This is a genomic window from Arthrobacter sp. 9E16, from assembly GCF_002929435.1.
Lineage (GTDB): Bacteria > Actinomycetota > Actinomycetes > Actinomycetales > Micrococcaceae > Arthrobacter_B > Arthrobacter_B sunyaminii.
In genome coordinates, this window is record NZ_PJIU01000004.1 from 1 (window position 1) to 113,833 (window position 113,833).

Consider the following 113,833-nt stretch of genomic DNA (forward strand, 5'->3'; position numbering starts at 1 on the left):
ACGCGTGGATACTTTTTCATGACAGGCACGGTTGAACGTGTTTGGTTGTGACCCATTGTTTTCCCCTCCACCAGGAGCAGTTTGGCTGGTGGTGTGGGTGGTAGGGTTACGGCGGTCATAGCGTGGGGGAAACGCCCGGTCCCATTCCGAACCCGGAAGCTAAGACCCACTGCGCCGATGGTACTGCATCCGGGAGGGTGTGGGAGAGTAGGTCACCGCCGGACAATATTTCGGTAGAGAGAGTAAGGCCCCGCCATCGGCGGGGCCTTACTTGTTTAACCAACAACCAGTCAGCTGGACCTCCGGCGGGCCCCTGGGGTGACGCAGTGGGTGCAATCCGCCACACTGGCTGTGTGTCCATCAAGAGCATGAACGAAGCGTTCGCCCAGCGGGTTAATTCCGGTGCGGACGTAGAGCGCACCGCTTTCTTCAGTGATGCAGTGTTTGCCATTGCCATGACCCTGCTGGCCGTGGATATCAAGGTTCCGCGGGTGGCCGGCGATGAGCTGGGCCGGGCCGTCGTCGAGCAGGGTCCGGAATTTGCCGCCTACCTGCTGTCCTTCGTGGTGACCGCCGCGTACTGGCTCAGCCACCACCGGCTTTTCCGGCTGCTGTCCGGATATACAGTCGTCCTGCAGCGCCTCAACCTGGGGCTGCTCCTGATGGTCGGGCTTATCGGCTATGCCGCCGACATGATGGCCTTCTACAGCGACCAGGTGCTGGGTGTGGTGATTTACGCGACGATCCTCGGGCTGATCGGGGTGGCCAACACTACGCTGTGGGTCTATGCCGGGCGCCGCGGATTGTTTCAGGACGACATTGACCCCCAGCTTCTGGCCTACGCGCAGCGCCGCGTCGCCGTGACGCCTGCGGTCTTCCTGCTTTCCATACCGATTGCCTTTATTAGCCCCACTGCGGCCGCCTTGTCCTGGGCCGCCATCGTCGTCGGCAATCTGGTATTTCGGCTCTTGGGGAGAAGAGCGGCAGCGGCGGATGTGAAGCCTTGATCCCCCGATTCGTTGGTTTGGCCCTTTGTCGGGTAGTCTTATATCTGCTTCTTCGGGAGCAAAGCCTGGAGGATTCGCCTAGCGGCCTATGGCGCACGCCTGGAACGCGTGTTGGGTTAACGCCCTCGGGGGTTCAAATCCCCCATCCTCCGCCAATAAGAACCACCCCGGTCCCTTGGACCGGGGTGGTTCTTTGTCTGGGCGGCGTTCGCGCCGGTCCAGCCGGGTGTGCGGGCCGCCTAGCAGGCGCAAGTACTATTTTCCGAGTGCGTCATCCAGAGGCTTCTGGATTTCGCTGTAGGCCCCGGTTTCCAGCTGCACTGCCGTTCCGTCGAGATACAGCGTGGGTGTGCCGGGTACCTCAAGGTCCTGGGCATCCTGCAGATCCCGGGCCACTCGCTCCTTGATGGCGTCGGAGGAGTAGTCGGACTGGAACTGCTCGATGTCCAGCCCCAGCTCCTCGGCGTAGCCGGTGAAGATTTCCTCCACGTTGGACTCGTTCTTCCAGTCCTCCTGGTGTTCGAAGACCTTGGCGGCCATTTCCTCCAACTTGCCCTGCTCCGCAGCGGCTTCGACGGCGCGGGCGGACGGCTCGGCGTTCTTGTGCTTGGGGAGCGGGTAGTTCCGGACGACGATACGGACGTCGTCTCCGTAGTCGGCCTTGGCCTGCTGGATCAAGGGATCCATCATGGCGCAGTAAGGGCACTGGTAATCAGTGAAGAGGACCAGCGTGGCCTGCGGGTCCGCCGGGTTCGTAATGGCCCGGGCGTCCGCGGGAACCAGCTGGTCCATTTGGTCCGCCGGTACGGTGACTTCCGGGGAGGGGGAAGCAGAGGCGCTCACTGAGGTATCGGGGGAGGAAGACTCTCCGGAGGTCCCGCAGGACACGACGCCGCCGCTTACCAGCAGGCCGGCGATGATCAGTGACGGTACAGCTTTGTGCATAGTTCCTTTCCTGCATGGGGAGCGCGCGCCGATGCGCGCCGGATACGGGTTGGGAGTTGCTGTCCTTTAAATGGTTCCACCGGGGCCGGGGGGATTGGAAGGGGGCTTTCCGCCCGGTTCCTGTGATCTTGATCAGCTTGGCCTGTGACTCACAGGACGGTGCCGGTGACCCCGGGGCGACGCCGGTTACCGTGGCTCGATGTTAATACGCATGACGGTCTTGCGCTTGCCGATGTGCCGCTCGAAGGTGAATCCGGCCTTCTCGAACATGGCCCTCGTGCCGTTGTGGAGGAACGAGGATGAGGTTCTCTTGCCTGGGACGAGTTCGTTGGGGAACGAGACCACCTCGCCGCCGCCGGCCCGGGCGATCAGCTCAAGCGCACCGTCCAGTGCCTCCCGCGCCACCCCGGAGCGCCGGTGGTCCCGGTCGACGAAAAAGCACGTGATGCGCCACGGCGCCGGTCTCGTTTCGCCCGCGTCATACTGCTTGCGGTGGTAGATCCCCGGCAGCTCGTCCGGACTGCCGTACTGGCACCAGGCAATCGCCGCGTCGCCGTCGAACACCAGTGCCGCGTGAGCTGCACCTTCGGCCACGAGCCGCTGCTTGAAGGTAGGCCCCTCGTACTCATTCTTGACGGTGTCCTGCGTGTCGCCGTGGAAGTACGAGCAGTAGCACCCGCCCCACACTCCGTTGTGCTTCTGCGCGAGGGCCAGCCACGCCGGAAAGGTCTCCGGGGTGAGTGGTTTGATGACGTGTGCCTGTGCCATGCCCGCCTCCAGGATTGCCGCGGGATCACGCCACCCGCGTGTGTGCGAACAGTACATCCGATGCCGGGCCGGCCTTCAAGACGAAATCGGCCGGTGCGGCACTATTTCGAGTCCTGACTGGCTTCCCGCCGCTCAGTCCTGCTGCTGGGCCAAGCGGGCAAGTCGCTCGCGGGCTGAGCGTTCGGACGGGCCCATGTTTCCGAGCCCGAATTGGATGACGCGCAGCACCAGTCTCACCGGGCCGTGCACCGGCAGCTTGATGGGCCCCAATCGAGGTTCGCGGAGGCCGAGCAGTTCGCGGTGCCGCGGTTCCAGGGAGGCGACGGCGCCGGCGAACAGGACCCGGTAGCCGATGAGCTGGTTCTTCGGCAGGGGAGGGTGGCGCAGGAAGCGCACCACTTCATGGACCGTGGGGCTGGAGCGCAGCTCAGGGTCGAAGGCGGCCATCTGCTTCCTGAGCCCGGCCAGGTCCCGGGGCGGGCTGTCGATGCGCATCAGTTCACCGGCGGTGGCCCACTCGGCCACGTAGGCATCCGGGCCGCCGGGTATGGACCCGCCAAACTCCATGTGAGAGGTCAGGAACGCATCCGTAAAGGCGAGGTGGACCCAGCGGGCCAGCTCGGGATCGTTTGCCGAGTAGGGCCGTTCGACGCCGGCGGCATCCTCGTAGGTGCCCGTAACCCGTTCATGCAGCCGCAGCACCCAGTTTGATGCGCCGCGTGCCGCCGGCGTATCCCCGTAGGTGACGGTGAAAATCCAGCGGATGGTGCCCGCGAGCCGGCCGAGCGGATCTTCCTTGTAGTTGGAATAATCGCGCACGCCGGCCATCGCGCCGGGGTGCAGCGCCTGCAGGAGCAGGGCACGGATGCCGGCGACGATCGTCGTCATCGATCCGTGGACCGCCCACACTGCGGAGTCCGGTCCGTAATAGCCGCGGTCAGTGCCGTTGGCGAGTTCCAGTTCCCATTCCGGGATGGTCTCGGCATTGTTGCTGAAGGTGCCGACCAGCTGCCGGCGCCAGGAAGAAAGAAGCGTGCCCATCGTCCCAGTATGGCCCCGGCGGCTGGGAGGTGCCCGGCAAGGGGCACCTCTCCGGATCAGAGGACCCGGCCAACCGAACCCGGGACCCCCGGGACCTAGCGCAGCTGAATGTCGACCGACCGGGAATTGCCCAGCCCGCGCTCCAGCACGCCGGAACGGTTGGTGACGTCGTCACGCAGGATCTCGGTGACCGAACCCAGGAACCTGGACAGGTCCACCTTGTCCTCCGGGGCGGCGAGCAGCAGCTGGAAGCCGAACTCGTGCAGCGCATTGATGGACGCTTCCGCGAAGGACAGCGAGGACTTCACGAACGCCTCATCCATCATCACCGTGCCGTAGGTGCTGAACCCCTGGGACACGATGCCCAGCTGGTAGGCCAGCGCGGAGGCCATGATGAACGCCGTGAACCGCTGGCCCTCGCCGCCGGACATCAGCGACGCCTGCAGGTTGGTGTACGTGTGGCCGTTGGCGAGGCGGTGGTTGCAGGTGATGGTCACGTGCGAGCGGACATCCAGCACCTCGGCCCGCCAGCGCTTCTCCTCCGGATCCTTCAACCGGTCCACCAGCGTCTCCAGGGCCGCGTAGCGGGCGTCCATCTCCGCCTTGTCCTGCCGCCGCCCCATCATGGGCAGCGCGTTCTTCAGCTCGGTGCGGAACTTGTACGCGGCGTCGGGAACGGTGGTGGCCACCTCGATCTCCAGGTGGCTGCCCGCGTGGTATTCCACCCGTCGCAGCACGGAGTTCAAGGGCAGCAGCCGGGAGGAGATGCTCCGGCGCTCCTCATCGAGCAGCTGCAAAAGGTCGCTGAAGCGCTCGTAGGTGCGGTTGTTGAAGTATTCGCGGAACTCTGCCTCGCGCTGCGGCAGGCCCTCGGTGATGATGCCTTCGAACCGGTCCTCGTAGGCGCCGGCAGCCTCCACGGAGGTGCCGAAGTCTGAGCCCCACTTGTCGGAGTACGTTTCGAAGGTCCGCTCCAGCTTCGCGCGGGTTTCCAGCAGGGTCTTCTCCAGCCGGCTTTGCTCGGTGATCAGGGACCGTTCAACCTCCCCGGCGGCTTCCTTCAGCGCGGCGGCGTCGGTCAGGTCCCCGAACGGAGCAAACAGGTTCGCCAGCGCGGTGCGCAGCCCCTCGGAGAGGTTGTCGGGCGCCTTGGCGGAGAGCGCGGTGCGGCGTTCGACGGCGGCGGCCAGGTCCGCGTTCAGCCGGGCCGTGTTCTGCTTCAGTCCGCCCACCCGCTCCGTGGCGGCGGTCAGGTCCAGCTCGGCGGTGTCCAGCTCAAAGCGGATTTGCTCCAGGTCCTCGTTGGCATCCCGGGCCGACTCCAGCCGGTCGGTGGCCTGCGCGACGGCGGCGCGGGCGGCCTCCGCGGACAGCTCCTCCCAGGTGCGGCCGTCGTCGAGCACGCGGCGCACCGCGGCCAGCCGGCGGACAATCTCATCCTGTTCCCGCGCGTGCTGCTGGGAGACGGTGTCCGCCTCCTCGAAGACGGCGCGCAAAGCCAGCAGTTCATTGCCGAGCGCCGCGACGGTGTCCTTGTTGTCAAAGCCCAGGACGTTGTCCGAGGCCTTGGTGTGCCGGTCATCCTTTTCCGTGGTGCTGCGGTTGCGCTTGACCGCACCGCCTAGGCTCACGCCCTTGGCGACGCCGGCCAGCCCTGCCGGGTCCTCCACGCACACGAAGTCGTAGTGCGCGGTGATTTTCCGGCGCACCCAGTCGCCCATGGCGGAATCGTGGGTGACGAGCTTGGTGATCAGGTCATCGGGTCCGGGCTCTGCGGGGCCGTCCAGCGGCACGGAGACGTCGATGCAGCGCACGTAGCCCTGCATGTCGTTCTCGCTCAGGAAGCGGGTAACGGCGGCCATGTGCTCGCCGGGCACCAGCAGAGCGGTGGCCAGGGAGCGCAGGGTGCGCTCGGCGGCCGGACGCCACTGGGCGTGCTCGGCGGGCAGGTCGATCAGCTCCGCGGCGAAGGGCATGTCCGCCTCGTCGATGCCGGTGGCGGCACAGATGCGGGTCCGCTGGTCCAGGGATTCCTGCCGGATGCTGGATTTGCGGCGGCGGAAGGAACCGATCTCGTTCTCCAGCTTGGCGATTTGCCCCTTCAGCGACCAGGCCTCGCCGTGCGCGTTGCTGCTGCGCTCCTTGGCGGCGTCCAGGTCCTTCGTCAGGGACTTCATCAGGTCCGCGGCCCGGCTGCGGGCGGTGACCAGCCCGGCGGGGGAGAAATCGACGTCGATCCCCGCCGCGGTGAGCTCGTCGCGGAACGCGTTCTCCACGGTTTCGCGGGAGCGCAGCTGTGCGGCCGCGGCGGCGAGTTCGCGTTCCAGGGTGGCGATGGCGCCGCCGCCCTCTTCTGCGTAACGGGTGCTCAGGGCATCGCGCTGGTCCTTCAGGGTGGCCCGGCGGGCTTCCGCGGCGGACAGTTCCGCGCGGGCAGCCGCGGCTTCAGCTTCCAGCTTCTCGGCGGTGCGGCGGGCGCCGTCCAGGGCCAGGCGTTGCCGGTAGGCGGGCAACCCTTCCTTGGTCAGGGCCCGGTTGTGCGCGAGGGCGTCCGCTGCCTGCCGGTAGCGGGTGTGCAGTTCGGGGACGGAGGCCAGGTGATCGCGCTGCTGCCGGGCACGTTCAAGCTGGCGGCGGATGCTGCGCAGGTGGCTAAAGTCCTCCACCGCTTCCTCGGCGGCGGTCAGGGTGCGCGGGGTGTCCAGCACGTTGGTGCGGAAGAAGTCGTTCACCGTGCCGCCCAGGCCCTTGCCGGTCTGCAGGATGCGCAGCAGGTTGAAGGCCTTTTCATCCTCCACGCCCAGGGCCTGCCGGTAGCGTTCGGCGAACGTCTTGTGCGAATCGAACACGGCGGCGCCGGGCAGCAGCGCCTCCAGGCTGCCCTTGGTGAAGCGGCCGCGGATGCCGGTCTGCAGGGCGGCGAGGTCCAGCGGGCGGTTGTGCACCAGGTAGAAGCGGCCCAGGTTGTGTTCGGTGCCGGTGGCCGGCAGATCCATCACCACGGAGAGGGACGTGATCTGGCCCAGCCCGTTGTCGAAAGTCAGGCAAACCGCGGACCAGGTGGCGCCGGGCCGCTGGTAGGCGGTGCCCGCGCCGTCGTCCGCTCCCTGCGTGCCCAGCCTGCCGCGCATGTAGGAGAACGCGGTGCGCTTTTCCTCGGCGTTGGTGCCGTTGTTGTTCTGCGCAGCCTCGTTCATCTTCGGGCGGGCGTCCATCACCAGCAGCATCGCGTCAAAGACGGTGGACTTGCCCACGCCGGAATCGCCGGTGAGCAGGGTGCCGGCACGGTCCACCTTGATGGTGTGCGCGCCGTCGAAGGTTCCCCAGTTCACGATCTGCACGGAGGAGAGCCGGTTCTGGCCGGGGTTGATCAGGTCTCCCATGGGGAGGGTGGTTTCGATGCTCATGCCGGCTCCTCGCCGTCGTTCGTGGCGGGTTCAGCGTTCTCAGGCACAGTGTCGGTGCCGTCCAGATCCAGGGTGGCCGCGCCGTCGTCCGCTGTGTCGTCCCCCGCGTCCCCGGAAAGGGTGTTCATAAAGGTGACGATGTCGCCGATCTGGCTGTAGGGCAGGGCCAGCGGCAGGGCGGGGGAGATGACCCAGACGTTGTCCAGCTCGGTGGGGATCAGCAGGCGGCGGTCCTGGACGAGCTTGCGGATGGCGGCGTCCGCGGTGTCCTCTACGGATTTCGCGTCGCGCTGGCCCGGGTCCACGTAGGCCTCGAGCACCTCGAGGATGTCCTGCCGGGCGATGGTGGCCTCGTTCCCGGTGCCGGTGTGCCGGTCCAGGATCAGCCGCAGGCGCAGCAGCAGCAGGGTTTCCTCGCGGGTCATTTCGCGCTGGCGCTGCAGGGCGGAGGTGTGCGGCTCGGCCATTTCCACCGGGCGCAGCAGGGCGACCTTGCGGTCCTCGTCAATGACCAGGGTCAGGAACAGTTCGCTCAGCCGCACGCGCAGCTGCTCCTGGTTGTCCACCACGGTCTCGTACACGTTGTCGGACGAGGTGGCGTCCAGGTACGGGCCGCGCAGCAGCCGGATCAGGGCCTGGCGCAGCTTCAGCGGCAGGGTGCCGGTGTCGCCGGGGAACAGTTCCGGGCCGTCGACGAGCAGATCGCGCGGGGCGTCGGTGTCCTCGGTGTCTTCTGCTTCCAGCTCCGGGTTTTCCGGGCTGATCTCCTCCAAGACGTTCTCGTCCGGGGCGGCGTGGGTGGTCTCGCTCATTTTTCGGGGGCTTTCGCGACGGCGACGGCGGGCAGCAGCGCGGTGCGCTCGCTGCCGTCGATCTGGGTAAAGGTAACGGATTCAAGGGTGTCGCCGGCAGCCGAGCCGCCGGCGAGGAGGGCACGGATACTGTTCAGGTGCCGGTGCTCGGGCGGCAGCTGTTCGAACACCTGGGCCACCGTGGCGCTGGGGCGTTTCGCCGTCGCTCTGGAGACGGCGTCGGCCAGCACCCGCCGGTCCGCGCGCGGGGTGCGGGCCGAGCGGTGGATGTCCGCCTCGGTGAACTGCGGCGGTTCGGGCAGGGTGCGCGGGGCAGCGTGGTCTTCGGGGTTGTAGACCCGGACCATGCTGAGGGACTCAAAGCCCGACCCGTACAGCTGCGGCGCGGGCACGACGGCGGCGCGGCGGCGTCCGCGCGGAGCCTTGTGGATGGCGGCTTCGGCGGCGCGGATGAGCTGGCGCAGCTGGACGGATTCGCGGTACTCGTCGCTCTGCACGTAGGTGTGCATGGATTCGGAGAGCCGGCCGTAGATGCGGTGGATTTCGGTGGCCTGGTCGCGCATGTCGGAAATCAGCCGGTACAGGCTCTGCCGGTCCTCGGGGGTGAGGTTGTCGGCGAAGTCTCGTTCCAGGACCTCGGCGATGGCGGCGCGGAAGCGGGCCTGCTGGTCGGCGTCGTTCAGGAAGGCGGTAAACCCCTCGTAGGTGCGGCCTTCGGCGGTGCTGCGCAGCTTTTTGTCCGCTTCGAGGATTTCGCCCATGGTCAGGCCCTTGGCGGCGTTGGATTCCACCATTTCCTGGCGCAGGTTGTGCAGCATCTTTTCCAGGCCGTCGCGCATGCGTTTGAAGTCGGCGGGCAGGGCGGCGGCCAGGTCCAGGATGTCGCGGGCGGCTTCGACGGCGGTGTCCTCCGGCAGCGGCGGGGGAGCCTCCCCGGATTCCAGGGCGCGGATCATTTCCTCGCGGCGGGCGACCTCTTCCTTAAGCACGGCGATGCGTGCGGCCGGGTCCGGGTTGGATTCCTGCGCTAGGTTTTCCACCCGGTCCAGCAGGGTGGCCAGGCGGGAGGAGTTCAGCGAGGTTTTGTCGCTGGTGTAGCCGTCCAAGTAGGAGAGGAAGCGGGCGGAGGATTCGGTGAGTTCGTAGACGAACTTCCCGTCGGCGCGGGGCCGGGCCAGGAAGCGGCGGGCCACCCAGTCATCGGCGTAGTTCCGGCCGGTCCAGTCTTCGCGCAGGGATACGCCGTCCATGCGGAGCCGGTTCAGGAAGCTGTCCGTCATGGCGTGGAAGTCGTCCAGCGGAACCCGCGGGCGGGTGCGGGTGAAGGCTTCGCGGAAGAGCGCCGGGACCCAGGCGTTGGCGTTGGTCAGTTTCCAGCCGGGGGAGGCCTGGAGCCGCTGCAGTTCGGCCCAGCGGGCGACGGCGTTCTCGATGAAGGACATTCTGCGCTTTCCGCCCGTGCGGTGGGGAAAAACGGGCCTCCTCGATTTTAGCCGGGTGGAGGAGCGGGGTGGGTCAGTAGGAGCGGGGCGCCTGGCGCATACCTAGCGTGCGGGCCGTTGAGATGAAAAACTCTATGTTTTCGGAAGTTCGTTCAAATAATTGTAAATCGTGAATTTCGTGACGCCCAAAGCCTCAGACACCATTTCAACGGCATCTCGAAGGAGGAACACCCCGCGATCTTGCAACGTCCGCACCACGGCAACCTTATGCTTCTTGCGCATCTGATCTAGGGGGATTCCGGTATCGGCGATTGCCTTGTGGACCAGATGCGCTGCCAGCTCATCCACATCTTGGGTGAAGACCTCTCCATCCTTGTGCTGAACCGTCCCGGAGCCGGCGGCCATCTGTGCAGCTAGTTGTTCGATGGCCAGCCATGGCGAAAGATCTGTATGGATACACAAGGCAGCGGCGGGATTCCCGTCAATATCCCTTACCAGCATCGTGGAGGAACGCATGCGCCGTCCGTCGGGCAGCGTAGATTCGTAGTTGAGGTTGTAGTCTTCGAACCCGTGCCGGGCCTGTTGAAGCAACACGTCGGAGGGTGGGTCACCGATCTTACGACCCGTTACGTTGCCATAAATGGCCACAATAGAGTGAGGTACAAGACTAAGGTCATGTACCACCACCTCGGTTGATGCCGGCAGGGCACGGGCTATCGGTTCGACAAGGGCTCGGAAGGTTTCCACCATCCGCGCCCCATCAACCGTCCGCCGCGCAAGGGGAAGAACGAAGGCCGGGGGCGACTCTGCAGCGGTTTCGTCATGGCTCATACAAAATATTCCTTGTCTGTGTGCACCCAATCCTCCCTCGTATGTAGCTGAGAGGATCGGAGAAATAGCTGAAGTAAGCTTTGACGCACTGTCCCGCGTTCTGTCGGTATCTATCGCCCCCGGCCAGCTAATGATTAACAGCCCGAATTCAGTCAGTTTCTATTGCTGTCCCGGCAATCGTGGCACAGGCGCCGTGAAGGTCGCATTAGTATCCAACAGGCGTTCCGGCCGGAAGTGTTGAAGCAGGTCCACTCGCTCCTCATTGATCACTTCACGGGTTACCCACTGCCCCAGTGCCAGTGACATGGTGACGCCGCTGTGCGTGGCCACTACGTAGTGAGCGGGGTTATTTGCAAGATGCCCAATAACAGTTTTTCCGTCTGCGGGCATGGCCCGCTGTCCCACCTTGAAGGACTCAATGCGGGCATCCTCGGCGTTAGAGAAACGGCGAGCAAAGCGTTCCCGCAGTTCCTGAGCGACGACGGCGTCCAGTCCATAGGACTGGGAGGGATCGGCCGTAGCATCCAAGACAGTCGACTGCAGCTGGAAACGTCCGCCACCAGCTGGGCGAACATTTAGTTCAGAAGTGCTCAACAGCAATGGGTGGTCAACGGGAATTGGCGCGGTGGTGGCGAGGAAGCCCACGCCGGGGCCTCCGACCTCCGTGGTGTCCACCATGGGAACTCGCGTCCCCATCATTTCGGTCACTTCCTCGGTCCACCGTCCGACGCAGCTGACGACGACGTCAGCCTCTATCGCATTTCCGTCATTCGTATGGACCACGGCACCGGACCCGTGAGGGTCTATGCGCACCACGCGGGTATGCGTTTGTATTCGGGCTCCAGCATCGGTGGCTCGTCGATACAGTTCCACCACATAGAGGGCGGGATGTATATAGCCTTCCGTAGGGAACCATGCAATCGTGTCAGCGGTGTCAGGGATGCGCAGAGCTGGGCTGAGCTGGCGCGCGCGAGCCGGGGTAATCCACTCGGCGGGATAGTTGCGCTCAAGCAGACGGTTTACCCGTGCCGTCAGACTGGTTACATGGTCGTCGTCACTAGCCCATTCCACATGTCCTGATGGAATGAACCAGGTGCTGCCGGTGCCCTGTGCATGCATTTGCTCCAACCCGGCGAGATTGAGCTCAAAATAGGGATTTGGGTCTTTGCCGTTTGAATTTGCCCACGCATATGAGGTGGCAGAAGTGCCGGAGCCTGGGCCAGCGGCTTCAAGAACAACGACATCGGCTCCTGAGAGGCCAAGTTCGGCCGCGATAGAAAGCCCGATCACGCCTGCTCCTACGACAACGATTTTCATGCCGGTACCGCTCCCTCTTGAGTTGTTCCTTCGACTCCTGATTTTGATGCCTCAGTCTCGGCTCTGTTTTCGGCGGTTACTCGGCGTAAGAAGGCCTGCGTCCGGGGATGCTGGGGATTAACCAAAACGTGCTCCGGCGGACCTTGCTCAACAAGCTTGCCCTCCGCCATGAAGACCACATGGTCGGCAACTTCCTTAGCGAAGGCGATTTCGTGGGTAACCACGATCATCGTCATGCCGCTTTGAGCAAGGTCTTTCATGGCTTGCAGCACCTCACCGACCAATTCTGGGTCAAGTGCAGAGGTGGGTTCGTCGAAGAGCATTACCTTCGGATGCATGGCGAGGGCACGGGCTATAGCCACCCGTTGTTTCTGTCCGCCGCTAAGTTGGTTGGGGTAAGCGGTGCGTTTTTCTGCGAGCCCCACACGTTCCAGTAGGGCCAAAGCCTCGGTTTTGGCTACCTCGGCGGAGACACCACGTACCCTGATCGGGCCCTCGATGATGTTCTGTTCCACGGTCATGTGTGGAAACAAGTTGAATCCTTGGAAGACCATGCCGATGTCTTGGCGCTGGCGAGCAACTTGCTTTTCGCGCATTTCATATAGCTTGCCAGCCCGCGCTGTGTAACCGATGAGCTGGGCGTCGACGTATATGTGTCCACCCGACAAGCGTTCAATGTGGTTAATGCACCGGAGTAGCGTCGATTTCCCGGATCCTGAAGGGCCGATCAGGCAGGTAAGTTGGCCTTCCGGAACGATCAAATCGATGCCTTTGAGCACTTCAACCGATCCGAAGGATTTGCGAACTCCCCGGAGGTCGACCATGGGAACGGTGTCAGACAAGGCGTTTGTTCCTTTCGCTTGAGCGGCTCAATTTCTGAAGTAGCGTCGGTCTGGATGACGAGTTCCGGTGTCCCTGTTCAAAGTGTTGTTCCAAATAATGCTGTCCGACACTGAGGATGGTGGTTACGATCAGGTACCAGATAGAGGCGACGATCAATAGTGGGATAGTCAGGTAGTTTACGGCGTAAATTAGCTGCGCCGAATAGAGCAATTCTGGGAAGGCAAGAACGCTGACGACCGATGTGGTTTTCAGCATCGAGATGACATTATTGCCGGTAGGGGGAAGAATCACTCGCATCGCCTGCGGCAGCATTATTCGTTTCATGATTTGGGCCTTGCTCATGCCAATGGCCTGCCCGGCCTCGCGCTGCCCCGGATCTATCGAATTTATGCCGCCTCGGACGATCTCAGCCATGTATGCGCTCTCGTTGAGACTCAACCCCAGCACCGCGGCCAGCCATGGTGTCATTAGGGTATTCGTATCCGCGGAATAGAATTGGATTTCAGTGAAGGGAATTCCCAGGGATACCGATGGATATAGTGCTGCAATATAACCCCAGAACAACAACTGAACAAAGAGTGGTGTGCCGCGGAAAAACCAGATGTACAACCCGGCTAGTTTTGACAGCACGGGGTTGGGTGACTGTCGGAGCAGAGCGATGATCACTCCTAAGGCGACACCAATCAGCATCGCAACCACGGTTAGTACGAGGGTGTTCCGGAGCCCCTCGAGGATACGCGGGGAAAAGAAGTACGTGAATACCACGTCCCAGCGGTAGTTCGGGTTGCTGATCATGGATGCTACAAGCAAGCCGAGAGTCAGGAGGGACGCTGCAGCAACAGCCCACCGGCCGTAGTGGCGCACAGGCACTACGGTCATGTCTGATACCTGCGCATCTGAACTTGTGGTTGAGGAACTCTCGTGTTGGATGGTGGTGCCGGCCACTAGCTCTGCGCTCCGTTAATCACTGATTCCTCGACTTTGATGTGGCTGAGGTCGTTCTTCTCTAGAAAATCGTCGTAGGTCCCGTCCTCCATCAACTTCTTAATTGAGGCGTGAATTGCCTCCGAAAGCTCGCTACCTTTAGGGAGGGCTACTCCACCGGGATTCGGATTCTTGAACGATGGACCAGCAATCTGAAATGCGTCGGGGTTCGCCTTATCGGCGACAACAAGGTCTGGGATGTCGGCTAGTACCGCATCCACTTGGCCACTCTGCAGAGCCATCAGAGCGGCTGGAGTTTCAGGGTAAGCAGCCTCGGTTGGAGGCGTCTCCCCCTGGGCTATACACTTTTGTGCTTGCTCCGGGAGCATACTGTTCTGCTGCAGTGAGCCGCGCAGTACCCCGACCTTGGCTCCGCAAAGGGCGTCCGCCTTCAGCCCTTTAGGGTTTCCCTCCGCCACCAATGCATCGGTACCGTTATGGTAGTACGTTACGAAATCTACGACTTTCTCTCGCTCCTTTGTATCGCCGATCGAGTTCATCGCTATGTCACTAGAACCGGACGCCAACCCCGGGATTAAGCCGTCGAACGACGTTTGTACAAACTCGACCTTCAAGCCCATCAAGGCTCCCATTTCTCGGGCTAGGTCTGGCTCAAACCCCACGAAGGTCTTTCCATCCTCACCCAGTGAACCAAACGGCGGGTTCGTCCCGGTCGTTGCTACTCGCAGAACACCGGCCTCAGCGATTTTGGCCGGTACAAGTTCGGCAATAGCGGCATCTTTCTGCGTATCTGAGACCGTCTCTACGGCCCCGGCGGAGCATCCTGCAAGGGTCAGGGTTAGCAGGCTCCCCAGGACAATGGGGAGCGCCAGTTTGGTTTTCGTATGCATCAGCTGCGCCTCTCGATTACAAAGATTTTTGAATGACGACGTTTGGATAATTCCGAAAAGTGTGGATACTGCTCGCGCGGTTAGGCCATAATTACACACGCTTTTGAAATTTCACAGGGTAGATCCAGATTTTTTGGTAAATTTACCGTGGCGAAACAATCGGGTGAGGGGAACAGGGTGCAGGTACGTAGTGTCTGGACCGAAAGTTGTCTACGCCGTTCAATTGCCGATAGGAAAAATGAGCATCAGGCTGCATCACTGGTGTACAAAAGAGTTGAAGCCTCGGAGGCGGGTATCTAGATTGTTACGACACCGATGGGGTGTTGTAGGTATCAGGGGTCTGACGCTTCGTAATAGATGCCCAGTAGGGGTGAGACACTAAGTCGCCGTTCTGAATGCGGCCTGGGACGCTACACACGGGGGAGCTTCTTGAACTTGCTTCACACCCGGGTTCCAGCACTTCATCAACAGTCACCAGGGGTGTTATGCAACGGGCTCTGTCTCATGTCGGAGCTTGGATCATGCTCTCACCCAGCGGACCGCCCTGAGGCCGCGGGACACGATGTTGCAGCCCAGCACCTCGGACACCAGATAGGCGGCGACCTCCCGGCGCGCCAGGCAGCCGTCGGGAAAGTCCCAGAGCGGCTTCTCGCTGGCGATGGGTTTGTAGACCATGCCATCGTCGCCGATGCTGCCCAGGAAGGTGGCGGTGGACGCCGTCGTGAGGCGGCCGGTGAGCGTCAGCTCGGCGGTGACGAGATCGGGTGCGGGCATAAGGACTCGGGGAAGGTGCAGGTGTGCCCCTAGGGGTCGATCTGCTGGTCGCAGATCACGCAGATGGGACGTCCGGCGCCCACCACTTCGCGGTGCGCTTGGCGAAGGCCCGGGCGGTGCCCACCAGGATCCGCACGCGCAGCACCTCTTCATCGTCGGCGTCCTCATCCACCTCCTCGAGGGGTAGGCCTCGATGACGAGCTGCGCCGTCGTCGGATCCCAGCCCAGGCTCATCACGCCAGCGCGGAAAGGGGGAGGCCAACGCAACACCGGAGAGCTTGAGCGGCTTTACGACATGTACACGATTTGTACCGTCCTCTCCGGGCCCCATCGAAGGAGTCACCACCTCCGAGGAAGCGAACGAACTGGCGGGTGCCTTCGTTCTGTGCCCTGGGGTCAGACAGAATCCGGGAGACGATTATTGAGGTAAATGTAGCTGAAGGTTACGGCTAGCGGCCCTGCTTCACCTCTGGCCCCGTCCGCCCGTGCCGCCTAGACTGACGACACGCCGAACGCGCCGACCCGAGGAGCAACATGCCCACGATCGCCGAGACCGTCGTCCACAACCTCGCTGCCAACGGGATCCAGCGGATCTGGGGAGTTCCCGGCGACTCACTGAATGCGGTGACTGAGGCCATCCGCCGGGAAAAGGGCATCGAATGGATACTCACCCGGCATGAGGAGGAGGCCGCGTTCGCCGCCGCCGGGGAGGCGGCGCTGACGGGGGAGCTCGCCGTGTGCGCTGGCAGCTGTGGCCCCGGCAACATGCACCTCATCAACGGACTCTACGACGCGCACCGGAGCCGCGTTCCCGTGCTCGCGATCGCCTCGCACATCCCGAGCGACGAGATTGGCAGCCAGTACTTCCAGGAGACCCGGCCCACCGAACTGTTCCGGGACTGCACCGTCTTCTGCGAGATGGTCCTGAGCCCAGAGCAGATGCCGCGGCTGCTGGAGATTGCCATGCGGACCGCCATCGAGAAGCGGGGCGTCGCCGTGCTCGTGATGGCCGGCGACACCGCGCTGGAAGACGCCGCCGACGAGCGCGTCTTCACGGTCCGCCGCACCGACCCCGTCACCGTCCCCTCCCCTGCGGAACTGCAGGAGGCCGCCGCCACGCTGAACTCCTGCGGGAAGGTCACCATCCTCGCGGGGGCCGGCGTCGAGGGGGCACGCGACGAGGTCCTCGCCCTCGCCGACGCCCTCGGCGCACCGATCGTGCATGCCCTCCGCGGCAAGGAATTCATCGAGCACGACAACCCGTTTGACGTCGGCATGACCGGGCTCCTGGGCTTCGCGTCCGGCTACCGGGCGATGGAAGACTGCGACACACTGCTGATGCTCGGCACCGACTTCCCCTACCAGCAGTTCTACCCGAAGCACGCGAAGATCCTGCAGGTCGACATCCGGGGCGAGCAGCTCGGCCGCCGCGTGCCGCTCACCCAGGGCATGGTCGGCGGGGTACGCGAGACGGCGTCGGCTCTGCTTCCGCTGCTCGAGCGGAAGTCGCAGCGCACCCACCTGGAGAAGTCGCTTGACCACTACCGCCGCACCCGCGCGCAGCTCGACGACCTCGAGAAGCAGGGCCCGGGCACCATCCATCCGCAGCATCTCACCCACCTGATCGACGAACTCGCCGACGACGACGCGGTCTTCCTGCCCGACGTCGGCACTCCGGTCATCTGGGCGTCCCGGCACCTGCACATCGGCGCGCGACGGCGCCTGATCGGTTCCTTCTGGCACGGCACCATGGCGGCGGCGACCCCGCTGGGCATGGGCGCCCAGGCCGTGGACCGGAACCGGCAGGTGGTGGTCCTGGCCGGCGACGGCGGCCTGGCGATGATGCTCGGTGAGCTGCTGACGGTGGTGCAGCATAACCTTCCGATCAAGATCGTGGTGTTCGACAACGCTGCGCTTAGCTTCGTGGAGGTGGAGATGAAGGCGGCGGGCATCGTCAACTTCGGCACCGGTCTCGAGAATCCGGACTTCGGTGCGGTGGCGCAGGCGGTGGGGATGCACGGCGAGAGCGTGACGCGCCCGGAGGATCTCGAGGGTGCCCTGCGCAGGGCATTCGAGTACGACGGCCCCGCGCTCGTCTCCGTCGCGGTCGAGCGGCAGGAGCTGTCCATACCGCCGAAGATCGACGCGAAGCAGGCCACCGGCTTTGCGGTCTACGCGATGCGCACGGTGCTCGCCGGCAACGGCCGCGAACTCATCGACCTCGCAAAGGCGAACGCGAGACAGCTGCTCTGAGGGACGCATTGGAGGGTTCAAGTCTCGATGTCAAAGCAATTAGGGGCCCTGTTCCACTAGTCGGTTGCCAGACCTTCGGAGATAGCGCTTGATACCCCTCATTTGAAGTGCCTGACCGCGCGGCGTCGGGTGACGCGGGTTTCCACTGGCAGTGAGCTCATCGAAGCTGAATAGCTTGACCCCGAGTTGGTCGAGGGTGTTGAGTACATCCACCTTCGCTCGTTTCGGAGTCGGGTGCTTTAGATCGCCCCATGCGCCGAGAACCTCTGATGCATCGAAGTTCCTGAGGTGGTGCTCGATCACGGCACAGTTTGCTTCAGAGAGTTTCAGATCGTAGGAGGAAAGGTCCGAGGGATTAGTCGCTCGCTCCGGGTAAAGGTTGAGCATCATCCACCCCGGATGAGAGTTGTCGATGCTCGCCCTAACGGGTCGGTTTACAGTCTGGTCCGACTGCGTTTGGTCAGCGAACGAGGGATTCATGCAGATGGAGATGAAGGGCGGGTTTTGGGTCGACGCTTCCGCCACACGACCGAGAGCAAAACGATGGGTCTGTTCTGCGGGGTCCGGGCACCAGAGATCGGGTTCGTTCCCTGGAGAATACACAATCATGTGCTTGCCTCTGTGCGCCGGCTGGCCGCTACTTCGCTTACCGGATGGCCCGGACTGGCTCTCACAACTTGGCTTTGTTCCCTAGTTCCCGACTCCGTCCAGCTGGATGACTTCGACATCGATGGTCTTGTACTCTTCAGGCCGGTGTCCTGGCTTGGTCAGCTCCAGACTGGCTAGGTGCTTTTGAAGCCTCTTGGACATAGGAAGGAAGGTACTCAGGGTGAGTCCTCCGGAGAGGACCGCGCCGACGATCGGGATGGCTTTCGCGACTCCACTAGCAAAGAGGCTTTTGGTCATCCTCACACCAAGATTGTTGGCTACCTTTTTTACGATCGGATAGATGATCCCCTTGGTGAGGGCACGCTGCGGTAGTTTCTTTGCCACATTGGCGGCGACCATACCGGCGACCTTTGCTACTCCACCTTGGGCCATTTGTACGCCGAACATCACGCCTACGAACAGGATCAGCATGCTCTGGGTTGCCTCGTCTATTTCTTCGCCGGCATCGGCGAAGAGATCAGGCCAGCTGTAGATGTAGGCGAGTTTCTGAGCGATCCGAAGCATGTGACCCAAGTACTGCGCGAGGTCGGCCGGGACGGTGCCGACCATAGCCAGACCGCCGGGAATACCGGAGAGGGTTGAGAGGCCAGTGACCTTACTCGTTTCATACGCGATAGAGGTGTTGGCGATCTCGGTAATGACTTTGAGCGGTATACCTGCTGCCGCTGGACTCTCAGCGATAGCCCTGCTGATCTGCTCCTCTGTGCAGTGGCGCTTGAGTGCTGTTCGTAGGTAGGCGGTCCTGCTTATCCGCACACCGGGCAGCTTAGCTGCAGCATCCAGCACCTGGGTGAAGCTCGATCCAGCGTTATCTAAGTCTCGCGTCTCGGTCATTGGAAGAGCGTATCGGCACGCTCCGCTCCGCACTCGCATTGACGGATCGAAACTGATGGCGATTTCACGAGCCAGATCATTACAAAACCACTGAGTCGCCATTCTCCGACGTTAACTCGGCTTGGAACGTCGTGGAGTGACGGCGGAACCTAAGACGAACTGATCTGCTAGGCGTTGGAACAGCGGCCTGGGTATCGCCGGCATATCACCTCTCGGGCACCCCGGCGGCTGTGCGCACTACCGCCGGTTGAAGAGAACGAACTCAATTTCGTCGGCGCGGACTTTGCGTGAACCGTCCAAGCGTTCGGTGGCCTGCTCGGCCCAAGAGCCGGCCACGGCACAGTAGCGGGCGTAGGTGTCCGGAAACCATGCAGCCTTCGGAGCGCCGGGCCAGACATCGGACAAGTTGCGGGCAACTACCTGATCGAGGATGAGGTAGCGGGGTGGGACATCTTGGCCTTGGGCAAAGTAGAGGAACTTGGTCGAGAAAGCAGGGCCGAGCCACGGAATGCGTCCGGCACCCCTGTCCGTGGTCAGCACGCCGTAGACGTCCTGTGCAGACTCACCGTTCCTGACCGCTTGCCAAGCATCAACCAGCAGCTCTCCGGCCCGGTCCTGATGGGCGGCGAGGGCGTTCAGCCGCTGATGCAGGCGTGGTGCCCGGCCGCCAAGGCCCCAGGCGAGTGAATAGTACAGAAGCTGGAAAGCGTTCGGCGGGGTGATCTCACGGACGCCCAACTCGAATACATCGCCGCGGGAAACTTTCGTGACACCCGGGCCGGCCAGTGCACCTTGCAGCGGCGGCAGCCCGCGAGTGCTGAGTGCATCCTGCCATCGGTCGCAGTTGACAGCGATAGCGTGGCCCAGGACGGCATCCTCCCCGGGAAGAGCGGCGAAAAGATCTTCGGGCAGGGGTGCATCAGCATTGATCATGGCGTGACTCTACGGGGTAAATCGCGGGTTTACCGGCGACTCACCAACACAGGCGGCCGGCGAATCAATGCCAGTCGGGCAACGGCCGCGCGTGGGCGCTGAGAGCGGTGGCCATCGGCCTGTTCCTACCGCCCGGATTGCTGCAGCACCGGTTCCCGGCGACGCCCCCTACGGAGCAGGAGCCTCAGCGCCGTCGACCCCCGCATCGCGTGCTGCTGCCACGGCCTGCGCCCGGGTGGTGACACCGAGCTTACGGAAGATGCCCGAGACCACGTTGCGCACCGTTTTGACCGAGAGCACGAGCACGTCAGCGATATGTTCGTTGGTGCGGCCCCGGCTCATCAGGCCCAGCACATCCCGCTCGCGCGGCGTGAGCTGCGGGAACGGCTCCGGCGGGCGCAGTCCTGCACGCAGGCCCTGGGCGACCTCCGGTGCGATCGTCATACCGCCGGATTCCACGGCGTCCAGTGCGGCCCGGATTTCCGCATGGCCGGCGCCTTTGAGCAGGTAACCGCTCGCTCCTGCCCGCAGCGCCGCAAGCATGGTTGCCGGTTCGTCCACCATTGTCAGTGCCAGAACCCGGACTAACGGATACTCGGCCACGATGCGCCTCGTGGCCTCCACGCCGCCCATGCCCGGCATCGACAGGTCCATGACCACAATGTCGGGTTCGCAGGCCGCCACCAGCGTCACCGCCTCCTCTCCGCTCGCCGCTTCGGCAACTACCTCGACTCCGAGCTCATCGAAGAGGGCCCGCAACCCGTCCCGGTAGACCGGATGGTCGTCACACAGCAGGACTCTCATACGCGTGCCAATCTCAATCCGGAACAGGGATCCGGGCGCGGACGGCGGTGCCCGCGCTGCTGCTGGTGATGGACAGTTCTCCGTTCAGCTCAGCGACGCGCTGGTGCATCGAGGCGAGCCCGACGCCGGCACTGGGCTGGGTGGGATCGAACCCGGTCCCGTCGTCGACGACCTCCAGATGCAAGGCGTCCCGGTCCGCCGTCAGCCGGATATCCACGGCGGAGGCACCGGCGTGCCGTACCGCGTTGCCCGCCGCCTCCGCTGCAAGACGATAGACCGCCACCTCGACCGCTGCCGGCAGAGATGTCGCCGCCATCGCCGTCACCCTCACGCTGGTTAGTCCCGAGAGCCGGACAGCGAGTTCGTTGAGGGCACCTGCCAGCCCGAGGGTGTCGACGGCGACAGGGTGCAGGTCACGGGAGATCCGGCGAAGAGCGGTGACGGCCTCACTGCCGGCGGTGCGTGCCTTGTCCAGGGACTCGCGGGCGCGCTGCGGTGAACGGTCCAGGGCCAGGCCGGCGACGTCTGTCTGCGCAATCACCGCAGCGAGCAGGGGGCCTACCTCATCGTGCAGATCACGGCGCACCCGCCGTCGTTCCTCCTCCCGGGCCACCGCCAGCTCGGCGCGGGAACGCCGGACGTCCGCCGCGAGCCTGGCCGAGCTGAGCACCGCGGCGATCGACGGTGAAACCGCGTCTATTTCTTCAGCGGCGTCTCCGGCCAGCTTCGGCGTGAAGAGGAACCCCTCTAGCCGGCCCAGATGAAGGAGCGGCACCCGGTGGTGGCCCGGATCGCCGACGGAGGCCACGACGTTTTCGCCGACCTTGATGGCGAGGCCCGAGACGCCAAGGTCGCGGGCGACTTCAGCGAGCGTCGTGTTCAGGGCGCTCGACGGATCGGCGGCGCCGTCGAGCTGGGGGCCCACCGAGCGGAGGGTGCGCGAGCCCGTGCCGATCGCGGTCAGGGACAGCGCGATCGGCAGGAGGGGGAGGGTGAGCACCTGAATCAGGGGCGACCATTCATTCGCGGCCGCTCCCACTGCGATTCCTGCGAGGCCCGCGACGGCTGCGATCAGTACCGGCAACGCCTGCCGGCGTCGGGCGGGACTTGTCAGCTGCAGCGCCAGGAACGCTGCCGCGGCGAAGGCGGTGCACGCGGTGAGCAGGACGCCTGTCAGGGAGAGAGCAGGTGAAAAGGGCAGCTCAAGGGGGTTGGGGTACTCGACGCCTTCCTCCACCGTGACCGTTGGCAGTGTCGCGAATCCGAGTGCCATCACCGCGGTGCTGAGGACGGCGGCAAGCTTAAGCCGGGAGGAAGTCCGCCAGCGCGCCGCCCTCAGCACGCCCAGCGTGTAGGACAAACCGACGGCGCTGCCCCAGGCCCAGGTGCATACCCAACCCGCGGTGACGGACAGGGGCGAGCCCGCCACCGCCAAACCACCCGTCGCGGCCGCCACACTCCATGCTGCCGCGATGGTCAGGACAGTCCCGGCCGGGCGGCCGCGGACCGTCCAGATGGCCGCAAGCACCGTCCATGACAGAGCCGCCACCGTGTCCTGCACCAGGTTTGACGTGAGTGCCCGCTCAGGACCCACGACGACGACTGCTCCGGCTGCGCCCACGGTCAATAGGAAGCAGACCGTGGGCCCTGTCAGGGCGCGAAGGCGGCGGGCGGTTGGCTGGTTCATAACGCCTCGATGGGGACGTTCGTTTAGGCATCAGTGTGAACGCTTGCCGGTTGCGGAGCAAGGGAAAACACTTTGTAGACCGCCAGCGCGATCAGGGCGGCGACGAGTGGTATCTGGGTGAGTGCGACGACGGGACCCAGGCCGGCGGTGAGGAACCCTAGAACAACTCCGGCGAGCAACAGCAGTGGCATCCACCGGGGAGCTGACTTGGCGATCAGCAAGCCGATGCCCATGACGATGAGTCCGATGCCGAACAGCGGAACCGACCAGTACGAGACCACCAAACCCGCCGGGCCGTCTTCCAGGTGCAGGAGGGTTTGCATGGAGGCCCCGTGGTCGAGCCCCGGGGCCGTTGCTCCCCAGGCGGCGTAGCCCTGGACCGCCTGGCTGACGGCGTTGAAGAAGGTGCCCACAGCGGCGATGGCCGCGCCCGCGCGCGTGACAGTTCCGCCCAGTCCGGCTACCAGCCAGAACAGGGGAAGCAGCAGGTAGGCGCCGGCGGTGGTGAGGAGGCGGGAGAGGATGAGCTGGTCGCGGTATTCCAGCATCAGGGGAAAGGCCGTGGCAGGGTCACGGCCCAGGTTCGGCAGGAGCGCCTGACCGGTAACAAAAAGGATTGGAGCGGCGAGGGCCGCTGCGAGCAGAAGGATACGTGTTGGTGTCATGTGCTGATGCTGGCCCGGGCCGTTCCCGGGCGGACAGAGGCGCAGGTCCCGGTTTGTCACCGTGCTTCGATATCACTGTCCGTGCGCCGGTTTCCGCACCAGGGGCAGGATGCAGCATGACGGGTTCCTAGCCCAGAAGTTCCTTCACCGCCTTGTCGATGAAAGCGGTGTGAGCGGGTTGCTGCCGCCGCTGGCGAAGTGCCCCCAGATGCCGGGATGACGCGCACTTCGGCCCGTCATTTAGGCGCCGGCAGGACGCTGGCCCATCCGCCTTTGGGCGACTAGCCAGGTTACCGCCCAATATGCGGCTGGTGTCAGCGCCAGCAGCGAAACGGCAGCCAGGGGAATGGCGGCACTTGCTGTCCACGTAAAGAGCGGAACTAGCAGCGACAACGTGAGAGTAAACATTCCAATGACTGCAAGATATTTTGAAGAGTTTTCCGCTCTCATAAGATCAGCAACCGCGAACGTGCCCGCGCATAAGGATGCAAGCGCCGCAAAAACGGACAGCGGAATTAAGCCGTTCGCGCCAACAAAGACGGAGCCGATCGAGAAAAGTGCAGCCACCAGGATGGTGGTCCCAGTTGAAAGACCCAGAAATTTCTGACGGCTCATGGGTGACGCCTCCTTCCTTACTGCGATTGCAGTTCTTCGCGCTTTTTCGCAAGCTCGCAGATTTCATTCCATTCGGAGGCAGCAACGCTAACAAGGATCAAAACTGCGGGCAAAGCGCAAAGTTTCCCGCCTGTGGGCACGGCGCACCAATGAACCGAATCACCGGTTCATCACGGAGAGCGGCAGGTAGGCGCTGACAATCCAGTTGGGTGCACCCGGCTACAGGCTCAGAGTGCGGCCAATCCGTTGCGTCCGTCGGCATCCAGATAGGCATCATGGGCGGCGGTGATGGAGCGGCGGGCCTGCTCGGCGGCGGCCGCGCTGTCCCCGCTGGCAATGGCGTTGAAGAGCAGGCGGTCGCTGGCGGCAGCATCCCGCATGGCAGCCCCGGGGTCACCGGCCGAAGAGATTCGATCATTCATGAGGTCCAGGAGGGCGCCGGAGACGGCCTGGCCGCTGGCCTGCAGTAGCTTGTTGTGGCTGGCCTCCCATACGACGGCGTGAAACTCCAGATCCGCTGCATTGAACAGGTCCATGCTGCCTGCCGCGGATTCCATGCGCTCCACCGCACCGCGCATCGCGGCAAGCTGCTCCGGCGTGTGCAGTGCGGCTGCCAGCCGGCAGGCGGAGCTTTCCAGGATGATGCGGAACTGGACGAGGTCCGAGAGGGACAGGGAAGCAATTCTTGCCAGTGTGGTGAAGGACTGCTGCAGCGCCTGTCCGGTGAGGGGAAGCACCTCCGGTCCGGAGCGTCCGCCGGGCCGGGAAGCGATGAGTCCCCGGCTCTGCAGCACCCGGAGCGCTTCACGCACAGTGGGGCGGCTGACCGAGAACTGGACCATCAGCTCGCGTTCGCTGGGCAGATGCTGTCCGGGCTGAACCTCGCCGGAAACGATGACCGCTTCGATCTGTTCCACCACGCGTTCGTAGGTCAGGACGGGGACTGCGGGGGAGAAACTGATTTTGCTCATGCGGCCCTTCACAATCGAAGTTTTTTCGAATCTACCGGGCCGCATCGGCCAGCGATATACCTCCGTTCAAAACTTTCACTGGTAAGACCAGATAAATAGGTAGACAGGCTGGCACTCCATGAGGTTGTCTGGTTCAAATTGTTGGACTTGCCGGAGGATGGAGATCCCCAATGAATCGTGCACCTTCCCGGGCAGCTGCGGTCGCACTGCTGGCTGCATCGGCGCTCTTCCTGTCATCCTGCTCTGCGGGTTCGTCCGGGGAGGAGCCGGCCGAGTCCGCTGAGGAGCGCTCCGGAATCACAGTGGCCCTCACCGGAGAACCCACCAACCTTGACTTCACCACCACCGCCGGCGCCGCCATTCCCCAGGCGCTGATGACCAACGTGTATGAAGGTCTGGTGGAAATTGACCAGGACGGCGCCATCCAGCCATTGCTTGCCGAGTCCTGGGACATCAGCGAGGACCGCCGCACCTACACGTTCACGCTGCAGCCGGACGTCACCTTCTCCAACGGCGAGCCGTTTACCGCCGACGACGTGAAGTTCAGCCTCGACCGCGTCAACTCCGGGGCATGGGTCTCGAGCCTGAAGAACAAGATGGCCATCGTGGAGGCGGTCAACGTCCTGGGTGACACCGGAGTGGAGATTGTGCTGAGCCGGCCGAGCAACGCCTGGCTTTTTGACCTCGGCACACCGGTGGGAGCCATGTTCGACGAAAGCGGCGTGGATGATCTGGCGAACACCGCCATCGGCACCGGACCGTTCACCATCGAGGCCTGGAACCGCGGGCAGTCCATCGAGATGAAGGCCCGCGAGGACTACTGGGGCGAGGCCCCCAAGGTGGATACCGCCACGCTGCGCTACTTCGCCGATGCCACGGCGACCACCAACGCGCTGCGCTCCGGCGACGTGGACGTGGTCTACAACATGCAGGCACCCGAGCTGCTCTCCACCTTTGAAAGCGACGACGCCTACCAGGTTCTGGACGGCACCTCCAACGGCGAAATCATCCTGTCCATGAACAACAAACAGGCACCCTTTGACGATGTCCGCGTGCGCCAGGCGGTCATGCACGCCATCGACCGGCAGGCCGTGCTGGACACCGCATGGAGCGGCTACGGCACCGTGGTGGGGGCGGCCGTACCGCCCACCGACCCGTATTACGAGGACCTGACCGACGTCAACGCCTATGACCCGGACAAGGCCCGTGAGCTGCTCGCTGAAGCCGGAGCCGAGGACCTGAACATCACCTTCAGTGTTCCCACCCGCCCCTACGCCACAGCCGTTTCCGAAATTGTGGTCTCCCAGCTGGCGGAGGTGGGCATCAACGCCACCATTGAATCCGCCGAGTTCCCCGCCGTCTGGCTGGACAAGGTCTTCACGCAGCATGACTACGACATGTCCGTGGTCCTTGCCGTGGAAAGCCGGGATTTCCTGACCATGTTCAACAACCCGGACTATTACCTGGGCTATGACAACTCGAAGATCGCCGAGACGGCCGCCACGGCGGACGCCGCCGACGAAGCCGGCTACGTGGACGGCATGAAGGACGTGGTCCGCACGGTGACCGAAGACGCAGCCGCCGGAGTCCTCTTCCTGTTCCCGAACATTGTGGTGGCCGACGCCGAGGTCACCAACGTCCCCGCCAACTCCGTCACCGAGGCGCTGGACCTGACCGGAATCGGCTGGAGCTGAAACCGGCGCGAGAGCATCCTGCGGCGCCGACGGCACGGACTGAAAAGAGGCACGCATGGGCATCAGGCTGCTGATCAACGCGGCCCGGTTCGCCGTCACCTTCCTGGTGGCCACGGTGGCGGTCTTCATCTTCATGCGTGCCGTCCCCGGCGACCCGGCGCAGATTGCGCTGGGCGTCAACGCCACACCGGAGCTGCTCGAGCAAACCCGGGCGGAGTTCGGCACTGACCGGCCCCTGCCGGTGCAGTACTTTGACTGGACGCTGGGCCTGTTCCGCGGAGATTTCGGCACCAGCTACGTCACCCGCCAGGACATCACGCCGCTGATCCTGGACCGGGTGCAGGTCAGCCTGATCCTGGTGGGCCTGGCCATGGCGGTTGCCCTGCTGATCGCCGTTCCGCTGGGCACCCTGATGGCCGTGAACCACCGCCGGATCAGCGGCATCCTGCTCAGCGGCCTGAGTCAGGTGGGCGTGGCGGTACCGGGATTCCTGGCGGCCATCCTCCTGGTGGTGGTGTTCGCCGTCGGGCTGGGCTGGTTCCCGGCCAACGGCTGGACGCCGCCGGGGGAGGACTTCGGCGATTTCCTTCGCCGGGTCTTCCTGCCCGTGCTGGCACTGGCCTCCGTCCAGGGCGCCATCCTCACCCGGTACGTGCGGTCCGCGGTCCTGGAGATCATGAGCGAGGATTACCTGCGCACCGCCCGCGCCAAAGGACTGGGGCGGACCGAAGCGCTGGTGAAGCACGGCCTGCGCAACGCCGCCATTCCGGTGCTTACGGTGACCGGGGTGCAGCTGGCCGCGCTGATCATCGGCGCCGTGGTCATTGAGCGCGTCTTCGTCATCCCCGGGCTGGGCTCCCTGCTTCTGGACGCGGTGGGCAACCGGGACCTGCTGACCGTGCAGTCCGTGGTGATGGTGCTGGTGGCCATCACCCTCACCATCAACCTGCTGGTGGATGTCCTGTACACCGTGTTGGATCCCCGAATCCGGAAGAAGGCCTGATGAGCGATCTCACCCCGGCTGCCCTCACCGGAGCCGCTCCGGTCCCCGTCGGGCGTCCCGGCCGCGGCAAACCTTCGCCCACCCTGCTGATCGGCGCGGCACTAGTGGCCGTCGTCGTCGCAGCCGCCCTCCTCTCCTTTTTCTGGACACCGTACGATCCGGTCCGGGCCGTACCCGAGGACCGGCTGCTCGGCTCCAGCGCGGAGCACCTGATGGGAACCGACCGCTACGGCAGGGACGTGTTTTCGGGAATCCTCTACGGCGCCCGGATCACCCTGCTGGTGGGCCTGATTTCCGTCGGCATTGCCCTTCTCATCGGAACGCCGCTGGGCATCCTGGCCGGAATGCGCGGCGGCGCGGCCGAAGAGATTAGCATGCGCGCCGCAGACATCCTGATGGCGTTTCCTGCCCTGCTGGTTGCCATCATGTTCGGCGCGGTGTTTGGAGCGGGAACGACGACGGCGATGGTCGCCATCGGCATCGGCTCAATCCCGGGTTTCGCCCGGGTGGCGCGCAGCGGAACCCTGCAGGTGATGAGCACCGAATATGTCCTGTCCGCCCGCGCCTCCAGCCAGAGCGCACTGCGGATTGCCCGCCGGCATGTGCTCCCGAACATTGCGGGGGTGCTGGTGGTCCAGTGCTCCGTCACGTTTGCGCTGGCCGTCCTGGCGGAAGCGGCACTGTCCTTCCTGGGACTCGGTACGCCGCCGCCGATTCCCTCCTGGGGGCGGATGCTGCAGGAATCCCAGCAGTTCCTGGGCACCTTTCCGGCGCTCGCCATTTGGCCCGGAGCCGCCATCGCCCTGGCGGTCCTGGGGTTCAACCTGCTGGGTGACGGGCTGCGCGACCGGTTTGACCCCAAGCTGAACGGGGAGGCTCCGCGATGAGCGAGCGGCTGCTGGAGGTGAAGGACATTCGGGTGTCCGCCGGCGAGCACACCCTGGTGGACGGCTTCAACCTCGAGCTGGGCAAAGGTGAACGGGTAGGACTGATCGGTGAGTCCGGGTCCGGCAAGTCAATGACTGCCACGGCGCTGATGGGGCTGCTGCCGGAGGGGGTCTCCGCCACCGGCTCCATCCGGCTGGCCGGAACCGACCATGACCTGGTGGGGGCCCGGGACAGCCAGATGCAGCGGATCCGCGGCAACGCGATGACCATGGTGTTCCAGGAACCCATGAGCGCCCTCAACCCGCTCATGAAGGTGGGACCGCAGGTGGCCGAGGTCATGCTCAAACACCGCACGGTGCCCAACCGGCGGGCGGCTGCTGCGAAAGCCGTGGAGATGCTGGCCTCCGTTCGGTTGCCCGATCCCGCGGAAGCCGCCCGGGCCTATCCGCATCAGCTCTCCGGCGGACAGCGGCAGCGCGCGATGCTGGCCATGGCGCTGGCCAACGATCCGGCGGTCCTGCTCTGTGACGAGCCCACCACGGCCCTGGACGTGACCGTGCAGCGCCAGGTCCTGGACCTCATTCTGGAATCCGTGAGCCGGCGCGACACCGGACTGCTGTTCATCACCCACGACCTGTCAGTGGTGGCCAGCGTCTGTGACCGCGTCCTGGTCATGAACAAGGGCCGCGTGGTGGAAGAGGGAACCACTGAACAGGTGCTGACCCGGCCCGCCCACGCCTACACCCGGGGGCTGTTGGCGGCCTCGGACCTGGAAGCGACGGACAGTGACGGCCGGTTGTTCACGGTGGCCTCGGCCGACGCCTACGTACCGCCGAAGATCGTATCCCCGCCCGCCGAAGGGACGACGGCGGTCTCCCGACCTGTTAGTTCAGACGGGCTTAACCCGCCTGCCGTGGACGCCCTGCCTGACCGCGGAGGGAGCGACGGCGCCGTCGAGCCGCTGATCAGTGTGCGGGACCTGGTGCGCACCTATCGGCGCGGCCGCACCTCGCTCTTTGGTGCGCCCGCCGAGGTGCAGGCACTGCGGGGCATCTCGTTTGAGGTGGCTGCAGGGCAGCGCTTCGGCGTGGTGGGAGAGTCCGGGTCCGGCAAGTCCACGCTGCTGCGCATCCTGGCGGGCCTGGACCGGCCCACGTCCGGCAGCGTCAAAGTTGCCGGAAACGAGGTAGCCGGGGCACGGGAAAACGAACTGCGCCAGCTGCGCCGCGAGCTTCAGATTGTTTTTCAGGACCCCATGGGATCGCTGGATCCGCGGATGCGGGTGCGGGACATCATCACGGAACCGCTGCTGCTGCCGGGGGAAACGGCGCGCCGCGGCAGGCATGCTGAACGCGCGGCCGAAATGCTCCGGGCCGTTGACCTTCCGCCCGAAGCGGCGGACCGCTTTCCGCACCAGTTCTCCGGCGGACAGCGGCAGCGCATTTCCATTGCCAGGGCCCTGATCGGAGAGCCGCGCATCCTGGTGGCCGACGAACCGGTGAGCGCCCTGGACGTTTCAGTGCGCGCACAGGTCCTGAACCTGCTCTCGGATCTGGTGGACCGCTACAACCTGACCCTGGTGTTCGTGTCCCATGACCTCGCCGTCGTACGGCATCTTTGCGACAACGTGGTGGTGATGAACCAGGGGCTCATTGTGGAAAGCGGCCCGACGGAGCAGATTTACGAGGACCCGCAGCACGAGTACACCCGGACGCTGGTGGCGTCCTCGATGTCGCTGCGGACGGAACTCGCCGGGCGGGCGATGGACACCCGGGAAGAACTGACCAGTCAGGGAGAGGGAAAATGACGGAGACGGCCAATCAATCACCGCAGCAGGAGGGCACCCCGCGCAGCCGGGGCCTCCACGACTTCTCCGCCGCCGAGCTCAGCAGCGCATATGCCGCCGGAACCCTGACCCCGGTGGAGGTGGCAGAAGCGGTCATCGAACGGATCCGGGAGCGGGAACCGGAACTGAACGCGTTCTACCGGTTTGATCCGCAGGACGTCCTGCGCCAGGCCCAGGACAGCGCCGAACGGTGGCAGGCGGATTCTCCCCGCAGCCCGTACGACGGCGTGCCCTGCAGTATCAAGGAGAATATTTCCCGGGCCGGCATCCCCAAACCGTCGGGAACGGCCCTGCCCGATCCGCCGGTGCCGGCCGGGAACGCGCCCATCACCGACCGGCTGCTGGAAGCAGGGGTGGTCATTCTTGGGTCCACCACCATGCCGGACTGGGGCATGCTCTCCTCCGGAGTGTCCAGCCTGCACGGGGTCTCGCGCAGCGCCTGGAACCCGGCCTGGACCACGGGCGGCTCCAGCGCCGGAGCCGGCAGTGCGGCGGCCGCCGGATACGGTCCGCTGCATGTGGGCACCGACATTGGCGGATCCATCCGGCTGCCCGGAACCTGGCAGGGACTGGCCACGCTGAAGCCCAGCGCCGGGCTGGTTCCGCTCGACGCTCCGTACACCGGCCGGGCAGCGGGCCCGCTGGCACGCGCGGTGGCGGACGCCGCCGTCCTGATGGAGCTGGTGGCACGGCCGGACCCCCGGGACTACACCACCAGGCCGTTTCCGCCCCAGCAGTGGAGCGCCGAACCGGCAGACCCGGCGCCGCTGCGCGTTGCCCTGCAGCTGGACGCCGGCTGCGGGGAGGCACCCGATCCCGAAGTGCTGGCAGCCGTGCAGGCTGCCGCCGCCCTGTTTGAGCAGGCCGGAGCCGTGGTGGAAATCCTGGCTCCCTTCATCGACGAGGACATGCTGCACGGGCTCGACGAATTCTGGCGGACCCGGTCCTACGCAGATCTGGAGGAACTGGAACCCGCGCACCGGGAGCTGGTCCTGGACTACATCGTCCGCTGGTGCTCCCGCGGAGCCGACGTCTCGGGCAGCCAGACCATCCGGAATTTCCACAGCATCGGACGGATGCAGCAGGCGACGGCGCTCGCCGTCGCGCCTTACGACGTCGTCCTCTCACCGGTGGCACCCATGGCGGCGTTCCCCGCTGAACAGCCCATGCCCCTGCCTGACCCCGAGCGGACCATGGGCCACATCGGATTCACCGTGCCGTACAACATGTCCGGCCATCCCGCTGCCACAGTGAACTGCGGATTCACGGCGAACGGCAGACCCATCGGTCTGCAGCTTGCCGGAGCGGTGGGCAGCGATGCGGAGCTGCTGAGGGTTGCGGCCTGGTATGAAGCGGCGCGACCGGTGTCTTCAACTCCAAACTGGTCAGCGTTGGCCTGATTCGGACGCAGCTCTGAACCAGGTCGGAGCGAAGCCGGAATCAGGCCGGAGGATCGAAGCGGCCGTCGACGGCGGTCCAGCCGCCGTCCACCGTCAGTACCGAGCCAGTGACAAAGGTGGAAGCGTCCGACGCCAGGTAGACCACGGCGCCGGCCAGCTCTTCGGGCCGGGACCAGCGGCCCAGGGCGCTCTTCGCCGCGTAGGCTCCGTACCAGTCCGGATTCTCCTTGATCTGCGCGGTCAGCGGCGTCTCGACGACTCCCGGAGCGATGACGTTGACGCGCACACCCGCGGGACCGAACTCAGCCGCCGCGGTGCGGGCAAGCTGGACCAGGCCGGCCTTGCTGGCCGCGTAAACGCTCTGACCGGGCTCCACCACCGAGGCGCGGATCGAGGAAAACCCGATGATGCTTCCGCCTCCGTTGGCCGCCATCCGCGGTGCGAAAGCCTGCAGCAGCGAGAAGGAGGCCCGCAGGTTCAGGTTCATCACCCGGTCAAATTCCTCCAGGGTGTAGTCGGCAATCCGCTTGCGGACATTCGTGGCGGCCGTAAACACCAGGGCCGCGCAATCGGCGTACTGTTCAGCGGCCGCCTGAACGGCGTTCGGATCCAGCACATCGAGCACCGCCGGTTCCCCGGCGGCGCCGATCAGGTCCGCCGTCGCTGCCGCGGAAGCCGCGTCCCGGTCCGCGCACACCACCTTGGCGCCATGGGCCGCCAGCGCCAGGGCGGACTCCCGTCCAATCCCGCTGCCGGCTCCCACCACCAGCACGCGCCGTCCGGCCAGGTCGAACAGTTCCGAGTAGTTCGTCATCAGGGGTCCTATCGCTGAGGGGAATGCTGGTGTGCGGCCGGGGTCAGGGGCGGATCATCGCCATGCGGGTGACCGTGAATTCCTCGATGGCGAACCGCGGCCCCTCCCTGCCGATTCCGGAGTCCTTCACGCCGCCGTAGGGCATGATGTCCGAGCGGAACCCGGGGATCTCATTGACCACCACGCCGCCGACGTCGAGCTGTTCAATGGCCTGGAAGGCGTGCTGAAGCGACGCGGTGTACACGGCGGCCTGCAGGCCGTACCGGGAATCGTTCACCGTGGCGATCGCTTCAGCCATCCCGGAAACGCGTTCCAGGCACACCACCGGTCCGAAGATCTCCTCACTCCACACACTGCAGTCATGGGGTACGTCGGCCAGGACTGTGGGGGCGATGCTCCGGCCCTCGGCGCCGCCGCCGGCAACCAGCCGTGCCCCGGCGGACACCGCCTCCTTGATCCACCCCAGCACCCGCTCTGCGGCCGCGGTGTTGATGAGCGGCGCCAGTCGGGTGGCTTCGGCGCGGGGGTCACCCACCACCACTTCGGGCAACCGGGAGAGCAGGCGCCGCTCGAACTCGTCAGCGATCGGCTCGGCCAGGACCACGCGCTGGACCGAAATGCAGGCCTGCCCGTTGGCGTAGAAACCGCCGCGGATGACGGCGTCCACCGCATCGTCCAGGACAGCGTCTTCGGCAACAATCAGCCCGGTGTTGGAGCCCAGTTCAAGGACCGTTTTGCGCGGCGCGGCTGCTTTCGCGATCCGGTGGCCAACTGCGGCGGAACCGGTGAAGGAGACGACGGCGACCCTCGGATCGTTCACCAGCGCCGCACCGACGTCGGGCCCTCCGGTGACCAGCTGGACAGCAGCCGGCGTCACGCCGTGCTTGTGGAGGATTGTCCGGATGAGATGGACAGCCCAGAGCGTGGTCAGCGGCGTGTCGGGGGACGGTTTGATGATGACGGGACAGCCGGCGGCGATCGCCGGGGCCAGCTTGTGGCTGGCTAGCAGCAGCGGATAGTTGAAGCCGGCAATACCGACGACGACGCCGGCCGGCCGCCGGGTGAAGTAGCCGAGCATCCCTTCCCCCTGGGGCTGCAGATCCAGGGGAACGGTTTCTCCGTGGATGCGTGCCGTCTCTTCTGCGGCGGCAGACCAGGTGGCGAGGGTCCGCTGGACTTCCGTGCGGCAGTCGACCAATGGCTTGCCGGTCTCCAGGACCAGCAGGTCGGCCATCGCCGTCGCTTCCCGCGAGAGCGCGCCATGGATGTCCATCAGCAGCGCCCGCCGGGTTCCAGTGCTGAGCTTGGATGTCACCGCGAAGGCTGCGGCTGCTTCACTCAGCGCCTGCCCGGCATGCTCCGCCGATGCCACCGGCGCCGAAGCCACCTCAGTGCCGTCATAGGGGAAGGAGATCACCGAGCTTTCCGGGCACGGGGCCCACTCATGGACTCCGGCTCCCAGAGGAAGTCCGTCGGGGTAGGGCGGCGCAAATATCACGATGGCTCCCGTGCGTGGGGGACTTTGCGGACAATCCAAGCGGTTCCAAGCTAACTGGTCAGGCCAGTACAGTGACGGTATCGGCCCAGAGGTTCGGGGTCAACGGTTTGATAGGTTGTTCGATCACTGGCCTGTAAATGGACGGAAGGACGTTATGGCACCGGAAACAGCACTTCTTGTCATAGTCGCCGCGACAGTCATCTTCCTGGTCGTGGCTGGAGTTCTCGTGTGGCGGTTTATCAAGTCCAATGCCGGAAAGTACCCGCCGGCAACTAAGGGCAAGTGGTTTGAGGTCCGGCGCCGGTAGGGAGAGCTCTGCCCGGGAGACCTGATCAAACAGCTTGGCGGGTCGCGGGTGTCAGGAACCCAGCCGGGGAGGAACGGGTCGAATTCACGGTCAACGACATCATCATGGACACTCCGTGCACGGAGTCCTTTGCAGGGCCTCCGGAAAACATGCACTTTGTTGCCTTGGATGTGTCGGTGAATCCGTCACCACTTACGCTTGAATTTCCTGCGTCTTTCGGAAGAGTTCGCATGAATCACCTCAGGGCGCGCACGTTTTGGAATTACGGACAGCTGGATCATTCCGGACATCAGGATAAACAATTGCCCTGCCACCGCAGACTAAGGCAGCACAGCTAGACTGCAATCCTGCCGGAACCCCAAGGAGTAAATATGTCTAACCCGCTCGACCTCAGCAATGCCCAATACTCAGAGGTGGAAAGCCCGCTGGTGTTGGAGCCGCCAAAGCCCGCGGTTGAGGTTACGGTTCACCGCCCTGAAAAGGTGGGCGGCATGATTCTCGTCGATGCCGAGGCCCAGGAGAAGCACGCCGCGACCGCTAAGAGTTTCCTTGATGACCTGCTGGCTACCCCGCTGCAAAGCCCTGAATTTCAGATGAAGCTGGCGCAGTTGACCCGTCTTGGTGAGGGCACCATGCAGCAGGCCAGCACTGCGTCCAACCGCATGCTGAAAAGGCCGGCAGCAGCGCTCGCCGCCACTGGGGATGACCCCGCATCGCGGACAGGTAAAAGCCTCGTGGAACTGCGGCAGATCGTGACGGAGCTGGACCCGAAGCGGCATGATTTGACCGGAACGAAACGCATCCTGAGGTTCCTCCCCGGAGGCAGCGCCATCCAGCGGTACTTCATCAAGTATGAGTCCTCACAGGCGCAGCTCGATGCCATCACCAAAGCACTCAAGGGAGGGCAGGATGACCTGCGGCAGGACAACGCGGCCATCCAGACAGAGCGCGACGTCCTCTGGGAAGCAATGGGTCAACTCGCGAACTATGCGGTGCTCGCGAACCACCTCGGAGACGGTCTCGAGCAGCGAATCTCGGACCTTAGAAACCAGGGCAAAACGGATGATGCCGCCACATTGGAATCGGATGCGCTCTTCTACGTCCGCCAGCGGCACCAGGACCTTTTGACTCAGATGGCAGTATCCATCCAGGGCTATCTGGCCCTCGACGTGGTCAAGAAGAACAATTCGGAGCTGATTAAGGGTGTGGACCGGGCGCTCGGCACTACCCTGGCGGCCTTGCGGGTCGCTGTGATCGTTGCCCAAGCACTGGCGCAGCAAAAGATTGTGCTCGCCCAGATCGATGCCCTCAACTCGACCACCGCCGACATGATTGTCTCTACTTCAGAGCTCCTCCGCTCGCAGGGCACCGCCATTCATCAGAATGCCTCCAAGGCCACCATTGACCCCAGCAAGCTGCAACAGGCGTTCGACAACGTGTTCCAAGCCATGGACGAGGTCGACCGGTATAAGGCCGAAGCAGCCCAGTCCATGAAGCAGACGGTGCAGGTTCTTCAGGGACAGGTCAGCCGGGCCCAGCTGCAGCTGGAGCGCAGTCACGCCTCTGACGCCGCCACCCAACCCCTGAAGGGATAGCGATGTCACGTCTCACTCTGGGCAACGTCATCAAGGTCACGCTAGTTGTCCTGTTTTTTTACTTCATCGTTCTCCTCGTGCTCATGATCGGAATACGCAGGAAGAATCCGAAAGTAATCCTGGAGGGTGCCATTTACGTTGCACTATTCATTGCAGCGTTCTCCATCCCCCGAGACAGTGCGCTCTCCACTGCGGCAGCCTTTATAGGTCTCGGGGCCATGGCCGTATCAGCCGTGAGGTCCTACATGCTTCGCGACCTGTGGCTGCACCGGCGAGACCGGGGGCGGCGGCAGCATGACGTCACGCTTCAGCAGGGTGCACCAAACTCACCAATGCCGGCTTACCAGCCCACCCCGGCGATGGCGCCGGTTGTTCCGGCAACAGACGATCTGTCATCCGCTTTGGCGTGGGTAGCCTCGCTCGCCAGGCAAAGCAAGAACCAGCTTCCTGCTGATGCGTACGTGACCGTCCTGGAAACCTGCCAGACGTTGGACGCAGTTATCGACGCGGAAACGCGGCAGCCCTCGGGGGATGCCCGGTTTGAATATGAGCTGGCAGCACTGGTGCGGGAGTACCTGCCGGCCGTTCTCCGCGGCTACCTGGCCATTCCGCCCAGTATGGTGGGCAACCGGCAGCCGAACGGAAGAACCCCCAACGAGGAACTGGTTGAGCAGCTGCAGCTCCTCTCGGGACAAGCAGAGGCGCTGCATTCCAGCCGTCACAGCCATACCTCGGCAGAGCTGACGAGCACGGGCAACTTCCTGAGAGAGCGGTTTGGGCACCATCAGCGCGGAGGTTTCGACTTCGGTATTGAGTAAGTCCTGACGCACTGGTTGCACTCTCGTTCAGGGAAGCCGCCGTCAGCTGAAGTCCGCCTTGCGGATCAGCCCGTGCACGCCCACGGTCCGGTCCACCACTTGGGAGACGGCGAAGTCCGCCGCAGCTGAGAGGTACGCGTAGGCGACGGCCCGGTCCATGCCCTTCTCCTGCTGTAGGAAGTCCAGGGCGTTGACCACGGCCCGCCGCATGGCCACATTCAGGTCGCTGCTGACCCCGCCGCCGCCCAGGCCGTCGGGGTCGGACAGCCCGATGGGAATCCATGCCTCCGCCGTTTCTCCGAACGGATACCGGTGCGCGAGTGCCGGGGCGTCACCGGCGCCGGGTTTGCAGACGGTCAGCCGGAAGGTGCCGCGCAGAGACCCTTCCATCGCGGTCAGGGCCACCTCGCCGTCGCCCATGCCCATGTGCGGATCGCCCACATAGAAGAGTGCGCCGTCGGCCTTCACCGGCAAGTAGAAGGTGGACCCGGGACCGAGGTGGCGGATGTCGATGTTGCCGCCGCCAAGGGTGGGCGGCACCGAGTTGGCCTCCGGATCGGTCAGTCCGCTGCTTTCGGCGAAGGCCACACCCATCATGCCCATGAACGGGCGGAGCGGAAAGCGCACCTTCATGTCGCCGCTGGTCATCACGCCTTTGCCCTCCTCGATCGCAGTGAACACCGAGACGTTGTGATAATCCGTGGGCACCCCTGAGGCCCGGTTGTCCGTGGCGGCCGGAGGCATGACTTCGTCCAGCGTGATGCCGTCCGGCGCGGCCGGGCCCTTCTGCAGTGCCAGCGATCCCTTGCCGTGCCGGCTGGACACGACGCCGTACGGCACCCGGGGCACGGCAGCGAGGGTTTCGATTTTGAGCACGTCCCCGGGCTCGGCGCCCTCCACGGCAACGGGGCCGGTGACCACATGCGGTCCGTCGGTGTCAAAGTTCCGGGGCGTGCGGTTGTAGCCGGAGGCAATGTCGACGGCGTCCTGCAGCACCCCGTCCGCCTCGACGCCGTGACCGCCGAAGAAGGAGACCGGATCCCGTCCCTGGTCCTCCAGGATTCCTTCATGGGAGAGGGCATCGATGGTGATGGTCTGGCCGGATTTCATTCGCGCCACGGGCGTGGCATGCACGGTGGGAACGTAGCCCCACAGCACGTCGTCGGGGGTGGAAGCGAGATAGTGGTCACCGGGGATGTTCCTCGAGTGCGGCTGCAGGATTTCGTTTGGCTGTGCCTGAGACGGGTCCGGTGTGCCGGTACCCGGAGCTTCTGACACGGAAGGACTCTGGGCTGCCTGGGCAGTGCAGCCGGTGGTGACGGCGAGGGCTCCAAGCCCGGCTGCGGCACCCAGGAATCCCCTGCGGCCCAGTCCCTTGGTCAGTACCTCGGCGGCCTCGCGTCCGATCAGCATTCTGTTCATCGTGTCCTCCTGTAGCTGTTGCCCTTCAAGGTAGACAGCTGGAGTTTCGGTGCTGTTTCCAGCGGATGAACGCGCGATGCCGTGATCGTGTTGCTGGACGCCCCGGACCTCGCCCGTTAAGCTCCGTCCATGGGGCCGAAACCAAATCAGACACGCAAAAAGCAGCCCACCTTGGTGGTGCCCGTGGTTTACTGCCTGCTCATCATCGGTCTCGGATTATGGGTAAGTACGGCCACGGGCGAGTGGATTGCGATGGTTTGCGCCGCCGGTCTGCTGGTGCTGCCGGTGCGCGGTTACAGCAGCCGGCGATCCACAGGATCAAAGTAGGCCGGGGCAAGGTGCTGAGCCGGGCCTGACGCCCGCGGCTGAACGCCGTGCGCGGCCCCTGCACTGATTGAAAAAGCGGGCCATCCCGCATGGGGATGGCCCGCTTTTACGTGTTCTCTACTTCTGGTCGTCGTCTTTGTTGCCGTCCATTTTGTCTTTGACCTTGTCCTTGGCCTGATCAACCTGCTCCGGGTGATCCTTGGCCGCGTCCTTCGCCTTGTCTGCCATTCCGCCCAAATCAGCCATGGGATTTTGCCTTTCCTTCGAGGTCCAAGGCAGCACAGTGAGCGGCCTCGGTCTGACACGCCCCATCCTCCACCCGGGGAGCGTCGAGTACCACCCCCGTCGGCTTATCCCTTCAGCCGGCTTCGGCGCGCGGCTCATTTCCGGCGCAACCGCGGGTGCAGCAACCCGGCAACCGGCGGCTGCGGTCTGCGAAGAAAGAGCGTTATTGAGACGCGACCTTGCCGGCCCACGCCTGCGCGTAGAACAGCGGGGAATGCGAGTCCAGCAGCTCTGAGTAGGCGGCAGCTTCCTTGGCCTGCGCTGACCCGGCCGGGATGCCCGGCGAGAAGGCTGACACGCCCAGCCCTGCTTCATGATCCTGGAGCGTCAAGCCGGCGGCTTCCAGCACTGTGGGGTACATGCTCAGCTGGTCCACGCCGGGCCGCTGGATGGTCTTGGCCTGTCCCGGAATCCAGATCCGGTTGAAGATGGTGCGGTTCTCGTGGAAATCCAGCTGTTCGTGGAAGGCGTCACCGGCACTCATGTGCTTGAGGTGGTCGCCCATGATGACGACGGCGGTGTCCTCAAGGTATCCCTGTTCCTTCATGTGCCCCACGAATCCTGCCACCTGCGTCATGGAGCAGTGGAACGCGGAGGTGACCTCGTTCTGGGTGTCTACGTCGCAGTAGTCGTAAATGTGCACCGGCTCGTGGGTGTCCAGCGTCAGCATCGACAGATTGAACGGCTGGCCGGTCCTTTCGGATTCGGCGTGCAGCTCATCAACTTTGGCCTTGGCGTTGGCCATGAGCCGCTCATCGCTCAGGCCCCAGTCACTGCGGAAGCTGTTTTCCGGTTCGCCGGCAGCGCGCCAGTCAGCAAGACCCTTCACCTCGGAGTAGCCGTGGCTGGTCAGGAACGTGTCCTTTGCGGCGAAGGAGGAGCTGGCACCGCCCATGAAGACACTGGTGTAGCCCTGCTCGTCCAGGACATCGCCCAGGCAGGTGATTCCGCCCAGGTAGGTGTCGGCGTCTTCATCGACCGTGGGTGAGGATCCGCTGTCCGAACCGAAGCCTGCGCCCTTCAGGGGAACACCGCACTGGGTCGAGGCGAGACCGGCCATGGTCCAGCCCCCGCCCTTGTACTGCTGCAGGTCGTCGACACTCTGCCAGCCCTCTTCGGCCGCAGTGGCTTCCTTGAGCGGCACAAACGCGTCCTTTTCGAACAGCTGGTCGTCAGCGAGGGTCGCCTCGCCGGACTCCAGGTAGATCAGCACCAGGTTGCGCTTGTCCGTGTTGTCGGTGACTGTGGGCTCCACATAGTAATCACCGACGTCGTACGGGGACTGGCTCGCCTTGATGTAATCCGCCATGCCCACCGTGGTGCTGAAGGCGGTGGTACCGCCGACAACCACCGCGGACACCAGAACCGTGGAGATGCTGCGCAGGATCCATTGCTTGCGGCGGGGGAGCATGCCCTCACCGGCGCGGCGGCGTTTGCGCCGCCGGGTATGCCGCCAGAAGGCGATCGCCACCGTGATGAGCAGGGGCGCGACGCCGATCCCCAGGATACCGGCCCAGACGATTGCTCCGCCTCCGCCGTCCGTCTCCACGGACACCAGGTTCAGGAGCATCTGGCCCACCGAAATCTCGCCCCAGTAGAAACGTATGCCGGCCGCGGCGATGAGGAGTGCAAGCCCCAGCCAGATCAGGACGTAGACCAGCAGCGATCCCACGACAGCACCGACCCGTCGGGTCACGTGAAAGATCCGGCCAGACATGACACCCCGCGTTCCGATACCGGCATTCCCGCCGGGCACCCTTGACAAAACTCCTTGACAACCAACCCGTTCTCGGGCTCGTAACAGACTAGTACCGTTACGTTACCTGTTCAACAGTGGCGTTTCGCGGGCATCAAGCCGTTTGCTGAAGGAAATTCATCCGATCGTTAGCGCGTCTGCGGCTGGTTTACCAGCCGCCGCGCGTCGGTGTGTGTCCCTTGCGGGCACTGTCGGGCATTGGCATTTCGGCCCGCAGGCCCAACAGCCGTATCGGCCTGCCGGGGTCGATGGCGCCGGCAAGATCCAGGGCCCTGGCCAGGACATCGTTCGTGTCGAACGTCTCGGGTATTTTCCGCGCGTGGGTCTTGGTGGTGAACGGCGCATACCGAACCTTGAGGGTCAGCCCGATCACGGGCCGTCCCTCGGCTGCCACGTCCTTCAGGACATCCGCAGTCAGCTGCCGGATAGCTTCATCCACCTGGGCCGGCTCGGTCAGGTCCTGCTGAAAGGTGGTTTCCCGGCTGTGTCCGCGGGCAACCCACGGGGTGTCATCCACCTCGGCGGACCCGTCTCCGCGCCCAAGCTCGGCATACCAGGGCCCCATCTTGGGGCCAAACTCCGGCACCAGGGCCTGCGGATCGGCTGCCGCGAGCTCGGCAACGGTGGAAATACCAAGCTTGGCGAGCCGGCCGGAGATCTTGGACCCCACGCCCCACAGCTCTTTCGTGGGCCGGTCACCCATCACCTCCAGCCAGTTGTCGGCAGTGAGGCGGAAGACGCCGGCCGGCTTGCCGAGATCCGTGGCGTTCTTGGCCCGGACCAGGGTGTCTCCGATGCCTACGCTGCAATGCAGCTGCGTGTCCTCAAGGACGGCGGCTTGAAGGGACCGGGCGTAGCTTTCGGGATCCTCCGTCTGCGTCCCCACAAACGCCTCATCCCAGCCCAGCACCTGCACGACGGCGCCGGGCTGGGTACGCAGGGTGGCCATGACGACGTCGGACGCCGCCAGGTAGGCTTCGGAATCGACCGGGAGGATCACGGCGTCGGGCACTTTACGGGCCGCAATCCGCAGCGGCATGCCGGACCCCACACCGAAGGCCCGCGCCTCGTAGGACGCGGTAGAGACCACGGCCCGTTCCGCGGGATCGCCCCGGCCGCCCACAATCACCGGTTTCCCGGCAAGCTCCGGCCGCCGGAGCACCTCAACCGCGGCAATGAACTGATCGAGATCGACGTGCAGTACCCACTGGTTTCCGCTCACGCGACCAGTCTGCCCCACGCACTCCGAATCAGCATCAGCTTTATCGGGCCCGGCCTCGCTGCCGGGAAAGACGGGCCCTTTCCGGCGGCTGCGCCCCGGTCCGCAACCCCTTCGGGCGTGGTAGATTTTGTGAGATTTAGTGTGAACTCGTCCTTTTTGGTCCACCGGCAGGAGAAGCATGCTCGCAGCAGAACGCCAGGCAGCCATTCTGGACCGCCTGGACCGCCAATCCGCTGTCCGGGTCAGTGACCTTGCCCTGAACCTGCGGGTTTCGGAGATGACTGTCCGCCGGGACATCGATTCCCTCGAAGCGCGCGGTGCCCTGGTGCGCGTCCACGGCGGGGCGGTCCGGTCCGGAAGTCTCAGCTCGGTGGAGCCTGGGTTCGAAGCCAACCGCACCCGCAGCAGCGAGGCGAAGCAGCGGATCGCTCAGACGGCGGTGTCCCTGCTGGGTCCCGGCATGACCGTGTCCGTCACCGGCGGAACCACCACCTATGCTTTGGCTCCGATGCTGTCCGCCGTTCCCGGGCTTACCGTGATCACCAACTCGATGCCGCTGGCAAACGAGCTCCACCGGCTGCATGCCGCCGCCCCGCACGGCAGCGCACCGGAGGTGCTGCTGGCCGGAGGCCAGCTCACGCCGTCGCAGGCGCTGGTGGGGCCGCTCGCCACCCGGACCATCTCCTCCCTGCGGGCTGACCTTTGCTTTATGGGTGCTCACGGAGTGGATGCGGCTGCCGGCATCACCACGCCCAACCTCGCGGAGGCGGAAACCAACACCGCCTTCGCCGGAAACTGCGGCCGGCTGGTCCTCCTCGCCGACGCCACGAAGATCGGCGTCGTCAGCCTCGCCCGGGTGGCACCGCTGGACGCAGCTGCGGCACTGGTCACGGACCGCAGTCCAGGCGCCGAATACTCAGCACTCACCCGCATCCTCACCGAACCCGTCTCAGATCCGCATCTGGAAGAGCGCCCATGACCTTCATGACCCCTGCCCGCCTGTCCGACGGGCGCGAGCTGATCTACTTTGACGCCTCCGAGCACAGCGCCGCACGGCACCGCGATGAAGCAGCCTCCGCGGATCAGCGGGGCCTTCCCGCACGGGGGGCCGCCGGAACAGCACGCTTCGATGCGCTCTCCGGTGAATGGATTGCCGTGGCGGCGCACCGCCAGTCGCGCACCCACCTGCCTCCGGCCGATCAGTGCCCGTTGTGCCCCGCCACCCCCGGAAACCTCTCGGAGATTCCCGCCGCCGACTACGAGGTTGTGGTGTTCGAGAACCGGTTCCCCTCCTTTGGGCCGGACCTCGGCGAACTTCCGGACTCACCGGAGTGGGGCACGACGGCGACGGCGTACGGCCGCTGCGAAGTGGTCGCCTTCGATTCGGCGCACCAGGGCTCTTTCGGTTCCCTCAGCCCGGAGCGGGCCCGAACCGTCATTGACGCCTGGGCCCAGCGCACCGAAGCGCTCTCCGCGATGCCCGGAATTCAGCAGGTCTTTTGTTTCGAGAACCGCGGGGCGGATATCGGGGTCACCCTGCTGCACCCCCACGGCCAGATCTACGCCTATCCGTTCATTCCGCCCCGGGCCGCAGCAGTGGCGGACCGGGCAGCGCGGTTCCACGCTGCCTCCGGCGGCACGAAGACGCTGATGGGCCATATTCTTGCCTCCGAGCGCAGTGCCGGGGACCGGATGGTCATCGAAGGGAAGCACTTCAGCGCGTTTGTCCCCTTTGCCGCACGGTGGCCGCTGGAAGTCCATCTGGTTCCGCACCGCCAGGTTGCCGACCTGGCGGGATTGACCGGTGAGGAGCGTGACGAACTTACTGCGGTCTACCTTGATCTCCTGGGCCGGATCGATGCCCTCTACCCCACGCCCACTCCGTATATTGCGGCCTGGCAGCAGGCGCCGGTTGATCCTGTGCTCCGGCAGTCGGGCTATCTGCACCTGCAGCTGACCTCTCCCCGCCGCGCTGCCGACAAGCTGAAGTATTTGGCCGGCTCGGAAGCCGCGATGGGCGCCTTCATCAACGACACCACGCCTGAGGCCGTCGCCCGGTCACTGCGCAACGCGGTTCCGTCCGCTGCCCGTGCCAACGCCCAACCCGCCGTTGCGCGTCCCGCCACCGACCGAAAGGACCAGGCATGAACTCCACGCCGGCCAAGCTCGCGGAAGCCTTCACCGAACGCTTCGGCGGGGAGCCGGACGGTCTGTGGTCCGCGCCCGGCCGCGTCAACGTTATCGGGGAGCACACCGACTACAACGACGGCTTCGTCCTGCCGTTCGCCATCAAACACTCGACCACCGTAGCCGCCGCCGTCCGCCGCGGCCGGACGGTCCGTGTCGCGTCCACCTTCGCACCCGACGATGAGCCGGTTGCTGTTGATCTGGACAACTTGTCGGAAGGCAGCGTCCAGGGCTGGGCGGCCTATCCGCTGGGGGTCCTGTGGGCCCTGGAACAGTCCGGCCACCGCTGCCCCGGCATGGACCTGCTGGTGGACTCCTCGGTTCCGGTGGGCGCCGGACTTTCCTCCTCCGCCGCACTTGAGTGCGCCGTCGCCGTCGCCGCCAACGACCTCTCGCGGGCGGGCGTGTCCCGCCGGGAACTCGCCGTCGTCGGCCAGATGGCCGAGAACCGGATGGTGGGCGCCCCGACCGGCATCATGGACCAGTCCGCCTCCCTCCTGGGGGAGGAGGGACATGCCGTCTTCCTGGACTGCCGTTCCGGTGAATCACGGCTGGTTCCCCTGGATCTCGAGGGTGCCGGGCTGGAGCTGCTGGTCATCGACACTCGTGTCAGCCACTCCCACTCCACGGGCGGGTACGCAGCCCGCCGTCGCTCCTGCGAGCAGGGTGCGGAAGCGATGGGCGTTCCTGCGCTCCGGGACCTTTCCGTTGAGGACCTGGCCCAGGCTGAGCGCCTGCTCGATGACGAGACGTTCCGGCGGATCCGCCACGTAGTCACCGAGAACGTGCGCGTGGAGGAGGCCGTGGCGGTGCTGACCGGCAGGGGCCCCGCCGAACTCGGGCCCCTGCTCACGGCCAGCCATGCTTCCATGCGCGACGACTTTGAAATCTCCTGCGCCGAGCTGGACGCCGCCGTGGAGGCGTCGCTCTCCGCCGGGGCGCTGGGCGCCCGCATGACCGGTGGCGGTTTCGGCGGTTCAGCCATTGCGCTGGCCCGCGCGGAGGACGTTCCTGGTATCCGGGCGGCGGTGGAGCAGGCATTCTCCGCCGCCGGCTTCCGGTCGCCGGCCATCTTCAGCGTCCTCCCCGGCGACGGCGCAGGACCGGCAGCGTAACGGCCGTTGGTTAAGCGGTCTCGTCGCTGACGCGGATCAGGATCTTGCCGGTAGTGCCGTTTTCGACGGCGTCATGCGCGGCTGCGGTCTCTTCCAGCGGGAACCAGGTGAGCGGCAGGCCGGCGGACTCGCCCACGGGGAACACTCCGTCCCGAAGCGCGGCGGTGATGTCCTCCGCCGCGGCATGCTGGGCATCGGTTCCCACGGTGTAGATCAGTACGCCCTGCCAGCGGACATTCTTCGCGAAGCTGGCCACGATGGGGGCCGTGAACTCGTCGCCGTTGTTGTTCGCGTAGTAGGCAATGCTGCCGTGGTTGGCGATGACGCCAACGTCGAGTGCCGCGTTCTGGGCGGGGGAGACCTCCACAATCTGATCCACGCCGTCGGGGGCGATCTCGCGGATCCGGTCAGCCTGGGCATCGTCGGGATAGCGGACAATGTGGTGCGCTCCGGCGGCGCGGGCGAGTTCGGCCTTAGCGTCGCTGCTGACTGTGGCGATCACCGTGGCGCCGGCCCAGACAGCGAACTGGATCGCGGCATGGCCCACTGCACCGGCGCCGCCCTGGACCAGGACCATGCGTCCGGCCAGTGCACCCGGAGCCAGGCGGTCCGGACCGAACTCATGGACGGTCAGGGCCCGGTGGGCGGTCATGGCCGGAACGCCCAGGCTGGCGGCGACGTCGAAGCCAATGCCATCGGGAAGTCTCACGGCGCGGTCGGCGGGAAGGATGGTGAATTCCTGGGCGGTGCCGGTCGGCCGGCCGTAGGCCGCCAGGTAGATCCACACCCGGTCGCCCGGCTTCAGGTCGGAGACGCCCTCGCCGACGGCGTCGACGGTTCCGGCGCCGTCCTGGTTCGGAACCACCTCGGGGAACGCAAGATCGCCGGCGGCGCGCGCTTTCCAGTCGGTGGGATTCACGCCGGAGACGGCGACGCGGACCCGCACTTCACCCGGACCCGGGGCGGCGACGTCCCGGTCTACGGGCGTGAGGACGGACGAGGGACCTGTGGCGGAGTACACAATTGCTTTCATGGGCGGTACAAGTGCTCCGGTCAGCGTTCTATTCCCCAACCTCACCCTGCCCGTGACCCTGAACCCGCCGGACGGGTGCTCAGTTTCCGAACGTGTCCTGGAAGAAATGCCGGTTTGCGTCCGCCTTCTGCAGGAGCTCGTCGCCGGTGAAGTATTTGCGGTCAAACTCTTCCCAGTCGCCAACGAACATGGTCCATTCACCGTCCACCTGCACCGGCCAGCTGCGGCGGACCCGGTGGAGCTTTTCGTGCACCTGGTCCGGGTTCACCGGATCGGCGGAGGTGTACTGCAGGACGGTGCAGTTGTGGATTATTTCCGTCTTGTCGGCATCACGGTCCAGGAATTCTTCATCACTCCAGCGCTCCAGCACCAGGCGCGTCGCCCACATGAACTCCCCGTGGGTCACCATCAGGACGTTCTCCCTGGGGTTCTCGCGGTGCAGGGTGCTGAGGATGTTGCGCACCCGGTTCTCAGCGACGTTCGCAATGGATTCGCCGGCCGGAGGCGACCAGTACAGCGGATCATTGTCGCGGTACTGGGCGTTCTGCGAGTACTTCCGGGCGAAATCCTGCTTCGACATGGAACCGATCTCGCCCCAGGACCGCTCGCGGATGACCCGGCTCTCCTCCCAGCGCACATCCAGTCCCAACATGGCAGCTGTCTCACGGGCCCGGGTGTAGGTGGAGACAACGGCGCGGTCGAACTTGATGTTCTGTTCGGCAATCCACGCCCCGGCCACCTTCGCCTGCTGCACTCCGAGTTCGGTGAGACGCCAGGAACGGTCGGGAACCGTCATTGTTTCCTCGGTATAGAGGCTCGGATCACCTGCTTTGGAAGCCTTCTGCATGATGTTCGCTTCGCTCTGTCCGTGGCGGACAAGGAACAGGTTCCGGGGCATGACCATCGATCGGGTACTCCTTCTTATAACGAACAGAACCAGCCGGTTACATCTTAGAAGGTCTGCTCAGAACGGACGCTGCCGCACCTGCGGAAGGAAGCACCACACCAGCAGCCCTGCCGACACCAGCGGCGCAATAAACCCGGCACCAGCCACAATGAACACACCGACGACTGTTCCGGCAAACCCAACACCAACGGTCACGCCAAGGCGCAGCAGCGAAGATCCGGGGACAAGCTTCCCGGCGGGCAGGGCAATCCCGAAGCCCAGTAAAACTGCCCCGGACAGTGTCAGCGGCCACTGCCAGGGGTGGCCTGCGCCGGCAAACTGGGATGCTGCTTCGCACAGGAAGGCTCCGGACACGAGCAGCACGGTCCAGTGGATGACGCTGCCAAACCGCGGCAGAAGCAGCAGGCCCACTGCCACCGTCAGCGGGACGGCGTTGAGCGCACCCGCCGCGAGACCGAGGTTCATTGCCGCGGTGGAATCCTCCGCAAGATTGGACCAGGTGCTGCCGGACAGTGCGAATCCAATGCAGAGCAAACCAGCAAGGAGGGTTCCGCCCGCAATGACGACGACGGAGGTCCGCACGCTTCGGGAGTCCGGGAAGCGCGTGGTCGGTTCCATCGGCCGAGGGTCCGCGCTTTCCGCTCTCAACGCCACAAACAGCAGCCCGGCCGCGGCAAACGGAGCAAACAGGAAACCAACCATGAACGCGATGAGAAGGGCCAGCGCCGCCGGCGCTGCAAGCAGGAGGCTCTGTGCAGTGCGGGATGCCAGGGGACGGCTCGGATTCCAGAGGGAGTTGACGGCTGGGAGGAGAGCGGCCGTCCCTGCGATCAAGGCAAGGGCCAGGATGGGCAAAGTGGCCGCTTCGAACCAGTTCAGGGGGACGCCTGCATCAGCGGCGGTGAACCCGGCGGACCAGCTGATAACCGCCGCTGCTGCCAAGCCCCAGCCCGGCACTGCTGCCGCGGCGGTAAGCAGGGCTTCCGGTGCTGACAGCCGGCCGGACTGATAGGACAGCACCGCTGCCGTGAGTGTCAGGCTCAAGGGCCCGAGAAACATCGAGGCCAGGATTCGGACAAGGTCAGCCCCCGGCCAGTAAAGGGCTCCGGTCAGCAGGATGCCCGCTGCCAGGAGGAAGGCAGCCAAAGAAACCGCTGCACACCCGGCGGCCCACTTGTACGTTGCGCGTCCGGCCAGGGCATCGGCACGCGCGGCCCGCGTTTTCGCAGGTGAGAGGCGGTCCGGGTTCATGTCGAACAACCTACCTGCCGGGAAGGCCTCCGCATACGATCCGGCCGGAGCAAAACCGGGCAGAGGATCCGGCGTTCGCACTCTGATCGCCGCGTAGGCTGGAAGCGTGCGAAAAGAAACCCTCTGGGAAGCTCAAAAACGTTCATCGCCCGGCCACTCCGCCTGGTACATCTCGCGGTTCGCCCAAATGCGCGAGCAGGGCGCGGATCTGCACGGCGAAGCGCGGCTGATCGACGCCATGGTGCCGCGCGGAGCACGGATCCTGGACGCCGGCTGCGGCCCGGGCCGGGTGGGCGGCGAGCTGGCGGCCCGCGGACACGACGTCGTCGGCGTGGACGTTGATCCGGAGCTCATCGAGGCCGCGCAGCAGGATTTCCCGGATCTTCCCTGGCTGGTGGAGGACCTGGCGGAACTGGACCTTCCCGCCGCCGGCATCGCGGAGCCGTTTGACGTAATTGTCTGTGCCGGCAACGTTCTGACCTTCGTGGCGCCCGGCACCCAGCAGGAAGTCCTGACCCGCCTGCGGAACCACCTTGCCGCCGGCGGCCGGCTGGTCACCGGTTTCGGCGCCGGCCGCGGGTACGACTTCGGGACCTTCCTCGAGGACGCCGCCGCGGCGGGGCTGAAGTGCCAGCAGAAATTCTCCACCTGGGATCTGCGTCCGTTTGAACCGGATTCCGATTTCCTGGTGGCCGTCTTCGGACGGGCCTGACGCGTTCCACTTTCACTGTGGCGGCGGTTCGGATCCGCCGCTAGCCTTCGGAGAGACCGTATTAGTTCTCTCGTAAGGGCAGGCCATGGAACTTGTCGGCAGCACAGCAATCGTCACCGGCGGGTCAAAGGGCATCGGCTACGCGGTGGCCGGTGCCCTCATGGCGCACGGGGCCGACGTCGTGATCACCTCGCGGCACGATAAAGAGGTGGCCGAGGCTGCGGCAACCCTGGAGGCCGCCCATCAGGGCCGGCGTGTCCTTCCGGTGGCCGCGGACGTGACCAGCGCCGTCGACGTCGAACGCCTCTACGCGCGCGCGGAGGCCGAACTTGCCCCAGTGGCAATCGCGGTGAACAACGCCGGCATCCACTCCTATGAAACCATCGCCCATCTGTCCGAAGACGACTGGAACGGTGTGGTGGACTCCCACCTAAAAGGCACCTTCCTCGGGACCAAAGCGGCTCTGGCGCACATGCGGGCCAGCGGCACGGCCGGAGCGATCATCAATCTCGGCGCGGTGGACGCCATCGCAACGACGCGCGGCACAGCCCACTACGCGGCGGCGAAGGCCGGCATCGCGAAGCTCACGGAAGTGGCCGCGCTGGAGGCCGGCCGCCACGGCATCCGGGTCAACACGGTGTCGCCGGGGGTGATCGTGACCCCGGAGAACGCCGGGACCTTCAGCCCCGACTTCGAGGCCGCCTGGCACCGCAGCTTCGCCATCGACCGGATGGGCGAGCCGGCAGACGTGGCCAAGGCCGTGGTTTTTTTGGCCTCTGACTATGCCGGCTGGATCACGGGAATCAACCTGCTGGTCGACGGCGGCACCCACCTGCGCGGACTGCCCGACTATGCGGATTACCTGCTCGGAGGCAACGAGTGAGGGGTATCCGAGGGGGCACGGTCATAACCGGCAGCGTCAGATCAGCCAGGCGGTGGTGTCGCCCGGAAGCATGCCGTCTGCCAGGGCAGAGCTGCTCAACCGCACCGTTCCCGCGGGCAGCGGTGCAGGAGTGGATCCGAAGTTGGTGATGCACTGCCAGCCGTTGGGCCGGGCGAAGTGCAGCACCTCGGGGGAAGCGCCGTCGATCCACTCGAAGTCCTCCCCGGTCTGCAGTTCGCGGCGAAGCTCAAGGGCCCGCCGGTAGAAGTTGAGCGATGAGGCGGGGTCATCTTCCTGGCTTTCGACGGCGTACACGCTGAACCAGTCGGGCTGGGGCAGGTGCGCTCCGCCGGAGCCGAAGCCGAAGGAACTGCCCTCCATGGTCCAGGGCAGCGGCACGCGGCACCCGTCGCGGCCGATGTCCACGCCCTTGTTGCGGAAGAACGTGGGATCCTGGCGGTGCTCGTCGGCAATGTCGGCCACCTCGTGCAGCCCTAATTCCTCACCCTGATACAGGTAGGCGGAACCGGGCAGTGCCAGCATCAGCAAGGAGACGGCGCGGGCGCGGCGCTCGCCGAGGACGGGGTCCAGTGCCGGTTCCGCGCCGCCGCTCATCAGCCAGGCGGAGCCGTCCTGGCTCTCCGGGTCGGCCGGACCGCTGACGGGCAGGCCGTAGCGGGTGGCGTGGCGGACGACGTCGTGGTTGGAAAAGACCCAAGTGGAGGATGCGCCGGAGGACTTCGCCTCGGCGAGGTTCTTGGTGATGATGTCGCGGAACTGGACGTGGTTCCAGCCAGCCTTCAGGAGGTCGAAATTGAAGGCCTGGCCCAGCCCTTCGGGGCTGGCGTAGCGGGAGCGGCGGTCGGCGTGCACCCAGGCCTCGGCCACGGCGGTGCGCGGCGGGGTGTATTCGTTGAACACCTGCCGCCACTCGGCGAACACTTCGTGGACTTCGTCCCGGTCCCAGAACGGGTGCTTGCCGTTGTTGTTGTCATTCTCCGCGCCCAGATCAGCCTTGGACGCGAGCGGCTCGGTCATGTCCTTGGTCAGGGCATGCGCCACGTCCACCCGGAAGCCGTCCACGCCCCGGTCGGACCAGAAGCGCAAAGTGGTGAGGAAATCGTCCCGGACCTCGCGGTTATCCCAGTTCAGGTCCGGCTGTTCCTTCGCGAAGATGTGCATGTACCACTGGCCGTCGTCGGTCCGTTCCCAGGCCGGGCCGCCGAAGACGGACTCCCAGTCCGACGGCGGTTCGTCACCGTTGGGGCCCAAGCCGTCGCGGAAGATGTACCGGTTCCGGGCGGCCGATCCCTTCGGGGAAGCCAGCGCCTCCTGGAACCAGGCGTGGCGGTTGGACGTATGGTTCGGCACGATGTCCGCGATCAGCTTGATGCCGGCCGCGTGGAGGGCTGCAATCATTTCGTCGAAGTCCTCGAGCGTGCCGAGCTTGGGATCAACGTTGCGGTAATCATCCACGTCATAGCCGCCGTCGGCCAGCGCTGAGGGATAGAACGGGCTGAGCCAGACGGCGTCGACCCCCAGGGACTGCAGGTAGGGGATTCGAGACGTGATGCCCGGCAGGTCGCCGATCCCGTCGCCGTTGGAATCCGCGAAACTGCGCGGATAGATCTGGTAGACGGCGGCCTGCCGCCACCAGTGCGGATCCTGCATGCGGGCGGCGAACTCCTCAGGGAAAAGCTGCGCTGCGGGGTCGGCGGGCTGGAGCTGCGGATTGGCAGGAAACGTCACAGAGTCATCTTTCGGATTGGGGCCGGCTTTCCGCGAGTCTACGTGATTCCCCGAACCGGGCCGCCGGCTCTGCCGGCCATACAGCACCTCCGGGGCGGGCTGCAGGCCGGTCAGTCGTTCCAATTCCGGGGCGTTACGGTGAGGTTTATCCCGGCGGTGCCGCCCAGCAGCTCCTTTGAGAATTCCGGGACATCCACATGGCCTTTCCACCGGGCTGCGGTGGGGTCGATGTCCGCCAGGAGGTTCTCCTCCGCGGGAACCCAGTCCCTGAGTGCAGAGGGGATGGAACTGTTCCACGCCGCCCAGGCACGGGGCAGGGCCCGGTCAGATGAAGGAGGCTCGATGTCGACGAGCAGAGTGTCCTGCCAGTCTTCGGTTTGCTCGAGGTGGTCGGCGAAAAAGAAGTGACCTTCGCTCTCCCGGATGGACATCAGCCTCAATCTCAGTGCCTGGCGGAGCGTGGAGACCTCCCTGCCGTTGATCTGGGGGCGCGGCGCAGCGGAGGACAGGAAAGTGGTGAGCAGGGGGACCGGCGAGTCAATCGGGTCGCCTTCCTTCCAGTGCTCCACCTGAATAGGGCAGAAATGAGCCGCGCTCTGTTCGTGGACCAGGACCGGAAGGCCGCGAATAGCCAAACCAACATCCAGCTGGAACTCGACTCCCGGCGGGGCGGCCCTTCCGACGGTAAGTCCGACCAGTTCCACTTCAACCTTGAGATCGCCGAAAAGGAATCGCTGCAGGTTCTGGTATCCCTCTTCTGAGTTAACGATGCCGTACCGTCCGCTGTGGCTCCGGTGCACCACTGCCAGCTGTGCGCCCCTGACCGCGGCATTGTCGATTTGCACCAGGCCGTCGCTGCGGGCGCCCACCGCTTTTGAGGACATGCCCATGGCGACGTCATAGTCCTCCGGGTTGGACCCCACCAAGCAGAAGAGGTTTTCCACGGGGAACCCGTCCGCCGGCATGACGGTTCCCTGGAAGTCTTCCCGGGTCAGCTCCTGCCTCTGCGCCTGCGGGGTCAAATAGTCGTACATCCGGTCCGGCCCGAAGATGTCCGCGCCGTGGACGCCCGTGGCATCACGGAGGCGTTCCAGCAGCCCCATGCCCAGGGCGAAGTTGATTCCGCCGTGGGGAGTTGCGTAGGTAAAGACCCGGGCCACATATTTGGTGCCGGCGGCGGGATCAAACACGCCGGTCTCTGCGGCCGCGCTTTCCGGGATGACCCGCTGCAGCATGCAGCGGCAGATCAGTCCTCCCATGGAGTGGGCAACCAGAAACACCTTCGGTGCTCCCGTCTTTTCCAGTACCAGCCGGACGAGTGCAAAGAGGCTGGCGGCGGCTTCCTCGAGGGAAAACTTCTCCGGGTCCTCGGCAAAGGTGGTGGCGGCGTCGTCGTAAAACCGGTGGATCCAGACGGAAGCAGGGTTCAGGCTCCCCGCGTCAACGCTGTTCAGGAACGTCCATTGGTCCCCGTGGACCGGCACTTCGTAGGTGTGGTCGCTGATGAGGCGCAGCATCGGGGATTCGAATTGATGAAACTTGGCCCGTCCGCTGCTGTCAGCGCGGACGTGGACCGATCCCTGGCTGAAGCCGTAGAACGGGTCATCCACGGCATCGTTGATGGCCGAACCTGCACCGGCAAACCCGCGGACGTAGATCACCGGGAGTTTTCCGTCATCACCGGAAGAATGCATCGTTTTCCTCCTCATGCTCCAGCGCCTTCGGCTCGGCGCGCCCGGGCCAAAGAAGTCCCATCAGGTGGCTGCGCAGAGAGGGGCGTCGCACGGCGAGTGCGGCGGGCAGACGGTGCTGCCGAGTGGTGACGTGAGTGACCGCTCCGTCGCGGCGACTGCAGGGCCTAGCAGTAGGATCCTCAACGCGCTGCGTTGTGTCAATGGAGATTCCGGTGGTTGACCCCGGGCCTCCTCATTGCCTCAGCAGCCAGCGGGCAGCAGCCAGCAGCCAGCGGGCAGATGCAAAACGGCACCGCCGGCAACCAGCCGGGCGGCGCCGTCGTGCCTGCGCGTTACTTGGCGGAAACCAGCTCCGGGTGATGCAGCCGGGCAACCTGCGGATGGGCGCGCAGCCAGCCCTTGAGGACATTGGAGCCGTAGGACGCCAGCATGGGGTTTGCCGGATCATCGGAGATGCCGCGGGACTGTGCCGCCAGCTCGGCGGGAAGTTCCACCGAGTCAATGACGGCGTCCAGGCGCGGGGACCAGAAGAACGGAATGGCGTAGCGGTCCACGCCGGGAGCCGGTGCGGTGACCCGGTGAATGGTGGCGGAAAGGTAGCCCTGCGTGGCAACCTCGAGCATCTCGCCCAGGTTGACCACCAGCGCACCCGGGATCGGCTCCACCGGAATCCACGTATCCGATTCATGCGGACGAACCTCCAGGCCGCCCACCGAATCCTGCAGCAGCAGGGTCACGAAGCCATAGTCGGCGTGCGACCCGACGCCCTGGGTGCCTGCTTCCTTGACCACGCCACCCACGTAGTGGATGAGCTTGGCCATCCACGCGGGTGTTCCTTCGAAGGGCTCGGCGAAGTGGTCTTCGGGCAGATCCAGCGAGACGGAAATGGCGCTGAGCAGCTCGGCGCCCACTTCCGACATCAGCTCGCCCCACTCCATCGACTTCTGCCGCAGCTCGGGCAGCACCTCATCGGGGAACAGGTTGGGACCCTGAACCAGCCAAAACGGCTGATCTTTCGGATAATCCGCCACGGGCTCGCGCTCCGGGCCGAAGTCCACCTGCTCGCGGGCATCCGGACGTCCCTGCGTCAGCTCGGTGCCCAGCCTGGTGTACCCGCGGAAGTGCGGAGACTTCCGGTTATCCAGCTCCAGCCGGTTTTCCAGCGGCAAATCAAAGAAGCGCTTCGTGATGTCAAACAGATCGTCCACCTTGGCTTCGCCTGCGCCGTAGCCCACCAGCTGGAAGAAGCCGATGCGGTGCGTGGCATCACGCAGCTGTGCAATGAACTCGGGGTTGAAGGAACCGTCGGCATTACGGGCGGTGCTCAGGTCCAGGACGGGAATCGAGGTGGGGATCTCAGTCATAGAGCGAAGCTACCACCGGCCGCTGTCAAGTAAGTAGCAAATGTTACGACGGTGCCGTCTTGTCCCGCGCTGACCTGCGCTTTTATTCCGGCCACTGTGGACGGGTGCGTAATACGGCGTCTTGTGACGACACGATCAGGGGTTAGACCGGCCCGGCGGCGGATGGGGATTCGTGCCGGGATGAGTGATTGTATCCGCGCGGGGCGCCGTCGAATAATTAGTACACATAAATGTGCGCTAATCCGTTCCATATGGTCTGATATACACATCAGTCTTTAGGTAAGCCTTACCTACCAACCCCGATAGGAACGTTGTTGAGCGCCTCCCACCCTCCCCGCGGAACCTCCCGCCGCCATGTTCTCGGCGGTGCCGGTCTGGGTCTTCTTGCCCTTGCCCTCGGTGCCTGCTCTTCCCGTGAAACCGTTGCGGCTGCCGGAAGCGCGGCGGGTTCCGGCGGCTTCACCGTCACCGACATGCGCGGCGTCAAGGTGTCCTTCGACGCGCCGGTGCAGCGCATCGCAACCACCGTGATTCCCTCGCCGTCCATGCTCGCCGCGGTGGACGGCGGCTACGGCCGCATTGTGGGCATCAACGAATCCACCCTCCAGGCCAACAAGCAGGGCCTGTTCGGTGAGATGTACCCCGAGTCCAAGAGCACCACCACCATTTCCCCGTCGAGCTTCACGCCCAACATTGAGACCATCACCAATCTGGAGCCCGACGTCGTGTTCCAGTGGGCGGACCAGGGCGACGGGCTGGTGGAACCGCTGGAAAACGCGGGCTTCAAGACTATCTGCCTGCTCTACGGCACACAGGAATACCTGGAAACCTGGGTGCAGCTGTTCTCCACCATCCTGGGCAAGCAGGAGCGCGGCACCGAGATTGTGGACTGGATGCATGCGGAGATTGCCCGGCTGGAGAAGGAACTCGCGGGCGTCACCACTCCGGTGCGCGTGGTCCATCTGGGCCAGTCCGGTGACGGCTACTCGGCCTCCAACAAGTCCTCCTACATGCACTACTGGATGGAACTGGCCGGCGGGCGGAACATGGCAGCCGATAACATTTCGGCGGAAAACGTGGTCAGTGCAGAGCAGCTCATCACTTGGGACCCGGAGGTCATCACCCTGGGCGGGTTCGATGCCCGCACCCCCGCGGAGGTCTACGCGGACAAGTCACTGGCCTCGGTCTCCGCCGTCCGCAACCGCCGTGTGTACAAGGCGCCGCTGGGAGGCTACCGCTGGGAGGTTCCCTGCGCCGAGTCTCCGCTGATGTGGCAGTGGGCCGCCGAGCTCTACCATCCGCAACTCACCGGCCACACGCTGCGCGCCGCCATGGCCGAGAAGATCGCCTACCTGTACAACTACGAGATTTCCGAGGCCCAGATCGACGCCGCCCTGCGGCTGGAGCTCAACAAGGAAAGCGCCGGCTATGACGTCTTCCGCGGTTAAGCCCGGCACGACGACGACGGCTGCCGCACCCGAGATTCCCCGCCCGCCGGCCCGCAGCCACCGGCTGCCGCTGCTGCTGTGCGCCCTGCTCTTGTGCGGGGTCGCACTGATTTCGATGGCGGCCGGCCGGTACTGGGTTCCGCCGAACGAAATCCTGCGCATCCTGGCCAACGAAGCCACTGCACTCTTAGGGGCCGGCGGCGGTGAGGGCGCCGTGCGCCGGACCTGGACCGAGCAGGAAGCTACCGTGGTCCTGGATGTGCGTCTTCCGCGGGTCCTGCTGGCCTTCCTGGTGGGCGGCGCCCTGTCCCTGGGCGGCGCCTGCCTGCAGGCACTGTTCCGCAATCCGCTGGTCAGCCCGGACATTATCGGCGTCACCGCCGGGGCGTCGTTTGGCGGCGTCTTGGTGCTGACCCTGGGCCTGTCCGGCGGCGCGATGGTGGGCGGAGCATTCGGCTTTGGACTGGCCGCCCTCGCCGTCGTGCTCCTGCTGGGCCGGCTGGGCGGCAGCGGCGGACCCATGCTGATGATCGTGCTCGGCGGCATTGTGGTGGCGGCGTTCTTCAACGCCCTGGTCTCCTTCATCACGTACACAGCGGACCCGTATTCCGAGCTGCCGTCGATTGTGCACTGGCTGCTGGGGTCCATCGCCGCCGCCGGGTATGACAAGGTGCTGACCGCGCTGATCCCGGTTGCCCTCGGCGCGGCCGTGGTCCTGGCTATGCGGTGGCGGCTGAACGTGCTCTCGCTGGGCGACGACGACGCCGCTGCCCTGGGCGTTAATCCGCACCGCTCCCGCGTGGTGCTGCTGTGCGCCGTGGCCCTGATGACCGCCGGGACCGTGGCCGTGGCCGGCGCCGTCGGCTGGGTGGGCCTGGTGGTTCCGCACCTGGCCCGGCTCTGGGTTGGCCCGGACCACCGTGTGCTGCTGCCCGCGTCGCTGCTGCTCGGCGGCACCTATCTGATGCTCATTGATACCCTCAGCCGCTCCCTCACCAGCAGCGAACTGCCCCTGGGCATCCTGACCGCCGTTATCGGCGCCCCGGTGTTCGTGTGGCTGCTGGCCCGTTCCCAGAAAAAAGGCGAGATGCAATGACCACCCTTCCGATCCTGGATTCCGGCTCCGCCGAGGCTTCCTCCCAGGCGGCTACCGCATCGGAGGCCACCCTGATGCAGGTTTCCGGGCTGGGTTTCCGCTACTCCCGGGTGCGGCCCTGGCTGTTCCGAAACCTCGGCTTCACCTTGGAGCGCGGGGAGATCCTGTCCATCCTCGGGCCCAACGCACGCGGCAAAACCACACTGCTCAAATGCCTGTCAGGCCTGCTTGCCCCGCGAGAGGGGCAGATCACCACCGCGGCTGCCGTGGGCTATGTTCCGCAGGACCACGGCGCCGGCGGTACGTCCTACACCGTGGCCGAGATGGTGCTCATGGGCCGCAGCCGCCACCTGCGTGCGTACCAGAGCCCCCGCCGGGAGGACCACGACGCCGCTGACGCGGCCATGGAACGGGTGGGTGTGGCCGGCTGGGCCAACCGCTCCTACGCCGAGCTGTCCGGCGGCCAGCGGCAGTTGGTCCTGATCGCGCGGGCCGTGGCCTCCGGCTCCGAGCTGCTCGTCCTGGATGAGCCCGCCTCGGCACTGGACCTGCACAATCAGTCACGCGTGCTCGGCGTCCTCGCGGGACTTGCGGCGGACGGGATGGGTGTCATCATGACCACCCACCATCCGGACCACGCACTGCATGTTTCGCGCAACGCACTGCTGTTTGTCGGCAGCGACGACACCCGCTGGGGACCCACTGACGAAATGCTGACCAGCTCCGCACTCTCGGCGGTATACGGACTCCCCATCTGCACCCCCACTGTCGGCACCGAGTCGGGCAACCGGGTGATCGCGGTGCCGGATTTCGGCCCTTCCTGCCGCAAGGACTGCGCGCTGCCCTTCGGCTCCGCGCCCTTCACCTCCATCCCCCTTCGAAAGGACCTCCCGTGATTTTCCGGCTGATCGGCGGTATGCCGATGCGCGGCCAGAACGACCCGTCCTGGCGCGGCGCACTCGCAGACGTTGACGCGTACGACTTGGACGACGACGCCGCCCGCGCCCGGATCCTATCCGCGGACGCACTGGTGATCGGCGGGGGTGTTGACCACCTGCTGCTGTGCCGGCACCGCGAGGCACTGAGTGGTTTTGTCCGCTCCGGCGGCCGGGTACTGGTCAACGGCCAAGTGGTGAAGCCCTTCATCGACGGACTTGCGGTCTGGCGAAAGCTCGAATTCCGCGGCGCACAGGACGTCCGTCCGCATTCGGTCACCGCTCATCCGGTCTGGCACGGCGTCGACTATCGGGACCTGCACTACCGCACGGGTGTGCCCGGAACACACAGCTACGAGAAGCTGGAAGAGATCGGCGTCGCCGGCTTCTACGGCCGCGGCTACCATCTGGACCTGCCTGAAGGTGCCAGCGTTGTCACGGGCATCGGCCAGTATTCGCTGCCGCTGGACTACAGCTACCGGCTGGGCGAGGGTGAGGTACTGGTCCACGGCGGCAATGATCTGGAGAGCTTCAGTGATGACAGGTACTCGACCGGAGAGATCGGTCCCAACCTGGTGCACTGGCTGGAGGGCGGAACCCGGACCCCCGGCAAGAAGCTGGCCGTGCCGGAAACCGCGGAACGGAACTCGGTTGCCGCAGTTCCGCCGCCGCCGTCCGCCGGCCAATCCGCCGCCGCCGGACGCCGAGAATCGGCACCCGGCGCCGCCCCGCGGATCGGGCTGCTGCACGGCGGCACGTTCCCGGCGCTGCGCACGCTCGCCGATCCCGCCCTGGCCCCCTATCGGATTGAATCCGTGTACCTGCCTGAAGCTGATCCCTCAGCGCTTGCGGGCCTGGACGTGATCATCGTGGGGGACCGCCTGCATCAGGGCCAGCTTGCCCGATTTGCCCCGGCAGTTCGCGCCGCACTGCAGGACCCTGCCAAGACCGTGATCGTGCTCGGTGAGAACAAGGTGGAACAGTGGCTGCCCGGCGTCGGCTACACCTTCCGGCCCACCGTGTTCTGGACCTGGCGCACCGGCGAGGACAACGGCACGCGGCTGCGGCTGCCCGAGGACCCGATGTGGGAATACTTCACGCCGCGGGCAGTGTCCTGGCATCATCACGGACTGCTGCATCCGCCCGCCGGTGCCCGCTCTTTGGTGGTCATGGAGGAGGACGGCGCCGACTCCGGTGCCCTGCTATACGTGGACGAGGTGAACCAGCCGGCCCGTCTGCTGGTGACCACTATGGATCCGGTCTATCACCACGGTTCGGGGTTCATGCCCGGCGCTTCGCAGCTGCTGTACTCCCTGCTGCGCTGGGTGACGGCCACGCACGTTCCGAGCAGCTAAGCGTTCGCCTCCGCCGGCCGTAAATCGACCACTTTGGGGGTTTTCCCTCCACTTTGGGAAATCCCTGCCGTTTTAAACCGGCAGGGATTTCCCAAAACGGCGGGGATTTCCCAAAATCCAGAATGAGCATCAGCCCAGAGCTAGCCGGACGGCCAGACCCAGCATCACGATGCCGATGAGCAGGTCCAGGATCTGCCAGGTCCGGGGCCGGTTCAGCACGCGGGACAGCGAGCGGGCGCCGTAACCCAGCGCAGCGAACCAGAGGCAACTGCCGACGGCGGCACCGGCCGCGAAAACCCAGCGGGCGTCCGGACCGTGCTGGTTCGCCAGGCTGCCCAGCAGCACCACGGTGTCCAGGTAAACATGCGGATTCAGGAAGGTCAGCGCAAGGGTGGTCAGGATGACGGTTCCTTTGGCCCGCGGCGCCTGGGCGGTCAGGGCTGCGGGGCGCAGGGCAGAGACCAGCGAGCGGATGCCCCACCAGGCCAAGTAGGCGGCCCCGCCCCAACGGAGGATTTCAAGGGCGGCCGGAAAGCGGGCCACCAGCGCGCCGATCCCCGCGGTGCCGCCGAATATCAGCAGCACGTCACTGATGATGCACAGCATCACCACCACCGAGATGTGCTCGCGGCGCAGACCCTGCCGCAGCACAAAAGCGTTCTGGGCTCCGATGGCCATGATGAGTCCCAGACCGGTGACCATGCCGGTTGCCGCGATGCTTAACATATGTTCACCGTAGCCAGCGGCACGGATTCAATCCAACGAATGATTTTCAGGATGCATTAGCTTTGCTTCATGAACTTTGAGCATCTGAGGGCACTGGCCGCCGTCGTGGACGAGGGCACTTTCGAAGCGGCGGCGGACCGGCTGCACATCAGCCCGTCAGCGGTAAGCCAGCGGATCAAGGCCCTGGAAAACGCGGAGGGCCAGATCATGATCCGCCGCGGCGTGCCGTGCAGTCCCACGGAACCCGGAGCAGTCCTGCTGCGGATGGCCCGGCAGATGCAGCTGCTGGAGGCCGAGGCCCGGGAGGCCCTGGGGTCCCAGGCACCGGGACTGGCCGCTACGCGGTTGGCCGTGAACGCTGATTCCCTGGCCACGTGGTTCCTGCCCGTGCTCGCGGAAGCCGCCAACTGGGCGGACACCACCCTTGACCTGCACGTTGAGGACCAGGATTACAGCAGCCGGCTGCTGCGGCAGGGTGACGTGATGGGGGCGGTGACGTCGGACCGGTCTCCGGCGAACGGCTGCCGGGCGGTCCGGCTGGGAGCAATGCGTTACGTCCCTGCCGCCGCTCCCGGGCTGCGGGACCGGTTTGCCGGGGCAGGCGGCCCGGACTGGGACGCCATGCCGGTGCTGCAGTTCAACGCCAAGGATGACCTGCAGCGCGGTTTCCTGGCCTCCCGGAGCACCTCCGGCAAACCTCCGATGCACACCGTCCCCTCGTCGGAGGCTTTCGTAGCCGCCATACGCGCCGGGCTGGGCTGGGGGATGGTGCCGGAACTGCAGGTGGATTCGGACTTTGACGACGGCACACTGGTACTGCTCGATGCCCGGGCCCACCACGACGTCGTTCTGTACTGGCAGTCCTGGGGGCTTCAGTCCAAGCGCCTTGACCGGCTCACAGCAGCGGTCCGCCGGGCAGCCCGTCAGCTGCGCGACTAGCTCACCTGAAAATTAGCTCACGCCGTCGTCGCCGGCTGCCCGGCCCGCAGCCATGGAAGCCCAGCGCGCAAAGTAGGCACCGCCGGCGTCTTCATGGATGCGGTCGCCCGCGGTGAGCACCGGATACGGTTTGGCCGGAACGCCGTCGGCCGGGCGGACGTCCACGTGCGCAACGTCGTAACCCAGCGCGTGCAGCTCATCCGCCATCGCGTAATCCGTGCGGGAATCCCCGACCGTGCGCCACATGTGGGGAATCTCTGTGCCTGCTGACTCCAGCAGTGAGAGAGCGCGGCGGGCACCGAGGTCCTTGCCGACACCCAGCGCTTCTATATCGGTGGATATGATCGTGGGATCGATGCGGTAGTCAATGGAATCGTCGCTGTCGGGAGCGTGGTGTTCCAGCCGGCACACTCCGAGGTCGAACTTCTCCATCAAGGCCAGGGCATCGGCGTCGAACTGCTGCTGCTCGGCCAGGTAATCGGCGTTGGCCACGTCCACGTGCTGCTCCACGGACACCATGGCCCGTTTCGTTTCGTCGTAGAACATGTGCCCGCTGTACTTAGCTGCCACCAGCTGCCGGACCGCGTCGGCGTAGTTGCCGGGAAGGGCCAGGGCGGAATCAACCTGCGGCTCACCGGGGCCGGAACCGGTGAAGGAGAACCAGACCGCACCCTTTTCACAGACGGCATGCACAGTGGTGTCAGCCGGAAGGCCGGCGGCGATCATCGGTGCCATCAGCTGTTCGCGGATGAAGGCATCGGACCGGCCGGTATTGAAGATGACAGGCCATCCGGCGGTTGCAAGCTCCACGAGATCCGCAATAATCCCGGCGGGCACGGATCGGGTCACAGGGCTGGCCACCGGGCCGTCGACATCGAGCAGGAGTCCAAATCGGGAGAAAGTCACTGTGCCAGTATTCCACCGGGCCAGGTCCCGGAAAAATGCCCGCTGCCATGCGGAGGGCTGCATTTGTGCTGGTGGGAGGCAGGATCCGGCCCGTCAGGGTCCGCGGTGACCGTTTTGTAACCGAATGCGAACGCCCCGCCGGGGTGCGCTGTTTCAAAGGATGCAGATCTTCTTTAGTCTGTATTAGTGATCTTCAAAGCTGTTGGCGACGGACGCCCTTACCCCGACCATGGATATGTAACACCCAAGGACTGGGCAGCGGTGCCTCCCCGGCAGGTCCGGCTCGATGAGCTGGTCACCACCAAGAGCACTCTTGACCTGGGTGCCCTGTTGGCAGAGGATTCCACCTTCTTCGGAGATTTATTTCCGCACGTTGTGCAATGGAGGGACACCATGTATTTGGAAGACGGACTTCACCGGGCGGTGCGAACCGCCCTGCACCAGCGGACCATCCTGCATGCACGCGTCCTGGTGATCGATGACTGACAAGCCCTCCGGTGTGCAGCACCGGAACAGGGCAGCCAAGAGCGATCCCACCGAATGGCACGGTCACCGGATTGTCACGGAGGATGATCTCGGGGCCGTGTTTGACGCGGAGGCGAATGAAGCGGCAAGGGTGCGGCTGGCGCGCCGCCGGCAGCAGCGGCACCGGATTGTCATTGGCCTGCTTCTGGCGGTGCTGCTGGCCGCAGCACTTTTCGCCCTAGCTGTCCTGCGGGGCTGGATTGTCCTCCCGGAATCCGAAACAAAACCGGTTGCCTCCACGGAATGTCCCGCGGGACCGTTTACCTATCAGGATTCGGACACCATCACAGTGAATGTCTACAACACGACGGCGACCGCCGGGCTGGCCACCCAGGTCTCCGAAGCGCTCGCCCAGCGGGGCTTTCAAAAGGGAATCGTGGGCAACGGCTCGGTCAACCGCGAGGGCATGACCGCTATCATCATCTCCGGTCCGGACGGTGAAGAGGCTGCGTTTACGCTGCAGCAGCAGATCCCCGGAACACAGTATGTCCAGGATGACCGGGCCGACACCACGGTGGACGTGGTTCTGGGGTCAGGGTATGCGGCGCTGGTGCCCACGGATAAAGTTTCGGCCTCAGCCGCCGGACCGATGAGCTGCCCGTGGATGTCCGAGACGCCGGCACCGCCGGCAGGCTAGCGATGAGGCGCACCACGGAAGAGCGCGCACTGATCGGACTGGAATTTGCAACGTCCGCGGCGGCTCTTGGCGGCGGGCTTCTCCTGGCCGTGCGGCCGGACGGCGCTTTCCTGCATGCCGACCCGTCAGCGCTGCGGCGGACTCCGTTTACCGACTGGAGGCTCCCCGGCCTGCTTCTGGCAGCCGGCTGCGGAGGCGGCTACCTGATCGCCGGGCTGCTCACCCTGCGGCGCCACCGGGCCGCACATCTGGTGTCCGCCGCCGCCGGAGCCACGCTGATCGGGCTGGAAGCGTGGGAAATTACCTTTATAGAATTCCAGCCGCTGGAGGCGGTGTTCGCGGGGGTGGGAGCCGCCGTCGTCGTGCTGGCGCTCCGCACCCGGCCCGTCTAGTTTCTTAGGCCGAGGAATCCGCCCGGGAGTCGACCGTTTCATCCGCCAGATCGGCCCGCACCCGTCCGTCGCCTCGGACCCACAGACGGTAGGCCACGAAGAGCAGCGCTATCCAGGCGGCGCCCACGATAAGGGCCACCCGGGTGCCCGGCATGACACCGAGCAGCACCACAATGAACACCATGAAGGCCAGCGCAGCATAGGAAGCAACGGGCCAGAACGGTACACCGAACTCCGAGGCGGGCAGGTTGCGGCGGGCGATGTCGCGCTTCATCGAAATGTGCGACAGCAGGATCATCAGCCAGACCCACACAGTGGCGAAGGTGGCAATCGAGGCGATGATCGTGAACAGCGATTCGGGCAGCAGGGCGTTAAGCACGACGCCGGCCAGCAGCACTCCCGCCATAGTGGCCACGGTCATCCAGGGCACACCGTTTTTCGAGACTCTGGCGAACGACGCCGGTGCCTGGCCCTGCCTCGCAAGCCCGTACATCATGCGGCCGGCACCGAAAATATCGGCGTTGATGGCGGACAGTGCGGCGGTGATGACCACTGCGTTGAGGATGTGCGCCGCGGCGGTAATGCCGAGCGAATCAAAGATCTGCACAAACGGACTGGTGGAGCCGTCAATATCCTGCCACGGGAAAATCATCATCAGCACGGCCAGGGTGCAGACGTAGAACAGCAGGATCCGGAACGGCACGGTGTTCACCGCAGCGGGGATGGCTTTCTTCGGATCCTCCGCCTCGCCGGCGGTGATGCCGATGGTCTCAATGCCGCCGAAGGCAAACATCACGATGGAGAAGGACGCCAGCAGGCCCCAGAAGCCGTTCGCGAAGAAACCGCCGGAACCCAGGAGAGTGCCCATGCCCGGGTTGGCGCCGTCGTCGAGTCCGAAACCGAACACGATGATCGCAATACCGCCCACAATCATGGCGATGATGGCACTGACCTTCAGGATGGAGAGCCAGAACTCGGTTTCACCAAAGACCTTGACCCGCATCAGGTTCAGCGCCGCGATGAGCAGCACCACCGCCAAAATCCAGATCCAGCGCGGCACGTCCGGGAACCAGAAGCCCATGTAGATGCCGAAGGCGGTGACGTCGGCAATGGCCACCACCGCCATTTCGAAGGCGAAGGTCCAGCCGGTGATGAAGCCGGCAAACGGGCCCAGGTAGCGGCTGGCATAGTCGCCGAACGAGCCGGAGACCGGATGCCGCACCGCCATCTCGCCGAGCGCCCGCATGACCAGGAACACAGCCGCGCCGCCGATCATGTAGGCCAGCAGGACTGCCGGCCCCGCGGACTGGATGGCGGACGCCGAACCGTAGAACAGTCCGGTGCCGATGGCCGAACCCAGCGCCATGAAGCGGATGTGCCGGACATTCAGGCCGCGGGCCAGCGCCTGGGTAAAGGAGGACTTCAAAGAGAACGCACCTTGGAGATTGGGGGATAGGCCGAATAGTCGGCCTATCCATATTACGCCCGTGCGTGTGGATCGTGATTTTCAGTCCTTGAACCTGCCGGCTAAGTCCCTAGCAGCCGTCCGGGCCGCAGGCTGGGCCGTCGGCGGAGGCCGAGGCCGGCGTGAGGTTCACCAGGGGGTGGGATTCCTGCCAGGCCTGTTCCAGGGCGGAGGTGAAGAGTTCGACGGGTTGGGCGCCGGAAATCCCATACTTTTCATCGAGGACGAAGAACGGCACGCCGCTGACTCCGAGGGACCGGGCCTGCGCAATGTCGGCGTTTACGGCGTCGGTGTATTCGTCGGTGGCCAGCATGGAGCGTACCCGGTCCGGGTCAACGCCCGCTGCGGCACCGATCCCGATCAGCACCTCCGTTGACCCGATGTCCTGCCCCTTCTCGAAGTGGGCCGAAAGCAGCGCCTCCTTGACGGCGTCGGCCGCTTCGGAGCCGCCCTCTGCACGGGCCAGATGGATCAGACGGTGGGCCGGAAAACTGTTGGCCACCACCAGGGAATCGAAATCGTAGGACAAGCCCTCACCGGCGGCCTGGGCGGTCACCTGCTCCAGCATGCCGGCCAGCTGCTGGGGATCGATGCCCTTGCGTTCGCTGAGGTACTGGACCTCGGTGCCGTCATAGTGAGCCGGCAGGGAGGGATCGAGCTGGTAGCTGCGCCAGGTCACCTCCACCTCATTCCGGTGCGGGAAAGCTGCCAGGGCAGCCTCGAAGCGGCGCTTGCCGATGTAGCACCACGGGCAGGCAATGTCGGACCAAATATCAATCTTCATAACCCCTGCAACGCAGAAAGGACCGGGACCCATTCCCGCAGCGTCATGGAACGCTTTACGGAAAAACGGTCCCGGTCCTTCGCCGGTGCGGATATTGAAGGCGTATCCGCACCGGCGGAGGGTTAGGCCGGTTCCAGTTCCTTTGCCTCGTGCAGGAACCGGGCGTAGGCCGGCACCGTCAGGAAGGTGGGGAACTGCTCGCCGCAGGCAACCTCTTCAAAGAGTTCCCTGGCATCCTCGAAACGGTCGCCGTCGAAACGCTGCAGGTTCCCGAACTCCTCGTCCAGCAGTTCCTCCACCCAACGGTGCGTAATGATCTCGCCCTCGTCCGTGACGGCCGAGGCATGGATCCACTGCCAGATCTGCGAACGGGAGATTTCCGCCGTGGCGGCGTCCTCCATCAGGTTGTTGATGGCGGCCGCACCGTTGCCCCGCAGCCAGGACTCGATGTAGCGGATGCCCACCTCGATGTTGCTGCGGATACCGGCTTCGGTGATGACACCGGGTGTGGAAGCGACGTCCAGCAGCGCCTTGTCATTGGGGACCACGTCTTCGCGGGTGCGTTCCAACTGGTTCGGACGCTCGCCGAGGACGCCGTCGAACACCTCCATGGCCACCGGAACCAGGTCCGGGTGCGCCACCCAGGAACCATCAAAACCGTCGTTCGCCTCGCGGGTCTTGTCGGCGCGCACCTTTTCCATGGCGACGTCGTTGGCTGCCGCGTCCTTGCGGTTGGGGATGAAGGCAGCCATGCCGCCGATGGCATGGGCTCCGCGGCGGTGGCAGGCACGCACCAGCTGCTCGGTGTAGGCGCGCATGAACGGAGCGGTCATGGTCACCATGTTGCGGTCCGGCAGCACGAACCGGGGTCCGCGGGTGCGGAAGTTCTTGATCACCGAGAAGATGTAGTCCCAGCGGCCGGCGTTCAGGCCGGCGGCGTGGTCCCGCAGTTCGTAGAGGATTTCCTCCATCTCGAACGCTGCGGTGATGGTTTCGATCAGCACGGTGGCACGGATGGTGCCCTGCGGGATGCCCATGAGGTCCTGTGCCAGGACAAAGATGTCATTCCAGAGCCGGGCTTCGAGGTGGTTCTCGATCTTTGGCAGGTAGAAGTAGGGGCCGCGGCCCTGCGAGATCAGCCGCTGGGCGTTGTGGAAGAAGTACAGGCCGAAGTCCACGATGCCGCCGGCGATCGGAGTGTTGTCCACCAGCATGTGCTTCTCGGGCAGGTGCCAGCCGCGGGGGCGGACCACGATGGTGGGCAGGTCTGTCAGGGACGTGCCCTGCACCTTGTAGTCCTTGCCCTCCGGGGAGGTGAAGTCGATCCGGCGGTCCAGGGCGTCCCGCAGGTTCAGCTGGCCGTTGATGACGTTGGACCACGACGGCGTGGAGGAGTCCTCCATGTCCGCCAGCCACACCTTGGCGCCGGAGTTCAGGGCGTTGATGGTCATCTTGCGGTCCACCGGACCGGTGATTTCCACGCGCCGGTCCTCCAGCCCGGGGGCCGTGGGGGCCACCCGCCAGGAATCGTCTTCGCGGATGGACCGGGTCTCAGCCAGGAAGGAAGGATCGGCCCCGTTGGAGATCTGCGTCCGGCGGGCCTGGCGCTGCTGGAGCAGGTCCTGCCGGCGGGAGGCCGTGGCCCGGTGCAGTGCCTTGACGAAATCAAGCGCCTGCGGGGTGAGGATTTCCTCCTGCCGCCGCACAGCGGGAGCGGTGAGGGAAATACCGTTCAGGGTGATTGGGTCATTCATGGCGTTCTCCTTGGGATGATTCAAAGCTGTGGGATAGACGCAGCGGGGGTGGGGAAAATTCCGCCACCCCCGCCGTATCCGGCTTCTGAGAGCCGGGGTTAGTGGAACTGGGCGGACTCTGTGGAGCCGGCCAGGGCCAGGGTGCTTCCGGTCGGGTTCAGCGCGGTGGCGATGGCATCGAAGTATCCGGTGCCGACCTCGCGCTGATGCTTGGTGGCGGTGTAGCCGCGGGATTCGGAAGCGAATTCCTTCTCCTGCAGTTCCACGTAGGCGCTCATGCCGTTGCGGGCGTAGCCGTGGGCCAGGTCGAACATGGAGTAGTTCAGGGCGTGGAAGCCGGCCAGGGTAATGAACTGGAACTTGAAGCCCATGGCGCCGAGCTCGCGCTGGAACCGGGCGATCGTGTCATCGTCCAGGTGCTTCTTCCAGTTGAAGGACGGCGAGCAGTTGTAAGCCAGCATCTGGTCGGGGAACTCGGAGCGGACGGACTCCGCGAACTTGCGGGCCAGCTCCAGGTCCGGGGTGCCGGTCTCCATCCAGATCAGGTCCGAATACGGGGCGTAGGCCTTGGCTCGGGCGATGCAGGGCTCGATCCCGTTGCGGACCTTGTAGAAACCTTCGGGGGTGCGCTCGCCGGTGATGAACTCCTGATCGCGCTCGTCCACATCGGAGGTGATGAGCGTGGCTGCCTCGGCGTCGGTGCGGGCAATGACGACGGTGGGCGTGCCGGCAACATCCGCCGCCAGGCGGGCGGCGTTCAGGGTGCGGACATGCTGGCCGGTGGGGATCAGGACCTTTCCGCCGAGGTGGCCGCACTTCTTCTCCGAGGCGAGCTGGTCTTCCCAGTGAACGCCTGCCGCACCGGCCTGGATCATGGACTTCATCAGCTCGTAAGCGTTCAGCGGTCCGCCGAAGCCGGCTTCGGCGTCGGCCACGATCGGGACCATGTAGTCCTCCACGCTCTGGATACCTTCAGCGAACTCAATCTGGTCGGCACGGAGCAAAGCGTTGTTGATGCGGCGGACAACGGTGGGAACCGAGTTGGCCGGGTACAGGGACTGGTCCGGGTAGGTGTGGCCGGAGTTGTTCGCGTCGGCTGCGACCTGCCAGCCGGAGAGGTAGATGGCCTTGAGGCCGGCCTTGACCTGCTGCACGGCCTGGTTGCCGGTAAGGGCACCCAGGGCGTTGGTGTAGCCCTCGTCGCCGGCGTTGCGGAGCTGGTCCCAGAGCTTCTCAGAACCGCGGCGTGCCAGCGTGTGCTCTTCCTGGACGCGGCCGCGGAGCTTCACGACGTCGTCGGCGGTGTAGTCGCGCTCGATGCCGGCCCAGCGGGGATCCGAAGCCCATTCGGAAGTAAGCTGCTCGGCGGTGGGTGCGGTGTTCTGTTCCTGGGTCATGACCAACGTCTCCTTGAAGTGTTGCTGCATCTCCGGCCGTTTCAACCGGTGATTTCCTCTGTGCAACCAACTCTGCGGCAATAACAACCCCCTTTCTAGGGCTTTTCTCTGGCAAGAAATGCAGTTCTTCGCATAATGTGAATTTGTGACCGACACAACATGGAACCGGCCCGCTCCGGCAGCCCGCAAATCCGCTCCGGGGTCCGAAGCGGAGCGCACTTTGGACGTGATCAGCCTGGGCCGGCGCGTCCGGCACCTGCGCAAAGCCAAGGGGATGACGCTCGATGACCTGGGCGCCGCCGTCGGAACCGCGGCCTCCCAGCTGTCGCTGATTGAGAACGGCAAACGCGAACCGAAGCTGGGCATGATGCAGGCGCTGGCCGCCGCACTGGACGTCAGCATCGATTCGCTGCTGGGTGCCGAGCCGCCCAGCCGGCGTGCTGCCCTTGAGATTGAGTTGGAGCGCGCCCAGCGCGGGCCCCTCTACGCGTCCTTGGGACTGCCGAAGGTGAGGATCGGCTCCCGGCTGCCCATCGATGTCCTCGAATCCCTGGTGGGACTGCAGGCGGAGCTCGAGCGCCGGCTCAATGAACAGGTGGCCACGCCCGAGGAAGCGCGCCGGGCCAACGGCGAGCTGCGGGCCATGATGCGCGAGCGGAACAACTACTTCCCCGAATACGAGGCCGAGGCGCAGAAGGTGCTGGATTCGGTGGGACACACGTCCGGTCCGCTGTCCCAGCATGTGATCGCCGATATCGCTGCGCACCTGGGCTTCAGCCTGCATCATGTGAATGACCTGCCGCACTCCACCCGGTCCGTCACGGATCTGAAGAACCGGCGGATCTATCTCACGCAGTCGCAGCGTTCGGACCACGATCCGCGCTCGGTGCTGCTGCAGGCGCTGGGCCACTTTGTGCTCCAGCACCAAACCCCCAGCAGTTACGGCGAGTTCCTGGGCCAGCGGGTGGCCACAAACTACTTTGCCGCGGCACTGCTGCTGCCCCAGAAGGCCACCGTGGAGTTCCTGCAGCGGGCCAAGGCCGCCAAGGAGATTGCCGTCGAGGACATCCGCGATGCCTTCGCCGTGTCCTACGAGACCGCGGCGCACCGGTTCACGAACCTCGCCACGGAACACCTGGGCATCCCCACCCACTTCCAGAAGGTGCACGAGAGCGGCATTGTCTACAAGGCCTATGAGAACGACGGCGTGACGTTCCCTGCCGATCACACCGGCGCCATTGAGGGGCAGCCAATCTGCCGGTACTGGACCTCCCGGGAGGTATTCTCCGTACCGGACCAGTTCAGTGCGTTCAACCAGTACACCGATACACCGGCAGGCACCTACTGGTGCACGGCACGCATTGAACGGGGATCGGCCGGCAAGTTCTCACTCAGCATTGGCGTGCCGTACCAGCACGTGAAGTGGTTCCGGGGCCGGGACACCACCGAGCGGTCCAAGTCCCGCTGTCCCGATCCGGACTGTTGCCGCACGCCGCCGGGGGAATTGGCGTCGCAGTGGTCGGGGTTTGCCTGGCCCAGCGCCCGGGCCCACTCACACCTTCTGGCGGCGCTGCCGCCGGGCGCATTTCCCGGTGTGGATGAGACAGAGGTGTATTCATTCCTGCAGGCCCACGCCGGGGACTGACCGCAGCGCAGCGCCCGCAGTTACGACGACGAAGGCAGCGTGAGGACCTCGGCGCCCTCGTCTGTTATGACGATGGTGTGTTCGCTGTGCGCGCTGCGGGCGCCGGTGGCACTTCGAAGCGTCCAGCCGTCGGCATCGAAGGTGAGCTGGGCTGTGTCAGCCATGATCCACGGTTCCAGTGCCAGCATCAGTCCCGGCCGGAGCGTGTAACCGCGTCCCGGCCTGCCCGTGTTGGGGACATGCGGGTCCTGGTGCATGGTCGACCCGATGCCGTGGCCGCCGAACTCGGTATTCACCTGATACCCGGCATCAGTGAGCACCGTTCCGATCGCGGATGAGATGTCACCGATGCGTGCCCCCGGTCCGGCGGCGGCAATTCCGGCAGCCAGCGCGCGCTCGGTGGCGGTGATCAGCTCAACGCTCTGTGCCGGTCTGGTGTCTCCCACGATGAAGCTGATGGCGGAGTCGGCGGCAATTCCGGCCTTGGCTACGGCCAGGTCCAGGCTCAGGAGATCCCCGTCCTGCAACTCGTAATCGTGGGGCAGGCCGTGCAGCACTGCATCGTTGACGCCCGTGCAGATGTAATGCCCAAACGGTCCGCGGCCAAAGGACGGGGCATAATCCACGTAGCAGGATTCTGCACCGGCGTCCTGGATCATCCGGGCTGTCCACTGGTCGATCTCCAGCAGGTTGGTGCCCACGGCGGCTCGCTCTTTCAGGGTCTGCAGGATGTCTGCGACCAGTCTGCCGGTGACCCGCGCCTTTGCTACTTCGGCCGGGTTCAGGATCTCGATCATGTGGCGCCTTTCTTGGGCGGTGGAAATGTGGATCTGTTCTGCAGTCTGGCAGACCGTCTAGGGTGTATGCATGCCTGAGATGCCGGAAGTGCAGGGACTGGCCGATTTTTTGCGGACCAAGCTGCTGCCCGAGGACGCGCCGCCGGCCCGGGTGGCCGATGTTGAAGTGCTTTCCTTCGCTGTGCTAAAAACTGCCGGCGTCCCGCTCGACGCACTGCAGGCGGGACCTGTGACGGCTGTGGAGCGCCGGGGCAAGTACCTCATCATTACCGCCGGGGGAGCGCACCTGGTGATGCACCTTGCCAAGGCCGGCTGGCTGCGGTGGTCGGACGCGCTCAAGCCTGGAAAACTGCGTCCCGGCAAGGGGCGGATGGCGCTGCGGGTCCGGTTCGCATCCCGGGAGGCGGGCGGTGATGAGCCGGGGTTCGACCTCACCGAAGCCGGAACCAAGAAGTCCCTGGCCGTGTATCTGGTGCGGGACCCGGCGGAGGTGCCAGGCATTGCGCGGCTGGGACCGGAGGCGTTCGACGTCGGCTTCGAGACGTTCGCGGCGCTGGTGGCCGGGCACCGGGGCCAGATCAAGGGGCTGCTGCGGGACCAGTCAGTGATCGCGGGAATCGGCAACGCATACAGCGATGAAATCCTGCACGCGGCGCACCTCTCACCTTTCGCCAACGCATCCAAGCTCCATCCGGAGGAAGTGGAACGGCTCTACCAGGCCATGCGTGCGGTACTGGAGTCCGCGAATGAGAACGCCGCGGGTCGTCCGGCGGCTGAACTCAAGGATTCCAAACGCCGGGCCCTGCGGGTGCACGCCCGAACAGGGGAGCTGTGTCCGGTGTGCGGGGATACGGTTCGTGAAGTTTCCTTCGCCGATTCCTCACTGCAGTACTGTCCCACCTGCCAGACCGGCGGCAAGCTGCTGGCGGACCGCCGGATGTCCAGGCTGCTGAAATAACACCAGCGCAGGACAGCAAAACAGCGGGCCCGGGAGAATCTCCCGGGCCCGCTGTTTTGTAACCGCTGGTGCTTACTTGCAGCTACCGCCGTTGTCGGTGGTGTAACCGTCCAGGCGGTTGATGAACGCCGCCATGGCTTCACGCGAGACATCCTCAAGCGGACGGAACGTGCTGTCCGGCCAGCCTGTGGAAACGCCCGAATCCTTCATCCACGAGATTTCCTTGTGGAAGAGGTTGTTCGTGGCAACGTCGGTGAAGGAAGCCGCACCCGGGGACTTGTAGCCCGAGGCGTCCTCAACGGAGCACTGCTCGCCGGCGAACCGGTTCATGAACGCAGCCATCGCGTCACGCTTGACCGGAGCCAGCGGGCGGAAGGATCCGTCCGGGTAACCGGTGGAGATGCCGGTCTCGGCGAGCCAGGAGATTTCCTTGTAGAACTGGTTATCCGTGGCTACGTCCGTGAACGGGCTGGTCGCCGGCGCGTTGTACGACGGGGATCCGGCCAGGCGGTAAAGGAACGCCGCCATGGCGTCACGGTTGATCGAGCCGAGCGGGCGGAAGGTACCGTCCGCATAACCCGTGGTCAGGCCCTGATCGGCCATCCAGTTGATTTCAGTCTCGAACTTGGTTCCGGCGACGTCGGAGAAGCGCAGGGCGCCCACCTCAATCGGAGTGACCTGGTCCTTGACCCCTTCGGCGTTGTGGTGCTGCAGGAACAGGGCCTTGGCGTCCGTGGTGCCCGCCTGGCGGTTGACACCCAGAACGGTCTTGTCCTGTGCAACGAAGGTGCTGACATTTTCGCTGCCCTCCGTGCCGTTGAACCACACAGCGGGCTGTGCGACGTCGAAGGCGATCCAGTCGGTGGAATCGACCGGAACCATCTGTCCGCTCTCATCCACGTTCATGACGTTGGAGGTCATGACGCGGTAGTTGATCGGTGCCGAGGTGCTCAGGTCCAGGCCCAGTGCAGCGGCCGGGATCGGAAGCGTCACCACGTTGGTGTCGAAGATGTTGGTATCAACATCACCGAACTGGCCGTTGGCCAGTCCCAGGAAGTCCAGCGGAGCAGCGATTTCATCGTTTTCCACGGACAGGATCTGGAACACGGTCTGGTCCAGGCCGGTGGCCCGGGCGGTCAGGGCAACGAAGTTGGCCTTGCCGTCCGAGTCGGTGTCCAGTTCGACCTGGATCTGGCTGTTGCTGTTCAGCGTGGCCCAGTTCTGCCACGTGCTCAGGCCGATGGTCAGGTCCGCTGCATTTACATCCGCGCCCGCTGCTGCGAGTGCGGGTGCATTGGAGGACGCTCCCACAGTCCGCAGGTCCAGTGAGGACAGGGACTCCAGTGCCAGGTTGGTCCGGCGCGGGCTTTCTGCACCGAGGACCAGCGGGGTGACCAGTGAGACGTAGCCTTCACTCTTCTCGCCCTGGGCAAGGCCACGGCCGTTGAACGTGGCTGCAGTGGAGAGGGCGTCCGCGCTCGGGAACGTGATCTTGCCACCGGTCTTGAGGTCCGAAACAGGCTTCGGAGCCGAGTACACCGGAACCCGCAGGACCGAGTCGTCGCTGGTCAGCTGCAGGCGGCCGGAGGCTTCAGCCAGGTACTGGCGGGGAACGCCAAGCTGATCCTTCTCAGCGGCCGGGTCAATGGTCTTGGCCAGTGCTGCCGGATCGTCAACACGCAGGGTGACGGCAATTTCGGTCTTGCCGTTGGCGGGGACCGTTACCGGACCGCCGTCAACAGTGATCGATACTCCCGGAACCTTGGTGGCTTCGAGGTACTCGGCCGTGTAGGTCTTCGGGGAATCGCCCTTGTTCTCGATGGTCACCGAACGTGAGAGTTCAACCGGGGAGGCACCGACTTCCAGGACACCAAAGTTGACTGACGTCAGGCCCTGCTGGTCGGTGGCGTAGGCGAAGACCTTGGTGTTCAGGGCATCGAGCGCATCCACGCGGCCCGAACCAACGCGGTTCGGCGCGTAGGCCACTCCGTCGCCGGTCAGGAGGTCATGGGTGGCCGTATTCATGATGATCGACTTGACCTCATACGGGTTGTAATCCGTGGCGCCCACAACCAGCGCGGCAAGGCCGGCAACGTTCGGGGCGGCCATGGAGGTGCCGCTCTTGATGGAAGCTCCGCTGCCGGTGCCTACCTGTGCGGACTTGATCTGCGTTCCGGGTGCAGCGACGTCGGGCTTGATGACGCCGTTGGTACCGTGGACGCCCCGCGAGGAGCTGTCGTTCAGGGTATCGAGTGCACCGGACTCGCCGGTCACGCTGCCCACGAGGGTCGGATCCAGCCGGACCTCAAGGGTTCCGGCCTCGGCGGCGGGACGCAGTTCCTCGGAGGTCTTGGCCGTGAACTGCATGCCCGGGATGGCGGCGTTTCCGGCAATGCCGGCGCTGAAGCCATTGAGGGTGGAGTCGATGACGACGCCGGCGTAACCGGCTGCTGCTGCGTTGTTCCAGCGGACGCCGGAACCGCATTCGCGGGTGGCCGCATTCTCATCCCAGGAAAGCCAGACCCACTTGCCGGCATCAGCGCCGGCGTCGAGCGGTGCGCAGCCGTCGGAGTTGTCACCCTCAGGGCCCATGACGACGGTTCCCGTCAGAGCCTCGGTCGAAGCATTGGCGTAGTTGAAGCTGGCGGTGTATTGGCCGGCTGCGACGGCTTCTGCCGGGGCAACAACCTGACCGGCGTCCAGAGTGGTCTGGGAGCCGACGCTGTTGGCCACGGTCAGTGCGGTTTCGGCGCTGCCGGGGGAGCCGCCAATGTCGTAGATATCTCCGGAGTTACCGGAGGAGACCACGGACAGGATGCCCTGGGCGGTGAGGGCGTTGACGATGTCGTTTTCGGGATCGTCATAGGCAGGGAAGCTGGAGCCGAGGGACATGTTGACGACCTGTGCGCGGTCGCTGAAGTCGCCGTCGTTATTGGGGTCAAGGACATAGTCCAGGGCCTGGCCGACAACTTCGGAGGAGCCTTCGCAGCCAAAGACGCGGATGCCGACAATCTTGGCTTCGGGTGCCGTGCCCGGGCCGATTCCCATCTTGTTGACGTCCTCGGCGGTGAGCGCTGAGTAGTCGCCCCTGAAGGTGGTGCCGTCGGCGTTGGTGCCGTAGCCCGCGGCGGTGCCCGCCACGTGCGAGCCGTGGCTCTGGCAGTCCAGAGGATTCGCGTCAGGCTTCGGAATGGGGCTGTACAGTGCTGGATCCGAGGGATCCGCGTTGTATTCGTCGCCCACCAGGTCCCAGCCGCCGGCGAACTTCTCCGGGTCATAGAGGCCCGAGTCCGCGGCCGGCACAGTGTCGGAGGCCTGCGCCTGGGCGAAAGCCTCAAGGGTGCCGGGGCCGCCGAAATCGGAGTGGGTGTAATCCAGTCCGGTATCCAGCACGGCGATGGTGACACCCTCGCCGGTCTGGTCCCGCTGAACCCAGGAGTCCAGAGCGCGGACGTCGATATCCCCGCCCTTGTTGTCGAAGGTCTTGGGGACGATACCGGTGATCTTGGCGACGTCCCCGCGGGCTGCCAGGGCACGGATGGCTTCGGCGTCTCCGTTGATGGCTACGCCCGGAAGGGTATTGGTGGTGGTGTAGATGATGCTCGATGAAGCCTGCGCTGCAACTTCCTCAGCCTGCGCTTCAATGGCAGCCCGGATCTGCTGGACTTCCGGGGCCTTATTGAGCGGTGCAGCGAATCCGTCCCGGACTTCCTGCGGCTGGGTCTGTTCAAAGGCGCCCTTGCCCGTGAACTGGACGAAGACGGACACTGGGCCCTGCTTCGTCTTCAAATCTGTAGAGACTTTCAAATCCGGCGTTACCCGGGGAAGTCCCTGGGCTGTCGGATCCCCCGGTGTGTTCCCCTCAACGGCCGCAGCCGGGGTCCACATGCTGGAGACCAAGGCCAGGCCGGCAATTGTTGCCAGCGCAGCCTTTCCTGATCTCCGATGGTTTGGATTGTTCATTTTTCTCCTTGTTAGAGAGTTCGCCGGAGCTTGGGGCCGCAATCTGGTGATTCCGGAACCCACCGACCGTGACCGGGCAATGAGGAAGTGACTAAATGGCTGAGCTGGTTATGGTGGAGCTGAATTAGGTCCATGATTCTTTCGGTCAGGATCCAAATCATGGCGCTACTGGTACTTTTGTTTGTCTCTAATCGGATGTCAACAGTAAGTAGCATTCCTTTTTTTCATTACGGCGCAGCCCGTTGGAGGATCGGTATATCGTGGTAGCTGAACCCGACCGAACCGTGGGAGTGAAGTGCCAGCGCAGGATCCAGTAGCCGTCATCGTCCGGACCAAAAACCGGCCGCACTTCCTCCAGCGGGCTCTCCAGGACATTTTTGACCAGACCTACCGTCAGTTCCGCGTGGTGATCGTCAATGACGGCGGCAGCGCCGAGCCGGTGGACAACGTGATCGCCGGGTTGCCGGAGGCGGCCAGGGAACGCGTTGACATCCTGCACAACAAGCAGAGCCTGGGGATGGAAGCTGCATCCAACTCCGGTGTTCAGAGCTGTGATTCCGAGTACATCGTCATCCATGATGACGATGACCTTTGGCACCCGGAATTCCTGCAACGGACAGTTTCCTATTTGGAAAACTCTTTGGATGCAGGGGTTGTTGTGAGAACCCAAATAAGGTATGAGGAAATTGTCGACGGACAAATCCTCAAGACCGGTTCGGCGCCTTTTTGGGAAAACATGCAGCAGATATCACTGGGCGACATGCTGCAGATTAATCGCGCGGTGCCCATCTCGTTCCTTTACCGCCGCTCCCTGCATGAAGAACTTGGCTATTACAACGAATCCCTCCCTGTCTGCGGTGACTGGGAATTCAACCTCCGGGTGCTGTCGCGCCATCGTATTGGATTCCTCGACGGGGAGCCGCTGGCGTTCTGGTGCCAGCGGCCCTCAACAGGAGGTGACGACGCCAACAGCCTGTTCGCCAAGGCGCGGGACCACGAGCGGTTCGACCGCAGCATCCGGGATGAGTATCTGCGCAGGGACCTCAGCAGCGGCAGGGACCTGGGAGTCCTTCTCCAGATCAGCGCCATGATGGCCGAGCAGGAACAGATGCTGCTGGAGAACCGGCAACGGATGGTCCAAATGCAGGAACAGCTAACCGAGGCCACGCAGCGGCTGGAACACATCATGATGCAACGGACCAGCATCCTCGCGCGGGCGGGCACGGCGGCAGCAAAGCTCAAGGGTGCACTTAAGGGAGTGCGACGGCGATGACCCTGCGGATTGCCGTCCTCGCCGATCTCGGCCAGGACACTTACCATGCCGGTGACGAGGCCATGGGGCACGCGGCCGCGGATGAACTCCGGAGCCGCGGACTGCAGGTCCTGATGCTGTCCCGTAATCCTCAGCAGACGGAACAGCTGTTTGGCTTGGACGCAGCACCTGCGCTTGCTTTCCCCTGGCCGCCTGCCGAGCGGGAAGACTACCTGCGCCGAATCCGGGCACACCTGGCCGGCTCTGCCGAATTGCCGGCCGGCGACCCGGCGCTGGGGCTGATCAGTGAGCTGGGGAAGTGTGACGGTCTGGTCATTGCCGGCGGGGGAAATCTAAATTCACGTTACGGCTGGCTGCTGTATGAACGTGCCGCTGTGGTCGCCATCGCGAGGTCGCTGAACATGCCCGTTGTGGTCTCCGGGCAGACGCTGGGGCCGCAGCTCAGCGCCGCGGACACCGTAGTCCTGGCCGATCTGCTCCGCGCCGCGGAGTTGACCTCCGTGCGGGAGCAATCTTCAGCTGAACTCGCGCGCCGCATTGGTGTTCCCGCCGTGCGGGGGGTGGACGACGCGTCATTCCTGTCCGGAGGGCGCACCTTTGATCCGCCGGAACCCCGGTACGTAGCGGTCACAATTTCTCCGCTTTCCGGTTCCCTGGAAAATCTATATGCCTTGCTGGGCGCGGAGTTGGACGCTCTGCACCGTCAAACCGGGCTGCCTGTGCTGTTCCTTCCCCATGTAGGGATCGGAGACGAGGACGGTTGGGACAAGTCCGCCCATGCCCGCATTGCCGAGTCCATGTCCTCTCCCTTCCGCCTCATGCCGGTTCTCACCGCACGGGAAACTGCTGCACTGACTGCCGGCGCTTCGCTGATTGTGACGTCCCGTTACCACCCGGCGGTATTCGGGCTTTCCCGCTCAGTGCCCGTTGTCGGCCTTGCCGTGGATGATTACAGTGCGGTTCGGCTGAAGGGCGTCTTGGCCAACTGGGGTCTTGATGATTTTGTCCTTCCGCTTCCGGGGCTGCAGGAGGGGCTGCTGGCTCCGGCCCTGACAGAGGTCTGGGAGCGGAAGGAGGAAGTATCAGCTCATCTGGGCACAGTCCTGCCCGCCCGGAACCGTTGGTCCAAGCAGTGGTGGGACGGTGTGACGGCAGTCTTCTCGGACCGGGCAGTATCCGGCCCGCCGCAGGATCTTCCGCCGGTGCCCGTCTTTCGCGCTGCCGGGCAGTGGGCGGCATCAGCCAGGGCCCTTGGCGAGAAGTTCTACGCGCAGTCTGCGATGGCTGCCCAGTCCGAGGCCGAGGAGGATCGGCTGGGGTCCTACCTCGCACAAGCGCACGGGGAGCTGGCCTCCCTGCGGGCTGAACACCGGCGGCTGGTGAACTCCCGAACGGTCAAGACGGCTCTTTCCCTGCACCGGGTGTACGCGAAGCTTCGCCGGCGTTAACCGGCGGCGTTAACTGATGCCGCAGAAGGTACCGGCTGCCATTGGCCACCGGTACCTTCTGCGGACCAAAGTTGCAGGGTTATTACAGCGCCGGGCCATTCCCCGCGTTACCCTGCCACAGGGCGTCAAACGGGGTGTGGGAGGAAACCCGGTTCCGGATCCCCTCGGTCACAAAAGCCTTTGCGGTCTTCGCCGCTTCCAGCGGGGTGGCTCCCTTGGCGAGCTCGGCAGTAATGGCTGCCGCCAGGGTGCAGCCGGCGCCGCTGACAGCCACTTCGCCGACCTTGGGCGCCCGGAGCACTTCCATCGTCTGGCCGTCGTAAAACACATCCACGGCGTCGTCGCCCTCCAGGCGTACTCCGCCCTTGGCGAGTACCACGGCTCCGGACGCTTCGTGGATGCGGCGGGCTGCCTCCTGCAGGTCTTCGACGCTTTCGATGGAGTCCATGCCGGACAAGGACATCGATTCAAAGTGGTTGGGGGTAACGAAGGTTGCCAGCGGCAGGATCTGCGCCTTGAGTGCCCGGTCCGTGTCCAGGGCGGCTCCCGGCTCCTGACCCTTGCAGATCAGCACCGGGTCAAGGACGATGTTGGTCCATTCCTGGCTCTGGAGGGCCTTGGCGACGGTGTCGATCGTGGCGGGCGTTCCCAGCATGCCGAGCTTAACAGTGGTCAGGTCATAGGCGGTCTGGATGGCCTCGAGCTGGTCACTGATGACCTGGGGTTCCACCGGGACAAAGCGGTGACTCCAGTTATCTTTCGGATCAAAGGAAACGATGCAGGTCAGGGCGGCTATCCCGTACGTTCCGAGTTCCTGGAACGTTTTTAGGTCGGCCTGGGCGCCGGCGCCGCCGGTGGCCTCGGAGCCGGCAATAGTCAGGGTGACGGCCGGGGAGGCTGTTTCGGCAGAGTGTGTGTTAGCAGACATGAGTCCATCTTCCACCCAAAGCGATCTTCGGTGCCACCGCGGCTTAATGCCGGACAGGCGGGGTGTTTGAGGCGGGAACAAGGCCCGGAACCGGAAGCTAGGCGCGGGCGAAAGGCCAGATGGCCGCCCGGCCGGCGGCCATGGCCAATCCGATGGCAACACCCATGAGCAGCGGCACCAGGACGGCATGAACGCTCAGCCCGATGATGACCCAGCCGAGCAACAGCGGCACGATAAAGAAGGCCAGCACGTGCAGGCCCTGGTGCTGGACGCCGCGCAGGAACCATCCCAGAAGCAGGGCGAGGGGAAGCGCGGTGAACAATCCGAGACCGGCTGCGTAGAAGGCGGCCACAATAACGGTCCAAACGTAGCCCCAGAAGTCCCGGGACGTCCCCCACCCCACCACAATTGTGGCGATTGCGGCCAGGACAATGCAGGCAACTCCGTATCCCAGTGCGACGGCCAGCGGGCCGGGTGGAACATATTGGTGCTGCGGCGCTACGGCGGCGGGAGCAGCCTGGGCGGGTATCAACGCGGGCGGAAGCACGACGTCGTCGCCGCCTTTGTCAGTCATCGCGTCGGGCTCCCTGGAAGAGGTGAACTACATCCTCCACAATATTGCGAACCACGGGCAGGCGGGAGAGGATGACCAGCTTCGCGGCCAGCGGAGCGACGTTCTCCACCAACCGGCGCGAGCGGCGCTGCCCCGGCGAGCGGTCATAAATCCAAAAAAGTGTCACCCCCATGTGCACCAGCCACAGGAGCTCGGGCAGGTCGTCGCGGATGGCAAGCGGCGGCTGCGGGCGTGACACGGTGACGGCCTGGCGGAACATGGCGATCGATTTGGCCCGGCCAACTCCCGTATCCGCACCGGCGCGGCTGCCCTGCGGGGAGGCCGACGACGGCGGCATGGCAGTGCGCAGGAAATGGGCGCCAAAATCGTGAAACGGGCCCATGACGTCCAAGTTGGCCAACAGAATCAGGCGCAGGTGCTCACCCAGGTTGTGTCCGTCGCGAAGAAGGGGCAGGGCGGCGCTGCGGTGTTCATCCTGCAGATGCCGGTACAACTCGGCAACGAGTTCATCTTTGGAGCGGAAGTAATAGTAAGCATTGCCCACTGACACCCCTGCCGTTTCGGCGATGCAGCGCATGGTGGTGTCGGCGTAGCCCCGGGTGCGGAACAGGGTGAGGGCGGAATCAACCAACAGCCGTCGGGTCTTTTCACTCTTGACCGTCGCCGTCATCAGCGCTCCTTAGTTCAGTTGTTGGCGCTGGTTCGGTTAGAGGCGCAGATCCGCTTATGTGCGCCCGGTTTCCGGCACGCCTGCAAGAATACAGCACTTTTTTGAACGTGTTCAAAAAAGACGATGGCGGTGCGGCCGGGCAGAACGTGGCAGAATTGACGGCGGCCCCCTGCGGGCCGCCCGGTGCAGCGGGCACAGTGCTAATACAGCCGGCGGAAGCCAGGCGAACCACTAGGAAACGGAAGACCCATGCACACCTCCACCGGCATCGATCCGGCGCCTGCTCCGGCATTTGCCGTCCGCGGCAGCTCTCACTACGACATCATCCTGACGCTCATGTGCGTGGTGATCGTCATTTCCAATATCGGCGCCACCAAGGGCGTGGTGCTGGGGCCGTTCTTCGGCGACTTCAGCATCGTGACCGACGGAGGGTTTTTCCTCTTCCCGCTGGCCTACATCCTCGGCGACGTCATTAGCGAGGTCTACGGCTTCAAGGCGGCGCGGCGGGCCATCTTCACGGGCTTTGCGGTTGCGGCACTGGCTGCGGCCAGTTTTGCCGTGATCATCGCACTGCCGGGATTCGACGACGACTACGGGCAGGCCAAACAGGCGGCGCTGGAGCTGGCACTGGGTCCGGTGTGGCAAATCGTGCTGGCCAGCCTGCTCGGCTTCCTGGCCGGACAAACCCTGAATTCCTGGGTCCTGGTCCGGATGAAGGAAAGGTTCCGGGAACGGGCGCTGATCGGACGGCTCATGGCCTCCACCGGCGTGGGAGAGTTCGCCGACACCCTGATCTTCTGCGCCATTGCCGCGCCGGTCATCGGCATCACCGACGCCGGCGGCTTCATCAATTACGTGATCTTCGGTTTCGTCTACAAGACGCTCATTGAGTTCCTGTTTGTTCCGGTTACCGCCGTGGTCATCAAGGCCATCAAGAAGCGCGAACCGAGTTACGGCGCTGCAGTGCCTGCCGGTACGCCGGAAGGCTGAGCTGCCGGCTAGACCTTGGCGCTGTAATAGTTCCCGAGCGTTTCGGCCTTGAAGTCGAAGAACGATCCGTTTTCAATGGCCAGCCGTGCGTCGTCCACAAGCTTCACCGTGAAGCGTTCATTGTGGATCGACACCAGGGTGGAGGCAACCATTTCCTTGGCCCGGAACAGGTGGTGGATGTACGCCTTCGTATAGTGCGCGCAGGCATAGCAGTCGCAGCCCTCCACCAGGGGAGTGAAGTCCTTTTTGAAGCGGGCGTTGGAGAGGTTCAGCCGCCCGTGCGGCGTGTAAAACGCCGACGTGCGGGCCACGCGGGTAGGGGAGACGCAGTCGAAGGTGTCGGCACCGTTTTCAATGGCGGTGAAGATGTCGTCCGGTTCGGAAATCCCCAACAGGTGGCGAGGCTTGTCTTCGGGCAGTTCCTCGGTGCACCAGCGCACGATCGTTCCGAGGTTTTCCTTCTCGAGGGCTCCGCCGATGCCGAACCCGTCAAAGTCCATGGCGCCCAGATCTCGGGAAGCCTTCCGGCGCAGGTCCTCATACTGGGCACCCTGCAGCACGCCGAACAGGGCCTGGTAGGGCTTTCCGACGCGCTCCTCGGTGAGCCGCTGATGCTCGGCGATGCAGCGCAGAGCCCATAGCCGGGTGCGTTCCAATGACATTTCCTGATACTCGCGGGAGTTCATCAGCGTGGTCAGCTCATCGAACGCGAACATGATGTCGGCGCCGATCTGGTGTTGGACCTGCATGGAGACTTCAGGCGTGAACCGGTGTTTGTCTCCGTTGAGATGGGACTTGAACCACACGCCGTCGTCATCGATGTGGGCCAGGCGTTCCTTGCCCGGAGCGACGGCGTCGTCCGCGCCGGTTGCGTGCGTGGTGCCGTCCGCATTCATGTTGATGACCTTCTTGAAGCCGGCGCCCAGGCTCATGACCTGGAAGCCGCCGGAATCGGTGAAGGTGGGGCCGGACCAGTTCATGAACTTGCCCAGCCCGCCCGCGGCGTCAAGCACGTCCGGACCGGGCTGGAGGTACAGGTGGTAGGCGTTGGCCAGGAGGGCCTGGGCGCCCAGATCCGCCATGGACTCGGGAAGGACCGCCTTGACGGTGGCCTTGGTGCCTACGGCAATAAAGGCCGGAGTGGCAATTTCGCCGTGCGGCGTGGTGATGGTGCCGGTGCGGCCCTGGAACTCACCGCCGTTGGCCTGCGTCTGCTCAGCTGAGGGGGCAGTGGTTTCACGCAGGCGCTTACCGAGGGCGAAGGAAAATGTTGAGGAGGACACCCCTCCATTTTGCCTTACCCGCCGACGCCGGCAGTCCGCCGGAGCCCGGGACGTTCCGGCTGGGATGCGCGCCACATATTTCCGGGTGCGGCAACAGGCGGGCGTACGGTGGAAAGGCCGGCATCGGCCGCACCCCAGACACCTGCAAAACGTACCTGAAAGCTGCCTCTTGAACCTGCTGCGCGATATGTTCCGGATCGCACCCGCCAACAACGATCATCAGGTGGCGGTGCGCTGTGGTCTGGGGGTGGGGATTCCCCTGCTGCTGCTCTTGGCTTTCGGCCGGATTGACCTGGCCATCTTTGCCACCTTTGGTGCCTTTACCGGCATCTACGGCCGGAATGAGCCGCATCGGCAGCGGTTCGGCCACCAGCTGCGGGCCGGTGCGCTGATGCTCGCTGTCATCATCGCCGGAGCGCTGACCTCCCGGCTGGAGCCGGACGCGTGGGGAATCGTCCTGGGCACCACCGCGGTGGCGGGACTGGGGACACTTGGCACCGGGTTCTGGCGGCTTCGTCCCACCGGTTCTCTGTTCCACATTTTTGCCTACGCCGCCATCTCTTCGGTGCCGAACCAGCCGCCCGTGTGGCAGGCACTCTTGGTGGCTGTGGGAACTGTTAGCTTTTCCGTGCTGCTCGGCCTGTCCGGGCGGCTCCATTCTGCGCACCGCACCCCGTGGGTGAAGCCTGAAAGGCCCCGCTTTACTGCCGCCCAGCGCAGAACCGTATGGATCGACGCGGGCCTCTACGCAATCGCTGCCGCGGTTGCCGGGTCCATCGCCACGTTGATGGGCATCGGCCACAATTACTGGGCGATGGTTGCGGCGACCGTGCCGCTGGTGGGGGTGGGCGTGCGCCACCGGCTCTACCGGGGCCTGCACCGCATCCTGGGGACCTTTGCCGGGCTGGTGCTGACCGCACTGATTCTGCTGCCAGGGCTGGAACCGTGGCAAATGGTCGTCGTGATTGCGCTGCTGCAGTTTGGGGCGGAAATGCTTGTGGTCCGGCAATATGCACTGGCCCAGGTGGTCGTCACGCCGCTGGCACTGGTCAGCACCGAGCTGGCGCATCCGAGCAACTCGGCGTTGCTGATCAAGGACCGGGCAGTGGAGACGGTTATCGGAGCGGCAGTGGGAATGGTCATGGTCCTGATCATTCACTTGCACAGCCGGCGCACGCGTCGCCGTGCGCAGCCGGAAGCGGCTTCGGGGCAGCTGCCGGCCGCGAGCCGGCCCTAGGGGTCCGGCCGCTACAGACGGCCCCGGCCGCTACAGACCGGGCCCCGGCCCGCTACAGGTCGAGGTTCAGGCCGCGGACGGCAATCAGCTCGTTGCGGATGCGCCGGTCCAGCTCATGCTCCGAAAGTGTCTGGGATCCGCCGTGGGCGCGCAGGTACAGCAGGGCATCCAGCCTCAGGACACGCCAGTCGCGTTCGCCGTGTTCATCGCCGGCCTCCCCTGCGCGGTGGATTTCCCGGTCATACAGGTTGGGTTCATTCAGCTGGCGCTGCAGCAGTTCCGCGGCCAGCTTGGCCTTCAACGGATCGCTTTCCGCTGCGTCTCCGGCGCGGACAGCCTGCGCATAGGCGGCTGAAGCTTCCTCGTCGCCCGCTTCATGGGTGATATGCGCGGCCAGGGAGAGGGCCCCCTGGATCCAGTTCCACCGGCCAAAGTTGCCGTCAAAGGGCAGCCCCGTGATGATGTTGCAGACCTGCAGGGCGTTTTCGGCGTCGTCCAGGTCCACGTACAGGGTGTGTGCCAAATCCCGGACGTCCTGCAGGTTGCTTCCGGACTTTACATTCAGTCCACGGCCGAGCCGTGCAGCCACTTCCTGGACACGGTCCGCATCCGGGTGCGCAGCGGCGGCCGCGGCAACGACTGCGGCATAGTCCTCCTCCTCCACCGGTGCCACCCGGACCGCGTCCGCCGGGGAACCGGACGGTGCCGGTGCCTGGACACGCACGGAGGAGCCGTAGGCCAGGCGCAGCGTCATGCCGTCTTCGAGAACAAGGAGAACCAGGGCGGGCACGCCGAAGTCGTCATTCTCCACGGAGCTGTCCTTCACCGGAGCCAGTGAGGTGCTTTCATGCACCGGAATTTGCCCGGGTGCAAGCAGCTCGGCATTGACCCGGAATGTGTAAGACTCCGGCTGGCTCTCAGGCATAGCAGATTCCTTCTCTTCGCAGCAGTCGGCCCTCAGTATATAAAGATGCTGTAACGGGTACTCAGCGGCCCCAGCTGGCCGATGCCAGTGCCTGCCGCAGCAGGTCACCGCGTCCCCCCGCGAACTCTGCATAAATGTCGGGGCTTAGCGCTTCCTCGGGCGTCAGCCAGGACAGTTCCAGGGCGTCCTGCCGGGGGTCGCATTCACCGGTGACGGGGATCAGGTAGGCCAGTGCGACGGCGTGCTGGCGCTCATCGGTCAATCCCGACTGGGAGGGGGAGGGGAAATACTCGGCCACGGCAAACGGAACCAGAGCCGGCGGCAGCTGGGGCAGGGCCATCGGGCCAAGGTCCTTTTCCAGATGGCGCAGCAGTGCGGCGCGAATGGTTTCCCGGTACATCACGCGTCCGGAGACAAAGGTCCGGACCATCTTGCCCTCGGCAGTGGCCTGCAGCAGCAGGCCCACTTCCGTGACGTAACCCAGGGGATCGCAGCGAACCGGAACGGCTTCGACATAGACCATCGGAAGCCGTTGCCTCGCCTCGCTGAGCTCATCTTCTGAAAGCCAGCCGGGATAGGGGTCAGGGGTACGAACACTCATAGAAGTGTTTTACCGCAAACCGGGGAACGCGCTCAGCCGACGCGCGGCGCTTTGGCCCTCGGCTGAACTGCCGAAGGTACTTTTGCCGGGTGCGGGACCGGTTTACGCTCTGAGGATGACCAGCAGCGACCCGCGGCCGCCACCGCCAAAGCCGCCGCCAAAATCACGGCCGAAGCCGCCGCCGAAGCCGCCGCTGCCCGAGCTGCTCCTCCCGCACGCGGAGGCATGGCGCACGTGGCTGGCAGCTCATCATGCAAGCTCGCCCGGGGTGCAGTTGATTCTGGGGCGAAAGGGCGGGACCGTAACAAACCTGTCCTACGCCGGAGCACTGCAGGAAGCGTTGTGCTTTGGCTGGATTGACGGACAGGCCAACAAACGCGACGGCGAAAGCTACCTTCAACGGTTCACTCCGCGGGGCAAGCGCAGCATCTGGAGCCTGCGCAACGTGGGATACGTGGAACAGCTGGAAGCTGAAGGCAGGATGCAACCGTCCGGACGCGCCGCCGTCGAGCAGGCAAAAGCCGACGGCCGCTGGGACAAAGCCTATGCGGGGCCCGCTACAGCTGTGATGCCCGCGGACCTGGTGGCTGCGATTGCCGCGGTGCCCGAGGCGCAGGCAACGTATGACATCTTGAACTCCCAGAACCGGTATGCACTGTTTTTTCGGCTCAGCACGCTGAAGACTGCTGCCGCACGGGAACGCAGGATTGCTGCCGTCGTCCAAATGCTGGCAGACGGCGAGACTCCCTATCCGCAGCGGCGCATGCCGCCCTGAGCCTGCCGTGCCCGGGTCCCCATACCTCTGTGGTCCCCATGTGTCCGCGCACTCTTGTCTTTGGAAAATGCCCGCGGGACTCTTGAATGCAAGCACCACTGATCAAGCCCGCGGCAGTTGAGCCTTGCTGCGGCAAATCTGCGGAGGACCATCAATGTGTCGTCTCTTTGGCATGCACGCCGGTAAAACCCCCGTCAAAGCCACCTTCTGGCTCCTCACGGCGCCGGACAGCCTGTCCCGGCAGAGCCGGCGGGAAGCTGACGGATTCGGGATTGGAACCTTCGACGGTGAGGGGCGGCCGGTGGTGGATAAAGCTCCGATAGCAGCCTACGAGGACAAGGCCTTCGCCGCGGAAGCCCGGGATCTGTCCAGCACCACGTTCCTCGCCCATGTGCGGTATGCCAGCACCGGCGGCAACCTGTTGGTGAACACCCATCCCTTCGAGCAGGACAACCGCCTGCTCGCCCACAACGGTGTGGTGGAGGATCTGGACCGGCTCGAGGCGCGGCTGCGGCAGCTTGGCGTGATGGACCTGGTGAAGGGCGATACCGACAGCGAGCGGGTCTTCGCCCTGATCACGGCGGAGGCGCGCAGCAACGGGGGCGACGTCGAAGCGGCCATCGTCTCGGCGCTGGCGTGGGTGGCGGAAAACCTGCGGCTTTTTGCGGTGAACATCATCCTGACCACCGGGTCGGACGTGTGGGCGGTCCGGTATCCGGACACGCACCCCCTCTATGTCCTGGAGCTCGCCGGATCCGAGCCCCACGCGGGGATGCGCACACAGCGGATCAGCGTGCACAGCCAGGAGATGGCCGAAGGCCGGCGGCCTGCGGTGCTGCTGGCCACAGAGAAAATGGACGACAATCCCAAGTGGCGGCTGATGGACTCCGGCGAGGTCCTGCACATCGATCCGTCACTGAAGGTTCACAGCAGCAATCCGCTGCCGCCTGAACCCCGGTATCGGTTGACGCTGGCTGATCTGGATGTCACGGCTGCGGCGTCACAGCAGCCCCTGAAGGTTGGCTGAGCACGTCTCAGCCGTGGCCGCGCCGGACCCTTGCCGCCGCCTCCAAAATAATCCACGCTGACAGCTGGGTAGAGAGGCCGACGCCGGTTCCACCCGGATAATGCCGTTCGGCCGCCTCCAGCGGATGCGGAGAGAAGACCGTCCGCTGCCCCCGCTTTGTCCGTCCTGCCCAGAGCGCTTCAGCCGTGGCGCTGACCATCGCGGCGGCCTGTTCCCGGTGGCGTTCCGGCAGGGTCGGAGACACTGCGGCCAGGGCAAGATATCGGGCCAGGATGCCGGTGAATAAGCCGGCATCACCGGTGCCGTGGGTGACGAGTACCGCTGTGCCGGAGTGGGTGAGCACCCGGTGAACCGCATCGATGAGCTGGGCTGCCCGGGCCAGGTTTGCCGGACCGCCCAGTTCCAGCAGGGCGCCCAGGACCGGGCCCTGATTGTAGGAAAAGACAGCCCGTTCCACCACAGGATCCGCCGTGGTTCCTCCCGCCTTGATGCCGTCGAGGTACAGTCCCGTTTCGGCATCCAGGAGGCTGGAGTTGAGCCAGTCAATCAGGGCCTGGGAGCGCTCTCGTTCACCGCTGCGGGCAAAGTGCAGCGCGGCCGGCCCGGTGGCCGGTGTGTTCTTGAAGGTCCGGCGCCGGTTCCAGTACAGCCCGCCGCCAAACTCCATGGTGTGGGCCGAGCGCAGGGCCTCCGTCAGTGCAGCCAGCATCCGGGGATGGCGCCGTGCCGCGGGCAGGCGGGGAGCTCCGCCGTCGTCGGACCGCCGTACCGGCCGGGAGGGAAGGAGGGCATCGAAGCGGGCCACAGCCAGGGCCAGCCAGGCCATGTCGTCGAAATACCAGTTGGTGGCACGCAACCCGTTCCGCAGCCGAATGGTGCGGATGAGCTGGTGGGCCTGCCCGACGGCGTCGGGAGCTCCGCGCAGCGCTGCGTCAACCAGCGCATCCACGTAGTGGGCCTGCCACCAGTAATGCCACGGCCCGGGCAGCAGGCGGCGCGGGGCCGGGCTTTCGACGGCGGCCAGTCTGGTTCCCGGAAGCCCCAGCAGCGGGCGGGCGAAGGCGGCAGCAACAGACGCCGCCGCGTCATCGGCGCGGGCTTGGATCTCGTGCAGCGGTTGCTCGGACAGCATGCGAACCACCCTAGCCCCGTGAGGTCTGCTGTCACAGTTAAAGCGGCTGCGGCTGGCCGAGGAAATCAGCGCGAAGATGCGATGTGTGCCGGATCACAGTAGGCTCAAGTGGCGCCGCCGCAGGGGCAGGCGCAAACTTTGACGCAGGAGTACGGATGGACATTTCAGGGGCATCGGCAGTTGTTACCGGGGGCGCTTCCGGGCTGGGACGGGCTACGGCCCGGAGGTTGTACGACGCCGGAGCGTCAGTGATCCTGGTGGATCTGCCCTCCTCGGGCGGCCTGGCATACGCTGCTGAGCTGGGCGACAACGCCCACTTTGTTCCCGGTGATGTCACTGACCCCGAACAGATGGCAGCAGCGGTGGAAGCCGCTATGAACGCCGGACCGCTGCGTGTGGCTGTCAACTGTGCAGGCATCGCGACCCCCGGCAAGGTGCTGGGCCGCAACGGTGTACTGCCGCTGGAGGACTTTGCCCGCGTGATCCAGGTGAACCTCATCGGAACGTTCAACGTCAGCAGGCTCGCCGCTCAGGCCATGGCGGAGACTGAACCGGTGGAGACCGGCGGCACCTCCGAGCGCGGCGTCATCATCAACACCGCGTCCGTCGCAGCTTTCGACGGACAGATTGGCCAGCCGGCCTATTCCGCTTCCAAGGGCGGGGTTGCAGCCATGACGCTGCCGCTCGCCCGGGAGCTTGCCCGCCACTTGATCCGCGTGGTTACGATTGCTCCCGGGATCTTTGAGACCCCCATGATGGCGGGACTGCCGCAGGAAGCCCAGGACTCCCTGGCGCAGCAGGTGCCCCATCCGTCCCGTTTGGGCCGGCCGGACGAGTACGCCGCACTGGCTGCGCACATTATCGAAAACCAGATGCTCAACGGCGAAACCATCCGCCTGGACGGCGCCATTCGGATGGGACCGCGCTGATTTTGTTGGCTGCAGATGAAGGAAGACAGCCCGGTGCTGCGGGGCTCCCGGATGCCGATTTTTATGCGTTCGAAGACCTGCTGAGCCAGCGCGAACAGGAAAAACTTGCCGAGCTGCGCACCTTTTTGGCGGCCGAGGTGGCTCCGTATGCCGGGCAGTGGTGGCAGGACGCGTACTTCCCCGCCGAGCTGTTGCCCAAGCTGGCGGCGCTGGAACTGTCCACCCCGGTGCAGCAGGGCTACAGCCCGCTGTTTGCGGGGTTGGTCATTGCGGAAATGACCCGGACAGATACCTCGATCGCCACATTCTTCATGGTTCACCATGATTTGTTCGTCGAAGCCCTGCACGCCTTCGGGTCCGCAGAGCAAAAGGACCGGCTGCTGGCCGACGCGATGGCACTTCGCATCACCGGAGCCTTCGCCCTGACCGAACCGGAGCACGGCTCCGACGTTGCCGGCGGGATGGAAACCACGGCGGTCCGGGACGGGGATGCCTGGCTCCTCAACGGCAGCAAACGCTGGATCGGCAACGGAACTTTCTGTAACTACATGCTGTTGTGGGCACGGGAACCCGGAACCGGCAAGGTGCGGGGCTTCCTGCTGGATGCTTCGCTCCCGGGTGTCCACCGCACCCGGATCGAGAACAAGACGGCGCTGCGGACCGTGCAGAACGCGGACATTACCCTGACGAATGTCCGGGTCAGCGAAGATGACCGGCTTGCGGGAATCGATAGCTTTGAGGACATCAAACACCTCCTGCGCGGCTCGCGCATCATGGTGGGCTGGCAGGCGGTGGGGGCGCAGCTCGCAGCCGTAGACGTTTCCCGGGCGTATGCCGTGGAACGCCAACAGTTTGGCCGCCCGCTGGCCTCGTTCCAGCTGGTTACCGAACAACTGGTGCGCATGCTGGGAAACACCGTGGCCAGCACCGGGATGCTGGCCCGGGTGTCCGAGCTGGAACGGGGAGGTTATCCCTCGGAGGCGGGCAGGAGCGGTCCGGGAACCGGCGAGGGGGCAGCGGGGGTGCGCGGATCCGACGGCGGCATGGCGCAGGCCGCTTTGGCCAAGTCCTATGCCAGTGCCAAGATGCGCGAGACCGTGGCGCTGGGGCGCAGCATCCTGGGCGGCAACGGCATTGTGACCGACCACCGGATGGCAAAGATCTTCGCCGATGCCGAAGCCATCTATACCTACGAGGGAACCTACGAGATTAACTCCCTCATCGTGGGCCGGGACATTACAGGAATTTCGGCGCTGCGCTAGGCGGGCTGGCTCTTCCATGGGGCTGGCTCTGCCATGGGCCGGGCAGGGATCAGGCCGTCGACGAACCAGCCCGATCCGCCGGGGACGCGGCCTGCGCGGCAGCTGTCCCCGGCGGAGACCCCGCATCCCTGGCGGAGACCCGCATCCCCGGGAACCCCGGGCGTCAGCGGCGGAACAGGGCCAGCGGGTTGTCCAACCGGCCGGAGAACTGCAGCCCGCCGGAGGGGTCGCTGAGATCCAGCATCTGCTGGTTGTTGCGCAGCTGGAGCCGGTTCAGGCAAGAGAGCGGAAAGTCCTCGGCGAAGAGGTCATGGGCCGCAAACTGGTCCGCCAGCTCCGGATGCGCATCCTGGTACTCCAGCACCACGGCGGCCACGGTTGCCCAGAAGTCGGCCTCGGAGAGCCGGCCGTCCTCTTCCAACAGCGCAGCCAGGAACCGGAAGAAGCAGTCAAACACATCAGTGAAGATGGACAGGACCTTTTCATCCTGCGGGATCTGCACCCGCACCCGTGCGCACTCCTCGGGCAGTGGCACCCGGTCACCCATCACCACAATTTCCTCGGCGATGTCCTTCATGATCATTCGCTGAACTGCCCCGTCCTTCAGCACCATGATCAGGTTTTCGCCGTGCGGCATGTACGCCAGGTCGTAGGCATGGAAGCAGTGCAGAAGCGGCACAAGATATGCCCTGAGGTATTGCTCCAGCCATGCCGAAGCGCTGAGCCCGGACTGCTCAACCAGGGCAGAGACCAGGGGCCGTCCGGCGCCATCGGTATGCAGGAGGGACGCCATGGTGGCCAGCTGCTCGTCCGCACCGAGCCGGGGAAGGGGGCTTTCCCTCCACAGCGCCGAGAGCATTTTGCGGTACGGGGATCCCTTGGGTGCCCCAACCTCAAAATAGCGGTTGGTATAACCGATCGCTGCGCTCTCCCGCAGGATGCCAAACCCGGCTGCCTGCAGCGTGGCGTCACTGCGGATCAGGCCGTCCAACCAGTCGTTGATGGCGGGCGTGGCCAGCATGTATTCAGGGGAAAGTCCGCGCATGAAGCCCATGTTCACCACTGAAAGAGCAGTTTTTACATAACAGCGGTCAGTGTTCGCGCGGTTGAAGAACGTGCGGATGGACTGCTGCGCCTGATAGACGTCATTCCCGCTGCCCAGATGGATCAGATGCCCCTGAGCAATCTCGGCAGCAAAGGTGACAGTCAGCTTCTTGGCCCACTGCCAGGGGTGCACCGGCATATACAGGTACGCGGCGGGGTCGGCTCCCTGCTGCGCCAGCCGGGCATCAAAGCCGGCGACGACGGCGGCGCCCAGTTCGCTCGTCAAATGTTCCCGGTAGCCCAGGCCGGGCAGGGATGTGAACACGGCACGGTCGCGGCGGACGGCTATCCACTCCAGCTGCACGGGCGCACCAGCCTCCGGTGCGTAGGACAGATAGTCGTCCGAGCCGAAGCCCAGCCGTCCGTTGTTGGCTACGAAGCAGGGATGGCCCTCGGTCATTGACTGCTCCACGGTTTGGAAATCCGCAGCGGGATCCACCCCCGAGGTGACTCCTCTGGCGAGCAGTTCCGACGACGGTGCACCGGGGTGGTTCTTGAAGGCGTGCGATGCCAGGGTGCTGCTGATTTCTTCCAGATACACCGGGAGTATCTGCTCGTTGATTCCCAGAGTTGCGGAGAACTCCGTGATGAATACCAGTGCATCCAGCACGGTTTCACGGCCGAGGGCAACCCGGCGGATGCTCCCGGCCGGAATGGACCAATGGTCCAGGGCGAGTATCCGCGCGTCGAAACGGTACTCAGCACCGCCGTCGTCGGACAGCAGACGGTAGGTTCCGAAACCCGGCTCGCCGGCGGGTGCCCCGGAGGCGGGCGTACCGACCGGCTCCGGGCGCAGGATCCGCTCGTGGGAGAACTCGGACAGGGCCTTGCGGATGAGGTGCCGGTTGGCGGCTGCCCAGCGTTCCGGTGTTAGGTGTTCGGTGGCTGCGGACCGGGCGGTGCCGGTGCCGGAAAGGGTGGAAATCACAGGGGTGCTCCTGATGCTGTGGAGGGGAGAGGTAGGTTGTCTTGGCCGGCACGAAGGTCGGCGGGGGCCGCAGGGGGCACCGCGGCGTTCAGCGTGCGGAGGTAGTCCTCCCGGGTGCAGAAACTTAACAGGGCCTCCTTGTCCGGAAGCGAAATTCTGCGGGTAGGCACAAATCCCATCCGGGCGTTCAATGCTGCGATTTTCGCGTTGCGGACGTCGGGTTCCACGACAATTCGCTGCGTGCCCTCATCGGCGAAGAGGAACTCGAGGACGGAGCGGAACACCTCGGTGGTGAAACCGCTGCGCGGGTGTTCCGCCGGACCCACCAGAAGGTGCATTCCTGTGTCTGCGGGGTGTACCGGGTAGTGGGCGGCCAGCGGAGAATACGCCGGCTCATAGGACTCCATCAGGAACGCGGGCGCTCCGTCTTCCAGGCCCAGCCACGCGTGGTGGTGGGGATCCTCGCTGATCCGGGTGTACTCGGCCAGCACTGCCTCCTGCGTCGCGTCCAGCATGCCCCAAAACCGGGCGTAGTCCCGGCGCATCCAGTCATGCAGCAGGGGTGCATCGCGGGCGGGGTCCACGGGAACGATCCGGAAACTCATGCCGTGGCCTCCTTGGCGGCGAAGGCATGGCCGGAAACGCCCGAGGCTTCGGGGACCGGAGCCTCGGGGGTGCCGTGACGCGGAACGCCGAACTCCTGGAAAGCGATGCTGCGCTCCACGGGATAGTGCTCCCGGCCCAGCATCTGCGCAATGATCACTGAATTGCGGTAGGCGGCCATGCCCAGGTCCGGACTGACGAACCCGTGCGTGTGCAGCTCGGCATTTTGCACGAAGATCTCTCCGGGTACGGTGCTGATTCCGTAGTTTCGGTCAACATCAAACCGACCGGCGGCGTCCCGCCGGATACAGCCGCTGATGCCGGCCAGGAACTCCGGCTCCCGGTAGGTGTAGCCGGTGCCCAGCACGACGGCGTCGGTCTGTTGCAGGTGCTTCCGGTCCTGTTCTCCGTGGTGCAGCGTGAGGGTGTGGGTGTCAGTGTCCGGATGGTACTGAGCGTCGAGGAGTTCCATTCCGGTCAGTAACCGGGTCCGGGGTTCGCCGGTAAGGCTGAGGGTGTACAGGGCGTCATATATCTCGTTGATGAGCTCAGAGTCGATCCCCTTGTAGAGGTTCTTCTGGGTTGCCACAAGCCGGTCACGGGTGGCTTCCGGCAGGGCATGGAAGTAGTCCACATAGTCCGGAGACGTCATTTCCAGGGTCAGCTTGGTGTACTCCAGCGGAAAGAAGCGGCCTGAGCGGGTGACCCAGTTCAACTCGTAGCCGCGGGAGGGCATGTCCTGGAGCAGGTCCAAATAGATCTCCGCGGCGCTCTGGCCGCTGCCGACCACCGTGATGCTCGAGCGGGAGAGCAGTTCCGCTTTGCGGGCCACATAGTCGGCGTTGTGCAGCACTAGTCCACCTGCTCCGGTAATGCTGCGTGCCGCTTCGGGGACGTGCGGCTGCGTGCCGGTTCCCAGGATGAGGCGGCGTCCGCGGCGGACCCTGTGCCCCAGCGGGCCCACGGTGTGAACCGAGTAGGCGTCGTCGTCGTATTCCACATCGGTGACGCGCTCGCTGAAGTGCACGTTGGGCAGCGAGTCCGCCACCCACTGGCAGTAGGCGTTGAACTCAGCACGCAGCGGGTAGAAGTTTTCCCGGATGTAAAAGCGGTAGATGCGGCCGGTCTGTTTGAGGAAGTTGAGGAAGGAAAACGGTGATGTTGGATCCGCCAGCGTGACCAGATCCGCCATGAACGGCACCTGGAGGTGGGCGGTGCCCAGCATCATCCCCGGATGCCAGTCGAAGCCGGGGCGGGCGTCAACGAAAGTCAGATCCAGGTCAGCGATCGGATCAGAAAGCGCGGCCAGCCCAAGGTTGAAGGGTCCGACGCCGATGCCGACGGCGTCATGGATGTGCGGCATGTCCGCTGCGGGGCTCATGCCGGCACCCCCGCCGTGTCGGTCAGATAGTCTCTTCCCGCCCTGCGGATGAGGCCGAGGATTTCCCTGATGTCCTCCAGTGTGGTCTCGGCATTGAGCAGCGTGAACTTGAGGTAGTGCCGGCCCGCCAGCTTGGTTCCGGCCACCACGGCCTCCCCTGATGCGAAGAGCGTCTTCCGGATGTGCCGGTTGACGGCATCAGCCCTTGCATCGTCCGTTCCTGCCGGGAGATAGCGGAACACCAGGGTGCTGAGCTGTGCAGGCGCTGCCAGGTCAAAATCCGGGTCGGCGGAAAGAATGCCGGAAGTATCCGCTGCAAGGTCAACGGCCTTGTCCAGGAGCAGGCCGATGCCGTCGGCACCCATCAGCCGAAGGGTGAGCCACAGCTTCAGCGCATCAAAGCGCCGTGTGGTTTGCAGGCTTTTATCGACCTGGTTGGGAGTCATTTCCCGGGCAGCGCTTTCCGGATTGAGATAGTCAGCGTAGTAGGTCACGTGGCCGAGCATTGCCGCATCCCGGACCAGCAGGGCGCTGGAGGAGACGGGCTGAAAGAAGGTTTTGTGATAGTCAACGGTGACTGAATCGGCGGCGCCGATGCCGTCCAGCAGGTGACGGTGGCGAAGCGATGTGATGAGCCCGCCGCCGTAGGCGGCGTCCACGTGAAGCCAGGAGTCGTAGTCGCGGGCAAGTGCTGAGACGGCCGGCAGCGGATCTATGCTGCCGAAGTCAGTGGTGCCGGCGGTGGCCACGATCGCCATGGGTGTTTCTCCGCGCGCAACGCTGTTGTCCAGGGCTGCCCGCAGTGCTTGTGGGTCCATCCGTTGGCGGGAGTCGCAGGCCACCGGCACCACGGCGTCGTATCCCAGCCCCAGCAGCGAGGCCGACTTGGCAATGCTGAAGTGGCTCGCCTCGGAGGTGAAAATGCGCAGGCCGTCCAGCAGTGCAGGCAACCGGCTGCCCTCGCGGCGCGGGTCCAGACGGAGCTTGGCCACCGCCTGGTTCCGCGCAATCAGCAGCCCCTGCAGGTTGGATGCGGTTCCTCCGCTGGTAAATACTCCGTCCGCGCGGCCGCCCAGCTCCAGCCGGTCCGCCGTCCAGCGAATGAGCCGCTGCTCGATCAGCGTTGCCCCGGCGCTCTGGTCCCACGTGTCCAGGGACGAATTCACCGCGGACAAAATTGCCTCACCAACCAGCGCAGGGATAACCACCGGGCAATTCAGGTGGGCTGCGTATTTGGTGTCGTGAAAATACACGGCGTCCTTCAAATACACGAGGGCCAGTTCTTCCAGTGCTGCCGCAGTGGACGGCAGCGGCGACTCCAGGTCGATTGCCTCGACGGCTGGTGCCAACTGGGCCGGGGTGGAGCCGGTGAAAGGCCGGGTGGTTCCGGCAACTGTCGCAGCCACCAGGTTCACTCCTTGGAGGACGTCTTCCGCGTAGCGATTGGTGGTCTGCGCGTTGAACAGCAGGCCGGCGCTGGCCCTTTCCTGTTCGAATCGGAACGCAGGGTCGGTGCGTTCTTCAATGTGGTGCAGCAAGCTCACTGCGACTCCCTCGATTGTTTCGAATTGGTAACTCAGGTAACCCTTACTTAGGATGACCTTTACGTCAAACAAATGTGACGTAATTGTTTCCGGCGCGTCATTCCGGGGGAGTTGCCGGCGTCCGTTCCTGCCGAGGAGGCAGAGTGCTGGCCGGGTGGTGCTGAAACGCAAGCATCAGTAGGCTTACTAATGAGGATCTGCCTGCGGTCCGGTTCAATCGGGCGCGGGCAGCGACAAAGCTGAAGGAGAGGCACGATTGATGGACGAGCAGAGCATTCCCGACCCCGAGCTGGGCGACGACCCCGTACTGGCCGATGACATTGCCGATGTTGTGACTCCGGATGAAGTTGCCGAAGTGCCGCTGACCGACATGGTCGACGCGGACGATCTGTCCGGCGCGGACGAGTTCGTGGACCCGGAAGCCCTGAGTTACCCCGGTGCGGCCGAAGACAACCCCGACCGGTGGCAGGAGGACCCGCTGCTGGCCGGTGAGCCCCTTGCCAACGAACCCGGATTGCTGTCTGACCAGACGCTGCGGGACGAAACCGCCGAAGAACGGTTCGAAGAAGGCGACTCCCAGATTCCGCCGGAGGTTCCAACCATCGGAGAAGCGGCAAGTGACGTGGACTTTGACGATCCCGTAGCCGCGGATGAGCAGGACGGCAGCGACGATCCGGCCCACCTCGGCGGAGATCCGCTGGCTGACTTCGACTCCGAGGAACGCGAACTCTAAGCTCCGTTAGGTCCGGGAGCGCCGAAAATCGGTGATGGCGTGAGCGCGCTCATCCGCATCCCTTTTCGGCGGTCCCGGCGGGCTGGGCCTGACAGAGCCACCGTCTAACCTGTTCTTATGCCTTCTTTCCGTGCCCAATTGAACATCACGGGACTCAAGCCCGGAACTCCGCCGGAAGCGGTAATGGAAACGGCAGTGGCGGCTTTGGCGGCCAGCCACCACGTCGAAGCGAATCAGCTCGACATCGTTTCAGGAATTCCACGCATCACTCTTCGCTTCATGGTTCCCGACAACGAATGGTCGCTGGAGAACTCCCAGGCCCTGCGCGCCGCAGCGAACATGCGCCACGCGGTGGAGACTGTTGCTGATGCGGAACGGCTGCGCGTCCTGAGGCGGCAGCGGGGCCGCTGGGTTCCGCTCTAAGCGGTTTTGCGGCGCTTAGAAGAGCAGCACCAATCGGCCTCGAACCCCGCCGGCCTCCAGCCTGCGGTGGGCTTCCGCGGCTTTTTCCGCCGGCAGGCGATCGGCAACCCGAAGAGTCAGCGTTCCATCCTCGGCGAGGCGGCGCAGGGCTTCGAGCTTCTGGCCGGAATGGTATTCCTCGCGGACCGCAATCGGATGAACAGTGATGCCCCGCCCCGGGTCTTCCTGCCACCACCGGTACGTGGCAAAACCTCCGTTGTCCTTGACCGCCGGTGCGGCTTTTTCGTTCATCACGGCCGCATCGGCGAGGGCGTCCACGCCCTCGGGGAAGAACTCCCGGATCCGCTCCGCAACGTCGTCGCCGCGCTCCACGATGTAGTCCGGTCCCAGCCCGGAGACCAATGAGCGGTCCTTTTCCGCGGCATCGGCTACAACCACCAACCCGGCATGTTTGGCCAGCTGCACCAAGTAGTTTCCCAGCGTTCCCGCTGCTCCGGTCACGGCAAGTGACTGGCCGGGCTGGAGGTCAAGCTTCTCCAGCGTCTGGACGGCGGTCAGGCCGTTCATGGGCAGAGTTGAGGCTTCGGCTAAGTCCATGCCCGCCGGGATATGGGCGAGGGAGTCCGCCGGAGCCACCAAGTATTCCTGATACGCTCCCCCATGCTCGCCGAGGGGCAGCGCAATGGCCATGACTTTGTCTCCTACCTGCCACCCGCCGGAACCGTCCGTCTCGTCAATGATCCCGGCGGCGTCCATGCCCGGCACCGCCGGGAGCTTGCCGTCTCCCTTGCTCTGTCCGCCTGCCCGCAGGACGGTGTCGGTCGGGCTGACAGCAGCAGCCTGGACCCTGATGCGCACCTCGCCCGGTCCTGCATGGGGATCGGCAACGTCCAGGACGGTCAGCGCTTCGGGTCCGCCGAACTTTTCCACTCCGATGATCTTCATACTCGGCGGCAACCACCGCAGCTGCCGCGGTATTCCACTAACGAATCCGAGGAAGTGACGCCGGACCGCGGAACTACAGGATGACTGGCCGGAGTGGTTCCGGATGAAGCCGCCCTTCTGCCTGCCGTTCGCTGCGACGCCGTTCATGATCGACCTGATGCCGGCGGGAGCCAGCCGAGACCAGGACCAGGAAAGCGGCCACGGCTGCTCCCACGCCAATACTCATGGAGTCCGGAGATCCCGTCAGCCGCTCAAAGGCGATACACGACAATCCCCAGACGATGGCGAGAGCCAGCGACAAATGGCCTCGATCGGTCATGCAAATCACGGTGATGCCCACCATGACCGTGATGAGGCTGACCAAGGCCCAAACGGTAGCGCCCCAGCCCGCGAGATCTGCTTCCGCTCGGGTCAGAGTGAAGGCAAGGGCCGCAACGAGGGAGAGAACGCCCGCGGCCAGCGATACCCTCAGGGGCGCGTCAGCCAGGATTCCTTCCACAACAGACGACGGCGGGTGGATGTTCATGCTGTGCACCGCCACCAGGCCCACTGCTATTTGCGCTGCGGCAACGGGCAGGAGGAGACCGGCGTTCACCTCGGAGACTGCCAGCAGCCAAGCGAAGGCCACGATCTGGGATGCCAGGATAAGCCAGCCGAAGCGTTCCTGCCGAGGATTCTCCCGCTGCCGGGGAAGCCACTGGTAGAGCGCATATCCCAGCCACGATGCTGTAACCGGCAACCACATCCACCACGCCTCGGCGGCCGGCGCGAGGTGCGACGCCGCGGAGCCAAGCACAGAGTCGGGACTGCGTTCAACCAGGGAGCCGTCGGACCGGACAAGGACGAGAGCGGTCGCTGCAGCGGCAGCTGCTGCCAGGGATACGGCAACCCGGCGAATGAGGCCAACGGGGAGCCTGTTTTCTGCTCCGAGCAGCCGGGATTCCGGCTCCATGCTGACACCGGACTTTGCCTCGCCGGGCGCAGGGCCAGCCAGTTCGAGGCGTTGGGCATCAGATAGGTTCGACGGCGGAATCATCAGGGTCCTTCCCCTGCCGGAGTATCCGAAGTTGGCCTCCCCGGACGTTTTTCCCACCCTATCCATTGACAAAGCAAAAAGGCTACGTTAAATCCGGCTGGCCTTGGGGGCGAATGCCAGAGAGAGACGGCTGCGGTACTGAACGGGCTGCCTCGTCAAAGGGTCAACAAATTCCACGGACCGGGCAAGCAACTGAAGGGGCCGGTCATAGTCATCCGGCGCCTGCGGCAGCAGCTCGGGGTAGAAGGAATCATTAAGGATCCCGATTCCCTGAGATGCCATATGCACCCGCAGCTGGTGTGTCTTGCCCGTGTGCGGCTGGAGGCGGTAGCGGCCAACGCCGTCGTGCGCCTCCAGGAGTTCGATGCGCGTTTCGGCATTGGGTTCCCCCTCCACTTCCTGCGCCAGCAGGTAGGTGCGCGACTTGATCATGCGGCTTCGCACAACTCGGGGCAGTTCGAGGTCGTCGCGGACCGGAGCGACGGCCTCATATTCTTTGCTGATCCGACGCTTTTCAAACAGGGTCTGATACTTTCCACGGGTTTCCGGATTGGTTGAAAACAGGAGCACCCCTGCAGTCATCCGGTCCAGGCGGTGCATGGGAATGAGGTCCGGAATGTCCAGCTGCACGCGAAGGCGAACCAGCGCAGACTCGGCCACGTACATGCCTCCGGGCGTGGTGGGCAGAAAATGGGGTTTGTCGACCACCAGCAGGTTCTCGTCCTGGTGCAGGACGTTGATTTCCACCGGGAGCCGTTGTTCGGGCGGCAGTTCCCGGTAATACCAAATGAAGGTGTGCTCGTGCAGTGGAGTCTCCTGGGTCAGCGGAATACCGCCCAAACCCACAACCTCGCCGCGGGCAAACCGGTCGGCAATGCCCTCCGGGTCGACATGGCCAAACCGGGACAAAACGTAGTCCATGGCCGTCTTCCAGGGACCGTCATCCGGCAGCCGCAGGCGGGTGGCATTCACGCCGTTGCGTACGGGAAGGGGAGATTGCATCACCCTTCCAGAGTACCGAGGCGTGGAATCGTTCCATGACGCGGGGCGCCGGGGGACCGGGACAGCAGCGGCGGCAAACGCAGCTTTCGGCTGCGACTGGCTTTTATGTAGCCGGCGCGGAGGAGGCCGCTGCCGCCGGCTGGCAATGCGGGCAGTAGTACAGGTCCCGCAGCTCCAGTGCGTTGTCGCCGACAAGTTCGTGGGCCACCTTTGTTCCGCAGCGGAGGCAGCCGCGGGTTTCCCTGTTATAGACCCAGAGAGGATCTCCGCCCATGTTTCCGGTGGTGATCCTGCGGCTTCGCGTTTTGTTGGCTTCCAGCAGCCGCTTGGACAGATCGATGATCCTCGGCAGATTCCGCACCTCCCCGACGGGGGTCAACGGATGGACTCCGGCGAGGAAACAGATCTCGCAGCGGTAGACGTTGCCGATCCCGGCGAGGTTGCGCTGATCCAGTAATGCCAGTCCGATAGGCCGCTCCGGGACGGACTCAATCCGCCGCAGTGCCTCTGCTGCGTCCCAGTCCGGTCCCAGGAGATCGGGACCAAGGTAGCCGACGGCGTCGTTCTCCTCCGAGCGCGGTAGGACACGAAGGAAACCAAGATCGAAGCCGACCACCTGTTTTTGAGCCGTCTCCAGGACGCAGCGTGCCTTGAACGCCGGACGGCGCCATCGCTGGCCACGCTCGTAAACGTGCCAGAGGCCCTCCATCTTGAGGTGGGAATGCAGGATCCAGCCGCTGTCTGCATCGTCCAGCCGGATCAGCAGATGCTTGCCGCGCGCGACGACGTCGGTAACTGTGCGGCCCGTGAAATCCGTCGTGGCGAACTTGGGTACGCGGATGTCACATTTGGTCAGGGTTTGGCCGGCCAGCGCGGTGTTGAGTTCGCGGGCTGCCCGCCAGACTGTATCGCCTTCAGGCATGCTGTCCTCCGTGTCCGTTGACGTTAGACACGGTAACGCAGTCCTTTCGGCGTGGTGTAGAAACCTGCTTTGGTCAGGGCACGGGCAGCTTCCGTGTCGAGGACGTCCTGGCCGTTGACCTTCTCGATGGCCATCTTTTCCGCAGCACCCCGGCGAATAATGTCCACCAGAGCTGCGGCGGAAAGCTCCAGTGCCGCCGGATCCTCCGTGAAGGTCAACAGGGTTTTTCCTCCCCGCTCTGCATACAGGGTCAGATTTCCGTCGACCAGCACCACCAGCGCGCCCGCCTTGCGTCCGGGCCGGTGGCCGCCGTCGAGGGTTGGCCACGGAAGGGCCGCACCAAACGGATTTGCCGGATCAGTTGCCGCCAGCGCCACCGCTGACGGTTCAGGTTTGCGCAGCTGGGAGTCTTCCGAAAAGGACCGCAGCCGATCCACGGTGGCAGGGACGGCAAACTGCGCAGCACCGAGTTGTTCAATAAAGTACCCGCGGCGGCAGCGGCCCATTTCTTCAAGCCGGGCGAGCACGCGGTACAACAGGGCGAACCCGCCCGGTGTGCCCTCACTGGCAACCGATCCCCGGGTGACAACGCCGTAGCGGTCCAGCAGCAGTTCGGCTGTGGCATGGGCGGAGATGGTGGTGTCCTGCTCCACCGCGGGCAGCATGCTCCAGCGCCCGGCGACGAGCGGAGGAGAGTTGCGCAGCGCGGAGGGCTGGTTGCCGGCAGCCAGGCGCATGGAGCTTCCGGTGAGGGAGGCGCCCGGAGCACGGCCCAGCCTGCCCAGCCGGGCAGTGCGTGCACGGGGTGTCGCGGCGCGTTGTTTGTGCGCCGTTTTTCCTCCGGAGAGCAGGGACCGGACCGGGGTGAAAGTGTCGTTGCTGATCCTTCCCGCCCACACCAGATCCCACAGGGCGCTGATGACGTTGGCATCAGAAGATTCGGCCCCGTTGGCGGCCAGGCCGTCGACCAGCTGCCGGAAGAAGTACGCTCCGCCGCCGGACAGCAGATCCAACAGTTGCTGCTGTTGGTCCGAGGGGACAAAATCCGGTGCGGGATTGAGCGTCAGCGGAGCGTTTTCGGCCAAATGCAGCGCAATCCAGCCGTCGTTCCCGGGCAGGGAACCGGTCCCTGACCAGAGGACCTCACCGGTGGCGGTAAGTTCGTCCAGCATGGAGGGGACGTAATTCCGGATCCGTGATCCGAGAATGAGGGGTTCCCAGGCAGATGCGGGAATGGGGACGCCGGAGAGCTGGTCTATCACGGTGGCAACCCCGTCGAGCCCGCGCAGGGAAGAGCCCACATTCTGCCAGGCAGGAAGGAAGCGGGCATAGGTCGCCGGATCCACCGGTTCCACTTCTGAACGCAGCGCGGCGAGGGACCGCCGGCGCAGGCGGCGCAGCACCTCGACGTCGCACCATTCAGTGCCGGCTGGAGTACCGGGAACCGTGATGACAGCGCCGGGTGTTTGGTCCACGCCGGCCGCAGCGTCCAGGATTTGGGTTTCGGCCGGGCGGAACTCACCTTCAACAATGCGCCCTTCACCGGCCAGCCGCTGCAGAGTGGTGGTGACGACGGCGACGCCCAGTCCCAGCCGCGTTGCGGCTTCTGCGGCGGTAAAGGGGCCGTGGGTGCGTGCGTAGCGGCCAATCAGGTCGCCCAGGGGATCAGCCACCGGTTCGATGAAGGCCAGCGGGACGCCCATCGGCAACGGCACGCCCAGGGCATCGCGCAGACGGGCGGCATCCTCGATGGCGGCATAGCGCTGCTGCCCGGCCACGCCGACTTTCAGCGCCCGGTTGGACCGGACCAGCTGCTCCAGCAGGTCGAGGGCATTGTGCACCCCGGCGCCGGTGTCATCCGAGGTGCTTTCGGTCTGGTCCGCTTCATTGGGCTGCAGTCGGGCAGCAACTTCGGGAGCGGTCAAAGGCCCCAGCAGCCGAAGCAAATCGGCGACACCTTCGACGCCCCGGACCCGGCGATCCTCGGCCAGCCGCTGCAGTTCCCGCTCAGTCTGGGCGATGATCCGCGCGTCCAGAAGTTCGCGCAGTTCGGCCCGGCCGAGCAACTCATTGAGCAGGGTCGGATCCAGCGACAGCGCGGCAGCACGCCGCTCCGCCAGCGGAGAGTCACCCTCGTACAGGAAAGCACCGACGTAGCCGAAGAGCAGCGACCGGGCAAAGGGCGACGGCGAGGGCGTGGTGGTTTCCACCAGCCGGATCTCCCGGCGCTCGATTCCGGCGGCAATGTCTTTCAAAGCAGGCAGGTCGTAAACGTCCTGAAGGCATTCGCGCACGGTTTCCAGCACGATGGGAAACGTCGGGTATTTCTTGGCGACGTCCAGCAACTGTGCGGACCGCTGCCGCTGCTGCCACAGCGGTGTCCGTTTTCCGGGATTCTGCCGCGGCAGCAGCAGGGCACGCGCCGCACATTCACGGAAACGCGAGGCGAACAGGGCCGATCCGCCCACTTCTGCGGTCACGATCGAGTCGAGCTCATCCGCGTCGAAGATGAACAGCTCTGCCCCCGGCGGTTCATCCTCCATCAGGGGCACCCGCAGCACGATGCCGTCGTCGGAGGCCATCGCTGAGCCGTCCAGGCCGTAGCGCTGATGAAGCCGGGCGCCGACGGCGAGGGCCCAGGGCGCATGGACGGGCATGCCGTACGGGCTGTGCAGGACCACCCGCCAGTCGCCGAGCTCATCGTGAAAACGCTCCACCACCAGCGACCTGTCATTGGGCACCACATCGGTGGCCTGCTGCTGTTCCCGCAGGTAGGTCATCAGGTTGCCCGCAGCCCAGTCATCGAGTCCGACGGCGGCCAGCCGTTTGGCGGCGGTCTCGTCATCGGCGCCGGACATTTCACGGACAAAGCCGCCCAGTGCCCGGCCCAGCTCCACCGGCCGGCCGAGGGAATCTCCCCGCCAGAACGGCAGCTTTCCGGGCTGCCCGAACGCAGGGGAAACGAGCACCCGGTCATGGGTGATGTCTTCAATCCGCCAGCTGGTGGCTCCCAGGGCAAAAACGTCGCCCACCCGGGATTCATAGACCATCTCCTCATCGAGTTCCCCGACGCGGCGGCTGTTCTTGCCTTCGGAGTCGCCCACCAAATACACGCCGAACAGTCCGCGGTCCGGAATGGTGCCGCCGGAGGTCACGGCCAAACGCTGCGCGCCGGGTCTCCCGGTGATGGTGCCTTCGGTGCGGTCCCAGACGATGCGCGGCCGCAGTTCCGCAAACTCGTCGGATGGATAGCGTCCCGCCAGCAGGTCCAAAGTGGCGTCAAAGGCTGAGCGCGGCAGGCCGGCGAAAGGCGCGGACCGGCGGACGACGTCGAACCATTCCTCCACGTCAATGGAGCCGAGGGCGGACGCGGCCACCGTTTGCTGGGCAAGGATGTCCAGAGGGTTGGCAGGGATGTACAGGGGTTCGATCTGTCCGGCCAGCATCCGCTCGGCGACAACCGCCGTGTTCAGCAGGTCTCCGCGGTGTTTGGGGAACATGACGCCTTGGGACGTCTCGCCCACCTGGTGTCCTGCCCGTCCCACCCGCTGCAGGCCACTGGCCACTGACGGCGGCGATTCAACCTGGATGACCAGGTCCACGGCACCCATGTCGATGCCCAGTTCCAGGGAGCTGGTGGCCACGACGCAGCGCAGCCGTCCGGATTTGAGGTCATCCTCAATCAGCGCCCGCTGGTCCTTGGACACTGAGCCGTGGTGGGCGCGGGCGAGAACCGGGTTGTCATCATCAACGGCAACCTGGTCCGGCTGGCGGTAGCGGATGGATACGCCAGCCTGAGCCATGAGTTGGGCGGGCGGACGTGCTGTGGGGAGGTTCGAAGACCCGGTGGACCCAGCGGCGGGTTCAGACCCAGCGGCCGGTTCAGACCCAGCCACAGTTTCGAACGCGGCGGGAGCATCAGCCCCAGCGTTGGAGCCGGCACCCTCTGTGCCGGTTGCCGCTGCAGCCAGCGACAGGGCGGATGCTTCCAGCCGGTAGGCATGGATCTCGTTGAGCCGTGCGGTCAGCCGTTCCGCCAACCGGCGGGAATTGGCGAACACTATGGTGGAGCGGTTCGTCTCGATGAGGTCGACGATTCTCTCTTCGACGTGCGGCCAGATGCTTGCCTGCGGCGCGTACCCGCCCTCGATGGTGTCTTCCACGGCCGGCGCGCCACCGAGATCGGACATGTCCTCGACGGGAACCGTCACGGTGATGTCCCAGGACTTCTTGGCTGCCGGAGCCACCACCTGCACGGGAGCGTTACCTCCCAGGAACCGCGCAACCGTCTCATGCGGCTCCACCGTTGCGGACAATCCGATCCGCTGGACCGGTTTGGGGAGCATGGCATCCAACCGGGCCAAAGTGACGGCCAAATGTGCACCGCGCTTGGTGCCGGCAACCGCGTGCACCTCGTCGACAATGACGGTGTCCACCTCGGCCAGGGTTTCGCGTGCGCGGGACGTCAGCATAAGGAACAGCGATTCCGGCGTGGTGATGAGGATGTCCGGCGGCCTGGTGAGCAGGGTTCGGCGTTCGTTTTGGGGTGTGTCTCCCGACCGGACTCCGACGGTGATGGACGGTGCCGGGAGTCCCAGCCGCTTGGCTGTCTGGGTAATGCCGATCAACGGGGAGCGCAGGTTTCGCTCCACATCCACACCGAGGGCCTTAAGCGGCGATATGTACAGAACCTTGGTTTTGCGTTTCGGTACAGTATTCCGTTTACGTGCGGACGCTTTGGCGCCGTGCTCAGCCAAGGGGGCGGCGCGGACTGGTTCGGTGGCGGGGACATGAGCTGCGGCTGCGCCCGCTGAAGATTCACCGCCCGCAGCCGAGGCAATAAAACTATCCAGCGCCCACAGGAAGGCAGCCAAGGTTTTGCCCGAACCTGTGGGTGCCACTACCAGGGCGTTGGCACCCTTGGAGATGGCGTCCCAAGCTCCGGTTTGTGCGGCTGTCGGCGCATCAAAAGCACCCTCGAACCACTCTCTGGTGGCGGGGGTGAACTTCTGCAGAACCGAAGCTCCGGATGTCATGTAAACCATTGTTCCGCACGGGCCTGACACTTTCGGCTTCCGCGGTGCAGTTTGGCTGCAGGCCGAATTCGCTCAGCTTGCGGAGCGGCGGGAAGGAATATCCGCCACCGATGAACGGAAGTACACGTTGCGCAGAGGCACCCGGTCAGGATCCACATACGCCGGCGGAACGAACCAGGGAACGCCGGCTCTTATCCTGATCTTCCAATTCTCTTTGTGTACCTCATGATGGTGGTGGGAGCACAAGAGGACGCCGTTGTCCGTTGATGTTGGACCACCGCGGTTCCAATAGCGGATGTGGTGGGCTTCGGTCCACGGGCCGGGAATGCTGCAGCCGGGAAAAGCGCATCCTCCGTCCCGGGCATGGAGAGCTCTGCGCATATGCGGCGGGAACAGCCTTTGCGCCCGTCCAACATCCAGGATCCGGCCTTCACCCGAGAGCACAACGGGCAGCATCTCCGCGTCGCAAGCGAGTTCTCTGACGGTGGCCGCCGCCACCGGGCCGGTGAAGGCAAAGGAACCTGGACTGACCGTTTCCGGATCCTTTGTCTGCGGCGGAGTCTTCTTCCCCGCCGGGATGTTCATGGAATCCAAACCCTTGACGACTGATCCGTATTTGAAGTCCTTCAACAGGGACGGCGCATCAATAGTCACCATGACCTGAGGGCGCAGCCCGCCGCTGGAAGGAACGCCGCCCGTGGCCAAAGCGGCCTTGGCCACAGCGATCAGCCCGCTAAGAAGCCGCTGGGGACGGGTCCGCCGATCCAGTCGAGATGAAGTCCCGGCATCAGGCGCACTACCGTCGGCATGCTCAGCCAACCCCGGACCGGCATACTCAGCCAACTCCGGGCCGGCTTGTTCGTGCCCGCGGCCGCCGGTGGCTGGCGCCGCCGCTGGTGCCGCATCCGACGCCCTGGGGCCGGCAACTGCATTCATCACGGTCAGGAGCGTTTCGTGCTGTTCAGCGGTGCAGTAGATGCTGAGATGGTTCAGCCCGTTCTTTTTTCGACCGGGGAACACCCCTTGGAAGCGGCGCAATTCATCATCGGAGGGTTCGGTTCCGTCCTGGTCTGCCAGCAATACCCATCGGCGCGCAGTTCGGGCGAGAAAGTCAGCGTCGTGCCGGCTCCCCAGGGACGCCAGATCCGACTCCATGGCTTCGGCGGTTTCGGTGCCGCTTCGCTGCCTCACCTGATCCACTGCCTCGGCAATGATGAGGGCGGACACGGACGAGATTTGACCGGCCGCTGCGGCTCCGGCCAGAACAGGCAAAGCGGCCGGAACGGGGTGCCCGCTGTTGCCGGAAGCCGGCAGCAGAACGGAAGCCAGTTTCAGACGCCGCTGTGCTTCACCTCGGCTGATCCGCAACCGGCAGCGCATGTAGTCAGCAGTGGTGCGGAACTCGGCACGGACTTTGCCGGCGGCCTGCTGAGCAGGTGAAACCGCCTCGGCCCAGGTGTTGTTCCAGGCTCCAGCTCCTTCGGCATGTTCAGCAACTGGCGGGTCCTCTTCTGTGAATGGTGCAGCAGGTGCGCCAGCCGGACCGGTCGAGCCGAAGGTTTCGGCAACGCGGTGGTTCTCCAAGGCCCCGGCACAGACGATCTGCAGGTAGTCCACGGACCGCGCCAGGGCTTCCACTTCGGCCGCGAATTGTGCCGTCTGGCCGATACTCATGAGGCCTCCCGCCTGGACAGACCTGCGGCAGAGAGCACTCAACGCCTGTGCGGCATCCGTCAGCGACAGCAGGAACCCGGGTGGACGGACGCAGTGAACAGAATCGTCGGCGTCAGCCCCTGATGCTTCCCCGGAGCCAGCCGCTGCTTCCGGCCGAAGGATCGTTTCCATAAACCAATTTTCCGGTGCCCGGGCTGCCCGGTGTGAAAAGAAGCCATGGATGTGGACAAACGATCCGGCGTCGCAGCCTGTGGAGGACTAGTGTCCGCCGTCGCCGCTTACCGCTTTTGCAGAGCTCCGATGCTCAGCAGCTCCACGTTGGGGTTCTCGCAGGCAAGAATCTCATGGGGGATCTGCAGCGCTTGGAGGTCTTCCGGAGGGTAGACGAGCAGCTTCGTTGCCTGATGGGGTTCGCAGTCCTCGCCATAGTTCTCGGCACGGGTTTCCTTCAGGTCAGCGACAACCGACTGCCCGGGTTCCAGAACAAACACCCCGCCGGGGTTGCCGTTTTCACCCGAGCGAACGGCTGCCGCTCCAATCTGCTCATTTGAGGTGTCGTCAACATAGGAGACCCCGGGGAAGCCGGCTGCTGATGCACAGGGAGCGGACGAGACATTCGTCAGGACCAGTGTGCGGTAGACGCTGCCTGCTGCTCCTCCGCCGATATTGTCCTCGACCTCACCTACCAGATCGGCGGCAGCGCACGTCTTGGGTCCAGTTGGTGACGCGGCTTCAGCGGAGTTGCCGGCTGTGGGTGCCGGAGCGCTGGAACCCGGGGACGCACTACCGGCTTCGCCCGTGGATGTTCCGGTGCTCGGCGATACCTCCGGGCTTTCGGAGGCAGCAGACGGCGACGGCGAGGCCGACGACGCGGTTTCCCCGCCGTCGGACGCGCAGCCGCTGACTACAAGAGCTGCGCCCAGTACGGCAGCGGCCAGCGGCCATAACTTTGTAGACGAGGATGGCTTTCTTGCTGACAACAATTTCCGCGACCGGGTATTCATAGGATCACCTTCTCCGCAAGGAGGGTACGGCGTCAATTAGGCTCCTCAGGCGCACTGATAATGACGCCGCAAACGTTACGCATTTCCTCATTGCCGCAGCTCGCCAATTTGCTCCAGCCCGCCAATTTGCCGCAGCGCGCCGGGCAGCCGCGAGCGGGCCGAGCTGCCGCGCAAAATAGCGGTCAGTGATATTCGTGACGGCAGCGGTTATTCGTGGTGATAGGGTCGCCCGCCGGCGATCTCCTGGGCCCGGTACACCTGTTCCGCAAGGATCAGGCGGACCAGCTGGTGGGGGAAGACCAGAGGAGACAGCGACCAGATGAAATCAGCGCGGTCGTGCACGCTCTGGTCCACCCCGTAGGCGCCGCCGATAATCAATGTGACGTTACGGGAATTATCCAGGGGCTTTTGCAGGGTCTTTGCGAGCGCAGGAGAGGTAATGGCCTTGCCCCGTTCATCCAGCAAGATGACATAGTCGCTGCCCAGCTTGGCCAGCAGACGCTCAGATTCCTCCTTGCGGGCGGCATCGCCTTCCCGTGCGGAATGCGGAATGGAAACCCAGGTCAAATCGAAGGGCTTTTTCAGTCTCTTTTCATAGCGGCGGATCCCGTCCACCACCCAGTCTTCGTGCTTTCGGCCAACCATCAAAACGCGCAATGCCATGTCTCCATTGAATACCCCGGGGCACGGGAGGGAAAAACGCGTGGCAGTACTCACCTGTCCCGGGCTTAGACTGCCCGCATGACAAACACGAGCGGAACGCGGGCAATAGTCCTGGGCGGCGGGGGAGTGGCCGGCATCGCCTGGCAGATCGGCGTCCTGGCGACCCTGCTGGAGCACGGTATTGAACTCAACGACGCCGACCTGGTGGTGGGAACGTCAGCCGGCTCCGTCGTCGGCGCTTCCCTGCGGTTCGGAGTCCTGCGGGAGGCGCTCGCGGCCCAGCTGTACCAACACGAACCGGAACAAGGCCCGGCAGGGCAGGGCGAGTTGCCGCACTTCAGTGTTGAGGAGTTCATCAACATGATGGGTTCGGCCGCCCGCGGACCGGGCGGGGACCAGGAAGCCCGTGCCCGGATCGGCAAGGCGGCGCTCGCTGCCGGCCAGGGACTTTCCGAAACCCGGTGGGTGGACACCATTCGGTCGCTTCTGCCGGCACAGTCATGGCCCTCCGGCCTGCTGAAAGTGACAACAGTGAATGCGAACGACGGCGCCTTTCACGTTTTCGATCAATCGTCAGGCGCCGACCTGGCCCGGGCTGTCGCCGCAAGCTGCAGCGTGCCCGGTGCCTGGCCGCCGGTGCTGATTGACGGCATTCCCTACATGGACGGCGGGATGCGCTCCGCCTCGAACGCGGACCTGGCCACCGGGTATGACAAGGTACTGGTTCTCTCCTGCGCGCCGGAAGCGCCGGACAGCCCCTTCGGTCCCACCCTTCCCCAAGTACTGAGAGGTTTATCGGAGGGAACTGACACGTTCCTGATTGAAGCGGATGAGGCCAGCCTGTCAGCTTTCGGAACCAATGTGCTGCTCTCGTCCACCCGCCGTCCGTCTGTGCTGGCCGGCCAGGAACAGGGCGCCGCAGTGGTGGATGCAGTGAAGGTGTTCTGGGGTGTCTGATTGCCGGTCACCTGGATTTGTCCGGCGAGGATCGGCACACGGCTTCACCCGATGCTGTAATGGAAAAGGCGCACGGCCTTCCCCCAACGGAAAATGGTGACATGTCCAGCGACAGTAATTCTGCAGGAGCAACAGACCTGATCGATGCCGCGCGGGCAGCGCAGGACGAGACCGGAAAGGATTACTCCGGTCTTTTGCAGGACATGCTCTTGGAAACAAGCGACGTCGAAGGTTTTCTCGCCGACCTGACCCGCCTCACCGTCGACACCCTGGCCGCGCCCGGGCAGGAGCTGTTTTGCGGTGTGACCCTCCTGCGGCCGGGCAGTGCCGACACGGTGGCCAGTGACAGCGAGGAGTCCCGGCGCATGGATGAGGTCCAGTACCGGTTCGGCACCGGTCCCTGCCTGGAAGCAGCGCGCACCAACCGCACCGTTGTGGTGCGCGACATCACCACGGACCCGAGATGGGACGAGTACGCAAAAGCAATTGCCGGGTATGGCCTGAAATCGATTCTGGGCGTTCCGATTCCCCTGGACGGAGACGCCCAGTGCGGCCTGAATGTGTATGCCCGGGAACCGGATGCCTTTACCGACGAAATGATCCGCGCGGCTGAAGAATTTGCCCGCGGCGCCTCGAAATCCCTGCGGCTCGCCGTGCGCATTTCCCAGCTGGGTGAAAGCAGGGACAACCTCAAGGCAGCCATGGGTTCACGCACCACCATCGACTTGGCCGTGGGAATCATCATGGCTCAAAACCGGTGCAGCCAGGAGGCCGCAATCGGCATCCTCAAAGCGGCGTCGAGCGCACGGAACGTGAAACTGCGGGACATTGCCGCCTCCGTTGTTGCCTCAGTGGGCGAAAAGGAGCCCAAGACCCACTTCGTCGACTAGCAGCGGCCCACAGCCCGACGACGGCGGCCGCCGCCTCTGTCCCCGTCCGGCGTGCGGGGGGACACTAAAAAGATGGAACTTTCAGACAGGGATCTCAACGCAACGCCACCGGAATCCGGGAATCAGGCCGATGCCGGGGCCCGGCCGGGCGATGCACTGCCGGGACTGGTAATCCACGGCTTCGGCCCGGACAGCGGAACCTGGCTCGCCGGTGTGCTCCGAAGTGCAGGGAACTCACGCCGGGCGCTGGGCCCCGAACGGAGACTCGAGGTGGTGGTCCAGGGGTTTGGGGTGCGGCTCCTTCGTTCGGGCATAGGAGATGAGAGCGCCCTCGACGGAGCCCTGTCGCAAGACATTCATGTTTTGGCCTGCCGGAACAGCATGACCCATGCCAGTATTCAGGCCGATGAACTGCACCGGGGTGTGGAAACCGTGGATGCCGCCGTCGCGCATTTGGCGCGCAGGCAGTGGGAAGGTTGGGCGTACGTCCGGTTGTAATCAGGAAGGTCTCGTGTTCCCCGGGGCGGCGGCAGCCCGGCCTCCCCGGGTGGCTACGCTCAACCCAACGGACACCGTGTCGCCGTCGTCTATCCGTTCCTTGAGACGAACGTCCTTCCGCAGCGGCAGGGCATACCCGCCGCTGCGCGGAAGCAGCGAAGTCTCCCAATCGGTGGTCCCGATCCGGACACAGACAGGAATGGCGCCCCACCCATAGGTGGCTGCGGCAGCTTGGGCGCGCACGTAGTCAGCCGCGTCTTCAGGCAGCAGCAGCCAGTAGAACGGCGCCGGCCCGCGCCACTCGAACACCTCAGCACAAAATGTTGTGTCCACACTGTCGAAGGTAGTTTGCCCGGGTGGCGCAGGCAACGGAATAGCCGGAGGGAAAGCCCAGCCCGGCAACCTATAATTTCGATATGCCAAATCCACGCCTCAAGGGCGCCATCCATAAACAGTTGACCTCCCCGCACCAGCAAGGAGCACGGCTGTGAGCGGGGGGCTAGTCGCCCTGCTGGACGACGTCGCCGCCCTGGCACGCATCGCCGCAGCCTCTGTTGACGACATCGCTGCCGGAGCCGCGAAGGCGGGAGCCAAGGCTGCCGGCGTCGTTATTGATGACGCCGCAGTGACACCGCAGTACGTGTCCGGCGCCGATCCGTCCCGCGAACTGCCGATGATCAAGAAGATCTTCTGGGGATCGCTCCGGAACAAGCTGCTGATCATCCTTCCCGCACTGCTGCTCATCAGCGCGTTCATTCCCGGCGTGATCCCGTTCATCCTCATGCTGGGCGGCACGTACCTCTGCTACGAGGGTGCCGAGAAGGTCTGGCACAAATTCTTCGGCCACCATGAGGCTGCCAAAGAGGCGCCGGCGGTAGAGCGGGGGCCCGACGCCGAATCCAAGGTCATCAAGGGCGCCATCACCACCGACTTCATCCTGTCCTGCGAGATCATGGTCATCTCCATGAACGAGGTGGGCGACGCATCCATCTGGGTCCGGGCGGCGATCCTGGTCCTCGTAGCCATCGCCATCACAGTGCTCGTCTACGGAGCCGTCGGGCTGATCGTCAAGATGGACGACATCGGCCTGCACCTGACCAAAAAAGAGTCCGCCGGCTCCAAACGCTTCGGCGCCCTTCTGGTGAAGGGGATGCCCGCCGTGCTGGCTGCCATCACCTTCATTGGAACGATCGCCATGCTCTGGGTGGGCGGCCACATCATGCTGGTGGGTGTCCATGATCTTGGCTGGCACGCCCCCTATGACCTGGTCCACGCCCTGGAACACCCCGTGGCCGGGCTTGCGGTTGTGGGCGGTTTCCTAGCCTGGCTTGTGAACACGCTCTGCTCGGCCGTCATCGGACTGGTCTGGGGCCTGGTGGTCATGGCTGTCCTGCACCCTCTGATGAAGGTGCTGCCGTTCGGCAAGAAGAAGGACGGGCACGAAACCGGTGACACTCGGGCAGCAGTTGCCGGGCACCGGCCGGAGAAGCC

Annotated in this window: 98 protein-coding genes, 1 tRNA gene, 1 rRNA gene and 2 pseudogenes (1 of these 102 cut by a window edge); 41 read left to right on the top strand and 61 right to left on the bottom strand. The window is 64.8% G+C overall.

Translation table 11 applies throughout. The features are described from left to right. Positions 1-107: 107 nt before the first annotated feature. The 3 genes from rrf (at position 108) to CXR00_RS15770 (ending at position 1,162) form a co-directional block, all read left to right on the top strand. Positions 108-224 (top strand): 5S ribosomal RNA (gene rrf / locus CXR00_RS15760). 129 nt (positions 225-353) lie between these two features. Beyond that, positions 354-1,007, top strand: a complete 654-nt coding sequence (locus CXR00_RS15765) for a TMEM175 family protein (protein ID WP_104055616.1) — start codon at positions 354-356, stop codon at positions 1,005-1,007. 67 nt (positions 1,008-1,074) lie between these two features. After that, positions 1,075-1,162 (top strand) — tRNA-Ser (locus CXR00_RS15770). A 100-nt stretch (positions 1,163-1,262) separates the two neighbouring features. On the opposite strand, the gene CXR00_RS15775 is transcribed toward CXR00_RS15770, so the two are convergent. From CXR00_RS15775 to CXR00_RS15835, 13 genes and pseudogenes are all read right to left on the bottom strand, one after another. Next, entirely contained in the window at positions 1,263-1,952 is a 690-nt protein-coding gene (locus CXR00_RS15775) for a thioredoxin domain-containing protein (RefSeq protein ID WP_104055618.1), read from the bottom strand. Between the two features lie 186 nt (positions 1,953-2,138). Beyond that, positions 2,139-2,720, bottom strand: coding sequence for a GNAT family N-acetyltransferase (locus CXR00_RS15780; protein WP_104055620.1), 582 nt, complete (start codon positions 2,718-2,720; stop codon positions 2,139-2,141). A gap of 132 nt (positions 2,721-2,852) precedes the next feature. Then, complete coding sequence (locus tag CXR00_RS15785; RefSeq protein ID WP_104055623.1) at positions 2,853-3,761, bottom strand: oxygenase MpaB family protein; 909 nt, start codon at positions 3,759-3,761, stop codon at positions 2,853-2,855. Positions 3,762-3,856: 95 nt separating this feature from the next. Further along, positions 3,857-7,168 carry an ATP-binding protein gene (locus CXR00_RS15790; protein ID WP_104055626.1) on the bottom strand — a complete coding sequence of 1,104 codons (3,312 nt, stop codon included), beginning with the start codon at positions 7,166-7,168 and terminating at the stop codon, positions 3,857-3,859. Continuing rightward, complete coding sequence (locus CXR00_RS15795; RefSeq protein WP_104055628.1) at positions 7,165-7,980, bottom strand: DUF4194 domain-containing protein; 816 nt, start codon at positions 7,978-7,980, stop codon at positions 7,165-7,167. Before CXR00_RS15795 ends, CXR00_RS15790 begins: the two co-directional genes overlap by 4 nt. Continuing rightward, positions 7,977-9,422 (bottom strand): DUF3375 domain-containing protein, encoded by a 1,446-nt coding sequence (locus CXR00_RS15800; protein ID WP_104055631.1) that lies wholly within the window; start codon positions 9,420-9,422, stop codon positions 7,977-7,979. Before CXR00_RS15800 ends, CXR00_RS15795 begins: the two co-directional genes overlap by 4 nt. A gap of 132 nt (positions 9,423-9,554) precedes the next feature. Next, on the bottom strand, positions 9,555-10,253 hold the full coding sequence (locus CXR00_RS15805; protein ID WP_104055633.1) for a transcriptional regulator: 699 nt from the start codon (positions 10,251-10,253) through the stop codon (positions 9,555-9,557). A 159-nt stretch (positions 10,254-10,412) separates the two neighbouring features. Beyond that, positions 10,413-11,570, bottom strand: coding sequence for an FAD-binding oxidoreductase (locus CXR00_RS15810; protein ID WP_104055635.1), 1,158 nt, complete (start codon positions 11,568-11,570; stop codon positions 10,413-10,415). Continuing rightward, positions 11,567-12,394, bottom strand: coding sequence for an amino acid ABC transporter ATP-binding protein (locus tag CXR00_RS15815; protein ID WP_104055637.1), 828 nt, complete (start codon positions 12,392-12,394; stop codon positions 11,567-11,569). The genes CXR00_RS15810 and CXR00_RS15815 overlap by 4 nt, the downstream gene beginning before the upstream one ends. A 10-nt stretch (positions 12,395-12,404) precedes the next feature. Further along, entirely contained in the window at positions 12,405-13,358 is a 954-nt protein-coding gene (locus CXR00_RS15820; protein WP_219816036.1) for an amino acid ABC transporter permease, read from the bottom strand. Then, positions 13,358-14,248 (bottom strand): ABC transporter substrate-binding protein, encoded by an 891-nt coding sequence (locus CXR00_RS15825; RefSeq protein WP_104055639.1) that lies wholly within the window; start codon positions 14,246-14,248, stop codon positions 13,358-13,360. The genes CXR00_RS15820 and CXR00_RS15825 overlap by 1 nt, the downstream gene beginning before the upstream one ends. A gap of 514 nt (positions 14,249-14,762) precedes the next feature. Continuing rightward, positions 14,763-15,022 (bottom strand): annotated as a pseudogene (locus CXR00_RS15830) (phosphatidylinositol kinase); the annotation flags it as partial. 29 nt (positions 15,023-15,051) lie between these two features. Next, positions 15,052-15,271 (bottom strand): annotated as a pseudogene (locus CXR00_RS15835) (DUF3090 family protein); the annotation flags it as partial. Between the two features lie 285 nt (positions 15,272-15,556). On the opposite strand from CXR00_RS15835, the gene poxB reads away from it, so the two are divergent. Then, positions 15,557-17,275 carry a ubiquinone-dependent pyruvate dehydrogenase gene (gene poxB / locus CXR00_RS15840; protein ID WP_104055643.1) on the top strand — a complete coding sequence of 573 codons (1,719 nt, stop codon included), beginning with the start codon at positions 15,557-15,559 and terminating at the stop codon, positions 17,273-17,275. Between the two features lie 39 nt (positions 17,276-17,314). Here poxB and CXR00_RS18795 read toward each other — a convergent pair whose 3' ends face one another. The 8 genes from CXR00_RS18795 to CXR00_RS15880 all read right to left on the bottom strand — a co-directional run bounded on the left by CXR00_RS18795 (position 17,315) and on the right by CXR00_RS15880 (position 24,453). After that, complete coding sequence (locus tag CXR00_RS18795; protein ID WP_104055646.1) at positions 17,315-17,884, bottom strand: DUF1643 domain-containing protein; 570 nt, start codon at positions 17,882-17,884, stop codon at positions 17,315-17,317. A gap of 81 nt (positions 17,885-17,965) precedes the next feature. Further along, on the bottom strand, positions 17,966-18,778 hold the full coding sequence (locus CXR00_RS15850; protein WP_104055648.1) for a hypothetical protein: 813 nt from the start codon (positions 18,776-18,778) through the stop codon (positions 17,966-17,968). Positions 18,779-19,015: 237 nt separating this feature from the next. Continuing rightward, positions 19,016-19,711, bottom strand: a complete 696-nt coding sequence (locus CXR00_RS15855) for a hypothetical protein (protein ID WP_104055650.1) — start codon at positions 19,709-19,711, stop codon at positions 19,016-19,018. 168 nt (positions 19,712-19,879) lie between these two features. Next, positions 19,880-20,515, bottom strand: coding sequence for a response regulator transcription factor (locus CXR00_RS15860; RefSeq protein WP_104055653.1), 636 nt, complete (start codon positions 20,513-20,515; stop codon positions 19,880-19,882). 13 nt (positions 20,516-20,528) lie between these two features. Beyond that, positions 20,529-22,202: a sensor histidine kinase gene (locus CXR00_RS15865; protein ID WP_104055655.1), complete on the bottom strand. Its 1,674-nt coding sequence runs from the start codon at positions 22,200-22,202 to the stop codon at positions 20,529-20,531. Between the two features lie 23 nt (positions 22,203-22,225). After that, positions 22,226-22,867, bottom strand: a complete 642-nt coding sequence (locus tag CXR00_RS15870) for a hypothetical protein (protein ID WP_104104739.1) — start codon at positions 22,865-22,867, stop codon at positions 22,226-22,228. Between the two features lie 240 nt (positions 22,868-23,107). Next, on the bottom strand, positions 23,108-23,482 hold the full coding sequence (locus CXR00_RS15875) for a hypothetical protein (protein ID WP_104055660.1): 375 nt from the start codon (positions 23,480-23,482) through the stop codon (positions 23,108-23,110). Between the two features lie 227 nt (positions 23,483-23,709). Beyond that, complete coding sequence (locus CXR00_RS15880; protein WP_104055930.1) at positions 23,710-24,453, bottom strand: FadR/GntR family transcriptional regulator; 744 nt, start codon at positions 24,451-24,453, stop codon at positions 23,710-23,712. A gap of 170 nt (positions 24,454-24,623) precedes the next feature. On the opposite strand from CXR00_RS15880, the gene CXR00_RS15885 reads away from it, so the two are divergent. The 5 genes from CXR00_RS15885 to CXR00_RS15905 are packed head-to-tail and all read left to right on the top strand — an operon-like array spanning position 24,624 to position 31,284. Next, positions 24,624-26,147, top strand: coding sequence for an ABC transporter substrate-binding protein (locus tag CXR00_RS15885; RefSeq protein ID WP_104055662.1), 1,524 nt, complete (start codon positions 24,624-24,626; stop codon positions 26,145-26,147). Between the two features lie 55 nt (positions 26,148-26,202). After that, a complete protein-coding gene (locus CXR00_RS15890; protein ID WP_104055664.1) occupies positions 26,203-27,150 on the top strand; it encodes an ABC transporter permease in 948 nt (315 codons plus the stop codon). Further along, on the top strand, positions 27,150-28,037 hold the full coding sequence (locus CXR00_RS15895; RefSeq protein WP_104055666.1) for an ABC transporter permease: 888 nt from the start codon (positions 27,150-27,152) through the stop codon (positions 28,035-28,037). Before CXR00_RS15890 ends, CXR00_RS15895 begins: the two co-directional genes overlap by 1 nt. Further along, positions 28,034-29,845, top strand: coding sequence for an ABC transporter ATP-binding protein (locus CXR00_RS15900; protein ID WP_104055668.1), 1,812 nt, complete (start codon positions 28,034-28,036; stop codon positions 29,843-29,845). The genes CXR00_RS15895 and CXR00_RS15900 overlap by 4 nt, the downstream gene beginning before the upstream one ends. Continuing rightward, positions 29,842-31,284, top strand: coding sequence for an amidase (locus CXR00_RS15905; RefSeq protein ID WP_104055670.1), 1,443 nt, complete (start codon positions 29,842-29,844; stop codon positions 31,282-31,284). Before CXR00_RS15900 ends, CXR00_RS15905 begins: the two co-directional genes overlap by 4 nt. 40 nt (positions 31,285-31,324) lie before the next feature. Here CXR00_RS15905 and CXR00_RS15910 read toward each other — a convergent pair whose 3' ends face one another. Further along, positions 31,325-32,098 (bottom strand): SDR family NAD(P)-dependent oxidoreductase, encoded by a 774-nt coding sequence (locus tag CXR00_RS15910; RefSeq protein WP_104055672.1) that lies wholly within the window; start codon positions 32,096-32,098, stop codon positions 31,325-31,327. Positions 32,099-32,141: 43 nt separating this feature from the next. After that, positions 32,142-33,599: an aldehyde dehydrogenase family protein gene (locus CXR00_RS15915; RefSeq protein ID WP_104055932.1), complete on the bottom strand. Its 1,458-nt coding sequence runs from the start codon at positions 33,597-33,599 to the stop codon at positions 32,142-32,144. Between the two features lie 151 nt (positions 33,600-33,750). Here CXR00_RS15915 and CXR00_RS18360 point away from each other — a divergent pair, with 151 nt between their 5' ends. From CXR00_RS18360 to CXR00_RS15925, 3 genes are all read left to right on the top strand, one after another. Then, complete coding sequence (locus CXR00_RS18360) at positions 33,751-33,903, top strand: hypothetical protein (protein ID WP_181032597.1); 153 nt, start codon at positions 33,751-33,753, stop codon at positions 33,901-33,903. A gap of 371 nt (positions 33,904-34,274) precedes the next feature. Continuing rightward, positions 34,275-35,498, top strand: coding sequence for a toxic anion resistance protein (locus CXR00_RS15920; RefSeq protein ID WP_104055674.1), 1,224 nt, complete (start codon positions 34,275-34,277; stop codon positions 35,496-35,498). Positions 35,499-35,500: 2 nt separating this feature from the next. Next, positions 35,501-36,316: a hypothetical protein gene (locus tag CXR00_RS15925; RefSeq protein ID WP_104055675.1), complete on the top strand. Its 816-nt coding sequence runs from the start codon at positions 35,501-35,503 to the stop codon at positions 36,314-36,316. Positions 36,317-36,358: 42 nt separating this feature from the next. Here CXR00_RS15925 and CXR00_RS15930 read toward each other — a convergent pair whose 3' ends face one another. The 4 genes from CXR00_RS15930 to CXR00_RS15940 form a co-directional block, all read right to left on the bottom strand. Then, a complete protein-coding gene (locus CXR00_RS15930; protein WP_104055677.1) occupies positions 36,359-37,738 on the bottom strand; it encodes an acetamidase/formamidase family protein in 1,380 nt (459 codons plus the stop codon). Positions 37,739-38,182: 444 nt separating this feature from the next. Then, positions 38,183-38,311 carry a hypothetical protein gene (locus CXR00_RS18680; RefSeq protein ID WP_258060171.1) on the bottom strand — a complete coding sequence of 43 codons (129 nt, stop codon included), beginning with the start codon at positions 38,309-38,311 and terminating at the stop codon, positions 38,183-38,185. Between the two features lie 202 nt (positions 38,312-38,513). After that, complete coding sequence (locus tag CXR00_RS15935) at positions 38,514-40,046, bottom strand: LTA synthase family protein (RefSeq protein ID WP_258060548.1); 1,533 nt, start codon at positions 40,044-40,046, stop codon at positions 38,514-38,516. A 208-nt stretch (positions 40,047-40,254) separates the two neighbouring features. Next, a complete protein-coding gene (locus tag CXR00_RS15940) occupies positions 40,255-41,328 on the bottom strand; it encodes a DNA polymerase IV (RefSeq protein WP_104055679.1) in 1,074 nt (357 codons plus the stop codon). A 178-nt stretch (positions 41,329-41,506) separates the two neighbouring features. Between CXR00_RS15940 and CXR00_RS15945 the strand changes: the two genes are divergently transcribed. The 3 genes from CXR00_RS15945 to galK are packed head-to-tail and all read left to right on the top strand — an operon-like array spanning position 41,507 to position 44,630. After that, positions 41,507-42,307 carry a DeoR/GlpR family DNA-binding transcription regulator gene (locus CXR00_RS15945; RefSeq protein ID WP_104055680.1) on the top strand — a complete coding sequence of 267 codons (801 nt, stop codon included), beginning with the start codon at positions 41,507-41,509 and terminating at the stop codon, positions 42,305-42,307. Next, complete coding sequence (gene galT, locus CXR00_RS15950) at positions 42,304-43,476, top strand: galactose-1-phosphate uridylyltransferase (RefSeq protein ID WP_104055682.1); 1,173 nt, start codon at positions 42,304-42,306, stop codon at positions 43,474-43,476. The genes CXR00_RS15945 and galT overlap by 4 nt, the downstream gene beginning before the upstream one ends. Beyond that, the gene (gene galK / locus CXR00_RS15955) at positions 43,473-44,630 is read left to right on the top strand and encodes a galactokinase (RefSeq protein ID WP_104055684.1); all 1,158 of its coding nucleotides are present in this window, start codon (positions 43,473-43,475) and stop codon (positions 44,628-44,630) included. Before galT ends, galK begins: the two co-directional genes overlap by 4 nt. A 10-nt stretch (positions 44,631-44,640) precedes the next feature. Here galK and CXR00_RS15960 read toward each other — a convergent pair whose 3' ends face one another. The 3 genes from CXR00_RS15960 to CXR00_RS15970 all read right to left on the bottom strand — a co-directional run bounded on the left by CXR00_RS15960 (position 44,641) and on the right by CXR00_RS15970 (position 47,821). Beyond that, positions 44,641-45,663 carry an NADPH:quinone reductase gene (locus tag CXR00_RS15960; protein ID WP_104055686.1) on the bottom strand — a complete coding sequence of 341 codons (1,023 nt, stop codon included), beginning with the start codon at positions 45,661-45,663 and terminating at the stop codon, positions 44,641-44,643. A gap of 79 nt (positions 45,664-45,742) precedes the next feature. Continuing rightward, the gene (locus CXR00_RS15965; protein WP_104055689.1) at positions 45,743-46,567 is read right to left on the bottom strand and encodes a histidine phosphatase family protein; all 825 of its coding nucleotides are present in this window, start codon (positions 46,565-46,567) and stop codon (positions 45,743-45,745) included. Positions 46,568-46,627: 60 nt separating this feature from the next. Further along, positions 46,628-47,821 carry a hypothetical protein gene (locus CXR00_RS15970; protein WP_104055691.1) on the bottom strand — a complete coding sequence of 398 codons (1,194 nt, stop codon included), beginning with the start codon at positions 47,819-47,821 and terminating at the stop codon, positions 46,628-46,630. 106 nt (positions 47,822-47,927) lie between these two features. On the opposite strand from CXR00_RS15970, the gene CXR00_RS15975 reads away from it, so the two are divergent. Together CXR00_RS15975 and CXR00_RS15980 are read left to right on the top strand one after the other, a co-directional pair. Then, entirely contained in the window at positions 47,928-48,533 is a 606-nt protein-coding gene (locus tag CXR00_RS15975) for a bifunctional 2-polyprenyl-6-hydroxyphenol methylase/3-demethylubiquinol 3-O-methyltransferase UbiG (RefSeq protein WP_104055693.1), read from the top strand. Between the two features lie 85 nt (positions 48,534-48,618). Further along, the gene (locus CXR00_RS15980; protein ID WP_104055695.1) at positions 48,619-49,416 is read left to right on the top strand and encodes an SDR family NAD(P)-dependent oxidoreductase; all 798 of its coding nucleotides are present in this window, start codon (positions 48,619-48,621) and stop codon (positions 49,414-49,416) included. Between the two features lie 36 nt (positions 49,417-49,452). On the opposite strand, the gene CXR00_RS15985 is transcribed toward CXR00_RS15980, so the two are convergent. From CXR00_RS15985 to CXR00_RS15995, 3 genes are all read right to left on the bottom strand, one after another. Continuing rightward, a complete protein-coding gene (locus tag CXR00_RS15985; protein WP_104055936.1) occupies positions 49,453-51,087 on the bottom strand; it encodes a glycoside hydrolase family 13 protein in 1,635 nt (544 codons plus the stop codon). 188 nt (positions 51,088-51,275) lie between these two features. Further along, on the bottom strand, positions 51,276-52,859 hold the full coding sequence (locus CXR00_RS15990) for a triacylglycerol lipase (RefSeq protein WP_104055697.1): 1,584 nt from the start codon (positions 52,857-52,859) through the stop codon (positions 51,276-51,278). Positions 52,860-53,191: 332 nt separating this feature from the next. Continuing rightward, entirely contained in the window at positions 53,192-54,223 is a 1,032-nt protein-coding gene (locus CXR00_RS15995) for an isopenicillin N synthase family oxygenase (protein WP_104055699.1), read from the bottom strand. A 314-nt stretch (positions 54,224-54,537) separates the two neighbouring features. Between CXR00_RS15995 and CXR00_RS16000 the strand changes: the two genes are divergently transcribed. From CXR00_RS16000 to CXR00_RS18430, 4 genes are read left to right on the top strand one after another with little or no spacing between them, the layout of a single operon-like run. Next, positions 54,538-55,671 carry an ABC transporter substrate-binding protein gene (locus CXR00_RS16000; protein ID WP_104055701.1) on the top strand — a complete coding sequence of 378 codons (1,134 nt, stop codon included), beginning with the start codon at positions 54,538-54,540 and terminating at the stop codon, positions 55,669-55,671. Beyond that, the gene (locus CXR00_RS16005) at positions 55,652-56,767 is read left to right on the top strand and encodes an iron ABC transporter permease (RefSeq protein ID WP_104055703.1); all 1,116 of its coding nucleotides are present in this window, start codon (positions 55,652-55,654) and stop codon (positions 56,765-56,767) included. The genes CXR00_RS16000 and CXR00_RS16005 overlap by 20 nt, the downstream gene beginning before the upstream one ends. Continuing rightward, a complete protein-coding gene (locus CXR00_RS16010) occupies positions 56,764-57,663 on the top strand; it encodes an ABC transporter ATP-binding protein (protein ID WP_219816037.1) in 900 nt (299 codons plus the stop codon). Before CXR00_RS16005 ends, CXR00_RS16010 begins: the two co-directional genes overlap by 4 nt. Beyond that, positions 57,660-59,057 (top strand): hypothetical protein, encoded by a 1,398-nt coding sequence (locus CXR00_RS18430; protein WP_219816038.1) that lies wholly within the window; start codon positions 57,660-57,662, stop codon positions 59,055-59,057. The genes CXR00_RS16010 and CXR00_RS18430 overlap by 4 nt, the downstream gene beginning before the upstream one ends. Positions 59,058-59,186: 129 nt before the next feature. Here the strand turns inward: CXR00_RS18430 and CXR00_RS16020 are convergent, their stop codons facing one another. Continuing rightward, positions 59,187-59,783, bottom strand: a complete 597-nt coding sequence (locus tag CXR00_RS16020; protein WP_181032598.1) for a LysE/ArgO family amino acid transporter — start codon at positions 59,781-59,783, stop codon at positions 59,187-59,189. A gap of 69 nt (positions 59,784-59,852) precedes the next feature. Between CXR00_RS16020 and CXR00_RS16025 the strand changes: the two genes are divergently transcribed. Beyond that, the gene (locus tag CXR00_RS16025; protein ID WP_104055708.1) at positions 59,853-60,722 is read left to right on the top strand and encodes a LysR family transcriptional regulator ArgP; all 870 of its coding nucleotides are present in this window, start codon (positions 59,853-59,855) and stop codon (positions 60,720-60,722) included. Between the two features lie 12 nt (positions 60,723-60,734). Here the strand turns inward: CXR00_RS16025 and CXR00_RS16030 are convergent, their stop codons facing one another. Further along, positions 60,735-61,628: a hypothetical protein gene (locus CXR00_RS16030; RefSeq protein ID WP_258060549.1), complete on the bottom strand. Its 894-nt coding sequence runs from the start codon at positions 61,626-61,628 to the stop codon at positions 60,735-60,737. Between the two features lie 186 nt (positions 61,629-61,814). Here CXR00_RS16030 and CXR00_RS16035 point away from each other — a divergent pair, with 186 nt between their 5' ends. The 3 genes from CXR00_RS16035 to CXR00_RS16045 are packed head-to-tail and all read left to right on the top strand — an operon-like array spanning position 61,815 to position 63,182. Beyond that, entirely contained in the window at positions 61,815-62,114 is a 300-nt protein-coding gene (locus tag CXR00_RS16035; protein WP_104055710.1) for a type II toxin-antitoxin system VapB family antitoxin, read from the top strand. After that, complete coding sequence (locus CXR00_RS16040; RefSeq protein WP_104055712.1) at positions 62,107-62,790, top strand: LytR C-terminal domain-containing protein; 684 nt, start codon at positions 62,107-62,109, stop codon at positions 62,788-62,790. The genes CXR00_RS16035 and CXR00_RS16040 overlap by 8 nt, the downstream gene beginning before the upstream one ends. A gap of 2 nt (positions 62,791-62,792) precedes the next feature. Beyond that, a complete protein-coding gene (locus CXR00_RS16045; protein WP_104055715.1) occupies positions 62,793-63,182 on the top strand; it encodes a hypothetical protein in 390 nt (129 codons plus the stop codon). A 4-nt stretch (positions 63,183-63,186) separates the two neighbouring features. On the opposite strand, the gene CXR00_RS16050 is transcribed toward CXR00_RS16045, so the two are convergent. From CXR00_RS16050 to aceA, 4 genes are all read right to left on the bottom strand, one after another. Next, positions 63,187-64,548: an amino acid permease gene (locus tag CXR00_RS16050; protein ID WP_104055944.1), complete on the bottom strand. Its 1,362-nt coding sequence runs from the start codon at positions 64,546-64,548 to the stop codon at positions 63,187-63,189. A gap of 169 nt (positions 64,549-64,717) precedes the next feature. Beyond that, positions 64,718-65,431: a DsbA family protein gene (locus tag CXR00_RS16055; RefSeq protein ID WP_104055718.1), complete on the bottom strand. Its 714-nt coding sequence runs from the start codon at positions 65,429-65,431 to the stop codon at positions 64,718-64,720. A gap of 122 nt (positions 65,432-65,553) precedes the next feature. Next, positions 65,554-67,185 carry a malate synthase A gene (aceB, locus tag CXR00_RS16060; RefSeq protein ID WP_104055719.1) on the bottom strand — a complete coding sequence of 544 codons (1,632 nt, stop codon included), beginning with the start codon at positions 67,183-67,185 and terminating at the stop codon, positions 65,554-65,556. Positions 67,186-67,283: 98 nt separating this feature from the next. Further along, positions 67,284-68,582, bottom strand: coding sequence for an isocitrate lyase (gene aceA / locus CXR00_RS16065; RefSeq protein ID WP_181032408.1), 1,299 nt, complete (start codon positions 68,580-68,582; stop codon positions 67,284-67,286). A 145-nt stretch (positions 68,583-68,727) separates the two neighbouring features. Here aceA and CXR00_RS16070 point away from each other — a divergent pair, with 145 nt between their 5' ends. After that, positions 68,728-70,227, top strand: a complete 1,500-nt coding sequence (locus CXR00_RS16070; protein ID WP_181032599.1) for a helix-turn-helix transcriptional regulator — start codon at positions 68,728-68,730, stop codon at positions 70,225-70,227. Positions 70,228-70,247: 20 nt separating this feature from the next. Here CXR00_RS16070 and map read toward each other — a convergent pair whose 3' ends face one another. Further along, a complete protein-coding gene (gene map / locus CXR00_RS16075; RefSeq protein WP_104055724.1) occupies positions 70,248-71,024 on the bottom strand; it encodes a type I methionyl aminopeptidase in 777 nt (258 codons plus the stop codon). A gap of 70 nt (positions 71,025-71,094) precedes the next feature. Here map and CXR00_RS16080 point away from each other — a divergent pair, with 70 nt between their 5' ends. Beyond that, on the top strand, positions 71,095-71,982 hold the full coding sequence (locus CXR00_RS16080; RefSeq protein ID WP_104055726.1) for an Fpg/Nei family DNA glycosylase: 888 nt from the start codon (positions 71,095-71,097) through the stop codon (positions 71,980-71,982). Between the two features lie 72 nt (positions 71,983-72,054). Here the strand turns inward: CXR00_RS16080 and CXR00_RS16085 are convergent, their stop codons facing one another. Continuing rightward, positions 72,055-75,945 carry a S8 family serine peptidase gene (locus CXR00_RS16085; RefSeq protein ID WP_104055728.1) on the bottom strand — a complete coding sequence of 1,297 codons (3,891 nt, stop codon included), beginning with the start codon at positions 75,943-75,945 and terminating at the stop codon, positions 72,055-72,057. Positions 75,946-76,240: 295 nt separating this feature from the next. Here CXR00_RS16085 and CXR00_RS16090 point away from each other — a divergent pair, with 295 nt between their 5' ends. Together CXR00_RS16090 and CXR00_RS16095 are read left to right on the top strand one after the other, a co-directional pair. Continuing rightward, positions 76,241-77,218 (top strand): glycosyltransferase family 2 protein, encoded by a 978-nt coding sequence (locus CXR00_RS16090; RefSeq protein WP_104055731.1) that lies wholly within the window; start codon positions 76,241-76,243, stop codon positions 77,216-77,218. Then, positions 77,215-78,666 (top strand): polysaccharide pyruvyl transferase family protein, encoded by a 1,452-nt coding sequence (locus tag CXR00_RS16095; RefSeq protein ID WP_104055734.1) that lies wholly within the window; start codon positions 77,215-77,217, stop codon positions 78,664-78,666. The genes CXR00_RS16090 and CXR00_RS16095 overlap by 4 nt, the downstream gene beginning before the upstream one ends. A gap of 82 nt (positions 78,667-78,748) precedes the next feature. On the opposite strand, the gene thiD is transcribed toward CXR00_RS16095, so the two are convergent. From thiD to CXR00_RS16110, 3 genes are all read right to left on the bottom strand, one after another. Further along, entirely contained in the window at positions 78,749-79,594 is an 846-nt protein-coding gene (gene thiD / locus CXR00_RS16100; protein WP_104055736.1) for a bifunctional hydroxymethylpyrimidine kinase/phosphomethylpyrimidine kinase, read from the bottom strand. A gap of 97 nt (positions 79,595-79,691) precedes the next feature. Beyond that, the gene (locus CXR00_RS16105; RefSeq protein ID WP_104055739.1) at positions 79,692-80,168 is read right to left on the bottom strand and encodes a hypothetical protein; all 477 of its coding nucleotides are present in this window, start codon (positions 80,166-80,168) and stop codon (positions 79,692-79,694) included. After that, positions 80,161-80,838, bottom strand: coding sequence for a TetR/AcrR family transcriptional regulator (locus CXR00_RS16110; protein ID WP_104055741.1), 678 nt, complete (start codon positions 80,836-80,838; stop codon positions 80,161-80,163). The genes CXR00_RS16105 and CXR00_RS16110 overlap by 8 nt, the downstream gene beginning before the upstream one ends. Before the next feature lie 249 nt (positions 80,839-81,087). Here CXR00_RS16110 and CXR00_RS16115 point away from each other — a divergent pair, with 249 nt between their 5' ends. Then, positions 81,088-81,828: a queuosine precursor transporter gene (locus CXR00_RS16115; protein WP_104055743.1), complete on the top strand. Its 741-nt coding sequence runs from the start codon at positions 81,088-81,090 to the stop codon at positions 81,826-81,828. Positions 81,829-81,836: 8 nt separating this feature from the next. Here the strand turns inward: CXR00_RS16115 and tgt are convergent, their stop codons facing one another. Further along, positions 81,837-83,111 carry a tRNA guanosine(34) transglycosylase Tgt gene (gene tgt / locus CXR00_RS16120; RefSeq protein ID WP_181032406.1) on the bottom strand — a complete coding sequence of 425 codons (1,275 nt, stop codon included), beginning with the start codon at positions 83,109-83,111 and terminating at the stop codon, positions 81,837-81,839. Positions 83,112-83,298: 187 nt separating this feature from the next. Between tgt and CXR00_RS16125 the strand changes: the two genes are divergently transcribed. After that, positions 83,299-84,348 carry an FUSC family protein gene (locus tag CXR00_RS16125; RefSeq protein ID WP_258060550.1) on the top strand — a complete coding sequence of 350 codons (1,050 nt, stop codon included), beginning with the start codon at positions 83,299-83,301 and terminating at the stop codon, positions 84,346-84,348. A 52-nt stretch (positions 84,349-84,400) separates the two neighbouring features. On the opposite strand, the gene CXR00_RS16130 is transcribed toward CXR00_RS16125, so the two are convergent. Both CXR00_RS16130 and CXR00_RS16135 read right to left on the bottom strand, forming a co-directional pair. Further along, entirely contained in the window at positions 84,401-85,273 is an 873-nt protein-coding gene (locus CXR00_RS16130) for a DUF6707 family protein (protein WP_104055749.1), read from the bottom strand. Positions 85,274-85,334: 61 nt separating this feature from the next. After that, on the bottom strand, positions 85,335-85,874 hold the full coding sequence (locus tag CXR00_RS16135) for an NUDIX hydrolase family protein (protein WP_104055750.1): 540 nt from the start codon (positions 85,872-85,874) through the stop codon (positions 85,335-85,337). A gap of 115 nt (positions 85,875-85,989) precedes the next feature. Here CXR00_RS16135 and CXR00_RS16140 point away from each other — a divergent pair, with 115 nt between their 5' ends. After that, positions 85,990-86,649 (top strand): YdeI family protein, encoded by a 660-nt coding sequence (locus CXR00_RS16140; protein WP_104055752.1) that lies wholly within the window; start codon positions 85,990-85,992, stop codon positions 86,647-86,649. A gap of 154 nt (positions 86,650-86,803) precedes the next feature. Further along, complete coding sequence (locus CXR00_RS16145; protein WP_104055754.1) at positions 86,804-87,676, top strand: class II glutamine amidotransferase; 873 nt, start codon at positions 86,804-86,806, stop codon at positions 87,674-87,676. 7 nt (positions 87,677-87,683) lie between these two features. On the opposite strand, the gene CXR00_RS16150 is transcribed toward CXR00_RS16145, so the two are convergent. Next, positions 87,684-88,808, bottom strand: a complete 1,125-nt coding sequence (locus tag CXR00_RS16150) for a glycoside hydrolase family 76 protein (RefSeq protein WP_104055755.1) — start codon at positions 88,806-88,808, stop codon at positions 87,684-87,686. A 155-nt stretch (positions 88,809-88,963) separates the two neighbouring features. On the opposite strand from CXR00_RS16150, the gene CXR00_RS16155 reads away from it, so the two are divergent. Continuing rightward, complete coding sequence (locus CXR00_RS16155; protein ID WP_104055757.1) at positions 88,964-89,737, top strand: 3-hydroxyacyl-CoA dehydrogenase; 774 nt, start codon at positions 88,964-88,966, stop codon at positions 89,735-89,737. A 5-nt stretch (positions 89,738-89,742) separates the two neighbouring features. After that, complete coding sequence (locus CXR00_RS16160; RefSeq protein WP_104055948.1) at positions 89,743-90,999, top strand: acyl-CoA dehydrogenase family protein; 1,257 nt, start codon at positions 89,743-89,745, stop codon at positions 90,997-90,999. A 163-nt stretch (positions 91,000-91,162) separates the two neighbouring features. On the opposite strand, the gene CXR00_RS16165 is transcribed toward CXR00_RS16160, so the two are convergent. Genes CXR00_RS16165 through CXR00_RS16180 form a run of 4 tightly spaced genes read right to left on the bottom strand, consistent with a single transcriptional unit; the run spans position 91,163 to position 96,541 of the window. After that, complete coding sequence (locus tag CXR00_RS16165; protein ID WP_104055758.1) at positions 91,163-93,031, bottom strand: IucA/IucC family siderophore biosynthesis protein; 1,869 nt, start codon at positions 93,029-93,031, stop codon at positions 91,163-91,165. Beyond that, positions 93,028-93,636: a GNAT family N-acetyltransferase gene (locus tag CXR00_RS16170; protein WP_104055761.1), complete on the bottom strand. Its 609-nt coding sequence runs from the start codon at positions 93,634-93,636 to the stop codon at positions 93,028-93,030. The genes CXR00_RS16165 and CXR00_RS16170 overlap by 4 nt, the downstream gene beginning before the upstream one ends. Then, complete coding sequence (locus CXR00_RS16175; RefSeq protein WP_104055763.1) at positions 93,633-95,015, bottom strand: lysine N(6)-hydroxylase/L-ornithine N(5)-oxygenase family protein; 1,383 nt, start codon at positions 95,013-95,015, stop codon at positions 93,633-93,635. The genes CXR00_RS16170 and CXR00_RS16175 overlap by 4 nt, the downstream gene beginning before the upstream one ends. Then, entirely contained in the window at positions 95,012-96,541 is a 1,530-nt protein-coding gene (locus CXR00_RS16180; RefSeq protein WP_273545215.1) for an aspartate aminotransferase family protein, read from the bottom strand. Before CXR00_RS16180 ends, CXR00_RS16175 begins: the two co-directional genes overlap by 4 nt. Positions 96,542-96,818: 277 nt before the next feature. Here CXR00_RS16180 and CXR00_RS16185 point away from each other — a divergent pair, with 277 nt between their 5' ends. Both CXR00_RS16185 and CXR00_RS16190 read left to right on the top strand, forming a co-directional pair. Beyond that, positions 96,819-97,292, top strand: a complete 474-nt coding sequence (locus CXR00_RS16185) for a hypothetical protein (protein WP_104055765.1) — start codon at positions 96,819-96,821, stop codon at positions 97,290-97,292. A gap of 117 nt (positions 97,293-97,409) precedes the next feature. Further along, positions 97,410-97,715 carry a hypothetical protein gene (locus CXR00_RS16190; protein WP_104055767.1) on the top strand — a complete coding sequence of 102 codons (306 nt, stop codon included), beginning with the start codon at positions 97,410-97,412 and terminating at the stop codon, positions 97,713-97,715. A 15-nt stretch (positions 97,716-97,730) separates the two neighbouring features. On the opposite strand, the gene CXR00_RS16195 is transcribed toward CXR00_RS16190, so the two are convergent. The 8 genes from CXR00_RS16195 to CXR00_RS16230 form a co-directional block, all read right to left on the bottom strand. Further along, on the bottom strand, positions 97,731-98,660 hold the full coding sequence (locus CXR00_RS16195) for an NADP-dependent oxidoreductase (protein WP_104055769.1): 930 nt from the start codon (positions 98,658-98,660) through the stop codon (positions 97,731-97,733). 73 nt (positions 98,661-98,733) lie between these two features. Continuing rightward, on the bottom strand, positions 98,734-99,753 hold the full coding sequence (locus tag CXR00_RS16200; RefSeq protein WP_104055771.1) for a hypothetical protein: 1,020 nt from the start codon (positions 99,751-99,753) through the stop codon (positions 98,734-98,736). Between the two features lie 30 nt (positions 99,754-99,783). Next, complete coding sequence (locus CXR00_RS16205) at positions 99,784-100,698, bottom strand: RluA family pseudouridine synthase (protein WP_104055773.1); 915 nt, start codon at positions 100,696-100,698, stop codon at positions 99,784-99,786. A gap of 103 nt (positions 100,699-100,801) precedes the next feature. Continuing rightward, the gene (locus CXR00_RS16210) at positions 100,802-101,620 is read right to left on the bottom strand and encodes an Fpg/Nei family DNA glycosylase (protein ID WP_104055776.1); all 819 of its coding nucleotides are present in this window, start codon (positions 101,618-101,620) and stop codon (positions 100,802-100,804) included. A 23-nt stretch (positions 101,621-101,643) separates the two neighbouring features. After that, on the bottom strand, positions 101,644-106,656 hold the full coding sequence (locus CXR00_RS16215; RefSeq protein ID WP_258060551.1) for a crosslink repair DNA glycosylase YcaQ family protein: 5,013 nt from the start codon (positions 106,654-106,656) through the stop codon (positions 101,644-101,646). Between the two features lie 72 nt (positions 106,657-106,728). Next, a complete protein-coding gene (locus CXR00_RS16220) occupies positions 106,729-108,330 on the bottom strand; it encodes an HNH endonuclease signature motif containing protein (protein ID WP_181032600.1) in 1,602 nt (533 codons plus the stop codon). A 278-nt stretch (positions 108,331-108,608) separates the two neighbouring features. Further along, positions 108,609-109,334: a DUF4232 domain-containing protein gene (locus tag CXR00_RS16225; protein ID WP_104055783.1), complete on the bottom strand. Its 726-nt coding sequence runs from the start codon at positions 109,332-109,334 to the stop codon at positions 108,609-108,611. A gap of 207 nt (positions 109,335-109,541) precedes the next feature. Then, complete coding sequence (locus CXR00_RS16230) at positions 109,542-109,997, bottom strand: 23S rRNA (pseudouridine(1915)-N(3))-methyltransferase RlmH (RefSeq protein ID WP_104055784.1); 456 nt, start codon at positions 109,995-109,997, stop codon at positions 109,542-109,544. Positions 109,998-110,075: 78 nt separating this feature from the next. On the opposite strand from CXR00_RS16230, the gene CXR00_RS16235 reads away from it, so the two are divergent. From CXR00_RS16235 to CXR00_RS16245, 3 genes are all read left to right on the top strand, one after another. Beyond that, positions 110,076-110,954, top strand: a complete 879-nt coding sequence (locus tag CXR00_RS16235; RefSeq protein ID WP_104055786.1) for a patatin-like phospholipase family protein — start codon at positions 110,076-110,078, stop codon at positions 110,952-110,954. A 101-nt stretch (positions 110,955-111,055) separates the two neighbouring features. Continuing rightward, positions 111,056-111,844 carry a GAF and ANTAR domain-containing protein gene (locus tag CXR00_RS16240; protein WP_104055788.1) on the top strand — a complete coding sequence of 263 codons (789 nt, stop codon included), beginning with the start codon at positions 111,056-111,058 and terminating at the stop codon, positions 111,842-111,844. A 72-nt stretch (positions 111,845-111,916) separates the two neighbouring features. Beyond that, positions 111,917-112,342, top strand: a complete 426-nt coding sequence (locus CXR00_RS16245) for a hypothetical protein (RefSeq protein WP_104055790.1) — start codon at positions 111,917-111,919, stop codon at positions 112,340-112,342. On the opposite strand, the gene CXR00_RS16250 is transcribed toward CXR00_RS16245, so the two are convergent. Continuing rightward, complete coding sequence (locus CXR00_RS16250; protein ID WP_104055792.1) at positions 112,343-112,675, bottom strand: DUF1905 domain-containing protein; 333 nt, start codon at positions 112,673-112,675, stop codon at positions 112,343-112,345. 154 nt (positions 112,676-112,829) lie between these two features. On the opposite strand from CXR00_RS16250, the gene CXR00_RS16255 reads away from it, so the two are divergent. Continuing rightward, on the top strand, positions 112,830-113,833 hold the 5' portion of the coding sequence (locus CXR00_RS16255) for a DUF808 domain-containing protein (RefSeq protein ID WP_104055794.1). It continues 22 nt past the right edge of the window; the window shows 1,004 of its 1,026 coding nt (coding positions 1-1,004); its start codon is at positions 112,830-112,832; its stop codon lies off the right edge, out of view.

Bases quoted from the DNA above. Each gene is read 5' to 3' on its own strand.
- CXR00_RS15775 (WP_104055618.1), bottom strand. From the start codon at position 1,952: ATGCACAAAGCTGTACCGTCACTGATCATCGCCGGCCTGCTGGTAAGC.
- CXR00_RS15780 (WP_104055620.1), bottom strand. From the start codon at position 2,720: ATGGCACAGGCACACGTCATCAAACCACTCACCCCGGAGACCTTTCCG.
- CXR00_RS15785 (WP_104055623.1), bottom strand. From the start codon at position 3,761: ATGGGCACGCTTCTTTCTTCCTGGCGCCGGCAGCTGGTCGGCACCTTC.
- CXR00_RS15790 (WP_104055626.1), bottom strand. From the start codon at position 7,168: ATGAGCATCGAAACCACCCTCCCCATGGGAGACCTGATCAACCCCGGC.
- CXR00_RS15795 (WP_104055628.1), bottom strand. From the start codon at position 7,980: ATGAGCGAGACCACCCACGCCGCCCCGGACGAGAACGTCTTGGAGGAG.
- CXR00_RS15800 (WP_104055631.1), bottom strand. From the start codon at position 9,422: ATGTCCTTCATCGAGAACGCCGTCGCCCGCTGGGCCGAACTGCAGCGG.
- CXR00_RS15805 (WP_104055633.1), bottom strand. From the start codon at position 10,253: ATGAGCCATGACGAAACCGCTGCAGAGTCGCCCCCGGCCTTCGTTCTT.
- CXR00_RS15810 (WP_104055635.1), bottom strand. From the start codon at position 11,570: ATGAAAATCGTTGTCGTAGGAGCAGGCGTGATCGGGCTTTCTATCGCG.
- CXR00_RS15815 (WP_104055637.1), bottom strand. From the start codon at position 12,394: ATGGTCGACCTCCGGGGAGTTCGCAAATCCTTCGGATCGGTTGAAGTG.
- CXR00_RS15825 (WP_104055639.1), bottom strand. From the start codon at position 14,248: ATGCATACGAAAACCAAACTGGCGCTCCCCATTGTCCTGGGGAGCCTG.
- poxB (WP_104055643.1), top strand. From the start codon at position 15,557: ATGCCCACGATCGCCGAGACCGTCGTCCACAACCTCGCTGCCAACGGG.
- CXR00_RS18795 (WP_104055646.1), bottom strand. From the start codon at position 17,884: ATGATTGTGTATTCTCCAGGGAACGAACCCGATCTCTGGTGCCCGGAC.
- CXR00_RS15850 (WP_104055648.1), bottom strand. From the start codon at position 18,778: ATGACCGAGACGCGAGACTTAGATAACGCTGGATCGAGCTTCACCCAG.
- CXR00_RS15855 (WP_104055650.1), bottom strand. From the start codon at position 19,711: ATGATCAATGCTGATGCACCCCTGCCCGAAGATCTTTTCGCCGCTCTT.
- CXR00_RS15860 (WP_104055653.1), bottom strand. From the start codon at position 20,515: ATGAGAGTCCTGCTGTGTGACGACCATCCGGTCTACCGGGACGGGTTG.
- CXR00_RS15865 (WP_104055655.1), bottom strand. From the start codon at position 22,202: ATGAACCAGCCAACCGCCCGCCGCCTTCGCGCCCTGACAGGGCCCACG.
- CXR00_RS15870 (WP_104104739.1), bottom strand. From the start codon at position 22,867: ATGACACCAACACGTATCCTTCTGCTCGCAGCGGCCCTCGCCGCTCCA.
- CXR00_RS15875 (WP_104055660.1), bottom strand. From the start codon at position 23,482: ATGAGCCGTCAGAAATTTCTGGGTCTTTCAACTGGGACCACCATCCTG.
- CXR00_RS15880 (WP_104055930.1), bottom strand. From the start codon at position 24,453: ATGAGCAAAATCAGTTTCTCCCCCGCAGTCCCCGTCCTGACCTACGAA.
- CXR00_RS15885 (WP_104055662.1), top strand. From the start codon at position 24,624: ATGAATCGTGCACCTTCCCGGGCAGCTGCGGTCGCACTGCTGGCTGCA.
- CXR00_RS15890 (WP_104055664.1), top strand. From the start codon at position 26,203: ATGGGCATCAGGCTGCTGATCAACGCGGCCCGGTTCGCCGTCACCTTC.
- CXR00_RS15895 (WP_104055666.1), top strand. From the start codon at position 27,150: ATGAGCGATCTCACCCCGGCTGCCCTCACCGGAGCCGCTCCGGTCCCC.
- CXR00_RS15900 (WP_104055668.1), top strand. From the start codon at position 28,034: ATGAGCGAGCGGCTGCTGGAGGTGAAGGACATTCGGGTGTCCGCCGGC.
- CXR00_RS15905 (WP_104055670.1), top strand. From the start codon at position 29,842: ATGACGGAGACGGCCAATCAATCACCGCAGCAGGAGGGCACCCCGCGC.
- CXR00_RS15910 (WP_104055672.1), bottom strand. From the start codon at position 32,098: ATGACGAACTACTCGGAACTGTTCGACCTGGCCGGACGGCGCGTGCTG.
- CXR00_RS18360 (WP_181032597.1), top strand. From the start codon at position 33,751: ATGGCACCGGAAACAGCACTTCTTGTCATAGTCGCCGCGACAGTCATC.
- CXR00_RS15920 (WP_104055674.1), top strand. From the start codon at position 34,275: ATGTCTAACCCGCTCGACCTCAGCAATGCCCAATACTCAGAGGTGGAA.
- CXR00_RS15925 (WP_104055675.1), top strand. From the start codon at position 35,501: ATGTCACGTCTCACTCTGGGCAACGTCATCAAGGTCACGCTAGTTGTC.
- CXR00_RS15930 (WP_104055677.1), bottom strand. From the start codon at position 37,738: ATGAACAGAATGCTGATCGGACGCGAGGCCGCCGAGGTACTGACCAAG.
- CXR00_RS18680 (WP_258060171.1), bottom strand. From the start codon at position 38,311: ATGGCTGATTTGGGCGGAATGGCAGACAAGGCGAAGGACGCGGCCAAG.
- CXR00_RS15945 (WP_104055680.1), top strand. From the start codon at position 41,507: ATGCTCGCAGCAGAACGCCAGGCAGCCATTCTGGACCGCCTGGACCGC.
- galT (WP_104055682.1), top strand. From the start codon at position 42,304: ATGACCTTCATGACCCCTGCCCGCCTGTCCGACGGGCGCGAGCTGATC.
- galK (WP_104055684.1), top strand. From the start codon at position 43,473: ATGAACTCCACGCCGGCCAAGCTCGCGGAAGCCTTCACCGAACGCTTC.
- CXR00_RS15960 (WP_104055686.1), bottom strand. From the start codon at position 45,663: ATGAAAGCAATTGTGTACTCCGCCACAGGTCCCTCGTCCGTCCTCACG.
- CXR00_RS15965 (WP_104055689.1), bottom strand. From the start codon at position 46,567: ATGGTCATGCCCCGGAACCTGTTCCTTGTCCGCCACGGACAGAGCGAA.
- CXR00_RS15970 (WP_104055691.1), bottom strand. From the start codon at position 47,821: ATGAACCCGGACCGCCTCTCACCTGCGAAAACGCGGGCCGCGCGTGCC.
- CXR00_RS15980 (WP_104055695.1), top strand. From the start codon at position 48,619: ATGGAACTTGTCGGCAGCACAGCAATCGTCACCGGCGGGTCAAAGGGC.
- CXR00_RS15985 (WP_104055936.1), bottom strand. From the start codon at position 51,087: ATGCAGGATCCGCACTGGTGGCGGCAGGCCGCCGTCTACCAGATCTAT.
- CXR00_RS15990 (WP_104055697.1), bottom strand. From the start codon at position 52,859: ATGCATTCTTCCGGTGATGACGGAAAACTCCCGGTGATCTACGTCCGC.
- CXR00_RS15995 (WP_104055699.1), bottom strand. From the start codon at position 54,223: ATGACTGAGATCCCCACCTCGATTCCCGTCCTGGACCTGAGCACCGCC.
- CXR00_RS16005 (WP_104055703.1), top strand. From the start codon at position 55,652: ATGACGTCTTCCGCGGTTAAGCCCGGCACGACGACGACGGCTGCCGCA.
- CXR00_RS16010 (WP_219816037.1), top strand. From the start codon at position 56,764: ATGACCACCCTTCCGATCCTGGATTCCGGCTCCGCCGAGGCTTCCTCC.
- CXR00_RS16020 (WP_181032598.1), bottom strand. From the start codon at position 59,783: ATGTTAAGCATCGCGGCAACCGGCATGGTCACCGGTCTGGGACTCATC.
- CXR00_RS16025 (WP_104055708.1), top strand. From the start codon at position 59,853: ATGAACTTTGAGCATCTGAGGGCACTGGCCGCCGTCGTGGACGAGGGC.
- CXR00_RS16040 (WP_104055712.1), top strand. From the start codon at position 62,107: ATGACTGACAAGCCCTCCGGTGTGCAGCACCGGAACAGGGCAGCCAAG.
- CXR00_RS16045 (WP_104055715.1), top strand. From the start codon at position 62,793: ATGAGGCGCACCACGGAAGAGCGCGCACTGATCGGACTGGAATTTGCA.
- CXR00_RS16050 (WP_104055944.1), bottom strand. From the start codon at position 64,548: ATGGCGCTGGGTTCGGCCATCGGCACCGGACTGTTCTACGGTTCGGCG.
- CXR00_RS16055 (WP_104055718.1), bottom strand. From the start codon at position 65,431: ATGAAGATTGATATTTGGTCCGACATTGCCTGCCCGTGGTGCTACATC.
- aceB (WP_104055719.1), bottom strand. From the start codon at position 67,185: ATGAATGACCCAATCACCCTGAACGGTATTTCCCTCACCGCTCCCGCT.
- aceA (WP_181032408.1), bottom strand. From the start codon at position 68,582: ATGACCCAGGAACAGAACACCGCACCCACCGCCGAGCAGCTTACTTCC.
- map (WP_104055724.1), bottom strand. From the start codon at position 71,024: ATGATCGAGATCCTGAACCCGGCCGAAGTAGCAAAGGCGCGGGTCACC.
- CXR00_RS16080 (WP_104055726.1), top strand. From the start codon at position 71,095: ATGCCTGAGATGCCGGAAGTGCAGGGACTGGCCGATTTTTTGCGGACC.
- CXR00_RS16085 (WP_104055728.1), bottom strand. From the start codon at position 75,945: ATGAACAATCCAAACCATCGGAGATCAGGAAAGGCTGCGCTGGCAACA.
- CXR00_RS16095 (WP_104055734.1), top strand. From the start codon at position 77,215: ATGACCCTGCGGATTGCCGTCCTCGCCGATCTCGGCCAGGACACTTAC.
- thiD (WP_104055736.1), bottom strand. From the start codon at position 79,594: ATGTCTGCTAACACACACTCTGCCGAAACAGCCTCCCCGGCCGTCACC.
- CXR00_RS16105 (WP_104055739.1), bottom strand. From the start codon at position 80,168: ATGACTGACAAAGGCGGCGACGACGTCGTGCTTCCGCCCGCGTTGATA.
- CXR00_RS16110 (WP_104055741.1), bottom strand. From the start codon at position 80,838: ATGACGGCGACGGTCAAGAGTGAAAAGACCCGACGGCTGTTGGTTGAT.
- CXR00_RS16115 (WP_104055743.1), top strand. From the start codon at position 81,088: ATGCACACCTCCACCGGCATCGATCCGGCGCCTGCTCCGGCATTTGCC.
- CXR00_RS16125 (WP_258060550.1), top strand. From the start codon at position 83,299: ATGTTCCGGATCGCACCCGCCAACAACGATCATCAGGTGGCGGTGCGC.
- CXR00_RS16130 (WP_104055749.1), bottom strand. From the start codon at position 85,273: ATGCCTGAGAGCCAGCCGGAGTCTTACACATTCCGGGTCAATGCCGAG.
- CXR00_RS16135 (WP_104055750.1), bottom strand. From the start codon at position 85,874: ATGAGTGTTCGTACCCCTGACCCCTATCCCGGCTGGCTTTCAGAAGAT.
- CXR00_RS16140 (WP_104055752.1), top strand. From the start codon at position 85,990: ATGACCAGCAGCGACCCGCGGCCGCCACCGCCAAAGCCGCCGCCAAAA.
- CXR00_RS16145 (WP_104055754.1), top strand. From the start codon at position 86,804: ATGTGTCGTCTCTTTGGCATGCACGCCGGTAAAACCCCCGTCAAAGCC.
- CXR00_RS16150 (WP_104055755.1), bottom strand. From the start codon at position 88,808: ATGCTGTCCGAGCAACCGCTGCACGAGATCCAAGCCCGCGCCGATGAC.
- CXR00_RS16155 (WP_104055757.1), top strand. From the start codon at position 88,964: ATGGACATTTCAGGGGCATCGGCAGTTGTTACCGGGGGCGCTTCCGGG.
- CXR00_RS16170 (WP_104055761.1), bottom strand. From the start codon at position 93,636: ATGAGTTTCCGGATCGTTCCCGTGGACCCCGCCCGCGATGCACCCCTG.
- CXR00_RS16175 (WP_104055763.1), bottom strand. From the start codon at position 95,015: ATGAGCCCCGCAGCGGACATGCCGCACATCCATGACGCCGTCGGCATC.
- CXR00_RS16185 (WP_104055765.1), top strand. From the start codon at position 96,819: ATGGACGAGCAGAGCATTCCCGACCCCGAGCTGGGCGACGACCCCGTA.
- CXR00_RS16190 (WP_104055767.1), top strand. From the start codon at position 97,410: ATGCCTTCTTTCCGTGCCCAATTGAACATCACGGGACTCAAGCCCGGA.
- CXR00_RS16195 (WP_104055769.1), bottom strand. From the start codon at position 98,660: ATGAAGATCATCGGAGTGGAAAAGTTCGGCGGACCCGAAGCGCTGACC.
- CXR00_RS16205 (WP_104055773.1), bottom strand. From the start codon at position 100,698: ATGCAATCTCCCCTTCCCGTACGCAACGGCGTGAATGCCACCCGCCTG.
- CXR00_RS16210 (WP_104055776.1), bottom strand. From the start codon at position 101,620: ATGCCTGAAGGCGATACAGTCTGGCGGGCAGCCCGCGAACTCAACACC.
- CXR00_RS16215 (WP_258060551.1), bottom strand. From the start codon at position 106,656: ATGACATCCGGAGCTTCGGTTCTGCAGAAGTTCACCCCCGCCACCAGA.
- CXR00_RS16220 (WP_181032600.1), bottom strand. From the start codon at position 108,330: ATGAGTATCGGCCAGACGGCACAATTCGCGGCCGAAGTGGAAGCCCTG.
- CXR00_RS16225 (WP_104055783.1), bottom strand. From the start codon at position 109,334: ATGAATACCCGGTCGCGGAAATTGTTGTCAGCAAGAAAGCCATCCTCG.
- CXR00_RS16230 (WP_104055784.1), bottom strand. From the start codon at position 109,997: ATGGCATTGCGCGTTTTGATGGTTGGCCGAAAGCACGAAGACTGGGTG.
- CXR00_RS16235 (WP_104055786.1), top strand. From the start codon at position 110,076: ATGACAAACACGAGCGGAACGCGGGCAATAGTCCTGGGCGGCGGGGGA.
- CXR00_RS16240 (WP_104055788.1), top strand. From the start codon at position 111,056: ATGTCCAGCGACAGTAATTCTGCAGGAGCAACAGACCTGATCGATGCC.
- CXR00_RS16245 (WP_104055790.1), top strand. From the start codon at position 111,917: ATGGAACTTTCAGACAGGGATCTCAACGCAACGCCACCGGAATCCGGG.